The sequence below is a fragment of the Streptomyces roseoviridis genome, assembly GCF_039535235.1.
In the GTDB taxonomy this organism is placed as follows: domain Bacteria; phylum Actinomycetota; class Actinomycetes; order Streptomycetales; family Streptomycetaceae; genus Streptomyces; species Streptomyces roseoviridis.
In genome coordinates this window covers 7,263,567-7,375,891 of the sequence record NZ_BAAAWU010000001.1, presented here as the reverse complement: position 1 = coordinate 7,375,891, position 112,325 = coordinate 7,263,567, and the positions used below count along the sequence as shown (strand labels likewise).

The window sequence follows — 112,325 nt, the reverse complement described above, 5'->3', positions numbered from 1 at the left end:
GACGAACGCCCAGCCGCCGTTGTGCATCAAAGCGTCCAGCAGCGTGTCGGAGACACGCTCCAACGCCTCCGTGGCCGTCGCCCCCCAAATCACGAAGCCCAAGGTCAGCACAGCCGTCACCCCGAACACCACCCGGTCGGTGACGGGCGCCTTGTCCTCATGGGGGTGACGGCCCGGCAGGGCCGCCTTCACCGGCAGCCTCAGCCTCTGGCCCCGTCTGCGTTGCTCCTGAGACACCGGCGGCACCCTTCACGATCATGGCTTGAATCCACTTCCTGCTATCCCGTACCACGGCGCGCACACCTGTCCCCGTAACAACAGGCTCCGGGAGTGGTCTTTTATGAGGAGATGGGCCGCACGAGTGCCCACCCCGTCTGCGAAGCCCTGGACGCCACCGGCCGCAGCACCCTCCTGACGTGCGGCCGATGAGGCCTCGCGCATGCGTCCACGAGGCTCGCCCGGTGCTCCGGTAGCCTGCACGCGCGGGCGTGGCGGTGGCTGGAAGCGTCTCGAAGGGGGCTGCCGTCGAGCGGCGCGCTCCGGCCGCGGATCGTGTCCCCCGACGTGCGAGAACGGACGATGAGCGACAGCACCCTGTGGAACGTCCTGCGAAAGGCCGCGAGCGAAGCCCCCGAGCAGGTGACCGTGCACGTACGCGCCGACGGCGGCGAGCACGAGGTGACGTACGGCCAGTTGCTGCACGACGCCCGGCGGGTCGCCGGAGGGCTGCGCGCGTGCGGGATCGCACCGGGCACGTGCGTACCGCTGGTCGCCGACCGCAGCGAGGACTTCCAGGTGATGTTCTGGGGGCTGGTCGGCGCGGGGCTGGTGCCGGTGCCGCTCGCGGCGGACGTGCGCCGGGTGCTGCCGGTGTGGGAGCACCTGGGCCGGCCACCCGTCTTCGTGGACGCGGCCGGTGAGGAGCCGGCGCGCCGTCTGCCCGCCGGAGTGACCGTCCTGCGGCTGGACGCGGTGCGCGACGGCGACGAGCTGGACGGGCCCGGGACGTGCGAGCCCGACGGGCCGGCGTTCGTGCAGTTCTCCTCCGGCAGCACCGGTGTGCCCAAGGGCGTGGAACTCACCCATGCCGCGGTGACCGCCAACCTGCGCCAGATCGCGGCCGCCTCCGGTCTGGGCGCCGGTGGCGTGGTGGTCAGCTGGATGCCGTACTTCCACGACATGGGCCTGATCGGTACGCACCTCGCGCCGCTCGCCGTCCGGGCCAGGCAGGTGAAGATCGGCCCTCTGGCGTTCGCCCGGCGGCCCGGGATCTGGTTCGAGGTGGCCACCGCGCACCGGGCCACGCACCTGTCGGCCGCCAACTTCGCCCTCGCGCTGGTCAACCGGCGGCTGACCGACGAGGACATGGCGGGCTTCGACCTCTCCCGCGTCCGGCGGCTCGTCGTGGGTGCCGAGCCGATCTCCGCGTCGGTCTGGCGTGACTTCTCCCGTCGCGCGGGACTCGCGGGACTGGCACCGCATGCTCTGCAACCGGTGTACGGCCTGGCCGAGGCCACGCTCGCCGTGACCTTCCCGCCCCCCGGAGAGGTGGCCGTACCGGTGGCGCTGGACCGCGCGGCGCTCGGCCGGGGCCTCGCCGTGGACGCCCCGGCCCCGGCCGCTTCCGCCGTCGAGCTCATGGACGTCGGGCATCCCGTCCCCGGCTGTGACGTCCGGATCGTCGACGACACCGGGCGCGTGGCCGGCGACCGGCGCGTGGGACACATACAGGTGCGCGGTCCGCAGCTCGCCCGTGGCTACCACCGGCTGCCCGAGGCCACCGCCGACGCCTTCACCGCCGACGGGTGGCTGCGCACCGGGGACACGGGTTTCCTGCGCGACGGGCGGCTGTGCGTGACCGGCCGTCACAAGGACGTGCTGTTCCTGAACGGGCTGAAGCACCACGCCGCCGACCTCGAGGACGTCGCCGCCGCCACGCCCGGGCTGCCGCCCGGCACCACCGCGGTGGTGGGGTCCACCGACCCGGTCACCGGCGGCGAACGGGTGGTGGTGTTCGTCGCCTGGGCCCGCCCGCCGCGCGCGGCCGACGAGGTGCTGCGCCGGGTCGCCGACCGGGTGGGTGAGGCGCTGTTCCATGACGGCGTACGGGTCGTCGCCCTGCCACCCGGCCGGTTCCCCCGCACCACCAGCGGGAAGGTGCGCCGCCACGTGCTGCGGGAACGGTTCGAGGCGGGCCGTTTCCCCCACGCCGTCGTGCGCCGAGCCGCCGCGGCGGCGCCCCCTTCCTCCGCCGGACCGCGATCGGCGGCCGGCGCCGGTCCCGCGCGGTCACGGGCAGCCGTCGAGCGGATTGTCCGCGACGTGTGGGCCGAGGTACTGGGGCTCGACGGTGCGCGGATCGACGCGCACGCCTCGTTCCGTGCGCTGGGCGGCACTTCGCTCAAGGCGATGGAGGTGCTGACCGCGCTGGAGGACGCCTTCGGCGTGCCGCTGGAGCCGGCGGCACTGCGCGACGGGGCGGACACGGTGGCCGGGGTCGTCGACCATCTCCTGGCGCGGGCGGGGGGCGGTGCGCCCGCCGGGGGCCGTGATGTGCCCGGCCGTGATGTGCCCGCCGGGGGCCGTGATGTGCCGAGCGGGGCAACGGCGGTAGACCGCGACGCGCCGCACGGGGCGATGTCAATGCACCCCGATGCGACGCACGGGGCAACGACGGTGCACCCCGACACGACGCACGGGGCAACGACGGTGCAGCCCGACGCGACGCACGACACGACCACTGGAGAACGCGGTTCGCCGCGCGGAGCGACCACCGGAGAGCGCCTTACGCCGCGCGGAGCAACCACCGCGGGCAGCGGTGCGCCGTACGGAGCGACCACCGCAGGCAGCGGTGCGCCGTACGGAACGACCACCGCAGGCAGCGGTGCGCCGTACGGAACGACCACCGCGGGCAGCGGTGCGCCGTACGGAGCGACCACCGCAGGCAGCGACGCGCCGCGCCCCGCGGACCCCTCCTACGGGCCGGGGCGGCAGACGCGCGAGGCGCTTGCCGTCATCGGTCTCGCCTGCCGTTTTCCGGGCGCCGACACGCCGGAGGCGTACTGGCGGCTCCTCACGGAGGGGAGGGACCGCGTCACCCGCGTGCCGCCGCACCGCTGGGACGGCGAGGAGGTGCCCGCGGCCGGCTGGGGCGCGTTCCTCACGGACCCGGACGCCTTCGACGCGGCCCGCTTCGGGATCCGGGAGGAGGAGGCCCGTACCCTCGACCCGCAGGCCCGTCTGCTGCTGGAACTGGCGCACGAGGCCCTGGAGCGGGCCGGTTACGCCGGTCCACGTCGCCGTCCCCGGCGCATCGGCGTGTTCGTGGCGGGCGGGGACAGCGGCTACCGGGAGCTGCTGGAGCGGGCGGCCCGGGAGGGAGCCACGGACCTGGCGGCCTCGGCACTGACCGGGAACCTGCCCAACCTCCTCGCCGCCCGGATCGCGCAGAGCTTCGATCTGGACGGTCCCGCCCTGGTGGTGGACACCGCCTGTTCGTCCGCCTTGGTCGCCGTGCACCTGGCCCGCCGCAGTCTCATGGCGGGCGAGTGCGACATCGCCCTGGTCGGCGGCGTCAACCTGCACCTCACCCCTGCCGCGCACCGCATGCTGCACGCGGCGCAGGCGCTGTCGCCGACCGGCCGCAGCCGGGCGTTCGCCGCCGACGCCGACGGCTTCGTGCCCGGCGAGGGCGGCGCCGTCCTCGTGCTGCGGCGGGCGGAGGACGCCCGGCTGGCCGACGACGACGTGCTCGCGCTGGTGCGCGGCACCGCCGTCAACAACGACGGCACCTCGCTGAGCCTGATGGCCCCCAATCCCGCCCGTCAGCGAGAGGTCATCACGGCCGCCCACGAGGCGGCGGGCATCGACCCGGCCGAGGTGACCTACGTCGAGGCGCACGGCACCGGCACCGCCCTCGGCGACCCGGTGGAGCTGAAGTCCCTCGCCCACGCCTTCCCTCCGGTTCCCGGCGCGGGCCCCCGGCTGCTGGGTTCGGCCAAAGCCAACATCGGCCACCTGCTGAACGCCGCCGCTTTGCCCGGCCTGGTCAAGGTCGTGCTGGCGCTCCGGCACGGCCAGGTGCCGCCGTCGCTGCACGCCGACCCGCCCTCCCCGCTCGTCGCCCGCTACGGCTTCCAGGTGCCCGAGCGGCTGCTGCCCTGGCCCTCGCCGCCCTCCGGAGGCCCGCTGCTCGCGGGTGTCAACGCCTTCGGCTTCGGCGGCACCAACGCACATGCCGTGCTGGAGCAGGCTACCGGACACCGACCGCACGCCGCGCGGGCGGACGACCCCGAAGAGGGTCCTCACCTGCTGGCCCTGTCCGCCGCCACCCAGCCGGCGCTGCACGCCTCGGTCCGCGACCTGGCGGACCACCTGGACGCCCACCCCCTGGCCTCCGCGGCCGACGTGTGCCTGACGGCCGCGACGGCCCGGGACGACGACCGGCACCGGCTCGCCCTCGTCTGCGACGACGGTGACGACCTCCGCGCACGGCTGGCGGCCGTGGCCGTGGACCGCGTGACGGATGGCAGTTCCCCGTCCCCGGACGCGTTCACCGGCACCGTCCGCACCCGCCCCCGCCTCGCCTTCCTCTTCCCCGGCCAGGGCGCCCAGCGGCCGGGCATGGCGGCACGGCTGTACGCCACGGCGCCCGCGTTTCGCGACGCCCTCGACGAGGCGGCCGCCGCGCTCGGCCCGCTGCGGGGCCGTTCCCTCACCCACTGGTGCACCGATCCCGCCGCCGATGCCGCCGACCTGGCCCGCACCGAGATCACCCAACCCGTCCTGGTGGCCTTCGGGGTGGCGCTGGCCCGTCAGCTCGCTGCCTGGGGCGTGACGCCCGACGCGGTCGCCGGCCACAGTGTCGGGGAGCTGACCGCGGCGTGTGCCGCGGGTCTGCTGCCGCTCGCCGACACGGTGCGCTTCGCCGCCGCCCGCGGGCGGGCGATAGCCGAGCTGACCGAGCGGGGTGCCATGGCCTCGGTGCGCGGCGCGGACGACGTCGTGGAGGAGCTGGTCGCCGGATCGGGCGGCACCCTGTCCGTCGCGGCCCGCAACGCGCCCGGCCGGGTGGTGCTGTCCGGTTCGGTGCCGGCGGTGGAGGACGCTCTGGCGGAGCTGGCCGCGCGGGGCGTCACCGCGCGCAGGCTGCGGGTCACGCGAGCCTTCCACTCGCCGCTGATGGAACCGGCCGCCCCGGCGGTGCACGACGCCGCGCGCGCCCTGTCGCCCGGCACCGGACGGATCCCGCTGCTGAGCACCCTGACCGCGGACTGGGACGCCGTCCCCGACGCCGCCCACTGGCGCGAACACCTCCTGCGCCCGGTCCTGTTCGCCCCCGCGGCACGACGACTGGCCGAAGACGGATTCGACACCTTCGTCGAGGTCGGGCCCGGCACCGACCTGCCGGGCGCGCTGCGCGCGGCCACCGCCGCCCGGTCCGGCTCCCCCGTGACCGTGCTCTCCGCCCTGCCCGCCGCGCCCCCGGATCTGGACCACGGACGCGGCACGCACCGGGATGCGGACCACGGGCGGGGCGCGCTGCTGCGTACCGTCGCCCGGCTGTGGACCCGCGGAGTCTCCGTCGACCACGCCGCCCTGACACCGACGGGGCGCCGTGTGCCGCTGCCCACCTATCCCTTCCAGCGGCGGTCCTACTGGCCCGGCCCCGACGCCAGCCGGCTGCTGCACCGGATCACCTGGGCACCGGGCGCCCCGGCCGGGCCCGCAGGGGCGGCCCCGGTCACCCCGGTCACCCTGGTCACCGGGCCCGACGCGGACGCGGTGCGGGAACTGTCCGCGCGGCTGGCCGGGCGCGGCGTTCCGGTGGCGCACCGGCAGGCGGAGTCCGTCCACACCGTCGTCCACCTCGCGGGTACCGCGCCGTGCGGGGACGGCGCCGACGCGGCGGCCGCCTTCCGGGACACGGTGCGGCAGTTCGACCGGGTCGGCGCGCGGCGCCTGCTGGTGCTCACCGAGGACGCCCACGGCACCGGTGCCGCCGGCGAGGCCCGGCCGAGGCCGGACCAGGCTCTGGTCACCGGGCTGGCCCTCGCCTTCCCGTACGAAACCGCGGGCGCCCAGCTGGCCTGCGCCGACCTGTCCTCCCGCGACCCGTTCGAGCGGCGACTCGACGCGGTGCTGGCCGAGCTGACCGCCTCTCAGGGCGGTACGGAGGTGGCCGCCTGGCGCGGCGGGACCCGACTGCTCCGAGGTGTGGGGTCCCTGCCCGGCACCGTCGTGCCGAACCGTGTCGATCCACTGCCCGCGGACGGCGTCTACCTGATCACCGGCGGTGCGGGCGGTCTCGGCGCGGCGCTCGCCCGCGACCTCGCCGGGCGTGGCCGCCCGACGCTGGTTCTCGCCGGGCGCTCCGCGCAGCCGCCCGCCGGGCTGCTCGCGCAGCTCGGCGAACTGGGGGCCGACGCGTTGTACCGGCAGGCCGACGTGACGGACGAACAGCACCTCGACGCCCTCCTGTCGGCGGGTCCCGCGCCGGATGTCGTCCTGCACGCCGCCGGAGTGGCCGTGCCGGGCTCGCTGCGCGGCACCGCTCCGCAGGACACGCGCCTGGCGCTCGCCGCCAAGACGCACGGCACCCGGCTGCTGGCGCGTGCCCTGGACCGCCACGGGCACCGTCCCGCACTGTGCGTGGCCCTCTCCTCGGTGGCTTCGGTCCTTCCCGGCGCCGCGGGTGCTCTCGGCGACTACGCGGCGGCCAACGCCTTCCTCGACGCGTTCGCCGCGGCGGAACGCGCCGCCGGCCGCCGCTGGCTGTCGCTGAACCTCGGCGCCGTTGCCCGTACCGGGCTGGCCGCCGGGTTCGGAGACCGTGGGTTCCCGCGAGCCGACGGCTCACCCCTGGCTCCGGCCGAGGCGCTGCGCGCCGTGCGGGCGGCCTGCGCGGTCGACGCGGCGCAGGTGGTCGTCGCCGACCTGACCGCCGGGCTCGCCGCCACCGCGCAGACCCCTGCCCCGCCGGCGGGAACGGCCGCCGCGGGTGCGAGTGCGGGTGCGGGCACGGGTGCGGGCACGGGTGCGAGTGCGGGTGCGGGCACGGGTGCGAGTGCGGGTGCGGGCACGGGTGCGAGTGCGGGTGCGGGCACGGGCACGAGTGCGGGTGCGGGCACGGGCACGGGCACGGGCACGAGTGCGGGTGCGGGCACGGGCACGAGTGCGGGCACGGGGGCGGGTACAGGCGGTGCCGGGGCGCGGCCGACCGCCACGGATGCCTCGGCGGAGGCCGCCGTACGGACGGACGACGCCGTACCCACGCGCGGTCCGGTGTATCCGGACGCCGCGGTACGGACCGGTGGTCCTGCGGCAAGCGGTGCCCCCGGCGGCACCGGTCACCCCGTGCGGACCGGTGACTTGGTACGAACCGGCGATGCCGTACGAGCCGACGACCCCGTGCGGAGCGCCAATCCCATACGAACCGACGCCGCCGTGCGAACCGATGACCATGTGCGGAACGCCGATCCCAAACGGAGCACCGCCGCCGTACGAACCGACGACCCCGTACGGACCGACGACCCCGTGCGAACAGGCGCCGCCGTACGGAGCGCCGATCCCCTGCGGAGCGATCGTCCCGGACGGAGCGGCGCCGCCCTGCGAATAGCCGCTCCCGAGGGAGCCGCGGAGCGGCCCGCCGTCCCCGCGGTCGCGCCCGGTGACGCGCCCACGATCCATGTCCTGCTGCGATCGCTCCTCGCCGAGGCCCTCTCCCTGCCGCCGGAGGCCGTCGGCCAGGACGAGCCCTTCCTCTCGCTCGGCCTCGACTCGCTCACGGCGGTCGACCTGGTCCGGCGGCTCGAACGCGCGCTGGGCCGGGACCTGCCGGCCACGCTGTTCTTCGAGCACCGTACGGTGCGTGAACTGGCCGCCCACCTCGGCGATCCGTCCGTCGACGCGGGCACGCCGTCGCCGGCGGCATCGCCTGAGGGCACGAGTCCCGTCCCCGCCCCCGTCGCCGTCGCCGTCGCCGTCGCCGAGGGCGAGCCCTTCGCGCTCACCCCCGTCCAACTGGCCCTGTACACCAGCAGCGTGCTCTATCCCCGGACCCCGGCCCGCGGGTGGGTGCGACAGACCGTCCGGGGGCCGCTCGACGCGGGGCTGCTGCGCCTCGCCCTCGCCACGCTGGTCGAACGGCACGGCATGCTGCGGATGCGGATCGGACACGACGGCGGGGTGCCGCACCAGACCGTGGCGCCGGGGGTGGACCCCGGCGTGTGGTTCGAGACCCGGTCGTGCTCCGCGGGCGGAGCGGCGCTCGAAGCGCTGGAGACCGAACTGGCCAACCGGCCGCTCGACCTCACGACACAGCCCCCCGTGCGCGCCCTTCTGGTGACCGAGGCCCCCGGGCTGGCGCACCTGGTCATCGCCGTGCACCATGCCGCCGCCGACGGTTACAGCCTGAACGTCCTCGGTACGGAGCTGTGGACGCTCTACACCGCCCTCGCCCTCGGCCGGGGCGGCGCCGCGTTGCCCGCCGCCGCGGACTTCGCCGCCTACGTCGCCGACGCGCGGCGCCCCGCCGCCCGTGCCGAGGACATCGCGTACTGGACGACCCGTCTGGCGGGCCTGGCTCCCCTGCCCCTGCCCTACGACGGCAGGCCCGACGACGACGACGGCCCCGGGCCGCTCCTCTCCGTACACCGCACGCTGGACGAGGACGTGGTCTCCGCCCTGCGCGCACGGGCATCCCGGTGGAACGTCTCGCTCTTCCATCTCCTGCTGGCCGTCCACGTGCGCTGCCTGTCCCGGTGGAGCGGGCGCCGGGACGTCACGGTCAACGTCGCCCGTGCGGGCCGCGACGCCCGGCTGCCGGGCCTGGACCGGCTGGTCGGCCCGCTCGCCGACACCCTGCCCCTGCGGGTGGACACGGACCCGGAGGAGCCACCGCACCGGCTGGCCGAACGGGTGCGCCAGGCGTGGCTGGAGTGCGAGCGGCACGCCACGGTGAGCAGCCTCGACCTCGCCCGGCTGCTGCCGGGCGACACTTCGGGGCCGCGTACGGCGAGCCCGGCGAGCTTCAGCTTCGCCCGCTTCCCGGCCTCGCTGGACGCGGACTGTCCCGTCGAGGTACGGCCGACGGCCGCGGGCACAGGATCGGCCGCCACCCGGCTGAGCCTTTTGGCCTGGGAGGACGGGCCGCGCCTGGGACTGTCCTGGAACGCCCCCGAGCGCCTCTTCACCGCCGCGACGACCGCCCGGCACGCCGACGACTTCGCACGCGAACTGCGCGCCATCGCCGAGGCACCCGCTGTTCCCCGACCACGGAACGACCTGCCCGTGTCCGTACCCGGAGCGGTACCGGGAGCCGTTCCCGGCTCCGTTCCGGTTCCCGTCTCCGTTCCCCGGTCGACCGTCGTGGGCCGTCTGACGGACCGGTTCCGCACCGATGCCGGCGCTGTCGCCGTCGACGACGGCCGGCTGCCCCTGACGTACGGGGAGCTGGACCTGGCCACCCGCGATCTCGCCCGCCGGCTGCGGGAACGGGGCGTGCGGCGGGGGGACCTGGTGGGAGTGCTCACCGCGCCGGGTGCCCGCACGGTGACGGCCGTCGTCGGCATCCTGCGGGCGGGAGCCGGATGGGTGCCGCTGGACACCGAACACCCGGCGGCGAGGCTGGCGGAACAGACGGCCCGCTGCGGCGTCCGCGTCGTCGTGCACGACGCCGCCGGCCGGCCGGCGGCGCAGGCGCTCACGGGCGTGACAGCCCTGCCCGTCACCCCCGCCGGTTCCGTCACCGGCCCGACGGGTGACGTCGTCGACGTCGACGCCGACGCCGACGCCGACGCCGACGAGACGGCCGCGGACGCGGAGGCCACGGCGTACGTCATCTTCACCTCCGGCTCGACCGGCCGCCCCAAGGCCGTGCCCATCACCTTCCGCGCCATGGAGAACTACCTCGACTGGGCAGTGGACGCCTTCGCCTACGGACCCGGCGACCGGCTCGCCAACACCTCCTCGCCCTGCTTCGACGCCTCCGTGCGCCAGCTGCTCGCCCCGCTGCTGACAGGCGCCACCGTGGTGACCACCGATCGTGACCTGGTGCGTGACCCGGACCTGCTGCTGCGGCACGTGGAGCGGGCGCGGATCACCGTGTGGAGCTCGGTCCCGTCCCTGTGGGAGCGGCTGCTGGCCGTGGCGGAGGACCGCCTGCGACGCGGTGAGCGCCTGCCGGACCTGTCCGCGCTGCGTCTGGTCCACGTCGGCGGGGAGGTCCTGTGGGCCGACCGGGTGCGGCGCTGGTTCGACCTGTTCGGCCCCGGACAGCGGATCGTCAACCTCTACGGACCGACCGAGACCACCATCAACGCCACCTACCACGTGGTCGACGAACGTCCCGCAGACGACGTCACGGCGCTGCCGATCGGCCGTGCCGTCGCGGGGACCGAGCTGCTCGTCGTCGGAGCCGACGACGAGCCCGTCGGTCCCGGCGGCACCGGTGAACTGCTGATCGGCGGCGTCGGTCTGTCCGCCGGCTACCTGGATGAACCCGAGCTGACACGGGCCGCGTTCGTGCTGCGCAACGGACGTCGCTGGTACCGCAGCGGGGACCGGGTGCACGTACTGCCCGACGGAGCCCTGCGGTTCGCCGGCCGGATCGACGACCAGGTGAAGATACGCGGCCACCGTGTCGAGCCCGGCGAGGTGGAGACGGCACTGCGCGCCCATCCGGAGATCGCGCAGGCGGCCGTGCTGGCCGATGGCGGGCGCCTGTTCGCCTTCGTCACCCGTGCGGCGACGGGTGGGGCGGGGGCTGCGGACGCGGTGGCGCTGCGGCGGTACCTGGCGGATCGCCTGCCCCCGTACATGGTGCCCGCCCGTATCGCCTTCCTGGACGCCCTGCCCCTGACCGGCACCGGCAAGGTCGACCGGCGGGCTCTGCGCACGCGGGCCCGGGCGACGGCGGAGACCGGACCGGTCACGGGGGACCGGCGGACGCTGCCCGCGCGGGCCCGGGCGGCGGCGGACACCGGACCGGTCGCGGGCGCGGGCGCGTGGCCCGCGGCGAGCGCCACGGAGGAGCGTCTCGGCCGGATCTGGTGCGAGGTGCTCGGCGTCGACCGGGTGGGGCGGCACGACGACTTCTTCGAGTTGGGCGGTGACTCGCTGCTGGCCCTTCAGGTCTTCGACCGTCTCGCCCGGCAGGGTGACGGCCCGCTGCCCCGGCCCACCGCCGTCTACCGGCACCGCACCCTGGCCGCCCTCGCCGAGGCCGTGGACGCCGCGGCGGCCGACGCGGGCGGCCCGTACGGCGTCGACGACCGGACCCGGCGACCGGCCGACGACGGTCCGGCCGGCACGGGGTTCCCGGCGGCCTACCCGGTCACCTCCGGCCAGCGCGGCTTCCTGCTCGCCGAAGCGCTCTCCCGCGGCAGCGGAACGTCCTGGCTGGCACGGCTGCGCCTGACCGGCGCGCTCGACCGGGAGCTCTTCCAGCGGGCGGTCGACGTCCTGGTGGCCCGGCATCCGATGCTGCGTACGGTCTTCCCCGCCGGGACGAGGCCCCCGGTGCAGCAGGAGCTCCCTCCCGCGCTGCGGCTGCCGGTCGACTTCGAGACCGTGACCGGACCGCGGCACCTGGCGCAGCGGGTCGAGGACGAACGCCGCCGCCGCTTCGAACCATGGGCGTGGCCGCTTCTGCGACTGCGTGTGCTCACCCTCTCCCCGCACGAGCACGTCCTGGTCGTGCACGCCCACCATCTGATCGGCGACGGCTACAGCGCCGCCCTGCTCCTGGACGAACTGACCACCGTCCACGACGCCCTGGCCCGCGGTGCGGCGCCCGGACTCCCCGAACTGCGCGGCACCTTCCGCGCGTACGCCGAGCGCCTGGCCGGACCGGCCGCGTCCCCCGCGCCGGTCCCGGGCCCGGACGGAGACGACGCCCGGCGGCGCGAAGCCGAGCTGTGCCGGCCCTACGCCAAGCCGGTCCTGCGGACCCCCGTCCCGGGCCGGGCCGGGCAGGAGGGAGCACCGGGTGGCGCCTCGTCCCCCGCGTTCGTCTCCCACGGTTTCGTCCTGGACAGCGCCGTCGTGGGCGCGCTCCGCGAGATCGCCGCCGAGGCCGGGGCCACCCTGTACGCGCCGCTGCTGACCGCCTATCACCAGGTGCTCGCCTCGCTCACCGGTCAGGAGGACCTGGTGATCGGCCTGGCCGTGTCCGGCCGGGACCACCCGCTGCCCGACATCCACCGCGTGTTCGGCCCGTTCGCCACCGCCGTCGCCGTGCGCCCCTTCGGCCCCGGGACCGCGGTGCCACCCGCGGACGACTTCGGGCGGCGGGTGCGCCGGGTCGTCGAGGAGGCGGTCAGTGCCCGCACGTACGAGGAGATCGTCCCGCGGGACGCCGGAGGGCTGCCGCTGACCTCGCAGTTCTTCCTCACCTTCCTCGACTTCGGTGCGCTGGGGCCTCGGGAGGGTGAGGTCCTGTCCGTGCGCTGGGACGACGAGGACAGCGACTTCGCGCCACCGGCCGCCGGTACCGACGTCTTCCTGGCGGCGCGGCCGGACGGTGACCGACTGCGCGTCACCGTCCGCGGTGCTGCGGCGGCCTTCGACGGGCCCGCGCTCGCCTCGTTCGCCGAGGAACTGCGTGACCTCCTCGTCCTCCGGGCGGCGCGGCACCGGCGACGGGCGGGCACGCGCCGTACGGGCGGGCCGGAGCTCGACGCCGCACTCGTCGGCTACCTGCCGCCGCCGGCCGAGCTGGCCCGGCTCGCGGGGCTGCCGGACGCGGTGCTGCCGGGCGCGGGGCTGCCGGGCGCGGGGACGGCTCGCGAGGACATCCGGCGGCTGCTGTTCCCGGACGGCGCTCCCCGGCTGCTGGAGACGACCGCCACTCCACTCGGCCGCTCCGGTTTCGTGGCCCTCCCGCTGTTCGCCGACGAACTCGCCGGCGACAGCGCGCTGGCCGCGCACACGGCCCGGGCCGTGGAGGCGGCCTCGTCGCTGGGTGCACGATGCGTCTCCCTGGCCGGGATGATCCCCTCGCTCACCGGCTACGGTTTCGACGTGCTGCGCGCGTCGCGCGCCCCGGCTGCCGTCACCACCGGGCACGCGGCCACGGTCGTCTCCGTGGTGCGCACGGTGCACGCCGCCCTGGCCGCCACCGGCCGGGACCTGGCCGACACGGAGCTGGCCGTGGTCGGGCTCGGTTCCATCGGGGCCTCCTCGCTGGAGCTGCTGCTGACGCTGGCCGAGCGCCCGCCCGCCCGGCTCGTCCTGTGCGACGTTCCGGGCAGCGGTCCGCGTCTGCGCCGGCTGGCGCGGGCGCTGCGGGATCGCGGCCTGGCCGGGGAGGTCGCCGTGCACACCTCGGATGCCGGCCTGCCCGACGCGGTCTACGGCGCCGGGGTGATCGTCGCGGCGGTCAGCGGACACCGCACCCTCATCGACGTCGACCGGCTGAGGCCCGGCGCCGTCGTCGTGGACGACAGTTTCCCGCACTGCTTCGACACCGGCCGCGCGCTCGCCCGGATGCGTGAGCGCGCGGACGTCCTCGTCGTGGGCGGTGGGCTCCTGTCGGTCGGCGCCGCACAGCGCACTCTGGCACACGGGCTGCCCGCCGCCGTCGCGACCGCCGAGGCGACGGCGCAGCACGTCCTCCCCGGCACGCTGGCGTCCTGCCGAGCGGAGTCGCTGCTGCACGCCGCCGACGCGGAGGTGCCCCTCGTACACGGCCTGGTGGACACTCCCACGGCACTGGCCTACTGGCACGCCATGGAACGGGCCGGAGTCACGGCCGGCCCGCTGCACCTTCTGGGCCAGGCCCTGGACGCGCCACCGGAAGGCGTACGGCCGTCAGGCGGCGCGGTCCCGCCGGGGCCGTGAGGCGGGGCCACTGCGCGGCCTGCGGTAGGGGCGGTCACCTCACGCCTCGCCGGCGCGCCACCGGGGACGGCGGTGCGCCGGCGAGGCGGCTCGGACGGCGGTTGCGCGCACCTCGGCGAGGCGGCTCGGACGGCGGTGCCGCGGGTTCACCCCAGCGGCGCCTCGCTCGGGGTCGCAGCGACGTGGCGGGCGCCGAGTGTGCGGGCCAGGTCGACGAGAGCCCGCACATGGGGCGCGGGTTCGGCGGTGGGCAGGACGAGTGCCCATTCGGTGAGGGGGGCGTCGTGGATGGGCAGCAGGGTCACGCCGGGGTAGCTGTAGTAGCGGGGGACGTGGCCGTTGAGGGGACAGACGATGCGCCCTGCCGCGACCAGGGCGAGGATCTCGTGGAAGGTCCGTGCCTGAGGTCCGCGGGGGATGGGCTGCCCGCTGGGGGTGCGGTCGGGACACATGGCGGCGAACCAGCTCTCGGGGACGTTCTGTCCCGGGTCGAGGACCGTCCGGCCGGCCAGGTCCTCCATGGAGACCGAGCTGCGCGCCGCGAGGGGTGAGGCGGTGCACACGGCCAGAACCCGGCCCTCGGTCAGCACCACCGGCCCGCACCACCCCTGGTCCTGCGGCACGGGCAGCCACATCAACTGCGCGTCCACCTCTCCGGTACGCAGTTTGACGAAGGGGTCGCTGAAGTGGAACTCCGTGAACTCCACCGCGCACTGCGGGAACTGCGCCTTGTACGCGTCCACCAGCCACCGGAGTTCGGACGGCAGGGCGCCCATCGCTCCCACGCGTACGGTTCCGCAGCCGCCGAGGGCGGCCCGGGCCGCCCGGTCGATCGCCGCGCGTATCTGTCCGTAGCCGGGCTCCAGGTCGTCTCGCAGGCGCCGGCCCAGCAGGGTCAGCGTGACGGTGCGGGTGCTGCGGTCGAACAGAGCGCCGCCCAGGCGGCGTTCCTGCTGCCTGACCGACTGGCTGACGCGCGCCTGCGAGATGTGCAGCCGCTCGGCCGTCCGGCCGAAGTGCAGTTCCTCCGCGAGGGTCAGGAAGATCTCGATGTCCCGCAGTTCCACTGCATCCCCTGATTGATCATTCCCGCTTATGACTGTCATGCGGGAACCGGTGTTGTTCGGTTCGCCAGCCTAGAGGAGGCTGGCTCCCGGGCCGGCGCGGATGCGACGGCCCGGCGCCGAGTGCGGCCGTGGCGCGGCTCTGCCCTCGTCCACCGCTCGCCCAGATCCGGCTCTTCCGAGGCCGAGCTGCGCTCGTACGGGCATCGGTGGACGCAGGTGCGCGAAGACCTCCACGGCCGCTTCAGCGGTGTCGGTGAAGGTCACGGCCGTCGGGCCGTTCAGCCTCCCCATCAAGCGCCGGTTCCCGTAGCACGGCACGTGCGACAAGAAGTGAGAAGGTGTCATGTCTGGATTCGCGTTCATGATCAGTGAGGCGTCGGGCCCACGCACCCGTCTGAGACGTCCCCTGGCGGCGCTGCTCGTGGCGTTCGCGGCTCTTCTCGGCGTGCTGGCAGCGCCCGTTCCGGCGCACGCCGCGGTGTGGAAGGAATACCCGCCGGCGGCGAACCGGACCTGCAGCGAGACCAGGACCTACAACGGCACGGCGTACCAGGTCTGCCTCGAGTTCAACTACAGCCGCACCCAGGTGCGTACGGTTGCCTTCGTCAACCCGGGCGCCTACACGAACTTCCAGGTGAACATCCGCCTGGCCTTCGGCGGAGGCGGCCCGGACATCACCGACTCCTGCCCGACCATGACCACCAACGGCAGCCGGGCGTGTTACACCGCGTTCACCGACCTGCGCCGCCCCTACGCCGTCGCGGAGGCCACTTTCGGCATCGCCGGTCAGTGGCAGCGCACGGTCCGGGCCCTGGACATGCGGGTGGAGCCCAAGGTGCAGCAGGAGTGGAACTGGTGCGGCCCCGGCGTCGTCCAGACGACGTTGGCCACGCTCGGCTACTCGGCACCGTCGCAGGCGGAACTCGCGGACAAGCTGGGGACGGACACCAGCCTCGGCGGCGTGACCTGGCCGGGCAGGATGCCCGGAGTCCTCAACCAGTACATTTCGTCGTCGGACTGGCAGTACACCTTCGAGGACGGCAGCGTCGCCACCGGGCCGCTCTACGAAGCCCTCAAGGGCCACATCCGGTCGTCGCTGAACCGGGGCAAGCCCGTCATGGTTCTCGTCGTCCCGGGCAAGCTGCCGTGGAACACGAACCCCACGCCGCTGCTGCGCCACTACGTGACCATCCACGGATACGGCGGCGCGGTGGGCGCCGATGGCAACGTCAACGCCACGACGTACAAGGTCACCGACCCCGCCGACGGATCCGAGCACTCGATCGACGTCGACACCCTGCTCCTGAACAACGCCAACCTCGCCTGGAACGGCATCGACTCCGTCGCCATCGTCCGCACCTGACCGAGCGTGCGCGACGCTACCGGCGGCCGCCGCGTCCCGCACGCCGGCCGCCGCCGGCGCGGGGCCTGCGAGACGGCCGGGGGGGCAACGCCGCCCTGCGGCCGACCGAAATGCACAGCGGTGATCAGCGGCTACATCTACGGCGACTGGGGTACCCAGGCGACATGCGGGACGTTCACCCTGGAGGCAGGCATGACGCGCGGCTGTTATGCCCCGAGCGAGCCTTACCGCGGCGATCAGCTCGGTCTCAGCGGTGTGCTGCACGTGAACGGCGAGTTCCAGGGGTGGAACGAGGCAGCGCCCGCGAAGCACTGACCACGCCTCTCGACACAGCCGTCAAGGATGTCGGGCACGGCATGGCCCCGGAAGCCGCCCTCGTACTCGGGGGGCGGCTTCCGGCTCGCGGTCTCGGTTCCCCCTCCGCAGATTCGCTCAGCGTTCCTCGTCGGGGTAGCCCCACTCGATGACGCCCTTCGCCGCCGGGGCGATCTCGGAGACGGCGAACGCGAACGCGCTCTCGAACTCCGGCTGCCAGTGGCCGAAGCGGGTGATGCTGAGCGGGAACTGCGTCTCGCCCGACACGTAGTGGACACCGTCGTCACAGGCCGTGCCGTAACTGATCTGGTCCTCGATGCCCTCGTCGCGCAGCAGCTCGCCGATCGATGCGGAGACCGACTCGGCCTGTGCCGCGTCCGCGAGCTGCGAGACGGTGAAGTGGAGGTTGATGTTGACCGACATGCCCGCAGGCTACCGCCCGTCACTGACAGGGCACGCAGGTGCTGGCGGCGGCTTGCGGCGGGGGGCGGCGGGCGGCGTCGGTGAGGGGCCGCCCGGGCCTCAGCGTCCCTGCCGGTCCTCGGCGACGGAGGGGGTCATCGCGGGCGACCCGCGAGCAGCGGTAGGAGCGTGTGGCCCTGTGTGCTTTCCCGGTGTGCGCGGCGCCGTCCCGCGTGAACGCTGCGCCGCGTGAGGCACAACTCCCCCGCGGGCACGTGACATGTCGGGCAGACCACGGAGAACGCGCCGTGTCGGTACAACCGCAGCGCCTCGTACGCCCCGTCCAGCACTGTGTCGGACATCCTTCCGATCACGTGCTCACCTCCCTGTCGGCTCTGAGGAACCGGTGACAGCCCCGTTCTCCTCCTGTCTCGATCCCGCGCGGGGAAACGTACGTGTTTTCGCCGTCCCGTCACGGGGGTGCTTCCTCGGCCGCGATGCCCGCCCGCCGTGCTGCCCGCGGGGCCCGCGGACAGGTCACCTTCTGGCGTACGAGAGCAGCACATGCTCCGGCCCTCCCTCCCCGCTCCCCGGGCGGGCCCGGGGAGCGGGGAGGGAGGGCGTGGACGACCCCGGGACGGCGCCGGGACGGCGCGTTCCTACCGGTGGCGGCCGAGCCAGTCGCGGAAGTCCTCGATCTCGGTCTGCTGGACCGTGATGCCGGTCGAGGCGGCCTCGCGGAGCCGATGGTGGACGGCGCGGGACTGGGCTTCGAGCGAGAGGGCGATGCCCGCGGAGTGGTGGGGGATCATGCGCTTCACGAACGCCGTGTCGAAGTGCTTGCCGGCGGGCGTCCCGCGCAGCTCGTCGAGGCGGTGGCGCCTCTCCTTGTCCAGCTCGGCCATCTCTTCGCGGACTTCGGCCGGTGCCTGGTCCCTGGCCTGCTGCGGTGTGAGGCCGTACCAGTCGCGCAGCCAGTGGGTGTACCGGTCGAGCTGGTGCTGCTGGCCGCTGATGATGTTCTCGGCGCGGTGGCGGACGCCGGAGTCGGTGCCGCGTTCCCGTTCCAGCTTCGCCATCTCGACGGCGCCCCGGTGGTGCGGGATGACCGCGGCCAGGAAGCTCACTTCGAGCTGCTTGCCCGACAGCCCGGCGAGCTCCTCTCCCAGCTCGTACGCCGCCGGGGACGTCGGCAGCGGCTGCGCGTCCTGGGACGTCGTGCTCACGGACCGCTCGGGAACCGGACCTCCGGTGGCGAACGAGGCCGGCGCGAGGGCGAGGGACAGCACGGTGGCGACCGCTGCGACGGCGCCGCCGCGCCGCATGGGGTTCTTCGTCAAGGCTTCCTCCGAGAGGACGGCTGCGGGTGGCGTCAGTAACGTGTGGCCGCCCCCGGCCTCGCGGAAACCCCGCCGCCCCGGCGCCACTCGATCACTGCACCGCCTCCCCCGTACGGCGGCCTCCGACCGGGTCAGCCGGGAGCGCCGCACACCCCCTGCCGCGCGGGCCGCCGCCCGCCCGCGGCGCGGCGGAACACGAAGGCGGGAGCTCGGAGGCAACGCGGGCGCCCGATCCTACGTCTGGCAAGCGGAGAACGAACGGGGCCGACCGGCCCCGACCGTGTGAAGGGACCTGCTTGTGCTCATAGGACTGCTGACCGCCGTCGCCGCCTCGATCTGTTACGGCACGGGATCCGTCCTCCAGGCCGTCGGATCCCGCAAGTCCGCCCGGCGGGAGGCGGCCGCGGCGGGGCAGACCACCCAGCACGGCGGGCCGAGCCTGTCGTCGACCGCGAAGGCCGCGATGACGTGGGAGTTCATCGTGGGGACGATCCTGGACTTCGTCGGCTTCGGCCTCGGGGCGCTCGCCGCCCGCATGCTCCCGCTGTTCCTCTCCCAGACCGTCATCAGCGCCAACCTGGTCATCACGGCCGTCCTCAGCGTGCGACTGCTGGGCATCCGGCTGACCCGCGCGGAGTGGACCTCCATCGGTGTGGTCTGTTCGGCCCTGGTGCTCCTGGCGAGCGCGGCAGGCCCGGAAGGCAGCGGGAACACCCCGATCGCCACGCACTGGTGGCTGCTCGCGGTGTCGCTGCTGCTGATGGTCGGGGGCACGGTCCTCGTACGCGTGCTCGGCGCCCGGGCGGCGATCCTGGCGGGCCTCCTGTCCGGCCTCGGCTTCGGTGCGCTCGGGGTCGGAGTGCGGATCCTGAACGGGATCGACCCCTTCGACCTGGGCGCGCTCCTGACGGACCCGGCGCTGTACGCGATCCTGGTGGCCGGCGTCGGCGGTATGTACCTGCACACGGTCGCGCTGCAGATCGGCTCGGTGAACGGTGCGACGGCGGCCCTCGTGGTCGGCGAGACCGTGCTGCCGGGCATGATCGGCGTGTGGTGGCTGGGGGACGCCTCCCGCCCGGGCTTCGCGTGGCTGGCCGTCCTCGGCTTCGTACTGGCGGTCGCGGGCGCGGTGGCGGTGGCGTGGTTCGGCGCCCCGGAAAGCCACGGCGCGGAGCCCGGCAGCAACCCGGACCCCGCACGTGACCGGGAGCCCGCGCGGGTCGGGTAGTCGAGCGTCGTCGCCGGACCGATGACGATGGCCGGCCACGGCGTCCCGGTAGCAGCCGTCTACGCTCTCGACATGCAGCGCAGTGATGTCAGGCGGGACGACGGAACGTGGATCGGCCTGTCCCTGGACGTGCAGGACCTCCCTCGGCCGGGGCTGTGCGTGTTCAGTGCCGGGCCGCGACTGCTGGTGTCCCGGTCGTCGCGGCCCGTGCTGCTCGCCGTTGTCGACGAGCACCTCCAAGGCGTGGACTTCTGGCGCACCGAGGAGTACCGCTCCTGCGTCCCGCCGCTGCGTGCCGATGCGGCGCGCGCGCTGGCGGGCAGCCCGCAACGGTGGGCTCACCGCTTCGCTCAGCACCTCATCGACTCGCCGGACAGCCCGTTGCACGAGGGCCGGTGGCTGCTCTCGCACGAGAGTCCGCTCCTGCGCTGGCGCCGGCCGGACGCTTCGCATGCCGAGTACTGGAGCTCGATGCTCGTCGACGGCCATCCGGACGGATACATCGACTGGTACGTGCATTCCGGTTCGTGGGAGGTCCTTCCGCTGCGACCGATGCCCGCTCCCGACGACGGCCGGGTCAAGGCGTACCGCAAGCAGGCCCGCGAAGGGACGCTCCCACCCGTTCTGTTGTGGTGGGTCAGCGGCCTGGACTGCCACCTGGTCCTGGACGGTCACGCGCGGCTCGCCGCGGCCATCGCCGAATCCGTTGAGCCTCCGCTGCTGCAGTTGCACCGCACGGTGCCGCGCGACGACCTGGCCGCGCGCATCGACTCAGCGGTGGGCTTCTACGAGTCCGAGCTGACCCGCTTCGCCGAACTCCGCGCCGTCCGCGGCCCCACCGTCCCGGACGGCGCCGCCACCGCCGGCCCACAGCTCGTCCGCCTCCTGCACGACCTGAACACCACGCAACAGCCGACCTGGGCCTGGCCCCTGCCCGGCGGGGAGGTGCGGTGGCACCGCATCGCACGCGAAGTGACCACCGGGCGGGGCTGGCCCCTTACCTGAGCCCCGCCTCATCCCTCCGGTCGGTCTCACTTCCGGCACGAGGGCTCACGTGCACGCGGGCTCTCGCGCAAGCCGCCTTCAGCCGCGGTCGGCGGCCGAGCCGGCCCGCCTGCTACCAGAAGTCGGGGGATCCATGGAGCAGGTCCGGGGTACCGCCGAGCAGGAGTCGGCCGATCCGACGGTTCTGTCTGTCCGCACTTCCGTGAACGATCTTTCTGCGGTCACGGGGCGGATCGGTAGGATCGCGGCATGATCGGAGATCCCGTGGTCGTACTGCCGGATGCCGAGTACCGGCGGGTATGGGACCGCTTCTACGAGGATTTCGGCTTCCGTCCGAGTACGAACCCAATCGAGTGGCCGGCCATCAAGGAGCCCGTCGCGTCGGTGACCTGGAGCCTCGCTGCGCTTGACGATGATCCGAGTGACGAGCGCCTGGACCACCTGGTCGCGGTCGTCAAGCAGGGGCTGGCTTCCTCCGTCGGCCCGTCGGGCACTTTGTTCGCCCTCGACTGGCAGCACACGTCGTACCGCTTCGCACCGCAGGAGGTCGACGGACCTGGGCAACCGCCTTGGCCGCTGAGCCCGTGTCCCGACGGGGACTACTTCGTCTTCCTTGCGGAGGACTTCCGCTTCGGGAGTTTCGGCCACCCTTGGGAGGAGTCTCTCTGCTTGTTCGGTGAGGAGCTTCTCGACGTCGCGGCCACGGAAGTCGACGAGGTTCTTGGGCCACCGATCCGCAGGGCGGGCAAGGCGGCAGGGCCGGTCCGCTCCTGAGCCCGGGCTCGCGCTCGCGCTCGCGCGAGAACACGCGCCCGCAGCAGGGGGATGCTGCGCGTCCGTACATGCTCCTCTTCAGCGGTTTCACGCGGCACACGTGGCCCCGCAGCCGGAGCGGCAGTTCCCGCCCCCCGGTGGCCCTACTCCGGCAGCTCCCAGACCGTCGCCTCCAGACGGGTCTCGCCCTGGCCCAGGGGCAGGCTGACGAGGCGGACGTAGGCCGTGCGGCCGTCGCTGGTCTGCAGGCAGAAACGGTCGCCTCGCTTGACGCTCTCGGCCGTGGTGAAGGGGGCGCGGGTGAGGGCGTCGGCGCACTGTTGCTCGGTGGGGGGCTGGTCGGCCTCCCAGCGGGCCAGGACGTCCGGCTTCATCGCCCGGATGTCCGGGGCGCCTCCCTGGTGGTTCTGGACGCGCAGGTCGTCCGTGAGGTCCCGGGTGTCGATCCACCGCTGGGCGCCCGTCGGCGGCACCGTGTCGAGTTCGAAGGACAACGGGCTGTGCAGGGTGACAGGGCCGCTGCGGACCTTGGCGTCGTCAGCGGGCTCCTTGCCCCCGTCGCCCTCGGGCCACATCAGCGCTCCGACCAGGACCGCCGCGCCGATGGCCACCGCGCCGGCCGCCGCCACCGCGCGGCGTCGGCCCGTGCTGCGGGCCTGACCCTCGCGCTCCGGCGCCCCGGCGGGCGCGGGGCGCTCGGGAGCGATCGCCGGCAGCGTCGGGGCCGGCCAGGACCGCTCCACCAGTGCGGTGGCCCGCTCGGCGTCGGCGCGGTCGTCGCCGACCAGCGTCGCCAGGAGTGCGGAAGCGGATCCGCGTCGGCCGGGATCCTTGTCCAGCGCCTGTTCCACCAGCGGGCGCAGCGTGGGGGTGAGGCCGGACAGTTCCGGCGGATCGGTCAGCACCCGATGGTGCACCACGAAGACGTCCTCCCCTCGGAACGGCAGCGCGCCCGATGCCGCGTATGCCATGACACAGCCCCAGGCGAAGAGGTCGGCGGCCGGTGTCACCGGTCCCCCGCGCAGGACCTCCGGGGCGATGTAGCCGGGCGTACCGGACAGGTGCGTCGGCTGCACGGACGCCTCGGGGCCGTCCAGGGCCCGGGCGATCCCGAAGTCGATCACCCTGGGCCCCACCGCGGACAGCAGCACGTTGGCCGGCTTGAGGTCCCGGTGGACGACGTGGGCGGCGTGGATCGCGGTGAGGGCCGCGGCCGTGCCGACCGCCAGCTGCTCGAGCGCGCCGCCCTGAAGCGGCCCGGTCCGGGTGACCAGGTCCTGCAGGGTCGGGCCGTCGACGTACTCGGTGACGATGTACAGCGGATGCTCGTCCAGCTGCGCGTCGAGGACCGGTGCCGTGCAGAAGGGACGGACCCGGCGCGCGGCCGTCACCTCGCGCTTGAACTCGCGGGCGAACCGTTCGTCGCCGGCCAGGTGGGCGTTGATCACCTTGATCGCGACCCGTCGCGCTTCCTGGCTCTCGGCCGCGAAGACCGTCCCCATGCCCCCGCTGCCGAGCCGGCCCAGCAGCCGGTACGGTCCCAGACGGGTCGGATCGTTCGGCTGCAAGGCGGCGAAGGCCAGGTGGTCGGCCATGGTGTCAGTCCCCCTCTTGACGATGACGCACTCACTTTAGGAGGTCGCCGACAAGGCGACCGGGCCGCGCACCACGGTGCGGAGGGGGCCCGGATCCGCTCCGGCGCCTGCCGGGGGCTTGCCGGCGGCTCAGCGCTGCCAGAGGAAAGCGGCTTGGTCGCACGGGCGGCAGTGGAAGACGTAACCGAGGCCGCCTCCGCCGAAGTTGGCCGCGGTCTCGAACTCGGCTCCCTCTTTGAACGCGGCCGTGAAGGTCATCGGGGTGGCGCAGGAGGGGCAGTCGGGAGTCTCGTCGCCCTGCAGCCAGTCGGGTTCGCCGCCCAGCCGCCCGAGGACCGGCTCCTCGGTCGGGGTGTCGGCAGGGCGGGGGCGCAGGGCGGTCACCGCACCGAGCCGCGTCTCCCCCTCGGCGGGGACGGTGGCCGCCGACAGCGGACCGTGGAAGACGAAGGCGCGGTTGGCACCGGCGGTGGCGTCCCAGTCGTCGCACAAGCCGGGGTTGTTCTGGCACAGGAAGACCGCGACCACACCCCAGTCGAGGGGCAGGTGGGCGAAGAACAGCATGGGGCCGCCGCACTCGCGGCACGTCGGCCAGACGAACTCGTCCGGGACGAGGGGCACTCCCCCGGTGCGCAGTCCGGGAGCGTCGTCTGCGGCTTTCCCGCCGTCTATCAACAGCATGGGCGAAATCCTAGGTGCAGCTCTTCCCTGTCCACCGACAGGGGAGGCCGGTCTGAGCTGCTCACCGTCCTCGCTGCTTGTGGTGATCGGCGGGCGCTGAAAGGATCCGTGCATGTTCAGCGCAGTGGTCACCGAGGGGGATTTCTCGGTGCGTGAGTTTCGCGGTTCTGGTCGGGTCGACATTCGCAGTGCGGTGGACCCGCTTTCCCTTCAGGCGGATCCCGGCCGCAAGGCCCGCTTCAAGGACGCGCTCGCTTCAGCGGTCCAGAAGGCCACAACGGGCGTGTTCACACATGACGTCGAAGCCTCCGTGGTGTGGTTCGTCGATGAAGCCCGCCGCTACCAGACCCATCTGGTGGCGGATCTCGACAACGTCATCAAGCCGATACTCGATGCGGTGACCGGGGCGGACGGCATCATGATCGATGACAACCAGATCCAGTCGATCCGCGCCTCGTGGATGACGCCGGGGCCCGGGGTGGGTTTTGACGTGCGGTTCGCGGCGTTGAGAGAAGAGGACCACCTGTCCCGCGAGGGGCTGTCTTTCGTCGAATTCGGCACAGACCGCTGCTACATGGTGCCGCAGGCCCCGAGGTCCGTTCAGGTGGCACTGGTACGGGGGTACCGCGCGGCACTCTCCGCGTACCAACAATTGCTCGACGAGGGAATCCCCGCGAGCGCCGCCCGGAGCGTTCTTCCGTCGGGGCGGCCGTTTCCGCGTGCGCGGCTGGGCGGGTTCGAGGTTCTTCACCACACGGCCTTCTGAACGTCTCGCCCGAGCGGGTCGGCGCACAGTCGTCGTCCGCTCTCTTCCGCTGCTTCAGAGGCCGAATTCGACGTGCTCGACGTCGAGCATGCGGACCTCTTCGAGGCCGGCGGCGCGCGTGCCGCTCTGCTGGAAGTAGACCTCCTTGAGTGCGTCGGCCGTGATCTTCCGCAGGGCGGCGTCGTTGGCGCCCTGGTCCTGGGCGTCGAAGAGACGGGCGGCGTGGTGGGGTGGGAGGGCGACGGTGAGGTGGCGCAGGCGGGCTTCGTCGGTGGTGCCGGCGGGGGCGTCGTAACCGAGCTGTGCCCGGACGTCGATGACCAGGCCCTGGGTGGTGGCGGCCGTCTTCTTCGCCCGCTCCTTGACCCTCGGCTGCCATCGCTTCTGCACCTCGCGGTTCATGCGGGCGGCGAGTTCCGGGCGGGGCTTCTTGATCTGGTCCTTCACGTAGCGCTCGACGGTGCGCTGGGAGACGCGGAGGAGTTGCGCGACCGCCTTCGTGCCCTTGAGCTGCCGGACGAGGTAGCGCATCTGGGCGCCCGCCGATTTGGGGACCGGGCGGGTCTGTGCCTGCTCGAGGGCCTGGTGCAGGCCCTCTCCGATCGACCGTGCCATCGCTCTACTCTCCTGTGTCCGCCGCCGTCAGGGCGCCGGTCCTGATGTAGCGGGCGAGGTTCAGGAGCGGTGCCTGCGTCTGCTCGCGCAGTTCCTCGCCCCACAGCGTGGTCTGGGTGCCCTCGTGCTTGACCATCCCCGGCGAGACGCCGATGCGGAAGCTGCCCGGCACCGTCTTGCCGGCGGCATCGTAGGGCAGGACGTCGAGCGGGGAAGGGCCGTCGGCGGCGTACACCGCGCAGTCGGAGAGCACCGCGACGGGGTAACGGCCGGTGGCGGCCGCCAGGTTGACCATCTTGCGGTGCATGTTGATCCGGGCGCGGGAGATCACGGTGGCGCGGATGTCCGGCCGCCAGGTGGGGCGCGCGAGCGCCGGCCAGGGCTCCCCCGGGCGCCAGCCGCCGCCCCTCGCCCTCTCCTGCAGCTTGCCGATGCCGCCCTTCACCGTCTGCTTGATCGCGTCCAGGACGATCGCGGCCTCGGGGTCCCGCTGCCGGTAGCCGTCCATCGCTGCCAGGTACCGGGCGGGGTCGAGCTTCTCTCCGACGCCGAGGTCGGCCATCGTGGCGATGTAGGCGTCGCGCAGGCGCTTGTACCAGCCGTCCAGATAGCGTCCGGCCTCGGGGCGTACCCACGCCTCCAGGGGGGCGACGGTGTAGCCGAGCTCCATCGCGTACGCCACGGTCGGCGTCGCGTACCAGGCCGGGCCCGTGGGGCGCTCGCCGGTCGGCGTGAACGGGCTCGGCAGCAGGTCGCCCCGCAGCTGGGCGCGCTGTCCGGCGACGAGGACGTGGGACAGGTCGACGTGGGAGAGGTCGACCAGCCACGAACCCGGCGTCTTCGGGTCGAAGTCGGGGTTGGTGACGTGGACCGGTGGGGCGGCGAGGCCCACGACGGCGCCGTTCGCCCCGGCGGCGAAGGCCATGTTGACGTCGACGCCGACCAGGTGGCGGTGCATGCATTCGTCGTCGGTGAGTTCGCGGGCCCAGTCGTACGCCTCCTCGAAGAGGCGCTCGTCCGGGCCGCGGACGTGGAAGCGGGGCAGGTGGGCGAGGACCGGGTGTCCGTCGGGTGCCTCGCACGGCGCCGGGTCGAGCGGCTGGGTGCCGAGCGAGCCGGGGTTGTGGACGCTGTGGCGCCTGCCGCTCTCATCGGGGGCGGAGGCGCGGGTGGGCGGGGTGAGCGCCGTCATCAGCTCCAGGCCGCTGACGGCGGTCGATCCGCGCGGGGTGAGCACGCGGGTGGCGTACAGACCGAGGACGCGGGCGAGTTCGGCCGGCGGCAGGTCGGCCGCGTGTCCCCAGGAGCGGGCGTCGAGTGCGTTCCAGGACGGGATGCACAACTGGACGCAGGCGCGACGGCCACCCTGGGCGGGGCGGTAGATCCGTGCCCACGGGCCGAAACCGCGCTTGGTGAGCAGCCAGTCGGCCTTTTCGAGCTGCTTGACCGTCTTGTGCCCGGCCGGCAGGCGGCCGGCCAGGCGCTCGGCTTCGGACAGTTCGGCAGGCAGCCCGTAGCGCCGGAGGGCGGAGGTGGTCAGGACGAGGAGGGGGTCGGCGTCGCGGCCCGAGCCGTGCAGCTTCTCGGCGCCGAGGCGTGCCTCGGCGAGCGTCCATTCCACGAGCGCGGGCAGCGACTTCGCCGGGACGTCGAGGACGAGGCCGCCGACGCCGTACGCCAGCACCTGGCCGTCGTCGGTGGCGTCGACGACGGCGAGCGGGCCGTGGGCGAAGCGGTCGTCCCCGGGCGCGGCGGGTGCCGGGGGCGCGGGCCGGGCCGACCGCGGCGCGGCGGGTCGGGAGAGGGCCGATGCGGGGCGCGACGCGGAGGGCGCGGGGCGTGACGCGGAGGGCGCCGGGCGTGTGGAGGGCGCGGGGCGTGACGCGGAGGGCGCGGGGCGTGCTGCGTCGGGCGGCGGTGCGGGGGCCTCGGAGGGCCGGTCGGAGGCCGGTACGGCGGAGGCGGACGGCACGGGCGCCGGCTGCGGCGCGGGGTAGCGCTCGGCCAGACCGTCGAGGAGGCGCCGGTACGCCTGGAGGCGTTCGGCTTTCGGCTCGGCCCGGCCGTCCTCCCACGCCTGGATGCTGGGGACGCGGACGCCGAGCGCCTGGGCGACGGCGGCCTGGGTCAGGCCCGCGGCCTCGCGCAGGCGTACGCGTTCGGCCGGGGAGGGCAGCACCTGGCCGCCGTCGACGGCGGCGAGGAGGGCGTCGACGGCGGAGAGCGGGTCGGAAGGGGGGTGGCTCATGGGTGTCTCCTGACCGGTCACCGGATGCCCTGGCGGATCTCTTCGAGGCGCGTCACCAGCCGCTGGTACCGCTGGGACGCGGCCTGGGAGGACCTCATGCCCTGGTGGAGGGCGATCTGCCGCCACTCCATGCCGCGCCTGCGCGCTTCGATGACGACCTGCGTCTCCAGCCGGTCCAGTGCCGTGCGCATGTCCTCGAACAGGGCGAGGGCCGCGGCCACCTCGTCGTCCGACACATCCGGCCGATCCCCGTCGCCGCTCCGGGCGGCGCCGGCCAGGAGCCTGCCGAGCAGGGCGGCGTCCTCCTGGAGCGCGCGTGCGGGGCCCTCGCCGCCCGGGGGCAGGTCGGCCAGGCCGGCCAAGCGGCTTCGCGGTTCCGTCCGGCTCTCCTGCGACATGTCGCCCACCCTATCGCGCCCGGCAACGAAACAACGGAACGTTGACTCATTGGCTGGCGGGCCGGGCGGGCCGGCCCCTTGGCCGGACGGAGCAGGTGGTCGCGGCCCCCGCCGGGCCCGGACGGCGGGCCTCCCTCCGGGCCGTCGGCGAGGCTCCCCCGGGCTGTCGGCGAGGCACGTGCGCCGGTTCACGCGCCGGTACGCGCCACCGGCGCCGGGGCGTGCAGGCGGCGCGGGCATGCGCCGCGGGCATGCGGCGCGGGCGCCGTGGGCGGCCGGCGCGGGCGCCGCGGGCATGCGGCGCGGGCGCCGTGGGCGGGCGGCGCGGGGGCGTGTGGCTCCGCGCCGCGGGCGGCTACTCCGCGTACGGCTGGTCCTCGCCCTGGTCGCTGTAGCCGAGGCTCCAGACGTAGCCGTCGAGGTCCGCGAAGGTGGCGCCGTAGCCGCCCCAGGGCAGAGGGCCGGCGGGCTTGAGGACGGTCGCGCCCGCCTTCTCGGCCTCCGCGACGATCTCGTCGACGCGGGCCGGGCTGCGCACCACGTAGGTGAGGACGACGCCGCTGAACCCGCTGCCGTCGGCACTGGTGCCCGCCAGCTCGGCCAGGCCCTCGCGGCCGTAGAACCCGACCGGCGAGCCGCCGTCGGGGGCGAAGAACACCGAGACCCCGTAGTCCCGCTCGATCTTCCACCCCAGGCCCTGCGCGTAGAAACGCTTCGACCGCTCCATGTCCCGGACCCCGAGAAGGATCGAGCTCACGTGTGCCTTCATGTCTTGTCTCCTTGGCGTGCGGTGGGTGAACCGATGTCCCTCACGCTAGGGCGGAGCGGCCGGCCGGGGCTTCTCGGATCCTGACCGGTTCGCTCCGTCGCCCCCGGAGCCGTCGTCCGGCCTGGTCGGCCCGGGACCCGTGGACCGCGCCGCTCCGGCCGCGGACCATACTGGTCGAGCCCCGATCACGCACTGGACGGTTCCATGGCCAAGAGCAGCACTTCATCGCCCCCTGTTCCCGACACCGTATGGCTCGGGCGTGGGCGCCACTTCGGGTCCGACGCCGAGCGGGACGTCCGGCGCAACCTGCTCGCCCTCAGGGCGGCCGGGGTGATCGACGACTTCCTGGAGCTCGACCCGGTCGAGGCGGCCCGCTCGACCGACATGTTCCCCCGGGACGCGTCCGCCGACGCCGGTCCCTCCGCGCGCCGCGTGTTCGAGGCCCGCTGGGGCGTGGCGGACGGTGTGACGGTGCGAGCTCAGCTCACCACGTACGGGCTGGAGGCCCGGCGCGTCGAGAGCGAGGGCGTCACCTGGGTGCTCGTCGCGGAGGCGGAGCGGGCGTGGGAGGCGAACTGGCCCTCGCCCGCCACCGTGTTCTGGCCCGACAGCGACCAGGTCGCCTGGGATCACGAGACGGTGCCGGGTGTGCGGCTGCGGACGGTCAACCACCTGCCGAAGGACGACGGCGAGTTGCGTCGGCGGCTGCGGGACTGCGTCAGGCAGAGCTGGTTCGTCCACGTCGTGGTGCACGAGGCGATGACGCCGGACGCGCTGGGGCGGCGGCCGATCACGGCGTTCCTGCCGCCGGGTCTGCGGCACCGGGTGGTGGAGCACCGGGCGACGCCGGAGCAGGCACTGATCGCCGACTTCGCGATGAAGCGCGAGCTGGGCGTCGGGCTGCCGCGCGGCGGGGCCGTCGTGCTGCCCTGGGCACCGCACGCCCCCGGCTACGAGGCGGCGCGCTTCACCGTACGCGATGTCTTCCTCGACGGCACGGAGCCGGCCGAACTCCTCCGCGCGATCGCAGACTTCGCCTCGACGCCCCGGCCCATGCCGGCCGACGCGGAACCGGCGCTGGCGCGGCTGCGGCAGGGCTGGCACCTCCTGACCCCGGAGGAGGAACTCATCCACGCACGCGCCATGGTCACCCGGTACGCCAAAGCGCTGGAGGCCATGACCGCGTCCTGCGACCTGTACCGGGAGGCGGCGGAGTCCGCACTCGCCGCGCTCGCCGAAGCCACCGGCGGCGACGGTGGGACCGGCACACCGGCGGGGATCGCACCGGCCGCGTCCCGACAGGACGCCTCGCCGCTGAAAACCCTCACCAGGTCACTCGGGTTCCTGCGGAAGCCCGACCGGTAGAGAACGGGGATCTCCCCCCGAGGTGCTGTCCGTGGCGGCCGCCGAGTCGCGCCGCCGGTCGAGGAAGGCGGAGCAGGCGAGAAATCGCCAGTACGGGTGGGTGGGCGCCGGCCGGGTCTCTGCACGCCGGTCACGACCGGGCGTCGGGCCGCGCGGAACGGTCGAGGCGGGGCCTGGGCTCCCCCAAGCGGGTCAGGCGGACGTGTGACCGGCCCGCACCCACCACTGGTGCGGGCCGGTCTCCACCCCATGAGCCCTGCGGGCGGGGGAAGCCGCAGGGTCCCTTCTGAGCGGCCCCATGCGCTCGACATCCATGTGCCCCCGAACGTGGCCGCCATGCCTCGCATTTCCTCGGGATTCGAGATGTCCGCTTCCACCGGCTTCGAGACGTCCGCGGAGGACCCGCGGGCTCCCGGGGTGCCGGCTTCCGCCCCTACCATCGCGCACATGTCGATCGCTTCTCACATACCCGTTCTGCACGCAGGCGGGGAAACCGTCGTGCTGGCGGAGGACGACGCGCTGATCGTGCGCCGTCCGCACGAGCAGATGCACATCCCGTTGAAGGCCATCAGCCGTGTACGCGCCGAGGGGCAGTCCGTCACGATCGAGCTGACCGCCGCGCCGACCACCGACAAGGCGCATGTCCACCAGGTGTGGGACGTAGTGGACTCCGCCGCGGCCGGTGCCTTCGCCGACGCCGTGAACGCGGCACTGCCGGGCCCGAGCGAGGAGACGGAAGGGGTCGACGGCGCGGATCTCGTCTGGGGCGAGCGCCTGTACCAGCCGAGCTACCGCAACTGGCTGCGCGGGATGAAGCGCGGCGCGCTCGTCGCGACCCTGGTGGTCGTCGTCTCCTGCGTGCTCGTGGGTCTCGCGGGCGACCCCGTCGCCCTGGTCTTCATCGTCCCGTTCGGCTTCTTCGGGATCCTGGTCCTGTCGTTCGGGGCGTTCCTCGCCTACGCGCCGGTGGAGGAGCGGTACCTGCGGAAGCACGGAGTGCGTACGACCGCCGTCCGGCTCCGGGACCAGCCCGGCCGGTACGCGTACACGGACCCGGGCGGGCTGGTCCGCACCGTGCGGCACTCCGTCCCCGCCTGGAGCATCGAGGCGGCCTACGACCCCCGCGACCCCGGCCGCGTCGTTCCGCTGCGGTCGCGTGGCCGGCGCCTGCGCGAAGCCGTCCTGGTCTCCTTCGTCCTCGGTGTCGGCCTCCTCTTCGCGGGCGGGGCCGTCGCGGCGGTGGTCGGTGCCTTCCTCGGCCAGTTCGACGACATGGCCTGAGCGGCCGTGGGAGGTGCAACCGGCCTCGGTGGCGCGATCCGTTTCACCCGAAGAGACGAGGTGTGGAGTGCGACCGCCGGGGCAGACGGACGTCAGCGCCGCCGTCCACGGACAACCCCCCGAGTCGTGGACGGCGGCGAGGCTGGTGGCCGACGTGCCGCCTGCGGTCCCCCATTCCGCAGGCGGCACGGGTCTGTCAGGGTCCATCCGGGTCCGTTCGATTCTGCCCCTGCTCTGCCCCTGCGGCTCGGGGTCCGGCCGCCTGGGCCACCTCGCTCGGGAGGACGACGGACCGCTGCGGCGGGCTCGACCTCGGACTCTCTGCGGCGGCTGCGGCGGGCTCGTCCGGCCTCGCGCCTCGCCGGCGCGACCGCTGGGTGACCGGCACCCCGTGCTCCTGGAGCCGTGCCGGCGCCGACTCGTCGGTCTGGCCGCCGGGGGCGAGCGGCTCCTCCCGCTGACGCGTCACTCGGACGGGCAGGGCTCGGAGGCGGTGAGCTCCCCGCTGTGTTCGATCTCTTCGAGGATGCGGACGGCCTCGGTGAGCGCCGTGCCGTACACCGGCCATTCGCCAGGAGTGTCGGGACGGTCCTCGCGCACCGCCGCGGTCACGTCCTCGTACCGGTGCATGGCGTCCTCGACGTGGCCGCGCAGCTTCTCGGCGTCCTCGGGGCCCTGGGGCGGATCGAGGCAGTCCAGGGCGTCGGCGGTGGCGTGCAGCAGCTTGGCGTACGAGGTGAGGACCCGCGCCGTCTCCGGGGCACGGGGGGCGTGGGTCAGGGCGCGGGCGATGGACCGGATGTGGGTGCCGAGGCGTTCGGTCATGCTGATGGCCTCGTGGCAGCGGTGCAGCGATTCCTCGGCGCTGTTCCAGGGCCGGCGGGGGTTGAGCCGGGTGTTCTCCTGTTCCCGGTCGACCGCCGCGCGGACCCGGACCGCACGGGCGGCCAGCTCCTCGCTGCGGCGGGCCCAGTACTCCCTGGAGTTCTCTTCGGCGTCGTCCCGCTCCGCCGTACGCGCCAGGGCGCGCAGGAGGTCCCGGGCGAGGGCCACCAGGTCCGCGGTCATCCGCTGCGCCGTGTCCGTGTGGGGTGAGGGAGCGACCGCGAAGTGGGCGGTCAGTCCGCAGCACACGCCGATGGCGGCGGCCGCCACGAGATGTCCGATGTAGTCGATGTCGCCACCGCCGCCGGCGAACGCGAACAACGCGACCACGGGGACCTGGGCACCCTGGCGGCCCAGGAGTTGGAACCGGGCGCCGATCAGGGCGACGAAGGCGAGGACTCCCACGCTCCAGACGTGGACGCCGGCGGTGGAGCCGAAGGCGGCGGCTGCCGCCGTCCCCAGCGCCATGGCCCCCAGGTACTGCGCCGAGTCCCAAAGCGACCGGTAGACGGTGGACTGCAGGGCCAGCAACGCGGTGAACGTGGCGAAGGCCGTGACCGTCGACGGCAGCAGCCACGCCGCCACCCACCAGGCGGCGGCGGCCGCCGCGGCGCCCTTGCACTGCAGGAGCAGCCCGTCCCGTTCCTCGCCGGGCCCTCGCACCGCCCGGCGCAGGTGGCCCCAGCGGTCCTCGACCTGCCGTCGGCACCAGGCACCGGCCGAGCCTCCCCGGCACGCGTGTCCGCCGTCTCGTCCCGCGTTCCGCATGCCCCGCTCAGCCACCGGCGGCGGGGACGGAGGGCAGCAGGTGGGGGCAGTTCTCGCCGGGGCCGGCCTTGGGAACCCGCATCCGCCGCAGCAGGTCGCGGGTGAAGCGACGGTCGAGCGTCGTGCGCCAGGTGACGCCGGGATGGCGTGCGCGCAGATGCGACAGCGCCCGGGTGCCGAGGCCGCTGCCGAGGAACGGCTCGTCGAGGACCACGCCGGTGATCACTCCCTCGGCACACCGGTCGCAGGCCCGGTACGTCACCCGCCCGACGACCTTGCGGATGTGCACCAGAAGCAGGCAGTCCTCGCCCTTTCCCTCCGGGGCCGGGCAGGGCAGCAGTTCGATCTCCCGGTAGGCCACGAGCCTTCGGTGCCACCTGCCCCGGCGCCGCTCGGCGCCCCGGTGGCGCCCGCCGGTCCGCCGGTGGGAGGCGCCGGCCCGCCGGGCGGGCGGCCGGCCACGGGTGGTGGTCATGCCGGTCGTGTGGATGTCCATGCACACCCGCGTGCCCCGGCGCCCCGAACCAATGCGTCCCTCGTCGGCGGGAAATCGGTGACACGGCGTCCCGGTGGGGCCGGCGAAACGCCTGCTCCTCCCCCGGCGGATGCGCCGCCGAGGCCGTGTCGGGCGCGCCGATGGCGCCGGCACTGACGACTATGGAGAGAGAGCGGTCCAGCGGTGACGAGGCGTGCGGCGTGGCGACGACGCGGGAAGGGAGGGGTGGTGTCCAGGACCGAGGGCGTGCTGTCGGAGCTGCTGGCCAGGTCGCACCGGGTCTCCGCCCGGGAGATCACTGTTCTGGTCGACGAGGCCGGTCGGCGCCTGGGGCTGTCCGGCATCCATCTCTACGTGGCCGACGTGCAACAAGGCCAGCTGTTCGCCCTGCCCCACGTCCGGGGGCTGCCCGCCGATGACGCCCTGGACATCGATTCCTCCTTGGGCGGACTGGCCTATCGGTCGCAGCGGATCCAGCAGCCGCGCGACGGTGGCACGGCCTGGGTGCCGATGGTCGACGGTATCGAGCGGGTCGGCGTCATGAAGGTCACCGCGGAAGCGCTGACGCCGCGCCTGCTCGATGAGTGCCAGGTCCTTGCGGGCCTCGCCACCCTGCTGATCATGTCCAAGAAGCCCTACATGGACGTGCTCGTGGAGCGGTCGCGATCGCGGCCGATGAGTCTGCAGGCCGAACTCGTGTGGGCGTTCCTGCCGCCGCGGACCATCGGCACGCCGTCGGTGACGTCCTCGGCGGTGCTGGAGCCGGCGTACGACATCGGCGGGGACGCCTTCGACCACAGCATCACCGACGACTTCCTCCACGTGACCCTGCTCGATGCCATGGGCCATGACCTGGCGTCCGGCGGGGCGAGCGCCATCGGACTCGCGGCCTGCCGGGCCACACGCCGCTCCGGGGGCAGCCTGTCGGACGTCGCGGCCGCCATCGACCGCACCCTGGCGCAGTGGATCCCCGACCGGCTGATGACGGCGGTCATCGCCGGTCTGGACGTCACCAGCGGGCACTTCACGTGGACCAACTGCGGGCATCCGCCGCCGCTGCTCATCCGTGACGGGCACGTCCTGCCGCAGGTGCTCGCCCGGACCCCGGAGCTGCCGCTCGGGCTGGGCTTCCACGGCGAACGGCCGCCCGTCCAGCACCGCGCACGGCTGGAGCCCGGCGACCGCGTACTGATCTACAGCGACGGCGTCACCGAGGCCCGCTCACCGGACGGCGGTCTCTTCGGCGAGCAGCGCCTGGCCGACACGGTCATCCGGTTCATGGCGGCCGGCGAATCGGCCCCCGAGGCCCTGCGCCGCATCATCCAGAGCCTGGTGAGGCAGGGGGACCACGCGCTGCGGGACGACGCCACCATCCTGCTGGTCGAATGGCACCCGACGCGCCCGTCGTGAGAGCGCGGGGCCACCGGGGCGTGCGTCGCTCGCCGGGCGGCGGTGGCGTCCCCGAGACGGAGGGCGAGGACGCCGGCGATCATGCCGGGCGGGGGCGCCCGGCGGCCGGCCGCCCCCACCGCGTACGGGCGCGGCGGGCGTCCCGCCGCCGGGCGGAGTCAGTCCTGCCAGTAGAAGAGCAGCGTGTCCACGTCGCGGGACCCGCGGTCACCGAAGTAGTACACGCACAGGTCGGTGACCTCCCTGTCCGCGGTCTCCTGGTCGATCCAGCGGAATCCGGCCCGCTCCAGGGGGATGCGGGCCGCGTGGTCGTGGTCGTGGCTCATGACGAAGCGGCCCAGGGTGCTGACGAGGACGTCCTCGCCGTCGCACTCGATCACGTGGTACGTGCCGTCGCCCTGCTGGTTGTGCTCCCCGCAGGAGACCGGCGGCTTCGGCGCGAGTCCCGCCCCGTCCATGACCGCCGCCACCCGGGCCGCCTGTCCGGCCGGGTCGGGGCGTGCGGGCGGCTCGGTGCACAGGGCCTCCAGACGCCAGCGGGGGTCGCTCGGCCGTTGGCAGCCGGGGGCGTACTCGTGGACGATCGCACGGCGCAGTTCCTCGTCCAGCCCGTGCACCTGCACGCGGGGGCGGCCGAGGCGCTCGTCGAGCCGCCGGGTCTCCTCGGTGTCCTCGGTGATCCGGTGCAGGGCGTGGACGGCCCAGACCGCCGCCTCGGTCGTCGGCGCCTCGTCGAGATAGGCGCGGAGCCGGTCCGGGTCCGTGGCGAGCTCATGGGCCGCGTAGGCGACGCTCCGGTCGGGATCGGCGAAGTACGGGGTGACGTCCCCTCCCGCCCGGTACCGCATCCACGCCGCGAAGGCCCGGTCCTCGGGCCGGTCCTCGCCGAGATCGGCCACGATCGCCTCGGCCCCGTACCGCTCGATGAGACCTTCGAGGCCGGCCTCGCCGAGCCGCTGCCGGTGCCACCACGGCGAGAAGGCGAGCGTGGCCAGCTCCGGCGCCGCCGTGCGGTCACCGAGCAGGCCGCGCGCCTCCAGCACCGCTTCGGGCAGGCCGTACGACTCGCCGCGCCGGTCCTCGTGGCGCAGCCAGGGCAGCAGCTCCGGCCGGTCGGACAGGATGCCGAGGAGCGCGATGCGGACCTCGGCGGTCTCCTCGCCGTCCCGTATCCGGTCGAGCAGGGCCGGGATCCGGGCGGCGGGAACCCGGCCGGCGAGTGCCCGTACGCAGACCCGGCGACGCCACCAGGCGTTGCCGTCGTCCAGCACGTAGCCCGCCAGAGTGTCGGGGTCGTAGGCGTGCAGGGCGGCGGTGTCGTGCGCGCCGCGCTCCGGTATGAGGGTGTCGATCGTCGCCATCACCCGATGCTAGCCATGCGGCCCCGAGGACCGCTCCCCGGTCCCCACCACCTTGAAACCCCAAAACCGGCCCGTCGCGCGGCGCTTGGTCCTACGGGACCGGTCATGTCGCGGCGTCCTCGTCCGTCGCGGTCATCGCGTCGCTCGGGGGCGTCCCCTCCTTCGGGGGCGTCCCGTCCTCGGCGCGGTCGTCCTGCGCGCGGTCAGTACGTCCTGCGTGCGGTCGTCACGTCCGACGCACGGTCAGCACGTCCTGCGCGCGGTCATTCCTCCGACGCCGCGAGTTCGGCCAGGAGTCGGGCCGCCGGCGCCGGGTCGGCCAGCCACTTCAGGTGGCTGCCCTCGAGGGTGCGGACGTCGTACGGGTTGTCCGGCGTCAGCTCGTCGCCTTCGCGGATCAGCCGGTCCTGGAGGGCGAGGGGGAGGCTCGCGTCGTCGGTCAGGCGGATGTAGGTCTTCGGGATGCGGCCCCAGGTGGCGGCCTGCGCCCGGTCGGCGGAGCCGCCGAAGTCCAGGTTCTCGTCGGGCTGGAAGGTGTTCAGGAAGGTGAGGAACTGCTCGTCGGTGCCGTCGGCGAAGAAGGCCGCCTTGAACGCCGCGAGCGCGTCGGGGTTCGCGGTGCGGAAGTTGACCCGGAGCAGACCGAGGTCGGCAGGGTTCCCGGCCAGCGCCGAGGCGAAGGCGGCGGGATCCACCTCCGCCATCTCCGGCTCGGCGTAGTAGTCGCCGGCGTCGAGCCGGACCGGGCACCACGCGGAGACGTAGACGAGGCGGTCGATCAGGTCGGGGCGCGCGTTGGCCGCGGCCGTGGCCGTGATGCCGCCGCGGCTGTGGGAGACCAGGATCACGGGCCCGTTGCGCTTGGCGCGCTCCAGTATCCCGATCAGGTGCGCGACGTTGTCGGCGAGCGTGACGCCCTTGATCGAGCCGGGCGCGGTGGCGAGCCCTTCGGGGTCCTGCGGCGTCTGGTAGGCGTGGGTGAAGGTCGCCTCGAAGCCGTGGCCGGGCAGGTCGACGGCGACGGAGCGGTGCCCGAGAAGCCCCAGTTCGGCCTGGAGGGGCGCGAAGGAGAAGGAGTTGGCGAAGGCGCCGTGGACCAGGACGAAGGTGGGTTGCTGCATGTGTCTGCTCTCTTTCTGATGCCGCGTCGTTCGGCGGGGCCGGGGTGGGCGTCGCAGGCGGTCACCGCCCATGAGGGAATCACGACGGTGAAGGTTCGTCGAACAGGAATTGCACCGCGGGTACGCGCACAGCGGGGGCTCCTGCCGTAGGCAGGCACCGTCGGGAAGCGCGGCAAGGGGACGAAGGGCGCCTGCGGTGGACGGCACCAGGGGGGATACCGTGCGGGCATGGAGATGACGGGCAAGCGACGGGTCCTGTACCGGCAGGGCAGCGGGTTCTGGCGGATGACGGCGAAGTGGGTTCTGGTCCTCGGTGCCCTGTACCTGCTGGACGGCGGGCTCCTCCGGTCGTGGGGGGACGCGGTGATCTGGCCGTTGATCGGGGTCGTGCTGTGGGGGCCGTTCGGGGTCGGCGTCTTCTGGTACCCGAGGAAGGACCAGCTCCTCGAGCTGTCGACGCGTGAACTGCGCGTGCGGCGCAAGCCGTTGCCGATGGAGCAGGTGAACCTGCTGCACGTGGCGCGGCTGTGGCTGGAGGGGCGTTCGACCGCGGACGATCAGCCGGTGCTGGACTGGGCGCGGCGTGACCGCGTGGTGTGGGTGCCCCTGCTGGACGGCCGGGCCTTCGGCGTGGAGCTCCGCGACCCGGCCGCCTTCGCCAGGGTTTTCGGCACCTTCGCGGTCGAGGCGTGCGGCGGGCCCGACGTCGTCCGCGCGAGGGCCGCGGCGGAGACCTATCCGGATCCGCTCCCGATGCGGGCGCGCCGCTCCGACGACGCCCGCTCCGGGCCGGGCTTCCTGGACGTCCTCGACTGACCCGGAACCGCCCGCCTGTTGCGGTCCTGCGCGGGCGACTCGTGCAGGACGGTCGACACCCCTGACCGGCAGCTCGCGCCGGTGATCACGGGGCAGCCCGGGACGGCCTGTTTGAGTGGTCGAGTGGGGACGTCGGGCCGGGGCCACCCCGCCTGGACGTCGGGACCGGTCACCAGTCGACGTGGGTGGCGATCCATTCCCGCAGGGCCTTCTCGTCGTGGGCGGGCGGCAGTTCGGGTCCGCAGTCGAGGGGCGTGCAGGACAGCTGAAGGTGGGTGAGGTAGCCGTAGGGGCCGTTGTCCGCCGACGGGCCGAGGACCAGGGCGTGGGTGGGGGTGCGCCAGACGCGGTGGGTCAGGGCGGGGCCGGCGGCGAAGGCCGCTTCCCAGGTGATCGTGCGCTCCGGAGCGGTGCCCAGATGACCGGTCACCGCCTGCGCGGCCCGGGTCAGCACGTCCTCGCAGTCCTCGGCCGTGGCCGGCCGCGTCCCCGTCCATCCGGGCTGCTTCTGCCAGTCGTCCATGATGCCGAGGAGCCACCGCCCGTTGCTCGTCTCCTCGTCCTCCGGGTCGACGGGATAGACCTCGCCGAAGACCAGGAAGTGCCGGGCGTCGGGGTGCCCGAAGGGAACGTAGCTCTCACTGCACAGCACATGACCGTGCCCGGTGACCAGCGAGTCGCAGACCAGGGAGTGCTCCCAGCGCCACCCGCGCCGCTCCACCACCTCCTCGACGATCTCGTCGGGGACCTGGGGCTCGGCCGGCAGACCCAGCAGTTCGGCGACGGCGGCGACGGTCAACGGCCGGTGGGCGAGCGCATGTACGGATTCGGACACGCGTCCACCCTAGGACAGCGTGCCGGCGGACCCGCCGCGGTTGTCGCCGGACAGGCAGGGCGGCACGGCAGACGTCGTGCTGCGGCTTCCGCGTGGAAGTGTCGGTGCGGCATGCCGTCATCGCTCATGCGCGACCGCTACCAGATCCACTTCCAGTTGAGCGGCTTCTCCGGGACGAACCGGTGCCGCCGCCCGCACGCGCATCGCGCCGGCACCCACGGTGTCGGAGCAGGCCCCGGGTGGGTCGCTGGGCGGACCGGTCCGGATTTCTGGGCACTTCTCGGCCGAGGAGTCCTCCGGGAGAGACGGCATCAGTACGCGTTGTGGCGGCGGAGTCTGTGGGGGCGGCCGTCCGGGTCCACCAGAAGGCGGTAGAGCGGCATGGCGAAGGTGCGGGTGAGGCGGGACATGTCCGGTGGCTCGTAGGCGCGGAGCCGGCCGGGTGGGCGGGGGCCGCGGCGGCCGTTCGCGTACCAGGCGTCCAGCGCGGCGGCCCGCTCGGAGAAGGCGTCGAACGCCTTCACCGGGTCGCACAGGTCGTCCGGTGCGTACGGGGCGTCGGCTTCCGGTGCGTCGAGGTGCTCGCGGAAGAGCTCCAGGCGCAGATCGCGTGCGAAGCCGCGGGCCTTGTCGCCCAGTCCGGCGGGGTCGGCAGGCTCCCGGCCGTCGACGCTGTCGTCCAGGATCACGCAGCTGAGTTCCGAATCGTGGGTCCACGAACGGAGGTTGATGTTGTCCGAGCCGACCGCCGCCCACACGTCGTCGATCACGCACACCTTCGCGTGCACGTACACGGGCTTCCCCTCGGGGTTCTCCAGCCCGTACACGGCCACCCTCGCCCCGCCCGCCCGGCGCAGCTCTTCGAGGGCCGCGACGCGGCCGACGAGGTTCATCGGCAGCGTGAGCCGCCCGTCCTGCTCGGGCAGGGTGGGGATGACGGCCATCAGGCGCAGCTCCGGGTTCTCCCGCAGCGCCCGGGCGAAGAACCCGACGACGTTCGGCGACCACAGGTACTGGTCCTCCAGGTAGATCAGGGACCGCGCCCGCCGCAGCGCCTTCAGGTAGCCGCGGGCGATGCTGCGCTCGCCGTCCGGCGCGAAGGGGTATCCGCGCAGCAGCCGGTTCGGGTAGGTGCGCAGCACCTGCACGGTGTGGCTGCCGCACGGGTCCGGGTCCGGCAGCTGCGGCGGCAGGGGGTCGGCATGGGTGTCCTCGTGATGGGCGAGCTCGCGCAGCCGGACCCCGGGGCTGCGGCTGAGCGGCGAGGGGTCCTCCCAGCGCTCGCGGAAGCCGGCCTCCAGGTCGCCGACCGCCGGTCCGCGTACGGCGAGCTGGAGGTCGTGCCAGGGCGGTCGGCGGCCGTACGCGGACGCGAAGGGAACCGCCTGGGGGTCGCCGCCGTGGTGGGCGTCGTCGTTGCGGCTGTGGCAGAGGTCGATGCCGCCGATGTACGCGACGTCGAGTTCCGGGCGGCCCGGGTGGCGCAGCACCACGAGCTTCTGGTGGTGGGAGCCGCCGGGCCGCACCCGCATGTCGAGCAGGCACTCGGCGCCCGCTTTCGCCAGCTCCTCGCCCAGGTGGCGGTTCTCGGTCTCGCTGAACTGCAGCTTGTCCAGGTGGGAGCGCCACACGAGCCCCTTGACGATCACTCCGCGCTGCGCCGCCTCGCCCAGGACCCGGCTGACCTCGGAGCCCTCGCCGTCGAGGCGTTCGTCGGGGTCGCCCCGCCAGTCGGTGAACAGCAGCAGGTCGCCGGCGCGCTGTGCCCGTACGGCCCCGAGCAGCTCGGCGAAGTAGGCCGCGCCGTGGACGAGCGGCCGCACGTCGTTGCCGCGGGTCCAGGCCGCGCCGTCCGCGTGGCGCCGGTCGAGCCGGGTGAACCGGTTTCCGCGTTCGCTGACGGTGAGCATCCAGTCGCTGTACTGCACGGGGGCCACCTCCGTCTGGCGGCTACCCGTTCGAGCGGGCCCGACGCCCCCGTGGCGGCTCTCGCTCTGCGCTCCGGCGTGATCGCGTGGAGTAGCCGGGTTCGTCGGGCCCGTGCCCGGGTGTGCTCGGTCCGTCGAGGTCACATGGTCCGGTCGATCCACCGCCGGAGCGCCACGTGGGTGGTGTCGTCCAGGCGGCACAGGGCCTCGATGGCGGCGAGGTCGCCCGGCAGGGGCGCGATGCCGGCGGCGGTGAGGGTGGCGTGCAGTTCCAGCCGGCGCCGGTCGGCCGGGTCGAGCGGGTCGGCCAGGCGGCTCGCCGGGTCGGGAGCGGGGGCGGGGGCGGGGGCGGGGAGAAGGTAGTCGTCGAGCTCCGTCAGGCCGCGCGGGGTCGTGTTCCGCGCGGGCAGGTCGTCGTCGACGAGCGCGGCGGGGAAGCGGTAGGGGTCGAGATCCTGCAGCGCCGCGGTGCCCGAGGTGAAAGCCTGAAACCCAGTCACGAGTGCCTCCTTGGTCGTCGTACCACTGCGGAAGACGACTCAAGGCGGGGTGCGGGAGGTTGCGGAGCGCGCGATGCTCCACCCGAATGTCCCCTACGGCATCTCGTCACAAGACAGATGAACCCACCGGTGAACGGGTGACCCGGCTGCCGTCCTCGCGGTGCCGGGGGCGGTTCCCGCGCGCTGCGGCCGGCAGGGTGCGGCGTACCCGGGGCGGGGCGCCGCGGCCACCGGCCCGCGTCGGGCGGGCGCGCTCGGGCCCGGTCGGCGGAGGCGGCACGAGGGCGGCGTCTGCCGACGCGGAGCGCAGGCCACCGGCCCGCGCCGGCCGGACGCGCTCGGGCCCCCATGTGAGGGGGCCTGAGCGGTCGTGGCGGCGCGTCAGGAGACCAGGGCCTCCTGCTGGACGTCGCCGCGGGTGGTGACGACGCGGGCGTTGCCTTCGGCGAGGGCGTAGCCGAGTCCGACGACGGCGACCTCGCCTGCGTCGACCTGGCCGGACAGGAGGCGGGAGCGGTCGAGGAGGTGGTCGACGGTGTGGCGGATGTGCTCGTCGATGATGTCGGTGTCGGCGGTCAGGCCGGCGGTGCGGGCGGCCAGGATGCTGGGGGTGACGCGTTCGACGATGTCGCGGACGAAGCCGCTCGCGGCGAAGCCGTCCTCGACGGCCGCGCGGGCCGCGGCGACCGCGCCGCAGGAGTCGTGGCCGAGGACGACGACCAGACGGGCGCCGAGGACGCTGGTCGCGTACTCGACGCTGCCGAGGACTTCCGGCCCGACGACGTGCCCGGCGGTGCGGACCACGAACAGGTCCCCGAGTCCCTGGTCGAAGATGATCTCGGCCGCCAGACGCGAGTCGGAGCAGCCGACGATCACGGCGAACGGCTCCTGCGCCGGAGCCAGCTCCGTACGACGGGCAGCGTCCTGGTTCGGGTGCTCCGGCGTGCCCGACACGAAACGCCGGTTGCCGGAAAGAAGGGCGTCCATGGCGACGGAAGGAGAGGTTCTAGGCATGCGATCACCCTACGGTCCTCCGCCGCTCGTGTCGGCGCTCTGAAGCACGAAGCCGCGCATGTGGGAAGCATCACGCCGCCGGCTAAGGGGGGCGCCGTCCGGGCGCCGTGCCGGGTCGCGGCACGGCGCCCGGACCCGCGCGTCAGCGGACGTACGGCCGGAGCGTCGACTGCCAGGTCTCGTACCAGAGGACTCCCTGGACGACGCCCAGGGCCGTGGTGCGGCAGGAGTCGTCGGGGATCTCCGGCAGCCAGCGCTCGATCTTGGGGAGGAGGCCGTAGGCGAAGTCCGAGCCGGGGCGGTATTCGAGGTACCGGCTGAAGCGGGCGGGCGGCTCGACGGCGAACATGTTCGCGTGGCGGTCGCGCAGGGTGGCGTCCGTCGACCGGAGCAGTTTGCCGGTGTGCTCGGTGGTGATCTCGCGCAGTCCGCAGGCGGTGTCCGGGGCGGCGTCGTGGCCGAGGGCCGCGCAGCGGGCGCGCAGGGTGTCCGCCAGCAGCGTGGCCGGGTCGATGGTGAGGGCTTCCCGGACGTACGCGTCGAAAGGATGCGGGGTCCCGGTGACGATGAAGGGTTCCACGTGGAGGAGGAGGTCCTGCGCCGCGAACAGGGCGTCGGGGCCGCCTTGTCGGAAGCGCCGGGCGCGCTCGTCGAGGATGCCGGCCATCAGCTCCCGGAAGGGCGCGAGGGCGGCCACCTGCCGGGTGACCTCCGGGAACGGCGTGAGGACGTGCCGGGTGACCGTGTATCCGAGGCTGCCGCGCACCGATCCGGTCAGTTCGGCGCGGATCGGCTCCCGGAACGCGGGGTCGGTCAGTACCGTCTCGACGCCGTCGCCGCCCCGCCGCTGGAGCCATTGGAGGGCGAAGACGCGCCGCTCGGCGCCCGGTTCGCCGAACGGCATGCCGGCCCGCCGCATCAGTGCGTACGACGCGAGGTCGACGCCCATGTTCGAGAAGTCCCCGCCCAGGGAGCGGGTCCGCAGCGCGAGCAGCGGCTCGCGGGTCTCGCCGGCCTCGCGCATCCGCGTCGCGACCTCCGCGACGACCGGTTCCAGGCCCGCGACCGGCTGCCGCATGCCCGCGTACTGCTCCAGGAACAGTGTCAGCCACGCGTTCGCGCGCCGCGCCGTCTCCGGGGAGGCCGGTCCGGGTCCGCCGGTGCACCGCTGGAGGACGCCGACGCGTGCCAGGAAGGCGAGCCAGCCTTCCGCGGTCTTCGTCCTCGCCGCGGCGGAGGAGCCCTGAGGCGGCGGCATGTGGCGGGTCAGGAGGTCCGCGGTGTCGGGGTGCTCGGCCAGGTCCCGCCGCAGGGGAGCCGCCCACGTCTCCCAGAGGGACACGGCGGCCTTCTCGAAGGCCGCCGAGCGCAGCAGCAGATGGAAGATCTCGGTGTTGACGTCGTCGGCGGCGGGCCGGCCGCCGGCGCCCTTCGCCACCTCGACGGCGAAGGAGGCGGGCAGTTCGCGTCGTGGGCCGCGAGGAGCACCGTCCCCGGCGGGGGCGAGCCCGCTCCTCCTGCGGCACCATGGCAGGACGAGCAGACGGTACGCCTCGTGCGCCTCTTCGGGGGAGGTGCGCGCGGCGAGGTCGTCCCGGTAGCGTGCGAGCGCCGTCGCGTCGACGACGCCCAGCTCGCTGAACTCGGCGACCAGGTCGCGCAGGACCCGCTCGTCGATGGTGCCGAGTCGCTTCTCGGCCGACCTGGCCTCGGTGTACAGGGTCCTGGCCATCGCGGTGCTGCCCGCTCCCGCCACGATCCGCGCGCCCTCGTCCAGGGCGTACGGAAGCAGTTCGGGATGCGGTGCCGTCGCCTTCTTCAGGCTCGCCCGGAGCTGGTTGGCGGCGCGGCCGGGCTTCGTCGCCGCGGTCGTGGCGCAGCTGTGCAGCGGAGCGAGCAGCGCCATGGCCTCGTGTACGAGTTCCGGATGGGCCGCGCAGACGCGGGACAGGAAGTCCAGCGGCCGGACCTGGGTGCGGCCCACCGGCGTGGGGTCGCCCGCGTCGGGCTCCAGGCCCACGGTGCGCGCCACCGCGTCCTGTGCCTGGACCGTGCGCCCCGCGAGCAGCCGGACGAAGCGATCGCCGTCGTGGGGAAGGACCGGTGAGGCGTATCGGCGTGCGGTCAGCACTTCCTCGTCGGGGCCGGCCGGCACACCGGGCAGCACCGCGCCGGCGCCGAGGAGCTGCCGCTCGTCGGCGGGCCGGGGCGGCGTGGCGGCCGGCGCCTGCGGTGCGCCCTCGGCGGCGTACCGGGCGCAGGCGACGAGGAAGGACTGGTAGTCGTCGGCCCCGTCGGCAGGGTGGGAGGTCGCGGTGTCCGCCGGGGCGTCCCGCTCGTCGTAGAGGGCGGCCATCGCTCTGATGCCCTCGGACCAGACGGGCAGGGGCACGGCGTCGTACGTGCCGACTCCGTGTCCTTCGGGGCAGTCGGTGAACGAGAAGTTGCGCAGGTCGACCGATGACATGGGGCCCTGGTAGCGCAGGCCGGCCACCATCCGGTACACGCGGCCCAGGTGGCTGAAGCCGAAACCGGCCCGCTCGCCGTCGATGCGTCCGCCGTAGCGGGTCACCACGCGCTCGAAGTGGGCGCCGGAGGAGTAGGTGGTGGTGTGGAAGGCGGTGATCCCGTGCGGGGCACCCCAGGTGCCGGGGGCCGGGGAGCAGTCCGGGCGGGCGTACACCGCGCGGTGCAGCTGTTCGACGCCCTGTTCCGCGCCCAGCCGGTCCAGCAGGTCCCGCCATGCGGCGAGCAGTCCCCTGCCGCGCGGGTCGAGGAGCACCGGGTGCGGGATCACGACGACCTCGTCGTCCAGCTCGTGGGCGCCGTCCAGTCCCGTGACCAGCAGTGCGCCGTCCTCGCCCGGCGCGACACCGGTGAGGATTCCGGCGCGCCGCACGTCGGGCGCTCCCGGCTCGCCGGCCGGCTCGCCGTCTCCTGCGCCGGACGGTGCGATCACCGTGTACCGCAGGGCCTGCCGCCAGCAGGGGTCGGGCCATACGTGCCGTATCAGCGCGGCCGGCAGCGGCAGGGTCGCCGTCATCCAGGACTCGACGGTCTCCACCGCCTGGGCGGCGTGGTCGCCGATCCAGCCGGCGAGCGCGGTCAGTTGGCGCACCAGCGGCTCGTTCTTGAGCGCGGCGGGCAGCTTCTTCAGCTCGCGCCCGGCGGCGGTGCGGCAGCGGAGCACCGGCTTGGGGCCCGTCCAGGGATCGAGCGCCAGCTCGTAGCCGTCGACGGCCTGCCAGGTGATGGTGGGACTCATGGTGCGCTCCCCCGGTCGTGCGTGCTCTCCGCGGCTCGCGCACGCGCCGCGGTCCCCGCGGCTGTTCAGCGGGTGATCACAACCTACTCGCAGCCACTGACAGTGATCGGTCCGCCTTCGGGGACGGTGCCTCCTCCGCGCGTACGGACGGGGCGCCAGGGGCTCCTCAGGGGGCGGCCGTCAGTCGAAGAGGGCGACGACTCCGTTCACCCAGGCCGCGAGGAACGCGAGCACCCCCACCAGGCAGCCGGCGCCCGCCAGCACTCCGCCCAGCGTCCACGGCTCGGAGGGCGCCTCGCCCTGCCGCTCCGGCTCCTCGTAGGCGGCGGGGTCGTCCCAGGCTACGGAACGCCCCAACTCCTGCGCGCGGGCGGTCCGCACCGCGGCCAGCTGTGCCCGCGCGAAGGCGGTGGGCGCCTCGTCCTCCGGGCCGCGCCAGGCGAGGGCCCTCATCCGCTGACCGGGGGACGTGTACCGCGCTTCGAAGGCCGCGGTCTCGTCGGCGTCCCGCTCCTCGTCCAGGTAGGTCCAGCGTCCGGCCTCGGCGGCGTCGTCGTAGAGCCGGTACACCTCGGCCAGACGGCGGCGGATAGTCAGGTCGTGCGGGAAGGACGAGACGAGGCCGCGCAGGCGCTGGCGCGCGAGGGGGACCCGGCCGGCCGCCAGGTCCGCGTCGATGCGTGCGAGGGTCTCGTTCAGGGGCATGGAGGCATGATCGGTCACCGTGCTGTCGGGCGTCGACCCGGTTTCCTCGCGCAGGCGCAGTGCTCTTGGTGTCGGCGGGCGACCGCGGTGCGGGTTTCCGTACGCGGGGCGGCCGTCCCGGAGCCGCCATGAGCGGCGACCGTCCGACCGGCTACAGTCCCCTGGTCCTCAACTCAAGATCACGAGATCAGCCGCCACCACGGGGGTTCGTTCCGCATGCGTCCCAGAAGCAGACTCTCCGCCCGGCTCGGCGGCAGCCTCGCCGCGTCCGCACTGTCGCTGGCTCTCGCCCTGGCCGGGCTCGTGGGCACCGCAGCGCCCGCCCGCGCGCAACTGGCGGAGCCCTTCGACTACCAGGTGACCTCGACCGCGGGACCGTACCGCGACATCCCCGGGACGGAGGTGACGTTCACCGCGGCGGCCGGGGAGCGCTCGTACCTGTGGTCGCGCAACCTGGTCCTGTCGAACGTCACTGCGCTCGCGGACGGCGACTGGCTCGGCACCACCCTCTCCATCCGCTGCGCGTACGCCGGCGGCACCCCGGAGACGGCCCCGCTGCCCGCCGGCGTGGAGGCGGGCGCGTACTGGGCGGCCAACTTCCTGCCGGGCGAGACCTCGCAGTCCCCCGTCGTGCGGTGGGTGTTCATCGCTCCCGAGGAGGGCACGTACACCTGCCGCCTGTCGGTGACCAGCTACTCCAGCATCGTCGCGTCCGGGCGCCAGGTGACCATGCGGATCGGCGCCGGCGCGGAACTCGGCCGGGCCGTCTACCCGTACGCGGCCCGCTGGACGCTGCTGCAGGAGAGCGAGCGGGTGGTGGGTGCGGGCAGCACCGCGACGACCCTCGGGTACACGGTCACGCCGACCGGCGCCGACCGCATCGCCGTCGTGCAGGACGCCAACCTGACCACGTGCAAGGCCAACTCGCCGTACGCCAGCTGCTCGGGCGGCACGACCGCGTACGACGGCAGCCAGGTCCAGACCTGGATCGAGGCGCAGCCGCAGAACCCGGACGGCACCCGGTGCGGCGCCCCGAGGACGAGCACGGTCCAGACCTGGCGCGTCTCCAACTCCCGGCACCACCAGGCGGCGGTCAACACGCTCTACCTCACCACCGCCGACCTGGGCGGCTGTTCCCAGATCCGCGTGTCGCTGAAGGCCAAGCACACCTGGGGCAACCCGGTGCTGATCCACGCGGGCCATGTGCCCGGGCCCCTCGCCCGCACGCACGGGCTGGCCTTCACCTACTGAGCGGGCCGGGAGGTCCGGCGGCCCGGGGTGGTCGGGCCGGGCGCGCCGGGAGGGGCAGGCGGCCCCCGCGGGCCTTCTCCCGGGCCGCCTGCCCCGCTCCCCTACTTCCGTTCCGCCACGTTCCGGGCCTGCTGGGCGATGTTCTCCAGGACGGCTTTCGGGTCGGCGGAGGGAGCGACGGCCTTGCCGATGTTCCGCTTGATGGTGTTGCTGACCTGGAGCCAGGACGGTTCGTTCACCGGGTAGAGCTGGGCGGTGCGCAGGGCGGTCAGGAACTGTTCGACGCTGGGGTCGGCCGCCGCGTCCTGGGAGATCTGGGTCGCGGTGACGGTCGAGGGCAGGAGGTGGTAGCGCTCGGCGAAGTCGCCGAGGTTCTTGTCCTCGTAGAGGAATTCCAGGAAGGCGCCGACCGGTGCGCGGTTGCCGTCGCGCTTGAAGGCCATCATCCAGTCGGCGACCCCCGCCGACAGCGGGGCCTCGTCGTCCTCCAGCCTGTCGGACACCGGCATGCTGAGGGTTCCCACCTTCATGCCCTTCGCCCGGGCCTTGTGGAGGAGCGAGGGGTAACCGTTGACCATGCCGACCTGGCCGCGCAGGAAGGCGTCGAAGGCGTCCTGCCGATTCAGCTGGGCCGGCGGTATCGGGCCGGTCAGGGACGGTGCGACCAGGTTGTCCTTGATCCAGCGGAACGTCTCCGTGTTCCGCTCGGAGGCGATGTCGTAGAGGCCGCTGTCGTCGGTGTATCCGCCGCCGTTGCTCAGTTGCCAGATGAGCGCTTCGGCGTGCGCCTCCTCGGGGCCGAGCGGCAGGGCGTACGGATAGAGCACGCCCTCCCGCTTCAGCTCCTCGGCCGCTTCCTTCAGGTCCGTCCAGGTCTTCGGCGGCCGGGCTCCGGCCTTGTCGAACAGGTCCTTGTTGTAGAAGAGGAGACGGCTGCTGGCCACGAAGGGCAGGCCGTAGAGCGTGTTGTCGACCGATCCCGCTTCACTCAGCGGGGGGAGGAAATTGGCCTCCGCCTTGATGGACAGGAGTTCCCCTGCGGAATACAGGCGGCCCTGTGCGGCGAAATCGGAGTACGCGCCCATCAGCGCCATGTCCGGAGGGTTGTTCTCGCCGACCATGCGGGTGACCTCGCGGTCGACATCGGCCCACGGGTAGAGCGTCACCTCGACCTTGGTACCGGGATGGGCCGCGGTGAAGGCGGTGGTCACCTTGTCCCAGTACGCCTTGGAGCTGGTCGCCGGGCTGTCGCCGTACTCGGCGGCCACCAGACGCAGCGTGGTCGCGTCGTCGTCGGACGAGCCGCAGGCGGTGACGAGGGAGCCCAGGAGAGCGAGTGCGGCCACGGAGGCGGACGCGCCGAAGAGACTTGGTCGCACGGATCTTTTTCCTCTTGGTCTTTACTGGCAGTGCGTCCGGAATTCTCTCCTGGCAGAGCGTGAATTGCGCCATCGGCGGGCAGGTTGTGGGCTTTGCTCCAACGGCGCCGCGGGTGAATGGTGTTTTCCGCTCAAGCGGGGCCGTCTCCCACACGCGTAGAGCCGTCCTCCGTGGGCGGATCCCCGAATCGGCGGGGCGTGGACGTCGGCGAGGAAGGGCGACGGTCCGTCCGACGCGGCCGGCTACGTGCCGTTCGGCGGGGCGTGACTACGGTTCCTCCGGCGGGGCGTGACTACGGTTCTTCCGGCGCGGCGGACGGGGGCGGCGGAAAGCAGACCGTGACGTCCTTGCCGCGGGGGCAGCGGTGGGTCTGCCATGCGTCGGCGAGGGCGTCGATGAGCAGCAGCCCGCGCCCCCCGGTGGCCCCTTCATCGGCTTCGCGGGGTGCGGGCACCTCGGGCGAGTCGTCGTGCACGGTCACGTGCAGGCATTCCTCGTCCCAGGTGAGGATGAGCTGGGCGTCGCTGCGGGCGTGGATGTGGGCGTTGGTGACCAGCTCGGACACGGTGAGCACGACGGAGTCCAGCAGATCCGGTGCGGTCCGGTCCCAGCCGAGCCTCGTGAGGTGTTCGCGCGTCCAGTCCCTGGCCGTCTTCACGCCCCTGCTGACGGGCAGCGAACGGGCCCATCCGACAGCTCTCAGTGCGGGATCCTGCGGCATCGTCTCTCCTTCGGCCGACCGTGCTGCTCGTCTCCGTCTGCCCGGGAAGCCGCCGAAGCAACGTGTACCGCCGAAGACGGTGGAGGGGCGGCGCCGTGACCGGCGCCGCCCCTCGCCGTCGAGGCCGGGATCAGAACACGCTGACGCCGTACGCGCTCAGGGCCTCGGTGACGGGCTGGAAGAACGTGGTGCCCCCGCTGGAGCAGTTGCCGCTGCCGCCGGAGGTGAGTCCGAGCGCCGTCGTGCCGGAGAAGAGGGCGCCGCCGCTGTCGCCCGGCTCGGCGCAGACGTTGGTCTGGATGAGGCCGTAGACCACGTCGCCGTTGCCGTAGTTGACGGTGGCGTTCAGGCCGGTCACCGTGCCGCTGCGCAGGCCCGTGGTGCTGCCGCTGCGCTGGACGGACTGTCCGACGTAGGCGTTGCCGGCACCGGTGATGTCGCGGTAGCTGCCGTTGTAGAGGTAGACGCGCCCGTCGGCGGCGGAGGCGTTGGAGTGGCGGATGATGCCGTAGTCGTTCGTGGGGAAGCTGGACCCGGTACGGGTGCCGAGCACCGTGGTGTTGGCGGAGTTGGTGTACCAGGTGCTGGCGATGTTCGTGCAGTGCCCGGCGGTGAGGGCGTAGTACGTGCTGCCGCTGCGGACGTTGAACCCGAGCGAGCAGCGGCCGCCGCCGGTGTAGATGGCCTGGCCGCCGGCGATGAGCTTGTTGATCCGGCCCTGGGTCCGCTCGATCTTCAGGCTCTTGGCGTGGGCGCCCGCGGAGCGCCGCAGGGTCGCGACCTCGGCCTCGGAGACGGTCGAGTCGACGGTGACGACGACCTTGCCGGTGGCCGGGTCGGTGTACCAGGCGGAGCCGGGGACGTCGGCGGCGAGGACGGCCTCGCTGGCGGCGGAGAGCTCGGAGGCGGTGGCACGGAAGGTGTCGGCCGGCTGCGCCGAGGAGGTGGGGGCGGCGAGCACCGAGGCGGCGACGAGGGCACCGACGACGGCGCCGAGGCGGCCGGCGCGGAAGGGCTTGCCGGTGCGGAACGCTTGCTTCACTGCATTCTCCAGTGGGGGTGGGGGAGGCCGCTGGGTGGGCGGCCTTGGCTGTGAAGTGCTGGGGCACACGGCGAGGTAACGCCATGCACCTGTCAATCGCGATCGAGAGGAATCCTCGGCTCCGTGAGCACGCTCCCACAAGGTGTCCTTTCGGCCGCTCGTCGCGCCTCTCCTCGCACCGCGCCCGGGACGGTGCGCCTCGCCGTGACCGCCACCGGAAGGCCGCCCCGACTGAAAGCACGTCAGAAAATCACTGGAAGTGATTGCGATCGGAATCCCTCCGGCCGTTGCGTCCCGGCGCGCACGACACCGTACGGATCGGGCCGCACGCCCGTGAGGGCACGCGGCAGGGAGGGACGAAAAGCGGAAGGCGCTGTTCCAGGCGCTCTTGACTCCACGGTGCGGCCCGGTCTCCGAAGTCGACGGAGGGGCCGGAGGGGGCCGGTGTGCCCGGCCCGTGACGCTCGATGCTCACGCAACGGGAAGGGCTTTCCTCCCCACGCGACACGTGCGCCCCTCCGCCGTTTCCCCCGCCACACGGTGAACGGCCGCGGGCCGGCCAAAGATGAGCGACCGCGTTCGCTCGCGACCGGCTCCCGTACGGTAATCGCCGAAATTCGGCATTCGGCGGGGTCCGCCACTGGCTGAATCGGATCGGCGGCGCTGCGGGAGCGGGAGGGAGGGCCCGGTCGGCACCGGTGGCGCGCCGAACCGGCCGTCCCTCCGCTCCCCGGCGTCTCAGCTCACTTCGGTAGCTCCAGGTCTCTTCGGTACCTTCAGGCTAATTCGGGTCCGTCAGACCGATTCGGGTCCGTCAGACTGATTCAGGTCCGTCAGACCGATTCAGGTCCGTCGGACCGATTCAGTTCCCTTCGGCCGATTCGGGTCCGTCGAGCCGATGCCCTTCCTTCAGCTCACGTGCGTTCCTTCAGCTCCTTCAGCAGCGCGGTGTACGCGACCGTGATCCCGGCCGCTTCCTCGGGGTCGGCGGTCGCCAGCTGGGCGCGGTCGGACAGCGCGGCCTCGTGGCCCGCCTTCCACTCGGCGATCCGCGCCGGGTCCGGGGCGGAGCTGTCGCGCTCCGCGGCCAGCCGTTCCTCGTACCACCGCACCACCGCCGCGACGGCCTCCTCAGCGGCGCGTTCCGCGCCGCTCTCCACACCCGACAGGCCGGGAATCTCGGCATCGGTCATCACGGGCCACCTCCTTCTCGTCATCGACCACGGACAGGCTTCCGGCATCCTTCGCTGCCTCCCGGATGCCCCGACGCCGGAGAGGTACCCCGCGCCGCGCACCCGCGAGGGCCCGGCGGCCCGGCCGCCGGGAATTCAACCCGTACGGCCGCCCTCACCGGACCGGGCGGAGCTACTCCTCCGCCTCGCCGATCCGCAGCAGCAGGGTGTCCCCGGAGCGCTCGCCCTCGCCGTCCTCGACGGTGTACGTGACCGGGACGACCTGGTCCAGGTGGGGGCTCACGAACGCGGGCGGGACCTCGAACTCCACGTGCTCCGCGGGGCGTCCGACCGATACGGCGTCCGTGTAGCCGACCGGCCGGCCCCGCCCGCCGGCCCAGAGCAGGGTGTACGTCTGCCCGGTCGTGACGCCGCCTTCCGGCGAGACGCGCACCGTGACCGAGCCGCCCAGCTGCGCGTCGGGCAGGTGCCCGTCCGGGGCCTGGACGACGTGGGGAGCCGGGAGCCGCATCCCGTCGGTCGTCCGCACCGACCGCGTCTCCCGCGCCGGCAACGTCTCCCGCGTCGACCGCGTCTTCTGCGCCGACCGTGTCTTCTGCGTCTGCGTCGTCTGGACCTGCCGAGTCGTCCGCACGGAGCCTCCCGGATTCTGGCGAGGAGCCGGCCCCCTCTGCCCGTCGAGCCCGGCCACCGCGACTCGGGGGTTGTCGCGGTGGCCGGGCTCGACGGTCGCATGCCCCGTGCCGGCGCATGCACACCGGACCGACGAGGTGGGGAGCTCCGCGCAGATCAGGTGGCCGCCCGCCCCTCCTCGCGGGTCCCCGGGACTCGGGCCGACCGCCTCCGCGTGGGAGCAGCGAGGTGGTGCTCCGCGGCCGACTGGGCGTGCCTCGCGGGCAGTTGGGTGTGCGCGTCCGGGCCGCAGGCCCCGGGCGCAGAGCCGGGTCCGGCCGAACGGCCCGAGTTTCAGGACCGTGTTCGCGGCTAGGCGGGAGGTCGGACACGAGGGAGGGGTGCGGATGACAGCCGTCGGCGGCGAGGGCGGAGGAGCCGGGCGGGAGGGCCGGGTGCGGGTCGGTCGGGATCTGGTGCTCGTGGTCGGACTCGCCGGGGCGGTCGTCGGCGGGGTGGCGCTGCTGCTCAAGACCGCCCAAGCGACCGGGGCCCGGGCGCCGGTGATGCCCGTCCTGCTTCTCGTCGTCCTCGGACTGGGAGTCCTGATGGCCCGCTGGAGCATCGCGCCCACCCGTCGCCGGTTGCGCCCGCGCGCCGGTGCCGTGCGCCGGAGGCGCAATCCGGCTCCGGCCGCCGAGGCGCCGTCCGTCGACGGGGAGGCGCTGGACCACACGGCCGTCGACCCCGAGGGGTTCGAGCACAGCGTCGCGGCGCTGTGCGCCCGGGACGGCTGCACGGTGGTGGAGGTGGTGGGCGGCGCGGGCGATCTCGGTGCCGACGTGGTGGCGACCACCGCCGACGGTCGCCGGGTCGTGCTCCAGTGCAAGCAGTACACGGGTGACCACCGCGTCGGTTCGCCGGACCTCCAGCGCTTCGGCGGCACGTGCTTCACGGTGCACGAGGCGGATGTGGCCGTTCTGGTGACGACCGGATCCTTCACCGAGCCGGCCCTCGAATACGCCGCCGCCTGCGGCATCCTCTGCGTCGACGGTGCCGCGCTCGCCGCATGGACGGAAGCGGGGGCTCCCGCGCCGTGGGACGCCCCCGGAAGCGGCCCGGCGCCCGAGCTGGGCCCGGCCGAGGCCGCCCTGCCCGAGGCCCAGGCCCCTGCCCGGGCCGGCGAATGACGCCGGGCCACGGGGAGCCGCGGGCGGCCAGGAGGGTCAGAAGGCGTAGCGCACCCGCAGCCAGGGCGTACGGGCCTCGATCATGCGGGACAGCGCGTCCACGGCCTCGCGCTTGACGGTGTTGCGGTAGCGCACGTTCAGGGCGCCGTTCTCCGACCGTTTGGGCTGCTGGAGGTCCGGCTGCCACAGGACGTCCTCGGCGCGGGGGTGCCAGCCCAGGTTGACGCCGTGCAGGTCCTCGTTGTGGGTGAGCATGATGATCTCCGCCGCCGCCTGCTCCTTCACCCGGCGCGGGAGGACGTCGTCCAACAGGTGCAGCAGCTCGTCCCAGCCCTCGCGCCACCCCGGGCGGATCACCACCGGTGAGAGGTTGAAGTGCACCTCGTATCCGGCGTCCAGGAAGTCGGCGGCGGCCGCGACGCGGGCGGGCACGGGGCTGGTGCGGATGTCGAGGAGACGGGAGTCGTCCGGCGGCATGAGGGAGAAACGGATCCGGGTGCGGCCCTGCGGATCGAGCCGCAGCAGATCGGGGTTGACCAGTTTCGTCGCGAAGGACGCCTTGGCCGTGGGCCAGCGGCGGAAGGCCCGTACGAGATCGGCGGTGTTGTCGCTGATCAGGTCGTCCACCGAGCAGTCGCCGTTCTCGCCGATGTCGTAGACCCAGGCGTGCTCGTCGCACTGGTTGGGGTCCTTCTTGGGACCCGCGGCGGCGATGTGCCGGCCGAGGGCGCCGAGGACGCGGTCGACGTTGGTGAAGACGGTGATGGGGTTGGCGAACCCCTTGCGGCGCGGGACGTAGCAGTACGCGCAGGCCATGGCGCATCCGTTGGAGAGACCGGGGGCGATCCAGTCGGCGGAGCGGCCGTTGGGACGGACGGTGAGGGAGGTGCGTTCGCCCAGGACCAGGGTCTCGCTCTTGATCCTGACCCAGCGTTCGACGTTCCCCTCGTTGCCGTGCAGGTGCGGGATGCGCCAGTGGGAGTCCGTCTCGACGAGCCGGGCGTCGGGGAAGCGGGCGAGGATCTGGCGGCCCCGCCACGACGCGGCGGCGCCCGGTTCCGCGTGGATCTCCGTGACCCGCAGCAGCCTGCGCGCCTCCGGTCCGTCCCGGAACGGCCGCGCTTCGCCCGGCTCGGCGGGCATGGCGGCGGCCACGAGGTCGGCCATGCCGAAGAGGCCCTCCGGTTCCCCGGCCGGCTCCTGGGGACGCCGTCCCATGTCCACTCCGCTCCCCTTCGCCGCCGCTCCGTGCCCGTCGCCGGTTCCTGACGGTCGGCCCGTGGCCCGTGGCCCGTGCCTGCCTGTTCCTGTGCCCGCACCCGTGCCTGTGGCCGCGGCCAGTGCCCGTGGCCGGGTCCCGCCCGTCACCGACAGCTTTGTCCCAGTCTACGAAGGTCGGGTCCTCATCCCGCCGGGCCGTTGCCCGGGCCGTCGCCCGGACCGCTGCTCGGGCCGCTGCTCGGGGCACCGCCCCGGTCGGACGCCGGCCACACGTAGGGGAGGTCGTCGGGCACGTCGGGGAAGACGGGCCGGTAGTAGTCCGGGTCCTTGCGCACCAGCGCGGACCGGTGGCTGCGGTGGAAGGCGGGGTCGCCGAGCCAGGGAGGCAGCTCGCCCGCCGCAGCGAGGCCGCTCTGGAGGCGGACCTCGCCCGAGGGCCGCCAGGCGCGGTAGTCGTGCAGCAAGGTGACGGAACAGGTGTCGGCGCGGCCCTCGGCGGTCCACACGGCGCAGACGTCCAGCCCGTAGCGCACCAGGGCCTCCTCGTAGCCGGCCCACATCCGCACCGCGGGGTGCCGGCGCCACCCGTACGTCGGCACCGTCAGGCCCCGGAACACCTGAAGCGCCTCGACGCGCTGCTTGCCGAGCCGCCTGGGGTCCAGGACGGCCGCCGACTCGGAGAAGGTCATGTACGGGAGAAACGTCTGCATGAGCGCCGAGCCCCCACGGTGTTTTGTCCGCTCACCGGATGTCGCCGGGGCGGGAGAGGTGGTCGGGATGCCCGTGAGTGCGCCGCTCCTCCTTGAGCCGGGCCTCGTACAGGTGGTCCTTCCCGTCGGCGAGGTGGTCGGTCGCCTGGCGCGAGAGGGACTTGAACGGCTCGTAGTAGGTCCGGTCGTAGGACTCGACGATCTGGAACGTCCAGTGGCCGGGGATGACGTTGCGCCCCACGATCTCCGTCTGCACGCGGTCCGCCCAGTCGTCGTGCCCGGCCTCCCTCAGGAGGCGTACGGCGCGGTCCAGCTCGAAGTCCGCCGTGCCCGTCAGCTGGTGGAAGCCGTAGAGGGCGCCGCGTGCCCGCTCGACGGTCTCCAGGGCCTTGGACAGGGAGCCGAGCGCCTCGACGGTGGCGTCGCTGACGCCCGGGGGGCAGCGGTGGGCGGCGTCCGGGCCGCCCGGCCGGCGGGCGACACCGTCGGGCCCGGACCCGTCACTGACCGCGTGGGACATCTTTCCTCCAGGGGCTCGGGCAGACGGACCGCTCTTCGACCACCGCTCTTGCACCACCGCTCTTGCACCACCGCTCTTGCACCACCGCCGTGCGACCGCCTTCCTCCCACGGCGGCCTCCGCCGGCGCTCTCCCCTCCTTTCTGCCATCCGGCCGCTCGGCACGCACCCGGAGGGCCGGCCGGGGCGGGCGCGGAGGTCACCCCTTCGGGTGCCGGACGGGACGAGCGACCGGACGAGCGGACCGTACGGGCGGACCGGAGCAGGCCGGACGAACAGGCCGGACGGGCGGGCCGGCGCGGGGGGCCGGCGCGGCGGGCTCAGCGCAGGCGGCGGAGGCGCAGCACGAGGTCGTCGGTGTGGTGGGCGCCGGCTCCGCCGCCCGGTGCCACGCGGGGCCGCTGTTCGTCGGCCTCCACTTCCCAGTCGTCGTCCAGGAGCGCGGTGACCGTGGCGGGCCAGACGTAGTCGGCCGGGTCGAAGCCGCTGTCGTGGCGCTGGTGGGTGTCCATGCCCGCGTGGTGCACGAGGAGCAGGACACCGCCGGGTGCGACGGCGTCGAGGAGTGCTCGCTCGGCCGCGGCGTCGGGGGTGCGCAGCAGGGCCGGGTACTGGGCGGACACCAGGTCGAAGGAGGCGGGCGGGAGCGGCGCGTCGGTCAGCGCGGCGTGGATCCAGCGGACGGTGACGCCGGCGTCGCGGGCGTGCCCGGCCGCCCGTTCCAGCGCCACGCCGGAGACGTCGAGGGCGGTGACGTCCCAGCCGCCGCGGGCGAGCCAGATGGCGTCCGCGCCCTCGCCGCAGCCGACGTCGAGCACCCGTCCGGGCGTGAGGCCGGCCGCCCCGGCGGCTCCGGTCACCTCCGCCACGAGCGCGCCGTTGGGACGGCCGCTCCACAGCTGCGGGCGGTCGGCGTAACGGCTGTCCCACTCGGCCCGCACCGCGGGATCACCCGCGTATCCCGCCGCGTGTCCGTCCGTCGGTACGGAGGTGCCGGCCCCGGGCCCGTCTGAAGCGTGTCTGTCGTTCACCGCCCCACTGTCCGCCGCGCCCGGCCCGCCCCGCCAGGCGTCTTGCCGAACCGGCAAACGGGCGCGCCCCCGGCGCCGCCCCGGCACGACGGAGCGGCCACGGAGCGGCCACGCATGACGACCACAGGCGGCCCGCGGGCCGGGTTCCGTACCCTGGCGGCATGCGCATGCGCCCCACTCTGCACTGGACGCCTCCCGAGGACCTGCCGCCGGGCACCACGGACCTCGGGCCGGTCGCCGACGCGCTCGGCGGCGGCGGTGTGCTGGTCCTCAGCGGGGCGGGGATCTCGACGGAGTCGGGCATCCCCGATTACCGGGGCGACGGCGGCAGTCTCAGCCGGCACACCCCGATGACGTACCAGGACTTCACCGGAAGCCCGCAGGCCCGGCGCCGGTACTGGGCCCGCAGCCACCTCGGCTGGCGGACCTTCGGCCGCGCCCGGCCCAACGCCGGGCACCGGGCCGTGGCGGCGTTCGAGCGCCACGGTCTGCTCACGGGTGTGATCACGCAGAACGTCGACGGTCTGCACCAGGCCGCGGGCAGCGCGAACGTCGTGGAGCTGCACGGCAGCCTGGGCCGGGTCGTGTGTCTGTCCTGCGGTGCCTTCTCCGCGCGTCGCGAGCTCGCCCAGCGGCTGGAGGAGGCGAATCCGGGCTTCCGGCCGGTGTCCGCCGCGCTCAACCCGGACGGCGACGCCGACCTCACCGACGAACAGGTCGGGGACTTCCACGTGGTGCCCTGCCTGGTCTGCGGCGGCGTCCTCAAGCCGGACGTGGTCTTCTTCGGCGAGGCCGTTCCGCCGCCGCGGGTGGAGCGGTGCCGCGAGCTGATCGACGCAGCGGCCTCGCTGCTGGTCCTCGGATCCTCGCTGACCGTGATGTCGGGGCTGCGGTTCGTCCGCCAGGCGGCCCAGGCCGGCACACCGGTCCTCATCGTCAACCGCGACGCGACCCGGGGCGACCGTCACGCCCTCACCCGGGTCGCCCTCCCTCTCGGTTCGGCCCTCACCGCCGTGGCCGACCGGCTGGGCATCCCGCTCGACGGGCCCTGCGCGACCTGACCGGGCTGTCCCGTCCTCTCGCGTCGCGGGGCGCACCCGCCCCCTCTGGGTGATCCGCGTCACATGCCGTCACAAGCGGCCGCGTCCCGGTGTCCTGTGACCGAGCCGCTCCGAGACGACTCGGGGCGGACGCCGAAGGCGATGAAGACGACGAAGGAGAGCACACCATGAGCCGGACGACGACGAGCAGCCCGCGCACCGCCTCGTTCCTGAAGGTCACCCTCGCGCTGCAGACCCTCTGCCTCTTCTTCCAGGCGTCCACCGCCGGAGCGCTGCTGACCTCGTCCCGCGGTTACCTCCTCCACGACATCGGCTCGTGGGTCATGTACTCCGCCGCCCTGCTGTATCTGCTGGCCACGGTCCTGGCGTGGCGTCCGGGCGGCGGATCCGTCCGGCCCGTGCTGTACGCCGTCGGCTTCCTCGCCCTCGCCTCGGCCCAGGTCGCGCTGGGCGTGGCCCATGTGGCCTCGCTCCATGTCCCGCTGGGCGTGGTGCTGTTCACGCTCAGCACCCTGGCTCTGGTCCGGGCGCTCGCCCCGCACGTACGGCCCCGGCGTTCGGCCGCCGGCGCGTAGTCGTCAGCTCGCCGCCCGCGCCGGGAGGCCGACGGCGGCAGGGGGCACCGGCGCGCGGCGGGGAAGCAGCAGCGGGGTCGCCAGGAGCAGGACGCCGGCGAGGCCGATGGCGGTGTGCGGGCCGAGCAGGCCGCCCAGCAGACCCCAGGTGGCGGTCAGCAGCGCGGTCGCGGCCTTGGCCGTCACCGCCCAGGCCGTCAGGGTGCGGGCGACCCGGTCGGGTGGAGTGTGCCGGAGGCGGAACGTGGCGTGGACGGGGTTGAACACCCCGCAGCAGAAGACGAGCCCCCACTCGACTCCGATCACCAGGAGCAGCCCGCCGGTGCCGGGGCCGAGGAAGACCAGGCCGAGGGGCCAGACCGCGCGCAGTGCCCCGGCCACGACGAGGACCCGGTGCTGCCCGAACCGGGTGACGAGCGGCCGTGCCAGCCGCGCGCCGAGCAGTCCGCCGATCGCCGGTACGGCGAAGGCGAGGCCGTACTCCCACGGTGCGAACCCGAGGCGGCCCAGCATCAGGACGGCCAGGAGCGGCTGGGTCGCCATCACCAGGGCGTTGAAGACGGTGGTGTTGAGGAACAGCGGACGCAGGGTCGTGTCGGCGAGGAGGTGGCGCCAGCCCTCGGTCAGGTCCCCGGCGCGCATGCGCGGCCGTCCGCGGCGAGCGGCCTTTCGGCAGACCGTCCCCCGGCGCCCGGCCCCCCGGCGCTCCGCCTCGTGGCGGACAGGGCACTCGGCACACACCGAGCGCTCGGGGCACTCGGCGCACTCGGGGCGCTCGGGACACTCGGGGCGCTGAGGGGTCTCAGGCCACTCGGGGCGGTGCCGGCGTCGGCCCATCGCCCGGATCCCGAGTGCGGAGAGGAGACAGCTGACGGCGTCGGCAAGGACCGTCGCCACCGGACCGAGGAGCCCGATCGCCGCGCCCCCCGCCGGGGGGCCGACGATCGTCATGGCCCAGGACGTCGCCTCGAACCGCGCGTGGGCGACGAGCAGGTCCTCGGGCGGGAGCAGCGTCTTCAGGTACGCGCCGGAGGCGGCACGGAAGGTGATGTCCGCCGCGGCGACCACGATGGACACCAGCAGGAGCTGGAGGAAGCCGAGCACGCCGAGCGCGAACGCGGCCGGGACGCTCAGCAGGGCCGCGCACCGCGCCAGGTCCGTCGCGATCATCACCGGCCGCTTGCGGCGGAACTCGGTCCACGGACCGAGCGGCACGGCGACGGCGGCACCCACGGCAGCCCCGGCGGCCGAGAGCGCGGCGACCTCGGCCGGACCGGCGTGCAGCACCTGGACGGCGATCAGCGGGAACGCGCCGAAGGCGAGCCAGGTGCCCAGCGCACTGGTGCCGTACGCCGCCCAGAGCCACCCGAACCGCCGCCCCAGGCTGTGCCCGCCGCCCATGCCCACACCCCTCCCGCACAACCGATCCGCGACGGGAAGCATCAAAGCGAGCGCGACGCCCGGAGATCAAACAACCATGAGGTCCCCATGCCACAACCCTCAGTTGTGCCGCTAGTTGTGGCGCTAGGGTCTCGCCATGGATCTCGACGCCGTCCGCACCTTCGTCGCCGTCGCCGACGGGGGCCGTTTCCATGAGGCCGCCGCCGAACTGGCGGTCACCCAGCAGGCCGTCTCCAAGCGCATCGCCGCGCTGGAGCGCCACCTCGGCGTGCGGCTGTTCACCCGTACCGCGCGCGGCTCCGAGCTGACCATCGACGGGCAGGCCTTCCTCCCCCACGCGCGCGAGCTGCTGCGCCTCGCCGAGCGCGCGGTCGCCTCCGTGCGTCCCGGCCGCCGTCCGCTGCGCGTCGACGTGATCGCCTCGCGCGGGGCGGCGTCGGGCCTGATGCGGGGCTTCCACCCTGCGCACCCGGAGACCGATCTGGACGTGGTGTGGCTGTTCGACATCGAGACCGCGGTCGCCGCCCTGCGATCCGGTGAGATCGACGCCTCGTTCCGCGCGGTGGCCGCGCCCGGCCGGCCGCTCCCCGATGACATCGAGTCCGTCCGGGTGCTCGACGAACCGCTCCAGCTCCTCACCGGCCCCGCGCACGCGCTTGCGGGTGCCCGGTCGGTGCCCCTCGCCCGGCTCGCCGGGCACCGGATCTGGATGCCCGGCATCGTTCCCGGTACGGAGTGGGCCGCCTACTACGACGACCTGGTGGCGGAGTTCGGGCTCACCATCGAGGCGACCGGCCCCAACTTCGGATCCGACGCGCTGCTCGACACCGTCGCGGACACGCCGGCCCTGGCCACCTTCATGGGCGAGCACACCCGCCTGGTCTGGCCGGCCGGCCACGGTCTGCGGCGCATCCCCGTGACCGACCCGACGCCCGTCTATCCGCACTCACTGCTCTGGCACCGCGACAACCCGCACCCGGCACTGGCCGCCCTCCGCGCCCACCTCGCCGCCACGGCGCCGTCCGGTGTCGGCGCCGCCGGCACGTGGACGCCGGGCTGGGCGAACGGGCACTGACCACGGCCGGGGCCCCTCCGGGCCCGGTCGTCGTGAGCCGGCGGCTCAGTCGCCCAGGTAAGGGCCCTGGACGACGTGGGTGCCGCCGTGCGAGGTGTACGGGCCGCCCTGCACGGTGGAGTCCCCGCCGTGCGTCGTGTACGGGCCGCCCTGCACGGTCGAGTCCCCGCCGCGCGAGGTGTACGGACCGCCCTGCACGGTGGAGTCCCCGCCATGCGAGGTGTACGGACCGCCCTGGGCGGTTGAGTCCCCGCCGTGCGTCGCGTACGGGCCGCCGTGCACCGTCCAGGTGTCGCCGTGCGTCGCGTACGGGCCGCCCTCGGCCACGGACGCGCTGCCGGCGTGCGCGGCGCCCGTCGTCGCCAGGGCGAGGCAGACGGCCGCAAGGCCGGTGGTCGCGATGCGCTTCGAAGTCGTCATGCCACACTCCCGATCTTCACTCTTCCGGACACTGGTCGCGGACGAGTGTGGCCGACGCGCCTCGCGGGCCGGGCAGGGTTCGGGGACGTGGGCGTGTCGCGCAGCGGACACGGGCGGCGGACACGGGCGGCGGCCCCCGGCGCCGAGCGCCGGGGGCCGCCGCGCGGACGGCTCGGTCAGGACTCGTGACGGCGGCCCAGCGAGTCCTTGACCCCGCGGGCCTGCTCCTGCGTCTTGCCGGTCGCTTCCCGCGCCTTGCCCTTGATCTGCTCGGTCTTTCCTTCGGCCTGCATGCGCTCGTTGCCGGTCATCTTGCCGGCGGCTTCCTTCGCCTTGCCCTTGACCTGCTCCATCTTGCCCTTGGCCTTCTTAGCCATGGGGAACTCCTTTCGAGGAGAGCTTCGACGTCCACAAACTAGGCGAGACAGGGACGTTTCGCCCGTCGAGCGGAGACGGGTGAGCGCACGCAGCCGGGCGAGCCGGCCGGGACGCTCACAGACGGGGGCGACGGTGGCGAGCTCGGCGAGGAAGGCGGCCGCCGACCGGCGCACCCCACCACGGTGAGGCCCGTCGCCTGTTCGGGCGGCTCGCCTGTTCGGGCGGCGAGGGCCGGCCCCTTCGCGGGTCAGGGTGCGGAGGCGGGGGCGGAGAGCGCGGCGTCGACGGCGGCGTACGTCACGCCGTGGTCGGCCAGGGCCTCGGCGACGACTCCGCCCGTCGTGGTGAGCGCCAGGAGGATGTGCTCGTCGCCGATCTCGCGGTCCTTGCGGGCCAACATCACCCGGAGGGACTTCTCCAGGACGGTCTTGGCCTCCCGCGAGAAGGACCGGCGGCCGGGCCTCCGCCCGGCGTCCTTGCGGTCGGCGGCGAGCGCGCCGGTGCCGTGGGTCTCCTCGACCCGGGCCACGATCGCGCCGACGTCGATGCCGAGGTCCGCCAGGGCCTCCGCGTCGGCCCGGGAGAGTCCCGCCCGGCGGCGGGCGTCGGCCAGGGCGGCGGCCAGCGAGGGGCGGCGGCCGGGCGGGCAGAGCGTGCGCAGGGCCGCCGCGGCCCGGGTGTCGTCCTGGTCGAGCAGGGCCAGGAGCAGGTGCTCGCCGGTGACGACCGCCGCGCCGCCGCGCTCCGCGTGCGCGGCCGCTCCTTTCACCACGGAGCGTGCGGCTTTGGTGAACCGTTCGAACATCACTGCCTCCCGTACTTCTTGTGGACGGCCTGGCGGCTGACTCCCAGTTCGGTCGCGATCTCCTGCCACGACCATCCCTGGTTGCGCGCGCTGCACACCTGGACGGCTTCGAGTTGTTCCAGCAGTCGCCGCAGGGCCGAGACGGCCCGGAGTCCGACCCGGGGGTCGCGGTCGCCCGCCCGTGCGGCGAGATCGGTCGCATCGGTCATGTCGTCAACCTATGTTGACGACCACCTGTGCGTCAACCCTGGTTGACGAAGCTCCGCGATCCCACCACGCCCTCGTGCACCGCACACGGCCGACGCCAGGGGGCGGAGACCCGGCCGTCCGCCGGACCTCCGCCCCCTTGTGCGCCTCGCCGGTGGCGTCAGGGCGACTGCAACGCGAGCCGGACCGCGAAGCCGATCAGCAGGAGTCCGGTGACCTGTTCGATGCGGGCGCGGACGCGGGGGCGGCGCAGGACGCGGCCGAGGCGGTCGACGGTGATCACGTAGAGACTGAACCAGAGCAGGTAGAGCGCCGCGAACACCAGGGACAGGACCATGGCCCGGGGGAAGACGTGACCGTCGGGGGGCAGGAACTGCGGCAGGAAGGTCACGAAGAACAAGGCGACCTTCGGGTTGAGGGCGTTGGAGAGGAAGCCGTACCGCACGTATCGGCCGCCGGGCGCGCCCTGGTCGCCCGCCCCGGACTCCTCGGGCTTCTCCCGCAGGGTGCGGCGGGCGCCGCGCAGGGTCGCGATGCCCATCCACACCAGGTACACCGCGCCCACGACCTTGAGGACGGTGAACGCGGTCGCCGAGGCGAGCAGCACCGCCGAGATGCCGAGGACGGCCGCTCCCACGTGGACGACCAGGCCGAGGACGCCGCCCACCATGGTGAGCAGTCCGGCCCGGCGCCCGCCCGCCAGGGCGCTGCGGGTGATCAGTGCCTGGTCGGGGCCGGGGATCATGATGAGGACCAGGGAGGCGGCGGCGAAGGTCAGCACGGCGCGTGCCCCCCGCCGGCCCCGGCGTCCGCCCTTTCGGCCGGCGCCTGGCCCCTCCCCCCGCTCGTCCTCTCCCCCGGTCCTTCGCCCGGCCCTTCCTCCGGTCCCCGGCCCGTCGGCGCCTGCGCGGCCGCCGAGACGAGGGCCCCGGAGAGGGCCCGCAGGACGGGGGCCGGCCGGTCCCGCAGGTAGAAGTGGCCGCCGGGGAAGCGGCGTACCGTCACCTCCGCGTCCGTCAGCTCCCGCCAGGCGTCGAGCTGTTCGGCGCTGACCCGGTCCTCCGTGCCGCCGAGGACCGTGAGGGGGACCGACAGGGGTGGCCCCGGCCGGTGCGCGTAGGTCTCGAGGATCCGGTAGTCCGCGCGCAGGGCGCGGGCCGCCAGGACCACGATGTCGTCGTCGGCCAGGACCTCGGGCGGGATGCCGCCGTGCAGTTCGGAGACCGCTTCGAGGAGCTCGCGGTCGCCCAGGCGGTGCAGCTGCGAGGCGGCGCGGGGCAGGTGCGGGGCCGGGTAGCCGGAGACGACCAGGTACGCGGGCTGCGGACGGCCGGCCGCGCGCAGCGCGCGGGTGAACTCGTACGCGACGAGCGAGCCGAAGCTGTGTCCGAAGAACACGAAGGGCTGCCGGGCGGGGCGGACGCCGTCGAGGAGCGCGTCGACGAGGGCGTCCATCGACGTGACCACCGGCTCGCGGGTCCGCGAGCCGCGTCCGGGCAGCTGGACCGCCTGCGGCTCGCCCGACCTGAGGTCGCGGGCCCAGCGCAGGTACTCGGCGGCGGAGCCGCCCCCGTGAGGAAAGCAGTAGAGCAGGGGGGCGGCCGGCCGCGGCGCCCCGCCGAGGGTCCAGCGGGGCGGCGTCGGGGTGTTCACGGGACTCTCACACTCCCGCGGGCAGCGGTGCCGTCAGGTGCCGGCCGAGGGCGTCCGCCGTGAAGTGGTCGAACACGTCCCGGGGGCGTACGGGCAGGGCGAACTCCTCGGTGAGGCCGGCGCACAGGACGAGCGTCGTGGCCGAGTCGACGCCGAGCTCGTCGAGGGGTGTGCCGGGGTCGAGGTCCTGCGGCGGGACGTCGAGGATCTCGGCGAGGAAGCCGAGGACCCACGCTGTGATCGCGTCGGCGGACGGGCGGCTTTCCGGTGTGCCGGCGGACGTGCCGGCGGACGGTGCCGTCCGGCCGGTGTCGGCGTCGGTGTGCTGGGTCTGGTTCATCGCTTCTCCCCGGGCATGAGCTCGGACGGTCCGAGGAGCTGCTCGAGGTAGCCGTCGAGCGCCTCCACCGTCGTGTACTGGAGGACCGTGCCGACCGGCACGGTGACGTCGAACGCGGTCTGCAGGTGGGCGACGAGCCGCGCGGCGAGCAGCGAGTCGCCGCCCGCGTCGAGGAAGTCGTCGTCGAGGTCCACCCGGCTGAGGCCGAGGACCTCGCGCCAGATCTCGGCGAGCTTGCGCTGCCGGTCGGTGCGCGGCGGCTTGGCCGGCCTGCCGCGGGTCGCTCCGCGTGCCCCGGCCTTGGCGAGGGCGGCGCGGTCGACCTTGCCGGTGGCGTTCAGCGGCAGCTCCTCCAGGGCGAGGATCTGGGCGGGCACCATGTGCTTGGGGAGGCGTGCGGCCGCGAAGTCCCGCAGGGCGTCGGGGGCGAAGCGGCGGCGGGTGTCGGGGGCCTGGGCCACGATGACGTCGAAGCCGACGGAGGCGGGGCCGCCGCTGGTGGTGAGGACCTGGCTGCGCGCGAAGCCGGCGGCGGCGAGCTCGGCGGCCCACTGGTCGCGGTCGAGCAGGCAGTGGCGGGTGCGCAGTTCGGTGTCCTCGAAGTTGTCGAAGCCCTGCTGGAGGCCCATGACGAGGTCGAACCAGGGGTGGAAGGTGGTCTGCTCGACCATGAGCAGGATGCCGCCGGGGGCGGTCATGGAGCGCAGGTTGCGCAGGGTGGGGCGGATCCGTCGCATGTCGTGCAGCACGCTGGCGGCGACGAGGAGGTCCGCGGCCTGGTCGCCGAAGCCCTGGACGGCGGGCGGCAGGTCGAGGTCGAACAGGTCGTAACGGAGGGCGGGGTGGTCGGCGAAGACGGTCCCGGCGCGGTCGGTGAAGTAGCGCGAGATGTCGGTGAAGAGGTATTCGGTGCGGTCCTCGGGCAGCAGCGGCAGCAGGTGCCGGGTGAGCGAGCCGTAACCCGCGCCGACTTCCATGGCCTTGAGGGTGCGGTCGGCGGGCCAGCGGGCGGCGAGCGCGCGGACGGCTCCGGCGGCGGCCTCGTAGGTGGGGCCGAAGAGGCGGTCGTAGACGCCGGGGGTGCGGTCGGAGGCGTAGAGCTCGGCCGAGTGGACGCTCTGGGTGAGGACGTCGGCGAGTCCGTCGGCGAGGGTGAGCATCCAGGCGGTGACGTCCTCGTCGATGCCGAGGACGTCCCCGAGGGTCTCGCGGGCGCGGCTCTTCAGTTCCGCGGGCAGGGCGGCCGGCAGCGCGCGGGCGACGACGGTCGTCCCTCCCGGCCCCTTCGCGAGGTGTCCGGTGGTCTCCAGGCGGGCGACGGCGCGGGCCAGCCAGCGCTCGTAGCGGGCGGCGACGCCGGCGCCGCGCAGCGCCGCCGGGTCGAAGACGGCGCCCGGTTCGTGCGGGAGGCCGAAGGAGCGGAAGGCCGCGGCCGTGGCGAGGGTGTACACCTCGTCGAGCACGTCCCAGGCGGCGCGCAGCCGCTCGGGGGCGGGGCCGGCGCCGGGGCCGCCGGCGGTGCTGCCGAGGGTCTGCCAGAGCTCCCGGCTGGTCGTGGGCTCGGCGTGTTCGGTCACGAACAGCGTCTCGTCGCGGGGTGAGGGGACGACGTAGCCGTGGAGGCGGGCGGCGCCTGAGCCGTCGGCGGACTTGACGACGACGGAGGCGTCGACGCCGGGGTGCTGGGAGAGGGTGGCCTCGATCTCGCCGAGCTCGACCCGGTGGCCGTTGATCTTGACCTGGCCGTCGCGGCGGCCGAGGAACTCGATGGTTCCGTCGGTGCGGTAGCGGCCGAAGTCGCCGGTGCGGTAGAGGCGTTCGCCGGTGCGCGGGTGGGTGACGAAGGCGGCGGCGGTGCGCTCGGGGTCGGCCCAGTAGCCGCGGGCGAGTCCGGCGCCGCCGATGTGGAGCTGGCCGGCGGTCCACACGGGGCAGGGTTCCATGCGCTCGTCGAGGACGTGGAAGGTCTGGTTGCGCAGCGGTACGCCGTACGGCACGCTCGTGGCGCCCTGCGGGACCTCGTCGACGGGGTGGTGGATGGACCAGATGGACGCCTCGGTGGCGCCGCCGAGGCTGATGATCTCGGCGTCCGGCCACAGGTCGTGGATGCGGCGGGGCAGGTCGACCGGGATCCAGTCGCCGCTGAGCATGACGAGCCGGAGCCGTTCGGGGACCTCGCCGCCGGCTTCGAGGTGTTCGACGAGCATCTGCATCTGGGCCGGTACGGAGTTCCAGACGGTGACGCCGTGCTGGGCCATGAGCTTGGCCCAGTGGGCCGGTTCGGAGCGCATGTCGGGGTCCGGCAGGACGAGCGCGGCGCCCACGGCGAGGGTGCCGAAGAGGTCGTACACGGACAGGTCGAAGCCGAGGTCGGCGAGGCCGAAGACGCGGTCGTCGGGGCCGACGCGGAAGCGTTCGCCGATGTCGGCGACGGTGTTGAGGACGGCGCCGTGCTCGATCATGACGCCCTTGGGGGTGCCGGTGGAGCCGGAGGTGTAGAGGACGTACGCGAGGTCTCCCGGCCGGGCGGGCCCGGCGGACAGGCGGACGGTGGACGCGGCGGCGTCGGTGTCGTCGGACTCGCCGGTGCCCCCGGGGCCGTCGACGAGGAGGCGCGGCACCTGCTCGGGCCACTCCAGGGCGGCGTCGAGGGCGCGGTCGGTGACGAGGGCGGCGGCCTCGCCGTCGGCGAGGATCCGGGAGCGGCGCTGGGCGGGCAGGGCGGCGCCGACCGGCAGGTAGGCGGCGCCGGCCATCATCACGCCGTAGGCCGCGGCCACCTGTTCCGGGCCCTTGTCGAGGGTGATGCCGACGAGCCGGTCGCGGAGCTCCGCGGTGCCCGTGGCGCTTCGCACGCGGCGCCGTACGGCGTCGGCGCGGGCGGCGAGTTCGCCGTAGGTGACCTCGCGGTCGGCGGTCAGCACGGCGGGCCGCTCGGGGTGGGCGGCGGCCCGGTCGAGGAACGGCTCGTGGAGCAGGCCGTCGGGGCGCGGGCCGCGGGTGGCGTTGGCGTCCTCGCGGGCGGTCAGCTGGTGCGCGGGGAGGGTGACGGTCAGCTCCTGGTCCCAGGGACCGTCGTCGTGGGCGAGCCTGGCGACGGTGGCGCAGTAGGTGGCGAACATGTCGTCCAGGAGCCCTTCGGGGAAGAGCTCCTCCACGCAGTCCCAGGTGAGGTCGAGGGAGCCGGTGAAGTCGACGACCTGGTGGTCGAGCCAGACCTGCGGGGTCTGGCTGACGCGGTAGGAGATGTCGCCGAAGTAGCTCATGGCGTCGCTGACGTCGGCGGCGGTGCCGAGGCCGCTGGTGAAGACGACGGGCATGGTCTCGAAGCCGCTCTGCAGGCCGAGCCGGCGTCGTTCGCGCAGCGTCTGCAGGGCGCTGACCTGGCGGTGGCGCAGGTCCTTCTGGAGCTGGGTCTGGGTGGCCCCGGCGCGTTCGCCGAGTGTGTGGCCGGTGGAGGCGTCCATCTCCAGGAGGCAGATGGAGGTGAAGTCGCCGACCATGCGGCGCAGGTGGGGGTGGACGACGCGTTTGCCGGCGTCGTCGCGGTCGAGGAGCAGCGGCAGCCGGTTGAAGAGGGTGAGGTTGAGGGTGAAGCGGCGGGTGCCGCTCCAGACGGCGAGGACTTCGGAGAAGACGGCGGCGAGGACGGCGGTCGGCGTGAGGCCGCGGGCCTCGCAGCGTTCCTGGAGCCGCTTCCAGTCCGGCTCGGGCAGGTGGTACTCGCGGTGGGTGAAGCGGGGTTTGTGGACGGCGACGGGGGCCTTGGCGAGGGGGAGGTCGGGCGGCGGAGCGAGGGTGGTGGCGCGCGAGGTCCAGTAGTCGAGGGCCTTCTGGTGCCGGGGGGCCTGGGAGCCCTGCTCCAGGGCGAGCGCGTAGTCGCGGAAGGTCACGTCGACCGGGGGGAGTTCGAGCTCCGCGTCCCGGCACAGGGCGCTCCACTCGCTGAACAGCAGGGTGAGGCTGGCGAGGTCGACCATGAGGAGGTCGAGGCTGACGTGCAGCCGGTCGTGTGCGGGCAGCCGGGAGAGGCGGATGTCGAACAGGGGCCAGTCGGCCGCGGTGTAGACGTGGTGGGACATCTCCTCGCGGATGTCCGTCAGCACGCGTTCGGCTTCCTCCGGCGGGGTCTGCCGGAGGTCGGTACATCGCACCTCGAACTTCGGTACCGAGGCGAGGACGTGCTGCTGTCCGTCCTCGTCCACGACGGCGCGCAGCATGTCGTGGCGCTCGATGAGGGTGCGCCAGCCGCGGGACAGCACCTCGGGGTCGAGACGGCGTCCTTCGAGTTCGAAGTAGGCGTGCGGCGCGACGTTGCCGAGTACGAAATTGGAGCCCCGGCCGACCCAGTAGGCGTACTGGATCTCCGTCAGCGGAAACTTCTCGAACCTGTCGTCGTTCCGGGGTGGCCGGATCGTACGACTGTTGTCCGTCATCGTTTTCCCTCTTCGTCTGTGTCGGCTTCCGCCGGGTCGCGGCGGAAGTCGTGCGGCCCGGATACCATTCGTTGAAGATGGGAGAGTTGAAGGAGTAAGGAAGTGGATCCGGTCAAGGGCGGCCCGCCGTGCCGGCACGCCCGGGGCATGCCGAGATCGCCGCGCGGAGCGGCGTGCCCTTCCTGATCGACGACCTCCTCGCAAGCCCCCGTGAGGCCCTTTCGGACAGCCGTCCGAATGGGCCCGACAATTACAACCACCGTGAAGGTGGGGGTCCACCGTGTGGACCGTCACGTTTCACCGCGACGGCTGGAATCACGCCATCGATCGGAATCCGGGAACGCTTCTGTGCACCAGGTTCGCCTTCGGAAACGGTATTTCTGACGTCTGGCGGATGGCGCGAATTCGTCGGACGGTTGCGGAGACCTGACGGAAAACCCGTGCGGAACGGACTGAACCGGCGCCCGGACCCATGACGCGAAGGGGCGGTACGGGCGTGGTGCCCGTACCGCCCCTTTCGTGTCGGGCTCAGAGGACCTTGGAGAGGAATGCCTTGGTCCGGTCGTGCTGGGGGTTGGTGAGGACGTCGCGGGGGTTGCCGGATTCGACGACGACGCCGCCGTCCATGAACACCAGGGAGTCGCCGACCTCGCGGGCGAAGCCCATCTCGTGGGTGACGACGATCATCGTCATGCCCGACTCGGCGAGGTCGCGCATGACGTCGAGGACGTCACCGACCAGCTCGGGGTCGAGGGCCGAGGTCGGCTCGTCGAAGAGCATCAGCTTGGGCTCCATCGCCAGCGCGCGGGCGATGGCCACGCGCTGCTGCTGGCCGCCGGAGAGCTGCGAGGGGTAGTTGCCCATGCGGTCGCGCAGGCCGACCCGGTCGAGCAGGCGCTCGGCGCGCTCGCGTGCCACCGCCTTGGACTCGCCCTTCACCTGGACGGGCGCCTCCATCACGTTGCCGAGGGCCGTCATGTGGGGGAAGAGGTTGAAGCGCTGGAAGACCATGCCGATGTCCCGGCGCTGGGCGGCGACCTCGCTGTCCTTCAGCTCGTAGAGCTTGTCGCCCTTCTGGCGGTAGCCGACGAGCTGCCCGTCGACCGAGAGCCGGCCGCCGTCGATGCGCTCCAGGTGGTTGATGCAGCGCAGGAAGGTGGACTTGCCGGACCCGGACGGGCCGACCAGGCAGAACACCTCCCCGTTCTGCACCTCGAGGTCGATGCCGCGGAGGATGTGCGCGGCGCCGTAGGACTTGTGGACGCCTTCGGCCTTCACCATGGCGGTCACGCGCCCACCTCCGGACGGCGGAAGGTCGACAGGGTGGTCCTGACCTTCTGCCAGGGTGTCGGCGGCAGGACCCGCGCCGAGCCGCGGGCGTAGTACCGCTCCAGGTAGTACTGTCCGACGCTGAGCGCCGAGGTCAGGATCAGGTACCAGGCGGCCGCCAGGAACAGCATCTCCACGGGGGCGCCGGAGGTCTGGCCGATGTCCTGCGCGTACCGCAGCAGTTCGTAGTACTGCACCGCCGCCACCAGGGAGGTCGTCTTCAGCATGTTGATGACCTCGTTGCCCGTCGGCGGCACGATCACCCGCATGGCCTGCGGGATCACGATCCGCCGCAGCGTCCGGCCGTGCCGCATGCCGAGGGCGTGCGCGGCCTCGGTCTGGCCCTCGTCGACCGCGAGCAGGCCGGCCCGGCAGATCTCCGCCATGTAGGCGGCCTCGTTGAGTCCCAGACCGAGCAGCGCCGTGAGGAACGGGGTCATGAAGTCCGACCACTCGTCCTGGTAGATCGGCCCGAGGTTGACGTACTCGAAGACGAGGCCCAGGTTGAACCAGACCAGCAGCTGCACGTACACCGGGGTGCCGCGGAAGAACCAGATGTAGAACCAGGCGACGGACGAGGTCACCGGGTTCCTCGACAGGCGCATCACCGCCAGCAGGATGCCGCCGGTCACCCCGATGACCATGGACAGGACCGTCAGCGTCAGCGTCTCGCGCACACCGAGCAGCACCCGGTCGTCGAACAGGTAGTCGGGGATGGCCCGCCAGTTGACCTGGCCCCGGGCGAAGGCGTAGACGATGGCCCCGAACAGCGCCAGGACCACCACCGCGGCGGCGTAGCGGCCGTAGTGCCGGACCGGCACGGCCCGCATGTCGGCGTCCGCGCCCGCCATCAGGCACCGCCGTTGACGACGGCCCTGGTGACGGCGCCGTCCTGGCTGCCCCACTTGGCCAGGATCCTGCCGTACTGCCCGTCGGCGATGATCGCGTCGAGGGCCGCGGCGAGCGCGTCGCGCAGGCGCGTGTCCTTCTTGGCGACGGCGATGCCGTACGGGAGGGCGCCCGTCTGCTCGCCGATCAGGGCCAGGTCCTTGCCTCCGCCGGAGGTCTTCACGGCGTACGCGGCGGCCGGGAAGTCGGAGCTGCCGAAGTCGGCTCCGTTGCTGCGGACCCGCATCTGGGCCTCGGCGTCGGTGTCGAACGCCTCGATGTCGATGGCGGGCCTGCCGGAGCGGGTGCAGCCGGCGCTCTCGGTCTTGAGCAGGTTGTGGGCGACGGCGCCGCGCTGGACGGCGACGGTCTTCCCGCACAGGTCCTTCCAGCCCTTGACGGTGCCGGCGTGCTGCCTGCGGCCGTAGAGGGAGACCCCGGCGTTGAAGTAGTCGACGAAGTCCAGGCCCTCGCCGACCTTCTTGCCGGTGGCCGGGTCGACACCGTTCTGACGGTCCTTGGTGTCGTTCATGGCCGACATGATGATGTCGTACCGGTCGGCGCGCAGTCCGGTGACGAGGGTGTCGAACGTGCCGTTCTCGAAGCGGAGTTCCACGCCGAGCTGGCGGCCCAGGGCCTGGGCGATGTCCACGTCGAGGCCGACCGTCCGGCCCGAGGCGTCCTTGAACTCGACCGGCGGGTAGGCGATGTCGGAGCCGACCCTGATCACGCCGGCGGACCGGACGTCCGCGGGCAGCCGGTCGCTGAGGGGGGCGTCGGAGGCTGCGCTCTTCGGCTTGCCGCCCTCTCCGCGGTCGTCCCTCTGGTTGCCGCAGGCGCTTGTGGCGGCCAGGGCGGCACACACCAGGAAGAGGATGGTGGTACGACGGGGGGAGGTTATTCGCACGGTCACGTCGATGGCTCCAAGGGGAGTACAGGAGTACGCGACGGGTGGGGGCCACGAGGGCGTTCCCGGGCCCGCACACGCACGTCCGGTTGCTGACGATGAGGTTCGCGAAGAGAAGTGCTGTCGCCGCCTGAGGCCGTCATCGGCTCGTCCGGCGGCTCCCGGCGGAGTGGGCGGCAGGGGTCACGGGGCGCCGGCGCGGTCGGGTCTGGACGTGCTGCGCCTGGGCATGAGCATGCTTCCCCCGCGGTGAGTCGCCTGCCGGACTGGGACAACCTAGTCCACGGCACGGACACTGATCCAGAAGTGCTCGGTGCTCCCCCACCACCAGGAGGTACGAAGATGCGGTACGTACGGGTGCGGCGCGTGGTGCTCGGCGGGCTGGCCCTGTCGGTCGCCCTCCCGCTCGCCGCCTGCACCCACGACGCCCCACGGGCCTCTCCCGCTCCCCCGCCGTCGGTGTCGACGCCGCCCGCCGCGAGCGGGAAGCCCTTCGCCGGTGCCGCCCGCGAACTGGGGGAGCTCGAGCGCAGGTACGACGCGCGGCTCGGCGTCTACGCCGTCGACACCGGCGACGGGCGGGAGGTCGCCTACAACGGCGACCTGCGGTTCGCCTTCGCCTCCACGTTCAAGGCCCTGGCGGCCGGTGCCGTCCTGCGCGGGCACGCGCCCGCCGGCATGGACGAGGTGATCCGCTACTCGGGTGCGGACCTGGTCGCCCACTCCCCCGTCACCGAGAAGCACGTCGCCACCGGCATGACCCTGCGCGAGCTGTGCGAGGCCGCCGTCCGGTACAGCGACAACACCGCGGCCAACCTCCTCCTCGACGCGCTCGGCGGACCGAAGGGCCTGGAGCGGGCCCTCGCCTCGGTGGGCGACACCGTCACCCGGGTGGACGACCGCGAGCCAGAACTCAACCGGTGGTCCCCCGGCGCCACGCGCAACACGACCACGCCGCGCGCGTTCGCCCGCGACCTGCGGGCCTTCGTGCTCGGCGACGCGCTCGGCGACGCGGAACGCGCACAGCTCACCACATGGCTGCGGACCAACCTCACCGGCGACACCCTCATCAGGGCCGGGGTCCCCAAGAGCTGGGCGGTCGGCGACAAGACGGGAACGGGCGGCGTCCACGGCATCCGCAACGACATCGCCGTGGCATGGCCGCCCGGCGCCCCTCCCCTCGTCATCGCCATCATGTCGAGCCGGAGCGGGGCGGACGACGCCCATGACGACCGCCTGATCGCGGAGGCGGCGGCGGTGGTCGCGGAAGCGCTGGGCGACGACGAGTGACGCGCGTGCTCCGCGCACCGAGAAGACCTGGCGGCCGCCGTCGAAGGTCGGGCGTCATGGCGCGCGCACAGAAGCGGCCGCCCGCCGGGGCTCTCACGCCCGGAGCGGGGCGACGGCGCGTCAGGGGTGCGCCGCGGCGCGGACCGTGCGGGGGAGGCCGTCGCGCATGCGGGTGAGGAGGGCCCTGGCCGCGGGTCCGGCGGGGCCCTCGGCGGGCCAGGCGAGGGCGATCCGGCCGCGCAGGTCGGGAGCGGTCAGCGGCAGGGTGCGCAGGCCGAGGGCGGCTGCCGCTTCGGGCGGGATCTCCGGCAGGACGGCGACGCCGAGACCACGGGAGGCGAGCCGCGCGAGCAGGGTCGGCGCGGCGGCCTCGAAGGCGATGCGCGGCGTGAAGCCGGCCTTGCGGCAGGCGCGTTCGAGCGTGCCGCGGATCCCGGTGCCGCGCGGGAGGCTGATGAGCGGGCGCGCGGCGAGCTCGGCCAGGGGAAGCGTCGTTCCTCCGGTGGTGCGCAGGAGCGGGTCGCCCGGGGCCATGGCGGCGACCAGCGGCGTGTCGATCAGGATCTGGAGGTTGATGTCCGGCGGGACGTCGTCGGCGGCGACGCCGATGACGGCGAGGTCGAGTTCGCCTCGGCGCAGGGCCGTCAGCATGTGGGCCGAGGAGTCCTCGGTGAGGGATATCTCGATCCCGGGGTGTTCGCCGTGGAAGTCGGCGAGCAGCGTCGCCAGGTCGAACTCGTCGGTGGCGGCGCCCGAGACGAGGCCGAGGCGGACGTGTCCGCGGAGCAGTCCGGTGTACTCCTCCACCGTCTGCCGCATCCCCTCGACGGCCGCGAGCGCCGCCCGCGCGTAGGGAAGGACGGCGTCGCCCACCTCGGTGGTGGTCACGGTGCGCCCGGACCGGTCGAGGAGGGGCTGGCCGAGCTCCCGTTCGAGCTGCCGGATCTGGGCGCTCACGCCCGGCTGGGCGACGTGGAGGCCGGCGGCGGCGCGGGTGAAGCTGCCCTTCTCGACGACGGTGACGAGGTACTGCAACTGGCGGAGTTCCATAAGCGGCGATGCTAGTGGCGAGCAGCCCTCTGTCTTGGACTTCCGGCGAGGGGTCGGGGACGCTGTTGATCATGAGCACTGCAGCGGTGGACATCGGGGCCGCGATCGCGGCCGAGCGGGTCGAACTGGCCGGCGTACTGGACCGGTTGAGCGAGGCGCAGTGGGATGCTCCGAGCCTGTGCGACGGGTGGCGGGTCCGGGAGGTCGCCGCGCACATGAGCATGGGGTTCCGGTACTCGTTCGGCAGGACGGCCCTGGAGCTGGTCCGGGCGGGCGGCCGTCTGCACCGGATGACCGACCGCGTCGCGCGCCGGGACGCGGCCGCTCTGTCCCCGCGGGAGCTCGCCGCCGCGCTGCGGGACAACGCCGCTCACCCGTGGGGGCCGCCCGTGGGCGGCCGGGCGGCGGCGCTGGGGCACGACGTCGTGCACGGACTGGACATCACCGTCGCACTCGGCCTGGGCCGGCGGGTGCCCGAGGAGCGTCTGCGGATCGTGCTGGACACCGTCGCGCCGCGGACCCTGCGCTTCTTCGGGGCGCGGCTCGACGGCGTCGAGCTGCGGGCCACCGACCTCGACTGGTCCTACGGGTCGGGCCGCACGGTGGCCCGACCCGCGCAGGAGCTGCTGCTGCTCGCGTACGGGCGCCGGGTACCGGGGGCGGATCCGGTGCGCTGACGGCGGCCGCGCCGGACGGGCGCGCGGGGCGCGGACCGTCGTGCGGGGTGCGCGGCGGCGCCCCGGACGGTCGGCCGGAGGCGGCCGGCGGCGTCCGGCCGGGGCGGGCGTCAGGCGCCGACGGTGTCCGCGGGGTCCTCCGACTGCGCGGCGCCCGCGGCGTCTCCGGCGGCCTCGGGGTCCTCGGCCTCCCAGCGCAGCAGGTCCCCCGGCTGGCATTCGAGCACCTCGCACAGCGCGGCGAGGGTGGTGAACCGGACCGCCTTGGCGCGTCCGTTCTTGAGGACGGCCAGGTTGGCGGGGGTGATGCCGACGCGTTCCGCGAGTTCGCCCACGGACATCTTGCGCCTGGCGAGCATGACGTCGATGTCGACGGCGATCGGCATCAGATCACCTCGTCCAGTTCGGCCCGCATCTCGGTCGCCTCCACGTCGCGTGCGACGGCCTGGGCGAGCAGCATGCGCAGGACGAGCACGACGAGGGCGACTCCCAGGACCGCGAGGCCGAGGCCGCCGATCAGCAGGACGATGCCGGGCGCGACGGCCTCGCCGGGCGCGAGGACGACTCCGAGCGAGAACACCAGCAGGGCGGCCGCCACGACCGCGCCGATGACGACGTGCACGTAACGGAAGGCGGCGTGGGAGAAGACGGTCCCCCGGCGCACCATCGTCACCAGGCGCCACACACATGCCAGGACCACCTGGACCGTCACCACGCCCAGCACCAGGATCACGAGGACCGGTGTGCGCAGATGGGCGACGTCGGCGTCGAGCCCGTTCATGTCGATGGCCAGCAGCGGAACCATGACCGTCTGTACGAACACCGAGCCGGCGAGCAGCATCACGAGCACGGCGCGGAGCGCGAGCACCGTCAGCTTTCCCATCACCTCTCCCTTCGATCGAGTAGCAATGGAAATCTATCGAAAGTCGATAGGTTCAGCAAGCGGCTCGTCGAACCGGCTCTTCTATCGCTCACCCCCGTCGTTCCTAGAATGGCGAGATGGAGGACATCGACGCGATCGCCGTGCTGCAGGATCCGGTGCGGCGGCGCCTGTACGAGTACGTCGTGGCGCAGGGACGCGAGGTCGGGCGCAACGAGGCCGCCGAGGCGGCGGGGGTGGCGCGCACGCTCGCCGCGCACCATCTGGAGAGGCTGACCGAGGCCGGCCTGCTGGTGAGCGGGAGCCGGCGCCTGACCGGCCGGTCGGGGCCGGGCGCGGGGCGGCCGGCGAAGGTGTACACGCGGGCCCGGGGCGAGCGGTCGGTGTCACTGCCCGCCCGGGACTACCGCACCGCCGCCGAACTGCTGGCCCAGGCCGCCGAGGAGGCCGGCCTCGACGCCGGGCTCTGCGCGGCGGCGCGGCGCAGGGGCGAGGCCCTGCGCGGTTCGGCCGCTCCCTGCGGCGATCTCGACGAGGCGAGGCGGATCCTGGCCGCGCGGGGATACGAGCCGTATGCGGAGGAGGCCGCGGACGGTCCAAGGGCCGCGGACGAAAGGGCGATCGAGGGCCCGGGGGCGGTCACGGACGGCCAGGCGGTCGCCGGGCGGGCCGGAACGGTCGTACGCATGCGCAACTGCCCCTTCCACGCGGTCGCGGAACGCTTTCCGCCGCTCGTCTGCGGCATGAACCTCGCCCTCCTGGAAGGGCTGCTCGGCACCGGCGGACCGGTCAGCGCGCGCATGGACCCCCGCCCCGGGGAGTGCTGCGTCGTCGTCGAAGCCTCTAAAAACAACGAGCATTGACATAGAAATACGGGGCGTGCTGGGATGAGGCCATGACCTCGACCGCGCCCTCGGCCCCGCACGCCCATCTCGCCCAGCTCAACGTGGCCACACTCCGCTACCCCTTCGACGACCCCCGCATCGCGCCGTTCGCCGAGATGCTCGACCCGGTCAACGCGGCCGCCGACCGCGCGCCCGGTTTCGTGTGGCGGCTCGTGGAGGACGGCGCGGCCGACGCCACCGGCCTGCGCCCGGCCGGTGAGGACGTCATCGTGAATCTGACGGTGTGGGAGTCACGGGAGGCCCTGTGGGACTTCACGTACCGCAGTGGACACCTGGAGGTCATGCGGCGGCGCCGTGAGTGGTTCGAGCGGCACGTCGAGGCGCACCTGGTGCTGTGGTGGGTGCCCGCCGGTCACCGGCCGGGCGTCGGCGAGGCCCTGGAGCGGCTCGCGGAGCTGCGCGCGCACGGGCCGTCCCCGCGCGCGTTCACCTTCGCCTCCTCGTTCACCGCCGCCGAGGCCGCCGCTCATCGGGCGGGCGAGGCGCCCTCGCGGCAGCCCGGGTGAGCCGGCTCATCCGGGCTGCCGCGAGGGCCGACGGCTCAGTCGCGCGCGCCCTGCGCCTCGTGGGCCGGTCGGCGGGCCGGACGGAGGTCGGCCTTGCCGAAGAGGAGCGCGTAGCCGGGCGGGAGCTGGTCGATGATGCGGTCCACCAGGTCGGAGCCGACCAGCTGGGAGACGGGGGCGAGGACGGCGCCGACGTTCCAGCGGGTGGTGGCCGGGCTGCCGCCGGTGCGCCGGGCGAGGTCCTTGACGAACTCCCAGCCGGTGAGCGGCGTGGTGGCGGGGATCTGGGCGGTGAGCACCAGGGCCGCTTCGACGGGGAGACGGGCGGCGAGCTCGACCCGCTCGTCACCGACGAGCTGCCGGCCGAGGGCCGCGAGCACCGAGCGGACCGCTTCCTCGGCGCGTTCGCGGGTCGGGTACGCGCCCTCGTAACGGACCCGTTCGAGCAGCGCCGTGTACGACACGGCGGCGCGCTCGGAGGGCGGCGCGGCCGCGGGCGCCGGGGCGGAGGTCATGGTCTCGGCCTGGAGTGTCATGGTGGTGTGGACCGCCGTTCTCTTCGGGCCCGGGGGACGGACGCCACCCGGGCGGAGCGAACAGGTTTGACAGGGGTGCCGGTCACCTCGGGAGGTGCGGCCGGCCGAAGAGGAGGTCGTAGCCGGGCGGGAGCTGGAGGAGCATCTGGGCCGTGAGCTCCTCGCCGGCGGCATCCGCGACGACGCTGAGGACGGCGCTGACGTCCCACGCCGCGGTCCGCTCCGTGGCGCCTTCGATCCACGCGGCCGTCGCGCGGACGAAGCGCTCCGGCGAGAGCGGTTCGACGGCCTGGAGCGGGTTGAGCAGGATGACGGAGAAGGTCTCCGGGAGGCGGGCGGCGAGCGCGGCACGGACGTCGCCGACCAGATGCGCGCCGAGCAGCGCCAGCACGGTGCGGGCGGCGCGCTCGGCCTCCTGGGGCGTGTCGTAGGCACCCCGCTCCTGGACGGAGTCGAGGAAGGTCTCCCAGCGCAGTCTCATCAGGGCCCCCTTCGCGAACGGGTGCGGGGTGCGGGGAGCGGAGGGCGGAGGAGGAAAGGAGGGGGAGCGACTTCCGCCCTCCGCTCCCGGCCTGGTGGCGGCTCAGCCGCTGATCTGCTTGCGGTCGTCGCCGCGACTGATGCTGATCTTGCGGGGCTTCGCGCGCTCGGCGATCGGGATGCGGAGCGTGAGGACGCCCGCGACGTAGTCGGCCGTGATCTTCTCGGTGTCGAGCGTGTCGGCCAGCATCAGCTGCCGGGAGAAGACGCCGAGCGGCCGCTCGGACAGCTCCATCTGCACGTCGTCGGCCTTCGCGACGGGGCGGCGCTCCGCCTTGACCGTCAGCATGTTCCGCTCGACGTCGATGTCGATCGCGTCCGTCGAGACACCGGGCAGGTCCATGACGATCACGTAGTCGTCGCCTTCGCGGTACGCGTCCATCGGGACCGGGGAGGGACGGGACCAGGTGCCGGCGGTGCCCAGCATCTGCTGCGTGAGCCGGTCGAGCTCGCGGAACGGGTCGGTGCGCATCAACATCGCGAAACACCTCCAGTGGATCAGGCAATGACTGCCAATGCGCTTCACCTGACTCCGTTGTAACATGTCAACGGATGGACGACAACTCCGACGTCAACGGATCGACGACAAAACGGATCGACGACAAAGGTGAGGGAGTGACCATGGCAGGACCCGAACATCCCACCGCGGGACATCCCGTCGCCTTCCAGGCGGCCCTCTCGGCCCTCGCCGCGATCGACGAGACCCTCCGCCAGGCCCGTACGGCGCCGTCCGCCTCCTCCGGGGAGTCCGGGGAGTCCGGGGAGACGCCCGAGAGCACCTCGTCGGAGGAAGCGCTCGCCGCCCTCCTGCTCCTGCGCGAGCTGCGCGAACAGCTCGCCGGCTGGGAGCCGGGCCTCATCGAGGCCGCCCGGGACGCCGGCGCCAGCTGGGCCGACCTCGCCCATCCACTCGGCGTCACCAGCCGCCAGGCGGCCGAGCGCCGCTATCTGCGCGTACGGCCCGGGAATCCCGGCAGCACCGCGGAGCAGCGCGTCCAGGCCACGCGCGACCGCCGCGCGGCCGACCGTTCCGTCACCGCCTGGGCCCACGGGAACGCGGCCGACCTGCGTCGGCTCGCCGGGCAGATCACCGCCCTCGACTCCCTCCCCCCGGCCCTGCGCCAGGACCTCGACGAGGCCCTCGCGGACAGCAACCCGGCCCAGCTGCTCGAACCGCTCTCCCGCACCCACGCCCACCTGGCCCGCCGCCACCCCGACCTCGCCGCACGCGTGGACACCCTCACCCGGCACACCACCGACCTGCGCAACGAGAGCGACCAGCGCCGCTCCACCTCTCCGTAGACACACGCCACCGGAGGCCCGCCGACCGGGCAGGTGTTCCGGGGCCTCGCAGCATGGCAGCCGACGCGTGCGCGTGTTCCGATGGAAAGACAGGGAAACCGGTCCTGTACACACCCATGTCGACAGCCGAGGAGGAGCGATCATGGCGCAGGACAAGGCACTGAAGGCCCGCGACATCATGACGGCGGGCGCGCAGTGTGTGGGTGAGCACGAGTCGCTGCGGGACGCGGCGCGGATGATGCGCGAACTGCACGTGGGCGCGCTGCCCATCTGCGGCGACGACGACAAGCTGAAGGGCATGGTCACCGACCGCGACATCGTCGTCCAGTGCGTGGCCGACGGGAAGGACCCCGCTCAGGTCGAGTGCGGTTCCCTCGGCGGCGAGCTGCACTGGATCGACGCGGACGCGTCGGCGACGGACGCCCTGCACGTCATGGAGCAGCACCAGGTGAAGCGGCTGCCGGTGATCGACATGCAGAACGATCACCGCCTCTGCGGAATGATCTCGGAGGCCAACCTCGCGCAGAACCTCACCGACAAGCAGATCGCGGAGTTCGCGAGCCGCGTCTACGCGGGCGCCCACTGACGCCCCACGCCCCCCGGCCCGCCGGCCGGGCACGACCAGGGGCCCGCCCCGGACGGGGCGGGCCCCTTCGTGTGCGCAGCCGGTGCCGACGGCCGTGGGGGCCGTGAGGTCACTGGCCCACGCGGCCGTCGAGCCGCTCGCGCAGGAGGTCGGCGTGGCCGCAGTGCCGCGCGTACTCCGTGATCTGCATGACCAGGAGGTCCCGCAGCCGCTCTCCGCCGCCGGTCCGGGTGCCGAGGTCGGTGAAGCCGGCGATGAACCGGTCGGTCTCCTCCCTCTCGGCCCGCCACCGGTCCCAGGCGTCCGTGGCGACCTCCGGGTCGGCGACGGCGCCGTTCCAGTCCCCGTCGCGGTCCTCGGCGGTGCGGTAGATCCTGGGCAGGTCCTCGCCGGCGAGCCGGCGGAAGTGCCGTTCGTCCTCGGCCATGTGCCGCACGAGGCCGAGCAGGGACATCGTGGACGGGGGCACGGCGCGCCGGGCCAGCTGCCCGGCGTCCAGGCCGGCGCACTTCATTGCCAGGGTGAGGCGGAAGTGCCGGAGGGCGGCGAGCAGCGCGGTGCGCTCGTCGATGCCCTCGTCGGCGTCCTCGCGCGGATCGTCGTCGGGGTCGACCCACATGTCGGTGTGGACGGTCGACCGCGTCCACCGGGTCACCGCCGACGCGTCGCCGGGGCCGTCGACGGGCTCGCCTGTTTCCATGCCCGGCATCCTCGCGTCCGCCGGCGCGGCGTGCCACGGAATTTCGACGGCCCCTCCGTCGGGAGTCGCGCCACGCATTCCTCATGGGCCGTCCGCCGGGAGCCGCGCCACGCATTCCTGACGGACCGTCCGCCGGCGCGGCGCGCCGCGGGCTCTTGACGGCTCGTCCGCCGGGAGCCGCGCCGTGAGGGACCGACGCGCTCCGACGGTCCCGTGACGGAAGGGGGTCTACGGGAGGGGGCTTGTGTCGAGCAGCCAGGCGAGCATCGCCGGGGTGGCGTCGAAATGGCCGCCGTGCCCCGCGTCGGGCTGGCGGATGAGCGTCGCGGTGCGGATGCGGGCGGCGAGCCACTCGCCGTGCGCGGGAGGGACCAGCGTGTCGAGCCCGCCGTGCCACAGCCGCACCGGGACGGTGATGCCGGCCGGGTCGAATCCCCACTCCGTACCGAACAGGGCCGTGACGTCGTCGGCCCAGCCGTCGAGGCCCGGGCGGACCGCCTCGTCGAACGCCGGGCCGATCATGGCGCCGATCTCGGGCCGGGCGAAGACCGCCTGCTCGATGGCGGGCATGGGCGGCAGGTCGGTCGTGTCCACGCGTGCCAGGTGTTCCCCGACCGCCTCGCGGCCGGCCAGGGCGGCCGCGGCGCTGCGCCGGTTGCCCTCGTTCATGCCCGCCGTCCAGTCCAGCCCGTCCGCGTCCCGCGGTGCCAGGCTCGCCAGCGTTCCGAGCCGGGTCACCCGCTCGGGGAACAGGGCCGCGAAGGCCATGGCGTGCGGGCCCCCTCCCGAGACCCCGAACACGGGGAAGCGGTCCAGGCCGAGGGCGTCGGCTATGGCGGCCACGTCGTCCGCGGCGTCCACCACCCGGCGGCCCGGCCTCGGGGTGGAGCAGCCGAATCCGGGCCGGTCGAAGGTGATCAGCCGGACGCCGAGCTCGTGGAACAGGGACTCGTCCGGGTAGCGGGCGAGTCGGCTCATGGGACTGCCGTGCAGGTAGACGACCGGTGTTCCGGCCGGGTCTCCCCACTCCTCCACCGCCAGGGTCCGGCGGTCCTCAGTGATCACTTCGCGCATGCCGGCCACGCTAACGCCCCGTGCGGCCGGGAGCCGAGGTTTCCGGTGATTGCGGGCGGGCGGGCGCTCGTCCCGTGGTGCGGATCCGGCCAGAGTGCGGGCGTGGGCTCCGCCACACGCCGGACACCGGACCGAAAGATCATTCACGAGATGATCACTTTCTCCGCAAGTCTTTCGCCGCCGGGCCCTCCGCGGCCGCCGCACCGCAAGATCAACTCCGTTCAACTCTGCACTTTTCGCGACAGGTTGTCCGTATCGCGGCCAACCTCCCCGTGGCGATTTCCACCCGTCCGATCCCTCGCGATACCGATGGAAATCGCCGGGGGCATATGACCAATCCCCCGGTCGCACAGACACAGGGGGTTTTTCCATGTCCAGCATCACCCGCCGCAAGGCCCTGGGTGTCGCCGCGGGCGCCGCGGCCGGCGCCGCCGCGGGGCTCGCCCTGGCCGGGCACGCCGACGCCGCCACGGCCCGTACCGCCGCTCCGGCCGCCGGAGCCGCCGCCGCCCCGGGTTCCTTCGACGAGGTCTACCAGGGCCGCCGCATCAAGGGCGGCCCCTCGCACGGCGGCGGACACCACGGGGGGCACCACACCGGCGGCTACACCGTCACGATCGACGGCGAGGAACTGCACGTGATGCAGAACGCCGACGGCACCTGGATCAGCGTGATCACGCACTACGAGCCCGTCGCCACGCCCAAGGCGGCCGCCCGCGCGGCCGTACGGGAACTGCAGGGCGCCCCGCTCGTCCCGCTCACCCTCACCTGACCCGACCGATCCAGGAGCAGCACCACCATGACCGTACGCAAGAACCAGGCCGCCCTCACCGCCGATGAGAAGCGACGCTTCGTCGACGCCCTTCTCGAGCTCAAGCGCAGCGGCCGGTACGACACCTTCGTCACCACGCACAACGCCTTCATCATGGGCGACACCGACACCGGCGACCGGGTCGGCCACCGGTCGCCGTCGTTCCTGCCCTGGCACCGGCGCTTCCTCATAGAGTTCGAGCAGGCGCTGCGGTCCGTCGACGCGACCGTCACCCTCCCCTACTGGGACTGGACGGCCGACCGCACGGCCCGTTCCTCGCTGTGGGCGCCCGACTTCCTCGGCGGCACCGGCCGGGCCCGCGACGGTCAGGTCACCGACGGACCGTTCGCCCGCGCCGCCGGCCGCTGGACCGTCAACGTGCGCGTCGACGGCCGCGACTACCTCCGCCGCGACCTCGGCGCGGGCGGCCGGCAGCTGCCCACGCGCGCCGAGGTGGACTCCGTCCTCGCCATGGAGACGTACGACACGGCGCCCTGGAACAGCTCGTCGGACGGGTTCCGCAACCACCTCGAAGGCTGGCGCGGGGTGAACCTGCACAACCGCGTCCACGTGTGGGTGGGCGGGCAGATGGCCACCGGTGTCTCCCCGAACGACCCGGTCTTCTGGCTGCACCACGCCTTCGTCGACAAGCTGTGGGCCGACTGGCAGGCCCGGCACCCGCGCTCGGCCTACCTCCCGGCCGCGGGCACCCCGAACGTCGTGGACCTGAACGACACCATGCGGCCGTGGAACGACGTCACCCCGGCCGACATGCTGGACCACACCCGCCACTACACCTTCGACACGGCGGCCTGAGGCCGCGGGCGCGGACCGGGACGGTTCCCCGGTCCGCGCCCGGCCGTCACCGGTGCGTCACGGCCGGGCGTAGCGGCGGATGCGGTAGCGCAGCTCCGTCGTGGAGGACAGCCATCCGGTGTCCTCGGTGATCCGCCAGGCCCGGTCGAGCGACGGGGCGAAGGTGTCGCCGGTCACCGGCGCGTCGACCTCCGTCACGGAGAGCGTCGTGGCGTACGGCAGGGCCGCACGGTAGATCTCGCCGCCGCCGATCACCCAGGCGGAAGGGGCCTCGGGGCCCGGCCCCGCCGCGGTCCCGGGCTCTCTCTCGCCCCCGGTCCCCGGCTCGTCCCCGACCTGCGCGGATCCGGCCGCCAGCTCCAGTGCCGAGGCGAGGGAGCCGGCCCGCTGGGCGCCTTCGGCGGTCCAGTGCGGGTTGCGCGTCACCACGATGTTGCGCCGGCCGCTCAGCGGACGGAACCGCGCGGGGAGCGAGTCCCACGTCCTGCGCCCCATGATCACGGGGTGGCCGAGGGTGGTCGCCTTGAAGTGCGCCATGTCCTCCGGCAGCCGCCACGGGATCCCGTTGTCGGCGCCGATCACGCCGTCGGGGTTCTGTGCCCAGATGAGCCCGACGTTCACACCGCCACCGGGGCCTTGATCGCCGGGTGGTGCTTGTAGTCCACGATCTCCACGTCGGAGTAGGCGTAGTCGAACAGCGAGTCCGCCTCGCGCAGGCGCAGCTGCGGGAAGTCGAAGGGCGTGCGCGACAGCTGCTCGGTGACCTGCTGGACGTGGTTGTCGTAGATGTGGCAGTCGCCGCCGGTCCAGATGAAGTCGCCCGGCCGCAGTCCGGTCTGCTGCGCCACCATGTGGGTGAGCAGCGCGTAGCTGGCGATGTTGAACGGGACGCCGAGGAACAGGTCGGCGCTGCGCTGGTAGAGCTGGCAGGAGAGCCTGCCGTCGGCGACGTGGAACTGGAAGAAGGCGTGGCAGGGGGCGAGGGCCATGCGGTCCAGTTCGGCGACGTTCCACGCCGAGACGATCATCCGCCGGGAGTCGGGGTCACGGCGCAGGGTGTCGAGGACCTGGCTGATCTGGTCGATGTGCCGGCCGTCGGGGGCGGGCCAGGAGCGCCACTGGGCGCCGTAGACCGGGCCGAGGTCGCCGTTCTCGTCGGCCCACTCGTCCCAGATGGTCACGCCGTGCTCCCGCAGCCAGCCGACGTTCGAGTCGCCGCGCAGGAACCACAGCAGCTCGTACACGATGGACTTGAGGTGTACCTTCTTCGTGGTGACCAGCGGGAACCCTTGCGAGAGGTCATAGCGGAGCTGGTGTCCGAAGACACTTCGGGTGCCGGTTCCCGTCCGGTCGGCCTTGGCCGTCCCCGACTCGAGCACCAGCTTCAACAGGTCTTCGTACTGTGTATCCACCACAGGTCCAGAGTCTAGTACCGGCCGGGTGGGGCTCCGCCACGCGCGGTGACGCCCCTGCGTGGCGGGGGGCGCGGTCAGCGCACCAGCTCGTCGGCCAGCAGGTCCATGAGCAGCCCGTCGTGCCAGGTGCCGTCGGCGCCGCGCTCGTATTGGCGCATCACTCCCACCGGCCGGAACCCGGCCTTCTCGTAGCAGCGGATCGCGGGCGCGTTGTCGGCGGCGGGGTCGATGACGAGCCGGTGGTGGCCGAGGTCGTCGACGAGGTGGCGGGCCAGGGTCCGGACGGCATCGGTGCCCAGCCCCTTGCCGTGGACCTGGGGGTCGAGGAAGAGGTCGATGCCGGCGTGGCGGTAGTCGGGGTCCTCCTCCGCGTACCACTGGATCATGCCGACGATCCGGCCGCCGTGACGGACGGTCAGGCAGTGGGTGCCGGGATCCTCCAGGTCGGAGGCGACCTCCGCCGCCATGTCGTCCCCGCCCCGCCACCGCGCCCGCACCTCGGGGGTGGCCCGGATCGCGGCCAGGGCGGTCACGTCCCCGGGGACGGTGCCGCGCAGGACGACGGAGGCTCCGTGCAGCTCGGTCATGCCGGGGACTGTACGCGGGGGCCGCACGCGGCGCGCGGAATTCTCAGGAGCGGGCCACGGGCGGGAGGGCCCCGGCCGCTGCCGCCGCCGTGTGCCGCGCGCGGTCGCGCGCGGCGGCGGCCAGGGCGGTGTCGCCCAGGCCGTCGGCGAGCCGGGCCCTCGCCGACCAGTTGTACGAGCTGTCGGGCCGCAGTCCGATCCGCTCGCTGACGAGGACGCGGGCGTGTTCGTGCCGTCCGGCGGCGAGCGCGGAGTCGAGGAGCGTCCGCTGTACGGCGTCGCGCTGGGCGTGGCTGCCGCCGAACCCGTGCAGCCGGCGGCGCAGCGGCCACAGCAGGTCCACGACCAGGGCGTGCCGGTCCTGCCCGTGGGCGATCAGCGCCTCGCACACGGGCAGGCCGATGTCCGCGGTCATCCGGTGGTTGGTGGCGGTGGCGGAGTCGGGCTGGTCCAGCCACCGCCGGCGGTCCTCGACGAGCCGTGCCGCCTCCTCGAACCGGCCGGCCCCGACGTAGGACATGACGGCGTGGACGTCGTTGAACGCGTAGAAGGGCGGATCGGCGCGGGTGGCCCACGCGTCGGCCAGGGCCTGCCAGCGGGCGGTCGGCTCCGCTCCGGCGAGCCGGATGCGCCACAGCAGGGCGGCCGCGTCGAGCAGTTCCATGGCGGCGCCGGAGGACTCGTCGTGGTGCAGGGAGGCGTCGTAGATCCGCAGGGCGGCGTCGGTGTCCCCGGCTTCCAGGGCGTACAGGGCGTAGTGCCACCAGTTGTGGACGTCCAGGTAGTTGTCGCGTGCCCAGTCCTCGCGGCGGGCGTCGAGGTAGCCGATGCCCTCGGCGACGCGGCCCTGCATCTCGTAGGTGTGGACGACGGCGTGGATCGCCCAGACGTCGCGGGGGTTCTGCCCGACCGCGGCGAGCCCCGCCTCCTCGGCGTGGCGGTAGTGTCCCGACTCCTCCAGGCCGAACGCGTACATGCCCAGCATCAGGCCCCGGTGGGGTTCCGCGGTGTCCCAGGCGGAGAGGGCTCCGCCGACGCGGTCGCGCAGCCGCACCGCGTCGCCGGTGAAGAAGTCCAGCTGGTGTCCGACGGCCAGGGCGAGCGCGTCCCGCGGGTACGCCAGGGACAGTTCCTCCAGCACGTCGCCCGCCCGCCGCAGGTCACCGGCCAGCCATGCCGCGGCCGCGGCCAGGTGCATGCGCTCGCGTGCGGGCAGCGACGGGACGTCCACGCCCGCCGCGTACCGGTCGAAGCGGCGCCGGGCCTGCGCGGCCTCGGCGGGCTCGGTGCCCAGCATCCCGAGATAGGCGGCGAAGCACTGGGCGACGGGCGCGGTCGGTCCGCTGCGGAGCGCGTCGGAGACGGCCTGCTCCACCTCGGGGCGGAAGTGCAGCAGCGCCTCCACGGCCCGGTCCAGGTGACCGGCCGTCTCCGCGGTGCACGCGTGCAGGGGGTTGCCGTACCGGTCCGTCACCATCGGGTTCACCTCGGCGGGTCTGCGGAAGGGGGCGGGTGGCGTCGGTGCGGGCGGCTGCGCGCGCCGGGCCGCCACCATGAAGGCACCGGCGGGGCCGGTGGCGCCACATCGACATGCGCCATCGTGGGAAGTGCCATGATCCGCCCTGGCGTCCCGCCCGGACGGTCGCGGGGCGTCGGTGAGCGGGACGCCGGTGAGGCACGGGAAAAAGGAGGCGCAGTGAACGGGACAGGGCCGCACGACGAGGGGACCTCTCCCCCGCCGTCCCCCGGGTCGCCGCACCCGGGCCACGACGCCGATCTGCTCGTGATCGGCGGCGGGCCGGCCGGCTGCGCCGCCGCCCGGACGGCCGCCGGTGTCGGCATGCGCTCGGTCCTCGTCGAGCCCGACGCCCTGTGCCGCAGCCTCTACCGGATCGGCGCCCTGGACAACGTGCTCGGCGGACACACCGACGGCCCGCGCCTCGCCGCCGCCATCACCGAGGAGCTGGCGGCGACGGACCTGTGCCGCCTCGAACTCGGCCGTCGTGCCGTCGCCCTGCGCGCCGCCGACGACCACGTCGCCGTCACCCTCGACACGGGCGTCCGCCTGACCGCTCCGTACGCCGTCGTCGCCACCGGCGTCGGCCCGCTCCAGCCCGGTGACGTGCCCTGGATCACCGCGCCCGCGGGCCTCGTGCTCCCTCCGCTCTGGCGGGCGGACGCGCACGACGCCGAGGGCCGCACCCTCCTCGTCCTCGGCGGCGACCGCCCCATCGGCACCTTCCTGCGCAGCCACCCCGCCACCGCCACCCGTCTCCTCGTGGCGTACCCGGAGGGCGACGCGTACAAGACCGAGGAGGTCCGCGACGACCCGCGCGTGACGCTGCTGCCCGTGGCGCGTCTGACCCTCCACCGGGCGGAGGGTGCCGGGGTGACGGCGGAGGCGGTGGGGACGGACGGCGGCGAGCGGTTCGCGCTCACGGCGGACGCCGCGTACCTCAGCCTGGGCAGCGCACCCAACGCCCCGACCGGTGACCTCGTCCGCGCGGCGGACGGGTACTGCCCGCCGGAGGGCCAGCACGCGCGCGTGCTGGTGGCCGGGGACCTGCGCTCCGCCCGCTACCAGCGGATCATGACTGCCATGGGTTCCGGTGCTGAGGCCGCGCTCCGCGCCTACTACGCGGCCAGGGACCGACCGGCGGGAGGCTGAGGCCGGACCCGCCCACCGGAAGGGCCGGGCCGGTGCGCCGGAAGGCCGGCCCGGTGCACCGTAAGGCCGGGCCGGTGCGCCGTAAGGGCCGGGCCGGACCGCTCACCGGGTCTCCTCGCCGCAAACGCACGTGCGAGCAAGATCCGGGACGTGCCAGGATGGCGCCGGAAAGCGAGGTCACGGTGGACGAGTTGGGGCGATTCCGCCGGGCGGTGGCCAGGTGGGCGGCCGGCGGCGCGGGGGCGGCCGACGCGGCCGCGGAGGCGCGGGAACGGGCCGCCGGTGTACGGACGGTCGTGCTCGTCGAGGGGGACAGCGACCAGGTCGCACTCGACGTCCTGGCCGCGCGCCACGGCCGCGACCTCGGCGCGGAGGGCGTCGCCGTCGTACCGCTCGCAGGCGCGACCAACATCGGGCACTTCCTCGACGTGTGCGGCCCCCCGGGACTCGGCCTCCCGCTGGCGGGGCTGTGCGACGTCGGGGAGGAGCGGCACTTCCGACGCCATCTGGAACGGGTCGGGCTGGCGTCCGGGCTCACTCCCGCCGGCCTGGAGGGACTCGGTTTCCACATCTGCGTCGCCGACCTGGAGGACGAACTGATCCGCGCGCTCGGGCCCGAGGGCGTGCGGCAGGTGATCGAGATCCAGGGCGAGACGCGCCCGTTCCGGACCTTCACGAGCCAGCCGGCCCAGCGGGAGCGGCCCGTGGAGCACCAGCTACGGCGGTTCATGGGCACCCACAGCGGCCGCAAGGCGCTGTACGCGCGGGCGTTGGTCGAGCACCTCGACCTCGCGCGCGTACCGCCGCCGCTGGAGCGCCTCCTCACCCGCCTCTGAGACCGCCGCGCTCCGAGCCTCCGTGGCCGGCTCCATGACCGCGTCCGTGTCAGCGCCTCCGTGGTCGTCCGCGTGGCCGGCCCCGTGGTCGTCCCCGTGGTCGTCCCCGTGGCGGGCACGGACGCGTCACCGGTCCGGCTCCGGGAGGCCGCGACCGCGGCGAGGAACTCCGCACGACCGAAGCATCCACGAGAATCCGCACGCACCGAAGCATCCACGAGAAGAGGCAACGACCATGAGCGGCACCGACACCACCGGGTACGAGGGATTCACGGCCGAGGAGCGCGCCGCGATGAAGGACCACGCCAAGGAGATGAAGACGGCCGCGCGCCGCGCCTCGCGCGCCGACAAGGCGGCGCAGGCGGAACGGGACGTGCTCGCCAAGATCGCCGAGATGCAGGAGTCGGACCGCGTGATGGCCGAACGCGTCCACGCCGTCATCACGGCGAACGCCCCGGCTCTCGCCCCGAAGCTCTGGTACGGGATGCCTTCCTACGCGCTGGACGGCAAGGTCGTCTGCTTCTTCCAGAGCGCGGAGAAGTTCAAGGCGCGGTACGCGACGCTCGGTTTCAGCGACCAGGCCCGGCTGGACGAGGGCACGATGTGGGCGGCCGGATTCGCGCTGACCGAGGTGACGCCCGAGGTGGAGACGCGGATCGCCGAGCTCGTGAAGCGGGCCGTCGGCTGAGACGCGGGACAGGCCGGGGCTCGGGGCGGGCCGAGGCACCCAGCGGACGGGGCGGGGGGGTGGGGTGGGTCCGGCAGCCGGCGGACGACCCGGCGCGCCCGTGTCCCCGTGCTCCCGTGCACCCGTGCTCCCGCGCTCCCTTGCCCCCGACGGTCAGCTCAGCGAGGCGACGACCTCGCGCACCTGTGTCGCGACGGACTCGGGCAGCGGCGCGTAGTGGAGGGCGTGGAGCTCCTCCTGGCCCTGCCGGCCGGCCGTGTAGGTCAGGAAGGACTTGAGCGCGGGCAGGCTCTCCGGGTCGTTGCCGGTGTCGCACACGATCTCGTACGTCACGAAGACGATGGGGTACGCGCCCTCGGCGGAGGTCCTGTGGTCGAACTTCAGCCGCAGGTCCCTGCCCTCGCCCACGATCTTCGCGGCGGCGATGCCGGCCGAGGCGCTCTGCGTGCTCGGGGCGACCGGTTCGGCGGCGCCGGTCGCGATGTGCACCGTCTCGATCTTCCGCTTCTCGGCGAAGGACAGCTCGAAGTAGCCGATGGCGCCTTCGGTCTGCGTGACGGCCGTCGCCACCGCGTCCGACCCGTTGGCCGAGTGCCCGCCCTGCGCCTGCCACTTCTTGCCCGCCGGGTACGGCCAGCGGTCTCCCGCCGCGCCCTTGAGGTAGGCGTTGAGGTTCTGGGTCGTACCGGAGTCGTCCGCGCGGTGGACGGGGACGACGGCCAGGTCAGGGAGCTGTGCGTCCGGGTTGAGTTCCCGGATCGCGGGATCGTTCCACTTGGTGATCCGCGCGTCGAAGAGGCGGGCGAGGGTGGGGGCGTCGAGGACCAGACCGGTCACGCCGGGGATGTTGTAGCCGAGGGCGACGGCGCCTCCGGCCATCGGCAGGTCGATGGCCTTGCCGCCCGGGCAGACGTCCGCCGGGACGGTCCTCTCCTTCTCCGTCAGGGCCTGGTCCGTCCCGCCGAAGGTGGTCGCGCCCCGGTGGAACTGGGCGACGCCGGCGCCCGAACCCAGCGGGTCGTACACGAGCTGGACGCCCGGGCAGGCCCGCTGGTACTGCTGCATCCACCGCTTCATCGCGATCTGCTGGGCCGAGGAACCCGAGCCGCGCACCTTGCCCTTGGTCGCGCAGTCGACGACGGGCACGGGGCCGGTCGCGAGGGGTCCGGCGCCGCCGTCCGCGTCACCGTCCCCGCCGCCGCACGCGGCCAGGACCAGCACGCCCGCCGTCACGGCGGCCGCTGCGCTCCACCGCCTGTTTCGAGCCGAACGTCGAAGCTGCACCTGGATCTCCCTCGGACACGTGCGAACGCACCGGCACGTCCCGCGCGGCCGGCCGGCCCACCGATGATCACCCGCATCCGCGAGAGGAGAGTGGATCCGAGGCGAACGACAGCCGTCACCCAGGTGACATCGCGGTGACGGACCCGGCGGGGCGCCGCCGGAGTGAGACGCAGCGGCAACAAGCTGTGGATGCAGTGCCAACACGGCCGGGCCGCGCTTCGGCATGCTTCACGGGTACGGGGGAGGCGACCGGGGAGAGAGGACCGACCCATGAGCCTGGCCGGACTGGGACTGAGCGCCGATCAGGAGCGGCTCTACCGCTACCTGCTGCGCAGGCCCCATGCCGACCCGACAAGGATCCGCATCGAACTCGCGATGCCGGATCTGCCTCGGGTGATCGGCGAGCTCCGCGCCCGAGGGCTGGTGGACCACGCGTCCGCCCCGGTCGCTCCGTCCGTCGCGCCGGACCGGCCGGGTGGGGGCCGGGCCCGGGACGCGCGGCGGGGAGGCGGCGAGACCCGCCGGCCGAGGCCGTTCGCGCTGCTGACCGGAGTGGCCACCGTGCTGACCGGAGTGACCACGGTGCTGAACGGGGTCGCCACGGCGCTCGCGGGAGTGGCCGCGGGGCGGCCGCGCGGTGCCCGTCTCCGTACGTTCCGTTCCCCTGTGGACCGGAGGGAATGAGCGGCCCCGACCGTCCCCCGTGTCCCTCTCCCCCCTTGCAGGGGGGAAGCCGTCCGCCCGAACCGGGTACTAACGTTGCGTCATCGGGTTGGCGTGGGCGGGTGGCTCGGGAGTGGGCATGCAACCTCTGTACGTGGTCGATTTCGATGTGGCACCGGCTCAGGGCGCCGAGGCCGATGTCGTGGCGGGCTTACACGGGCATCTCGCCGCGTGGTTGAACGGGCCGTCGGGGACCGGGCTCGCCGCGGGCGACCTCGCCCGCTCCGGGCAGGCCGTGCTGCCGGCGAAGCCGCCGGGCCGGGAGCAGCGCGAGGCCCGCTGGAAGGTCGAGGAGGGCGTCGGGGCACGGGCCCTGCGGGTCGACCTGTCGCATCCCGTGGACAACGGGGCACGGTTCTACACGCAGGTGACGGTGGCCCGCGTCGAGTGCCGGGTGCTGCTGCGCGTCGTGATGGGGCAGGAGATCCCCAGCGGCTGGCTGTCGCCCGTCCAGGACCCGCCGCTGTTCCGGCCCAACGTGCTCGCGCGGGTCTGCGCGGACAGGACGCTGGAGCTGCGGACGCTGGGGCAGGTCGTGACGGGCCGGTTCGAGCCCATCCGGCAGAGCGAGCACGTGAGCGTCCTGTCGGACTCGCTCGCGTCGCCGACCCGGCTGCCGGCACTGCTGATGCAGCCGCGTGACGACGCGGCGTGGCAGGTGGCACGGCGGGCCTCGTCGCAGCTCATGGGCCTCGCTCAGGTCGTCACGCTCAACTACGCCACCAGTCAGGCGCTGCTGCGCCGGCAGCCGGCGCTCAGGGTTCCCGACGGCGGGGCCCTGCTGGTCTGGCCGGATCTGCGGCTGTCGCATCCGAGCTACGCGCGGCCCGAGGTCACCGCGGACGGCATGGTGGAGTACTGGATGCGCAGCCTGGCGGAGCTGTCCGTCCTCGCGCGCGGCTCCGACAAGGGGTGGGAGGCCGCGCGGCGGGCGGCCCGCAGCACGGCGGCCCGGCGGGTTGCCGCGCAGGTGGAGGAGGCCCGTCGGCTCGGTGACGCGGCGGGTGAGCGCAAGGCCCTCGAACGGCGGGTGCGCGAGCTGGAGGAGAGCGCCGCGACGTGGGAACAGCTGGCGGTGGCGGAGTCGGCCCGGGCGGACGACAACGCCGCCAAGGCCGCCGAGGCCACGAAGTTCCAGGAGGAGGCGGTCCGGTGGCGCAAGCTGTACGAGCGGGAGCGGGCGTCCCAGGGCGAGGCCGCGGCCGACCCGTGGAGCACGATCCCCGTCCTCGAGAAGGGTGACGCGGCGGCCACCTACCGCGCCCTGGAGGAGGCGTCGGAGGGGCGGATCGTGTTCACGCCGGGGGCCGAGCGCAGCTGGAAGGCGGATCAGTACCGGTTTCCGGACGAGATGACGGAGCAGTTGATCCTGCTCGCGAAGGCCGCCGCGGATCTGTACGAGCAGACGTCCGCGTCCATGCCGCGCCTCGACGAGTGGTTCTCGACGCAGCACGGCCTGAAGGTGGCCACCAGCGATCTGACGATCAAGAAGAACGCGCGGATGCGCTGGGTGACGTTCGACGGGGAGCAGCGCGACACGCTGCCGCATGTGAAGGTCCGTGACGGGGTGGCGCACAGCGACTGCGGTCGGATCCACTTCGCGCTCGATCCGGAGAAGCGGCGGTTCATCGTGGATCACGTGGGGGTCAAGAAGTACTGAGCGGACCGCCGGCCGCGGGTCGGGGCGGCCGGGAGGCGGGGACGGACGCGAGGCAGGGGCGGACGCGAAGCGGGGACGGGCGGCCGGACACCGCCCCGGGCCGCCCCGGCCCTGGCGCGGGAGGACTCGGAGGAGGGCGCGGCAGGGCTCGGAGGGGGCGCAAGGGACGGAGGGGGCAAGGGACGGAGGGGGGCCGGGTCGGCCGGTCAGGATCCGGTGAAGGGCCATGACGCGATGTCGCGGTAGTGGATGGGCCCCGGCCCCCGTCCGATGTTGCTGCCGACCAGGTGCAGCCGCTCGCTGTGCCAGGGGCGGCCGGTGAAGTCCGTGAGCCCGGCGGCGGCCGTCCGTACGGAGGACCGGTCGCCGCGCCGGGCGCGGGCCAGCGTCAGGTGCGGGCGCAGCGGCCGGTCCTCGAACGGGATGGCGCACCCGGTGACCACGGCGCGGACGTCGGCGGCGAGGAGCCGCAACCCCTCGACGTCCCCGCCGATCCCGCTCCACAGCACCCGCTCGTCGAAGTGCCCGCTGCCCCGGAGGGCCAGCTCGACGGGCCGGTGGGTCGCCGCCAGCTCGGCGAGCGGTGCCCGCAGCGGCGGGACGGACGCGGCCGGGAGCTCGCCGAGGAACGCCAGGGTGATGTGCCAGTCCTCGATCCGGTTCCACCGCATGCCCGGGTGCGCGTCATAGGCGGGGCTCAGCGCCCGCGCCAGCTCCTCCTTCGCGTCGTCGGGCGGTGCGAGGGCGATGAACACGCGGATGGTGGAGGCCGGGGACTGTTCGTTCACGCAGGTCTTCGTACCGTGCCGGGGTCCGTTCCGTCACACCGGGGTGGCGGAACCGGCGTCGCCCGGCACCGCGACGGCCGGATGCCGGTCACGAGGCGCCCGAGCCGCGAAGGTTCAGACGTGGGCCCGGCTTCCAGGTTCGCCCCGCAGTCGACGGCCGTCACCGCGTCGTGCCACATCACTTCGATCTCCACGTCCACGCCGCCGTCCGCACCGGGGGCCAGCTCTTCGACGAGCGCGACGACGGAGTCGGCCGCATCACTGTCCGGCTGCCACCGGGGATCGCTCGGAATGATCGACAGGATGTCATCGCTCATCGTTCCCCCACCTCGTCTGGCCACTGAGGGCCGCAGCGTCGAGGCGCGATGCTATCGATCACCCGTTCCGGCACCCACATCCGCCCCTGACCCGGCGCACCCCGCGCACCCGGCGCACCCCGCGCCGCCGGTCCTCCGGCATCCGCTCCCACCCCTCGCCCGGGCAGCCGCCCTGCCTATGATCACGGGGACGCGGACGACGACGGAGGCTCGACGACCATGACGGACCAGCGTGTGTACCTCGTGACCGGCGGCGGGACGGGCATCGGCGCCGCGACCGCACGGCTGCTGAGCGCCGCGGGGCACCGCGTGGCGGTCTCCGGGCGCCGTCCCGAACCGCTGCGGCTGGTCGCGGAGGAGACCGGCGCGCTCGCCGTCGCCTCGGACATCGGCGAGCCCGACGAGGTGCGCGAGCTCGTCGGCACGGTGCTCCGGGAGCACGGCCGGCTCGACGGTCTCGTCCTCAACGCCGGGATCGGGCGAGGTGGCGGGGTGGGCGACGTGACCCTGGAGGACTGGGAAGCGGTCATGCGGACGAACCTCACCGGCCCCTTCCATCTGCTCCGTGCCGCGCTGCCGCACCTCCTCGACGCACGTGGGGCGGTGGTCGCCGTCGCCTCGGTGTCCGCCCTCCGCAACGGCGTCGGGAACGCCGCCTACGCCACCTCCAAGGCGGCGCTGCTCCAGCTGTGCCGCTCGCTCGCGGTGGACTACGGCGGTGCCGGGCTGCGCGCGAACACCGTCTGCCCGAGCTGGGTGCGCACCGACATGGCGGACCGCCGGATGAACCGGTTCGCCGAGGAGGCGGGTCTGGACGACGGCGGTGTCGAGAAGGCGTACGAGGAGGTGACCCGGGTCCTGCCGGCCGGGCGGCCCGCGGAGCCGCGGGAGGTCGCCGAGGCGATCGCCTGGCTGCTCTCGCCCGCCGCCTCCTTCGTCAACGGGGCCGTGCTGACCGTCGACGGCGGAGCGACCGCCCTGGACCCGGGCACTGTGGGCTTCGAGTTCCGCATGGAGCCGCGCACCGGCGGCGCGTAGGGGGTCGGCCGGCCAGGGGCGGTTCGTGGTGCCGGGTGCCTGGTCCTTCCGGTCGCAGGCCGGCGGAACGTCAGAGAGCCGCGCGCCGGACCCCCAAGGCACCGCTCGCCCGGCCCGTCAGCGCACCGTTCACACGATCCGTCAGCGCACCGCTCGCCCGGCCCGTCAGCGCACCGTTCACACGATCCGTCAGCGCGCCGCTCGCCCGGACCCTTCCACGTGCCGCTCCCCCGGCCCGCGACCGCGCCGGGCGACGTGCTGGTGGCGCAGGCACGAGACGACGACCACCAGGGGCCACAGCGACTGCACGCAGGTCACCAGGCGTTCGGCGACGCCCGCGGCGCCCTGGCGGTTCGCCTCGACCAGGAACCAGAGCGCACCGGCCCCCATCAGCAGCGTCGCCGCGTAGGCGGGTGCGCGCCGCAGCGCCCAGGGGGCCGGCCGGTCGCCGGGGCGGGCGGCCAGGACCGGCCACAGGGCGAGCAGGGTGAAGCCCACGGCGACGACGGACCCGTGGCGCAGGGCCCCTCCGCTGCTCGGCGTCGGGACCATCGCCACGGCCAGGGCCGCCACTCCCCCGGCGGCCAGCGCCGCGCGCCCGGCGGGGGCGGCCGCCCGCAGCCCCCAGGCGGTGCCGAGGTGGCACACGCCCAGGGCGAGCAGTGCGCCGGTCATCACCCAGAACCCCCGGGCCCCGTACGCCGCGAGCACGCTGATCGTCTGCCGGACGGCGTCGTAGGACGGTCCTTCCAGCGCGCCCGCGGTCGTCCAGCCGGCCACCAGCACCACGGGGGCGCAGCCCGACGGCACGAGGGTCCACTTCGGTACGGCTCGCATCGGTTCACGGTAGGCGCGACGGCCCCGGCGGGCGGCGGAGCACGCCGGGCGTGCGCTCACTGCGCGCCGAAGACCTGCGTCCAGTAGGGGCCGCCGGCGCTGTGGATGCCGATGCCGATCTCGCGGAAGTCGCAGTTGAGGATGTTCGCCCGGTGGCCGGGGCTGTTCATCCAGGAGTCCATCACCTGAGCGGGGGTGCGCTGGCCCTTCGCGATGTTCTCGCCGTACGTGGACCAGCGGTATCCGGTGGCGGTGACCCGCTCGCCGGGGCCGTCGCCGTCGGGGTCGGTGTGGTCGAAGAAGTCCCGCGCGGCCATGTCGTCGGAGTGTCCCTGGGCGGCCCTGGTGAGGAGTCCGTTCTCGGTCAGCGGGCCGCAGCCCGCCCGCGCCCGCTCCGTGTTGACCAGGTCGATCACCTGACGGGAGTCCGAGCTGCCGCCGGAGCCGCCGGCGGCCCCGGCGCTTGTGGACCGGGGTCGGGTCACGAGCGCCGTGGGGCGGGGCGCGGCGGGCGTGGTGCTCGCCTCGGCGGGCGGCGAGGGTTCGGCCGTGCGGCTCGGCCGGGCGCTGCGGCTCGCGCCGGGGGCGGCGCTGGTCGTGGCGGAGGGCGAGACCGAGGGCGTACCGGTGCCCGGCGTCGTGGCCGACCGCGAGGCGAGGCCGGAGGCGGCGTCGGGGGCCGATGCCTGGGTCACGTCGGTGGCGTCCTGGTCGCCGGCCTCGGGGCCGGTGACCAGGACGAAGGCGCCGCCGGTGACGGCCACCACAGCGAGGCCCGCGGCGGCGACGGCCCGGCGGCGGCCGCGCTTGCGCTGCTGCTCCTTGCGGCGGGCGCCGCGCGGCCCGGGCGCGGCGGCGTGCCGGGCCCGGGCCGCGCCGGTACGGGGGCCGTCCGCGCCGAGCGCCGGGCCGCCCGCGGCGGGTACGGGCGCGGCGGCGAGGGCGAGGCCGGCGCTCTCGCGGACGTGGGTGAGGAGCAGTGCCGCCGGGGGCACGAGCAGCAGTCCGGCGAGCAGGCCCTCGGCGGGTACGAGGCCGTGCCACAGGCCGGCGCAGTGGGGGCAGGTGCGGGCGTGGCGGGCTATTCGCTTGCGCCACAGACCGGAGGGGTGGCCGTCCCAGCCGTCGAGTCCGGTGCGCAGGGTGGGGCACAGCGGCTGGGCCGACAGGGCCCGTACGACGACCCGGGCGGCCTCCAGCTGCGCCTTCATGCGCTGGACGCGGACGGCAGTGTGTTCGGTCGACAGCCGCAGGGCGGCGGCGACCTCGTGCCGGGTGAGCTCTCCGGCGCATTCGAGCCACCACAGGGACAGCAGGGCGCTGTCCTCGGGCTCCAGCCAGCGGGTGGCCTCGGCGGTCTCGCGCCGCTGTCCCGACAGCTGGAGCCGGGCGACCGTCAGGTCCACGAAGTCGGCGCCGGGCTGGGCGAGGTCCCGCGCGTCGTCGAGGGCGGCGGTGGTGTGGCCGGTCTGCCGGCGGTGCCAGTGGGCGCGGATGGCGTTCATGGCGATGGCGACGAGCCAGGAGCGGAAGCTGTCCGGGGAGCGCAGTCCGCCGAGCCCGTCGAGTGCCCGCAGCATCGTCTCCTGCACGACGTCGTCCACCTCGTGGTGGCCGTTCATCGCCCGGCCCACGATGTTGTAGACGAGCGGAAGGTACGCGGCGACGAGCTGGTCCTGCGCCTTCAGGTCGCCGCCTTGCGCGGCCCTGACGAGGTCCGTGCCGTTCGGTGCTTCCATGCCCTGCTTCATCCTGATCGTCCTGCCTGTTGCCGTTGCCCAACACCTGGGAGACCGCGCCACGGCCACCGGATAACGAAAACCGCCGAAGAGATTTTCGACGACCGCGCAGCGCTCGTGGCCGTGCGGGTCGTCCTCACGGTTCGAGGAGGCGCCACACGGTCAGGGCGAGGCGGGCGCGGGTCAGGCCGGTGGGGTCGGTGAGGTCGAGGTCCAGGTGTCTGCCCAGGTGTTCGACGCGGCGGGAGACGCTGCTGTGGTGGAGGTGGAGGAGGTCGGCGGCGCGGCGCAGGGAGCCGGTGCGGCAGTAGGCGTCCAGGGTCTCCAGGTCCTCGGGGTCACCGGCGATCCGGGCCACCGCGGCCACGTCCGGGTTGGCGCGGGCGGCCTGGGGCGGGATGTCGGCCAGGAGGGCGAGGGAGCCCAGCTCGGCGTGGTGGACGACGGGCTGGCGCGCGGTGGTGAAGCGCAGGGCGGTACGGGCCTGCCGCCAGGCGAGGCCGGGGTGGTCGGCGGCGCCGATTCCGGCGCGCGCGCCCGCGGGGAAACCCGCCCGGTCCACGGCGGTCGCCAGGATGACGCCGGTGTCGGCGAGCGCGGCCGCCTTCACCACGCCCTCGGGGCAGATGCGGGCGCCGATCCTGTCGAGCGGCAGGTCGGTGCGCACGGAGACGACGTGGACGGGGCGACCGGCGGCGAAGCCGAGGAGCCGCAGGGCGCGGGCCCGGGCGGCCTCGTCGCCGTCGGTGCTGACGACCAGTTCGACCAGGGCGGGGTCGGCCATGGTGGTGGGGGCCGGGCCGTACCGTTCGACGGCCGCGCCCACGGCGATCGCGAGCCGGTCGAGGAGGACCTCGTCGAGGGGGTTGGGCGGGCCGGGACGTTCCAGCCACACGGTGCCGATCTCCTCCTCGTCGAGGACGACCGGCACCGTGGTCGACGCGGGCAGCGGCGGGGCGGCGGCGTGGGTGCCCCCGGGTGACACGCGCACGGCCCGGCCCGTGGCGTGCAGCCGGATCCCCGCGACGCACTCGGCCAGGCCCGCCGACGCCCGTGCGAGCGCGGGGAGTTCGACGCGCCGGCGCATCAGCGTGTCGTAGAACGTGACGATGCGGATCGCCCCGTCGACGTACGGATCGAGCCCCGACAGCCGTACGGCCAGTGCCTCCATGCGAGAAGGATAGAAGGGCGGGGGAACGCGGGGACTCCTCCCCTGGAACGAGCGTGGAACGCCCCTGTCGGGATTCGGTCGGAGGCCGGGCGGCTGCGGCGGTGGGCCCGGACGGCGCGGCGGGCAGGCCGGTGGACGTCCCGCCGCCGGAGCTGCCTCCTGGTGCGCCCCCGATCGAGCCCAGGGCCCAGGTCTTTCGTGCCGTCGTCGGGCACCGACCTCTCCGCCGCCCGGACCGCATTAGCCTGCGCTTGCACTTATCACGCTCCTGCAACTATTGTGGATGCACGTAAAGAGCTCACTCAAGCAATACGGAAGGGCTGAGCCATGCCGCTCGCACTCCTCGCCCTCGCGGTCGGGGCCTTCGGAATCGGCACGACCGAGTTCGTCGTCATGGGGCTGCTGCCGGGGATCGCCGCCGACTACGGCGTCTCCATCCCCACCGCCGGACTGCTGGTCACCGGCTACGCGCTCGGCGTCGTCGTCGGGGCGCCGCTGCTGACCGTCCTCGGCAACAAGGTGAGCCGCAAGCGGATGCTCATGCTGCTGATGGGCCTGTTCGTGATCGGCAACCTGGTCTCCGCGCTCGCCCCGAGCTTCGGGACGATGCTGGCCGGGCGCGTGATCGCCTCCCTCGCCCACGGCTCGTTCTTCGGGCTCGGGTCCGTCGTCGCCGCCGGGCTGGTCGCCCCGGACAAGAAGGCCGGCGCCATCGCCACCATGTTCACCGGCCTGACGGTCGCCAACATCGTCGGGGTGCCGCTCGGCACCTTCATCGGCCAGGCGGTCGGCTGGCGCACCACCTTCGCGATCGTGGCCGCGCTCGGCGTGGTCGGTCTGCTCGGCATCGCCCGGCTCGTGCCCGCCGTGCCCCGCCCCGAGGGGGCCCGACTGCGCGGCGAGCTGACCGCGTTCCGCAACCCCCAGGTGCTGCTCGCGATGGCGATGACCGTGCTCGGCTTCGGCGGTGTCTTCGCCGCGATCACCTACATCGCACCGATGATGACCGACGTCGCCGGCTACTCCGAGGGCGCCGTCACCTGGCTGCTGGTCCTCTTCGGCGTGGGCATGTTCCTCGGCAACCTCATCGGCGGCCGGTTCGCCGACCGTGCGCTGATGCCCCTGCTGTACGCCACCCTCGGCGGGCTGGCGCTCGTCCTCGCGCTGTTCACCGTGGTCGCCGACGACAAGGTCCTCGCCGCGATCGCCGTCCTGCTCATCGGGGCGCTCGGCTTCGCCACCGTGCCGCCGCTCCAGAAGCGCGTCCTGGACCAGGCGCACAGTGCGCCCACCCTGGCCTCCGCCGTCAACATCGGCGCCTTCAACCTCGGCAACGCGCTCGCCGCCTGGCTCGGCGGTCTCGTCATCGCGGCCGGCTTCGGCTTCACCGCTCCCAACTGGGTGGGTGCCCTGCTCGCCGCGGCCGCTCTCGGCCTCGCGTTCCGGTCCGCCGCGCTGGAGCGCCGCGCCCCCGCCCGCGCGCCCGCCGGTGTCCCGGCGACCGGCGCCGCCGCCCCGGCCCGTATACCCGTCCCCCACTGACGTCCGCCCGCTGAGCCCCGGGGAGGGCGGGCGCCGACCGGAGGCGATGTGCGCACCGGCCGGCGCCCCGCTCCCCCGGCCTTTCCCGCAGTCCCCGATCATTCATGTGGCAGATCGTCCCGCGTTCAGGAGTTTCCGGATGAGTTCCCTCTTCAGCCCCCTGTCCCTCAGGTCCCTGACCGTGCCCAACCGCGTGTGGATGGCCGCGATGTGCCAGTACAGCGCCGCCCCGGACGGTGACGCGGCCGGCGTTCCGACGGACTGGCACTTCGCCCACCTGGCCGCTCGCGCCACCGGCGGGACCGGTCTGATCATCACGGAGGCGACGGCCGTCGTCCCCGAGGGCCGCATCAGCCCGTACGACCTCGGCATCTGGAACGACGCCCAGGTCACCGCCTTCCGGCGCGTCACCGACTTCCTCAAGAGCCAGGGCAGTGTGCCCGGCGTCCAGCTGGCTCATGCCGGGCGGAAGGCGTCGACCGAGCGCACCTGGGTCGACCGGGGCCGTCCGATCGCGCCGGACGAGCCCCACGGCTGGACTCCGGTCGGCCCCAGCGCCGTGCCGTTCTCGGCGGCCTCGACGACCCCCGAGGAGCTCACCGGGGAAGGCATCGCCGCGATCGTCCGGGCCTTCGCGGACGGTGCCCGGCGCGCCCTCGCGGCGGGCTTCGAGGTGGTGGAGATCCACGGCGCCCACGGGTATCTGATCCACGAGTTCCTCTCCCCCTACAGCAACCACCGCACCGACGGCTACGGCGGCTCCTTCGAGGGCCGCACCCGCTTCCCGCTGGAGGTCGTCGACGCCGTCCGCGCCGTGTGGCCCGACGAGCTGCCGCTGTTCTTCCGCGTCTCGGCCACGGACTGGCTCACCGAGAACCCCGAGGACGACCGGGAGGGCTGGACCCTCGACGACACCGTGCGCTTCGCCAAGGAGCTCCAGGCTCGCGGGGTCGACCTGCTCGACGTGTCCACCGGCGGCAACGTCCCCGACGCCCGGATCGACGTCCACCCCGGTTACCAGGTGCCCTTCGCCGAACGGGTCCGGCGGGAGACCGGCATGCCGGTGGCGGCCGTGGGCCTGATCACCGAGCCGGAGCAGGCGGAGCACGTCCTCGCCTCCGGCCGGGCCGACGCCGTCCTCCTCGGCCGCGAACTCCTGCGCGACCCGTTCTGGGCCCGGCACGCCGCCGTCGCCCTGGGCGACGAGGTGCCCTCGCCGGTGCAGTACCACCGGGCGTGACACCTCGGGGCGCGTACTTCTGGGAGCGCTCTCAACCGCACGATGCCGCCGGATATCCTGGCCGGGCCGATCGACGTGCCGAGGTGCCGGATCACCGACGTGCCGGACCACCGAGGACCGACCGACCGGCCCGCCGACGTGCCCGCAGCAGATGAGGAGCGCCCGCCTTGCCCGAGTCGAGCACGGGGTCCCGCCCCACGCTGGAAGCCGTCGCCGCGCGTGCCGGGGTCTCGCGGGCCACCGTGTCGCGGGTCGTGAACGGGGGCGCGGGGGTGCGGGAGGCCCTGGTGGAGAAGGTGCGGCGGGCGGTCGAGGAGCTGGGTTACGTGCCCAACCAGGCGGCGCGCACGCTGGTGACCCGGCGCAACGGGGCGGTGGCGGTGATCATCGCGGAGCCGGAGTTCCGGATCTTCTCCGACCCGTTCTTCGAGCAGCAGGTGCGGGGCATCAGCCGGGAGCTGGCCGCGCACGACTCGCAGCTGGTGCTGCTGTGGGTCGAGGGGCCCGGCGACCACGAGCGGATCGCACGGTACCTCGGGGGCGGCCATGTCGACGGGGCGCTCGCGTTCTCGCTGCACAACGACGGTGAGCTCGCGGCGCTGATCGGGCGGGCCCGGATCCCCACCGTGTTCGGCGGCCGGTCGGCGGCGGGACGGGACGTCGCGGTGCCGTACGTCGACTGCGACAACCGGGGCGGGGCCCGCGAGGCCGTACGGCACCTGGTCTCGCTGGGGCGCCGGCGCGTGGCGCACATCGCGGGGCCCCGGGACCTGATGGCGGCGCTCGACCGGCTCGACGGCTACCACGACGTCCTGCCGGGCGCCGATCCCGAGCTGGTCGCCGACGGGGACTTCACGGAGGCGAGCGGCGCCCGCGCGATGGCCGGGCTGCTCGACCGGTGGCCGGACGTGGACGGCGTCTTCGCCGCGAACGACCTGATGGCCTCGGGCGCCCTGAGGACGCTGCGGGAGCGGGGGGTCCGGGTCCCCGAGGACGTGGCGGTCGTCGGTTTCGACGACATGCCCGCGGTCGTGCGGGACACCGTGCCCGCGCTGACGACGGTGCGTCAGGACATCGAGGGCATGGGCCGGCTGATGGTGCGGCTGCTGATGCGGGTCCTGGACGAGGGCGGTGACCGTACGCCGGAGTCGATCGTCACTCCGACGGCGCTGGTCCGCCGCGCCTCGGCCTGAGGCGGAGGGGAGCCGCCGCGGCGGCCACGCGCGGCGGCGGGCACCGCGTCTCGCGCGGTGCCCGCCGTTTCGTCGCGCGGTCCGGCCGCGGGGGCGGCTCAGCCGTACGGGATCACCAGGACGGACCTGTCCGTGCCGGTCTGGAGCCTCGACGTCCCGTTGCCGATCGCGCTCCACACCTCCAGGCGCACGGTGCCGTTCGTGAGGTTGCCGAGCGTGCCGCTCGCCGACGCCAGGCCGCGGGTCTGGGCGTACTCCTCCCAGCCGGTCACCGGGTCGGTGGCGAAGTAGTGGTACGTCTCGGTCCGCTCGAAGGTGCCGTCGCCGGTCAGGTCGTAGCTGACCCTGGCCTGCTGGCCGAGGCCGACCGTGGTGCCGGCGTCGACCTGGAGCCGGAAGGCGGTGGCGGCGCCCGGGGTGAGGGTGCCGTTGACGCCGCGGGCCTCGTAGACGAGCGGCCGGTACGGGGTGCCGTCGTGGTTGGCGCCGTCGGCGGAGGCGATCGTGTCGGCCCCGGCCGTGCCGCCGCCGGCGGTGGTGAGGGTGCCTCCGGAGCGGAGCTGGAAGGTGTTCCCGGTCGACGGGCCGGGGTCGGGGCCGGGGTCGCCGCCCGTTCCGGTGCCGACGGCGGTCGAGCGGGCGGGCACGGTCAGGGTCCTGCCGTCGGAGAAGGTGACGGTCCGGGCGGTGGAGCCGTGGTTGTGGGCCGCGTAGGTGCGCACCGTGCCCTTGGTGAAGACGGCGGAGGTGGGCAGGTCGCCGGTGACGCCGGCGTCGGGTGCGCCGAGCGCGTCGAGCGTGCCGATCCAGTGGTAGGTGTGCGCCTTGGACTCGCCGGCCTCCGGGGTGTAGGCGGCGTGTCCGGCGTCCCACTTCGCCTTCGCGGCGGCCGGGTCGGCGAGTGACTGGAACTCCCAGAGGATGTCGCGCCATTCGACGGCGGGGCCGCCGTTCTCGCGTTCCATCTCGGCGATGTTGCGGCGGACGGCGTCCTTGCGGCCGCCGAGGTGGAGGGAGCCGCCGGCGGTGACGGGCAGGACGTTGATGCCGTGGATCTCCTCGGGGTTGGCGGTCCACCAGGTGGCGTAGGCGCCGCCGCTGCCCCAGACCATGCCGACGGTGTCGTGGCCGAAGGAGCCGGGGAAGACCTGCTGGTCGGCGTCGAACCAGTACTGGGCGACGGCCTCGGCCTCGGTGGTCAGGAGATAGGTGCCGAGGTCGCGCAGCGCGGTGTCGCCGGTGGCCGAGCCCCACAGGACGAGCGCGGCGCTGAGGTTGGTCGACTCGGAGGACGACTCCTGGTTGTTGCCGGCGGCGAAGCCCTGGTGGCCGGAGGCCCAGCTGTGGCCGGCGTAGACGTCGAAGCCGCGCAGGAAGGGGAAGGCCGTGTCGGTGCGGGCCGGGTTGGCGGTGTCGCGGACCAGGGTCCTGACCATGCCGCCCCAGGCGGAGCCGGCGGCCCAGGCGGGGTCGTACTGGGCGACGATCGCGGCGGCGTAGACGTAGTAGCCGTAGTGGAAGTGGTGGTCGTTGAGTTCGGTGTCGCTGCCGTAGGAGGCGGGGTAGCCGGTGAGGGTCTTCCACGCCGGGTCGTACGAGAACTCGTTGGCGCCGCCCGCGGTGAACCAGTCCTGGAGGCGGCCCTTGATCAGCCCGAGCAGCTTGTCGCGGATCGCCGTCTCGCCGATCTGGTCGGCGACGGGGACCAGTTGGGCGAGTTTCCCGAGGGCCTTGCCGGTCCAGTAGGTGTCGACGGCTCCGGAGAACGGGTCGGCGGCGTTCGCGGTCTCGTTGAGGTGGGTCCGCAGCCGGGCCGTGTCGACGCCGCCGGTCCTCGGCAGGGCGGGCAGCACGGCGGACGCCTTCTGGGCGGTGGTGAAGGACGCCGCCTCGCGGACCTTCATGGTGCCGCGCGGCGAGACGTAGGTGTAGGAGGTGAGGGCGTCGGTGGTGTGGAGCCACTGGTGGCGGTAGAGGGCCTGGAGGGTGCCGCGCTCGGTGCCCTCCTTGGCCTCGGTGCTGAGGGTGTAGGTGGCCCGTACGGTGCCGCCGGTGTAGCTCCAGTTCACGGTGGAGCCGGTGACGAAGCTGAAGGCGTACTTCCGGTAGGTGGCGAGGGCGCCGGTGGAGGGCAGGACGGCGACGGAGAAGTAGTCCTTGCCGCCGAGGCCGGTGGTGATGGTGGTGCCGGAGACGTTCCAGTCGGTGCCGGTGGGGGCGAACAGGGCGTAGTGGTGTCCGGAGACGGTGATGCCGAGGACGTTGCCCTGGTCGGCGAAGACGGTGGGGGCGGCCGCGGTGGTGATCTGGGCGTTGCCGCCGGACCCCTTGGCGTACACGAAGGGGCTGCCGTGTCCGATGGTGGTGCGCAGGGTGCGGGTGCCGTCGGACCAGTAGGGCGTGACGGTCCAGTCGGACCAGGCGTCGGCCTTGGTGTCGGGCGAGTTGAGGCCGGTGAGGCCGACGGTGAGGTCGCGCTTGTGGGGGTACTCGTACTGGCGGCCGTCGCCGACGATCTGCGGGCTGGTCGGGTAGCCGATGTCGAGGCCGCCGGCGGTGGCCTGGTAGGTGAGGGGGTGCCCGTACATGGGGGTGGAGTACGGGTTGTCGCCGTAGCGCTGGAAGGCCAGGGAGGACCACCAGTCATTGGTGGGCACCGGCCTGCCCTGGGCGGCGGCCGTGACCTTGGGGGTGACGGGGGTGCCGGTGTTGGTGGTGGGGCCGGAGGTTCCGGCGGGGCGGCTGTCGGAGTAACTGCCGGAGCCTACGGGGACGGTGGCGGCCGCGGCCGGTGGGGCGGTCGGGACGAGTCCGACCGCGGCCAGGGCGGTGGCCAGGACCAGCACGGCGGCCGGTCGGTTGCGGGGGGCGGGCATGGGCGGCACCTCGTGTCATCACGACGGATAGGGGTGTCAGCGCGATCCGGGGCGCGAGAGCGCTCTCAGATGCCGGTGAACGTAAAACTCCTGAAACATCGGTGTCAATAGATGGAACAGCGGGCGCAGTTGGGGGTGAGTCCAACCCGTTACGCCTTCGAGTCTTGACGGGACGGACACCGGGCGGGCACGCTCCAGACGCATCTTTGAGAGCGCTCTCAATCGGCGGCGAGGCCGCCGGGCGGGTGCGTCCTCGCAGTGTTCTTCTCTCTCCGCTCCGAAGCCAAGGGAGGCTTCCCATGCCCATCGCCCGAGCCGCCAAGAGGGCCACCGTCCGTCTGGGAGCGGTCGTTCTGGCCGGGGCCCTGCTCGCCGCCTGCGGCGGGTCGCCGGACGAGTCGTCGTCCGCCGGCCCGGGCGGGAAGGTCACGCTCACCGTGGACCTGTTCGGCTCCTTCGGATACGAGGAGGCCGGCCTCTACGCGGAGTACGAGAAGCTCCACCCGAACGTCACGATCAAGCAGACCGACACCGAGGACGAGGCGGACTACTGGAAGTCGTTGCAGACCCGGCTCGCCGGCGGCGGCGGTCTCGCCGACGTCCAGGCCGTCGAGGTCGGGCGGATCGCCTCGGTGACCCAGCAGCAGGCGGACAAGTTCGAGGACCTGCGCAGATACGGTGCCGACGGGCTCGAGAGCCGGTTCCCCGCGGCCAAGTGGGCGGCCGCCACCGGCCGCGACGGCGCGGTCCTCGGTCTCGGCACCGACGTCGGCCCCGAGGCCATGTGCTACCGCACCGACCTGTTGCGCCGGGCCGGCCTGCCCACCGACCGCGAAGAGCTCGCGAAGAAGTGGTCGACCTGGGACGGCTACCTGGAGCTCGGCAGGCAGTACAAGGCCAAGGCGCCCGCGAACAGCGCCTGGCTGGACAGCGTCGGCAGCCTCTACTCGATCATGATCGGGCAGGAGAAGGAGCGTTACTACGACGCCTCCGGCGCTTTGATCTGGGAGAAGAACCCGGCCCTGAAGAAGGCGTGGGACACCTCCGTCGCAGCGGCGCACGGCGGCCTGAGCGCCAAGCTGGACCAGTGGTCGCCGCAGTGGAACCAGGCGTTCGCCGCCGGCTCCTTCGCCACCCTCCCCTGCCCGGCGTGGATGCTCGGCTACATCAAGGGGCAGGCCGGTGACGCCGGCAAGGGCAAGTGGGACATCGCCGCACTGCCCGGCGGCGCCGGCAACTGGGGCGGCTCCTACCTGTCGGTGCCGAAGGCGGCCCGGCACAAGAAGGAGGCGTACGAGCTGATCGCCTGGCTCACCGCGCCGGAACAGCAGGCGAAGCTCTTCCAGAAGAACGGCAACTTCCCCTCGGCCACCGGCGCCATCGACAAGGTCGCCGCCGCGAAGGACCCGTACTTCTCGAACGCCCCGATCGGCAGGATCTTCGGCGACGCCGCCAAGGCCGCTCCCGTCCAGGTGCTCGGCGTCCACGACCAGAACATCGCCCAGCAGATCACCAACGCCCTGAGCGAGATCGAGCGCAAGGGAACGTCTCCCGACAAGGCCTGGGAGAACGCGAAGAAGGGCGTCGCCAACACCATCGGCTGACCTCGCGCCTCCCCTTCCCCGCGCCCCCGTCCTCCGCGCCCGACGCCCCCGGGCCGCCGCCGTGGCGGCCCGGGGGGCTCTTCGCCCCGCCCCGGTACCGACTCACCCCCAAGGGCCGCCCGTGACCCTCGCCTCCTCCGCGAAGCCGACCGCACCGCCCCGCCCGCCCCGCCCGCCCCGCGCGTCCGGGCCGCCTCGCCCGTCCGCCCCGCGGCGCGCGTGGCGGACGCTCTCCCCGTACGCGTACCTCGCCCCCTTCTTCACCCTGTTCGCCGCCTTCGGGCTGTTCCCGCTGGTGTACACGGCGTTCGTGTCGTTGTACCGGGTCGAGCTCCAGACGCCCGGCGACATGCAGTGGCGCGGCCTCGGCAACTACACGGCGCTGCTCGGCGACGAGTTCTTCTGGACCTCGCTGCGCAACACCTTCACCATCGGGGTGCTGTCCACGGTTCCGCAGCTGCTGATGGCCCTCGGCCTCGCCCATCTGCTCAACTACCGCCTGCGCGGGCGGACCTTCTTCCGCACCGCGATGCTGCTCCCGTACGCGACCTCCGTCGCCGCGGCCACCCTCGTCTTCGCGCAGCTCTTCGGCCGGGACTTCGGGCTCGTCAACTACGTGCTGGGGCTCGTCGGCATCGGACCCGTCGACTGGCAGAACGGCACGGTCGCCTCCCAGATCGCCGTCTCCAGCATCGTCGTGTGGCGCTGGACCGGTTACAACGCGCTGATCTACCTGGCCGGGATGCAGTCCATCCCGCACGAGCTGTACGAGGCGGCCGAGATGGACGGGGCGTCCAAGTGGCGGCAGTTCCTCCACGTCACCCTGCCCGGCCTGCGGCCCACGATCGTCTTCACGGTCGTGGTCTCCACGATCGGCGCCACGCAGCTCTTCGGCGAGCCGCTCCTCTTCGAGGGATCCGTCTCCGGCGGCATCTCCCACCAGTACCAGACGCTCGGGCTCTACCTCTACGAGCAGGGCTGGGGCTTCTTCCACCTGGGCCGTGCCGCCGCCATCGCCTGGGTGATGTTCCTGATGATCGTGCTCCTGGTCGGGGCCAACGCCCTGATCGCCCGCCGCCGCACCCGCAAGGAGGCCGGCCGATGACCACGTCGCTCGCCGATCCACCGATCCCGCACCCGGCCCCCGGGGCGCCCGCCGCTGGGCGGCGCCGCCGCTCGCGAGCCGGCCGCACCATGCGGGGCGGGAAGCTCGCGTACGCGCTCCTCGTCGTCGCCGTGCTCGTCTCGGCGTTCCCCTTCTACTGGACGATCGTCGCCGCCAGCCGCTCCAACGCCGAGCTGGCCCAGGTGCCGCCCGCGCTGCTGCCCGGCCGCAACCTGATCCGCAACGTCGAGGCGGTGATGGCGGAGGCCGACATCGGCAAGGCCCTGCTGAACTCCTTCATCGTGTCCGGTTCGATCACTCTGGGCACCGTGCTGTGCTGCACGCTCGCCGGGTTCGCCTTCGCCAAGCTGCGGTTCCGCGGCCGGGGCGCGCTGCTCGCCGTCACGGTGGGCACCATGATGATCCCGCCGCAGCTCGGCGTGATCCCGCTGTTCATGCTGATCGCCGAACTCCAGTGGGCCGGCCGGCTCCAGGCGGTGATCCTGCCGGGTCTGGTGTCCGCGTTCGGGGTGTTCTTCATGCGGCAGTACCTCGTGCAGTCGCTGCCCGACGAGCTGATCGAGGCGGCCCGGGTGGACGGGGCCTCCTCGGGCCGCATCTTCTGGTCGATCGTCGTGCCCGTCGCCCGGCCCGGCATGGCCGTGCTCGGCCTGCTGACCTTCATGGCGTCCTGGAACGACTTCTTCTGGCCCATCGTCGCCCTGACCTCGTCCGAGCCCACCGTCCAGGTAGCGCTGCGCCAGCTGGGCGGCGGCTACGTCAACGACCAGTCCGTGATCATGGCGGGCACCCTGCTCGGCACCCTGCCGGTGCTGCTGGTCTTCGGCCTCCTCGGCCGGCAGATCGTCGGCGGCATCATGCAGGGCGCGGTCAAGGGCTGACCCCGGCCGTACCTTCGCCCTCCGCCCCGGCCGGCCCTTCCGCTCCGCCCCCGTGAAGAAACGGGTCCCTCGCTTCCCCGCCGTCCCGCGTTCCTCGCCTCCCCGTCGTCTCACTCCCGGGAGTTCCCGCCTCATGACCGCGCTCGATCCCCGCCCCCGCACCACGGCCCCGCTCCGGTTCCCCGACGGCTTCCGCTGGGGCACCGCCACCGCCGCGTACCAGATCGAGGGGGCCGCCGCCGAAGACGGCCGCACCGCCTCCATCTGGGACACCTTCAGCCGCGTACCGGGCAAGGTCCGCAACGGGGACACCGGCGACATCGCCGCCGACCACTACCACCGCGTGAGCGAGGACATCGCGCTCATGCGCCGGCTCGGCGTGACCGACTACCGGTTCTCCGTCTCCTGGCCGCGCGTACAGCCCACCGGGCGGGGCCCCGCCGTGCGCCGGGGCCTCGACTTCTACCGGCGGCTCACCGACGAACTGCGCGAGGCCGGCATCCGGCCCGTCGCCACCCTCTACCACTGGGACCTGCCCCAGGAGCTGGAGGACGCGGGCGGCTGGCCGCAGCGCGAGACGGCCCAGCGCTTCGGCGCGTACGCGGCCCTCGTGGCCGAGGCGCTCGGCGACCGCGTGGCGACCTGGACCACCCTCAACGAACCGTGGTGCGCCGCCTTCCTCGGCTACGGAAGCGGGGTGCACGCGCCCGGCCGCACCAGCGCCCTCGCCTCCCTGCGCGCCGCCCACCACCTCAACCTGGCCCACGGTCTGGCGGCCCGGGCGCTGCGCGCCGCCCTGCCCGCGGGGTCCGAGATCTCGCTGACCCTGAACCTGCACGCGGTGCGCGCGCACACCGGGGCGCCCGAGGACCTGGACGCGGCCCGCAGGATCGACGCGGTCGGGAACCGCGTCTTCCTGGACCCGGTCTTCCACGGCACCCTGCCCGAGGACCTGGTCCGGGACACGGCCCCGGTCACGGACTGGTCGTTCGTACGGGACGACGACCTTCGGACCGCGTCGGCACCGATCGACTCGCTGGGCATCAACTACTACTCCCCCACCGTGGTCGCCGCCGGGTCCTCGCCGGCGCCGTCGCCGTGGGCGGGCGCCGAGCGGCACGTGCGCTTCCTTCCGGCACCGGGGCCGCGCACGGCGATGGACTGGCCCGTCGACGCGGACGGGCTGCACGAGCTGCTCGTCCGGCTGCGCGACGACCTGCCCGGCGTCCCGCTGGTGATCACCGAGAACGGGGCCGCGTACGACGACTACGCCGATCCGGAGGGCCGGGTGAAGGACCCCGAGCGGGTGGCGTACCTGCGCGCGCACCTCGCCGCGGTCCACCGGGCCCTCGATGACGGCGCCGACGTGCGCGGCTACTTCCTCTGGTCGCTGCTCGACAACTTCGAGTGGGCGTACGGCTACAGCAAGCGGTTCGGCATCGTCCACGTCGACTTCGCCACCCAGCGGCGGACGTTCAAGGACAGCGCCCACTGGTACGCGGGGGTCATCGCCCGCGGTGGTCTGGAGGCGTAGCCGGGGGCCCGGCGGGAGGCGCGGCCGGCAGGGCGGTCAGGAGCGCGGCGGGGTCGGTGCCGCCCGGCAGGGCCGCCAGGAGCGCGGCGGGGTCGGTGCCGCCCGGCAGGTCGCTGACCTGGCCGTCGCCGACCTCCACCACCCGCCAGGCGCCGGTCGCGGCGAGGCGCGCCAGGTCGGTCGTGACGAAGCGGCAGCCGAGGGCGGCGACCAGGGGGCGGACCGCCGAGAGGTCCGGGGCGGGCCGCACGTCCGGTGTGTCGGGGTGCGGGCCGACGAGGACGGGCTCGCCGTCGATCCACCACACCCGGGCCTCCTCGGCCCGGCCGTCCGCGCCGCGCACGTACTGCTCGAAGCGGCGCAGCACCACCCCGCCGGCCAGGTCGTCGCCCTGCAGCTCGAC

The 112,325-nt window shown here is 73.7% G+C and carries 99 protein-coding genes (2 of these 99 cut by a window edge); 37 read left to right on the top strand and 62 right to left on the bottom strand.

What is annotated here, in order from left to right; genetic code table 11:
- A protein-coding gene (locus ABD954_RS33215) for a BCCT family transporter (protein WP_345492635.1) crosses the window boundary here: on the bottom strand, positions 1–198 show its start. It extends 1,530 nt beyond the left edge of the window; the window shows 198 of its 1,728 coding nt (coding positions 1–198); it begins with the start codon at positions 196–198; its stop codon lies beyond the left edge, outside the window.
- 381 nt (positions 199–579) lie between these two features.
- Here ABD954_RS33215 and ABD954_RS33210 point away from each other — a divergent pair, with 381 nt between their 5' ends.
- Positions 580–13,842: a non-ribosomal peptide synthetase/type I polyketide synthase gene (locus tag ABD954_RS33210; protein ID WP_345491772.1), complete on the top strand. Its 13,263-nt coding sequence runs from the start codon at positions 580–582 to the stop codon at positions 13,840–13,842.
- A 146-nt stretch (positions 13,843–13,988) separates the two neighbouring features.
- Here the strand turns inward: ABD954_RS33210 and ABD954_RS33205 are convergent, their stop codons facing one another.
- Positions 13,989–14,909 (bottom strand): LysR family transcriptional regulator, encoded by a 921-nt coding sequence (locus tag ABD954_RS33205; RefSeq protein ID WP_345491770.1) that lies wholly within the window; start codon positions 14,907–14,909, stop codon positions 13,989–13,991.
- 343 nt (positions 14,910–15,252) lie between these two features.
- On the opposite strand from ABD954_RS33205, the gene ABD954_RS33200 reads away from it, so the two are divergent.
- Together ABD954_RS33200 and ABD954_RS33195 are read left to right on the top strand one after the other, a co-directional pair.
- The gene (locus ABD954_RS33200) at positions 15,253–16,272 is read left to right on the top strand and encodes a C39 family peptidase (protein WP_345491768.1); all 1,020 of its coding nucleotides are present in this window, start codon (positions 15,253–15,255) and stop codon (positions 16,270–16,272) included.
- Positions 16,273–16,392: 120 nt separating this feature from the next.
- Positions 16,393–16,587, top strand: coding sequence for a hypothetical protein (locus tag ABD954_RS33195; RefSeq protein ID WP_345491766.1), 195 nt, complete (start codon positions 16,393–16,395; stop codon positions 16,585–16,587).
- A gap of 117 nt (positions 16,588–16,704) precedes the next feature.
- Here the strand turns inward: ABD954_RS33195 and ABD954_RS33190 are convergent, their stop codons facing one another.
- The 3 genes from ABD954_RS33190 to ABD954_RS33185 form a co-directional block, all read right to left on the bottom strand.
- A complete protein-coding gene (locus ABD954_RS33190) occupies positions 16,705–17,010 on the bottom strand; it encodes a hypothetical protein (RefSeq protein WP_345491764.1) in 306 nt (101 codons plus the stop codon).
- A 134-nt stretch (positions 17,011–17,144) separates the two neighbouring features.
- Entirely contained in the window at positions 17,145–17,351 is a 207-nt protein-coding gene (locus tag ABD954_RS33710) for a zinc finger domain-containing protein (protein WP_425584097.1), read from the bottom strand.
- Between the two features lie 297 nt (positions 17,352–17,648).
- Positions 17,649–18,329: a DUF305 domain-containing protein gene (locus ABD954_RS33185; RefSeq protein WP_345491762.1), complete on the bottom strand. Its 681-nt coding sequence runs from the start codon at positions 18,327–18,329 to the stop codon at positions 17,649–17,651.
- 298 nt (positions 18,330–18,627) lie between these two features.
- Here ABD954_RS33185 and ABD954_RS33180 point away from each other — a divergent pair, with 298 nt between their 5' ends.
- The 3 genes from ABD954_RS33180 (at position 18,628) to ABD954_RS33170 (ending at position 21,336) form a co-directional block, all read left to right on the top strand.
- The gene (locus ABD954_RS33180) at positions 18,628–19,557 is read left to right on the top strand and encodes a DMT family protein (protein WP_345491760.1); all 930 of its coding nucleotides are present in this window, start codon (positions 18,628–18,630) and stop codon (positions 19,555–19,557) included.
- Between the two features lie 72 nt (positions 19,558–19,629).
- On the top strand, positions 19,630–20,562 hold the full coding sequence (locus ABD954_RS33175) for a hypothetical protein (RefSeq protein ID WP_345491758.1): 933 nt from the start codon (positions 19,630–19,632) through the stop codon (positions 20,560–20,562).
- Positions 20,563–20,811: 249 nt separating this feature from the next.
- On the top strand, positions 20,812–21,336 hold the full coding sequence (locus ABD954_RS33170) for a DUF2716 domain-containing protein (protein ID WP_345491756.1): 525 nt from the start codon (positions 20,812–20,814) through the stop codon (positions 21,334–21,336).
- Between the two features lie 143 nt (positions 21,337–21,479).
- On the opposite strand, the gene ABD954_RS33165 is transcribed toward ABD954_RS33170, so the two are convergent.
- Together ABD954_RS33165 and ABD954_RS33160 are read right to left on the bottom strand one after the other, a co-directional pair.
- Positions 21,480–22,931 carry a serine/threonine-protein kinase gene (locus tag ABD954_RS33165; protein ID WP_345491754.1) on the bottom strand — a complete coding sequence of 484 codons (1,452 nt, stop codon included), beginning with the start codon at positions 22,929–22,931 and terminating at the stop codon, positions 21,480–21,482.
- Between the two features lie 129 nt (positions 22,932–23,060).
- Complete coding sequence (locus ABD954_RS33160) at positions 23,061–23,612, bottom strand: hypothetical protein (RefSeq protein WP_345491752.1); 552 nt, start codon at positions 23,610–23,612, stop codon at positions 23,061–23,063.
- Between the two features lie 112 nt (positions 23,613–23,724).
- Between ABD954_RS33160 and ABD954_RS33155 the strand changes: the two genes are divergently transcribed.
- A complete protein-coding gene (locus tag ABD954_RS33155) occupies positions 23,725–24,378 on the top strand; it encodes a RusA family crossover junction endodeoxyribonuclease (protein WP_345491750.1) in 654 nt (217 codons plus the stop codon).
- 54 nt (positions 24,379–24,432) lie between these two features.
- On the opposite strand, the gene tpg is transcribed toward ABD954_RS33155, so the two are convergent.
- The 4 genes from tpg to ABD954_RS33135 form a co-directional block, all read right to left on the bottom strand.
- Complete coding sequence (gene tpg / locus ABD954_RS33150) at positions 24,433–24,993, bottom strand: telomere-protecting terminal protein Tpg (RefSeq protein WP_345491748.1); 561 nt, start codon at positions 24,991–24,993, stop codon at positions 24,433–24,435.
- A gap of 4 nt (positions 24,994–24,997) precedes the next feature.
- Positions 24,998–27,241: a telomere-associated protein Tap gene (gene tap / locus ABD954_RS33145; RefSeq protein WP_345491746.1), complete on the bottom strand. Its 2,244-nt coding sequence runs from the start codon at positions 27,239–27,241 to the stop codon at positions 24,998–25,000.
- A gap of 17 nt (positions 27,242–27,258) precedes the next feature.
- On the bottom strand, positions 27,259–27,639 hold the full coding sequence (locus ABD954_RS33140; protein ID WP_345491744.1) for a hypothetical protein: 381 nt from the start codon (positions 27,637–27,639) through the stop codon (positions 27,259–27,261).
- Between the two features lie 355 nt (positions 27,640–27,994).
- Positions 27,995–28,408, bottom strand: a complete 414-nt coding sequence (locus tag ABD954_RS33135) for a VOC family protein (protein WP_345491742.1) — start codon at positions 28,406–28,408, stop codon at positions 27,995–27,997.
- A 204-nt stretch (positions 28,409–28,612) separates the two neighbouring features.
- Between ABD954_RS33135 and ABD954_RS33130 the strand changes: the two genes are divergently transcribed.
- Both ABD954_RS33130 and ABD954_RS33125 read left to right on the top strand, forming a co-directional pair.
- Positions 28,613–29,773 (top strand): hypothetical protein, encoded by a 1,161-nt coding sequence (locus ABD954_RS33130; protein ID WP_345491740.1) that lies wholly within the window; start codon positions 28,613–28,615, stop codon positions 29,771–29,773.
- 447 nt (positions 29,774–30,220) lie between these two features.
- Positions 30,221–31,054 carry a hypothetical protein gene (locus ABD954_RS33125; protein WP_345491738.1) on the top strand — a complete coding sequence of 278 codons (834 nt, stop codon included), beginning with the start codon at positions 30,221–30,223 and terminating at the stop codon, positions 31,052–31,054.
- A 465-nt stretch (positions 31,055–31,519) separates the two neighbouring features.
- Here the strand turns inward: ABD954_RS33125 and ABD954_RS33120 are convergent, their stop codons facing one another.
- Together ABD954_RS33120 and ABD954_RS33115 are read right to left on the bottom strand one after the other, a co-directional pair.
- Positions 31,520–32,707 carry an aromatic acid exporter family protein gene (locus ABD954_RS33120; RefSeq protein WP_345491736.1) on the bottom strand — a complete coding sequence of 396 codons (1,188 nt, stop codon included), beginning with the start codon at positions 32,705–32,707 and terminating at the stop codon, positions 31,520–31,522.
- Between the two features lie 7 nt (positions 32,708–32,714).
- Positions 32,715–33,203, bottom strand: a complete 489-nt coding sequence (locus tag ABD954_RS33115) for a hypothetical protein (protein WP_345491734.1) — start codon at positions 33,201–33,203, stop codon at positions 32,715–32,717.
- A 228-nt stretch (positions 33,204–33,431) separates the two neighbouring features.
- On the opposite strand from ABD954_RS33115, the gene ABD954_RS33110 reads away from it, so the two are divergent.
- Positions 33,432–34,613 carry a PP2C family protein-serine/threonine phosphatase gene (locus ABD954_RS33110; RefSeq protein ID WP_345491732.1) on the top strand — a complete coding sequence of 394 codons (1,182 nt, stop codon included), beginning with the start codon at positions 33,432–33,434 and terminating at the stop codon, positions 34,611–34,613.
- A gap of 158 nt (positions 34,614–34,771) precedes the next feature.
- On the opposite strand, the gene ABD954_RS33105 is transcribed toward ABD954_RS33110, so the two are convergent.
- Positions 34,772–35,974, bottom strand: coding sequence for a hypothetical protein (locus ABD954_RS33105; protein ID WP_345491730.1), 1,203 nt, complete (start codon positions 35,972–35,974; stop codon positions 34,772–34,774).
- A gap of 263 nt (positions 35,975–36,237) precedes the next feature.
- Positions 36,238–37,095, bottom strand: a complete 858-nt coding sequence (locus ABD954_RS33100; protein WP_345491728.1) for an alpha/beta fold hydrolase — start codon at positions 37,093–37,095, stop codon at positions 36,238–36,240.
- Positions 37,096–37,323: 228 nt separating this feature from the next.
- Between ABD954_RS33100 and ABD954_RS33095 the strand changes: the two genes are divergently transcribed.
- The gene (locus ABD954_RS33095) at positions 37,324–37,911 is read left to right on the top strand and encodes a hypothetical protein (protein ID WP_345491726.1); all 588 of its coding nucleotides are present in this window, start codon (positions 37,324–37,326) and stop codon (positions 37,909–37,911) included.
- Between the two features lie 169 nt (positions 37,912–38,080).
- Here the strand turns inward: ABD954_RS33095 and ABD954_RS33090 are convergent, their stop codons facing one another.
- The 6 genes from ABD954_RS33090 to ABD954_RS33065 all read right to left on the bottom strand — a co-directional run bounded on the left by ABD954_RS33090 (position 38,081) and on the right by ABD954_RS33065 (position 46,158).
- Positions 38,081–38,746 (bottom strand): hypothetical protein, encoded by a 666-nt coding sequence (locus tag ABD954_RS33090; RefSeq protein ID WP_345491723.1) that lies wholly within the window; start codon positions 38,744–38,746, stop codon positions 38,081–38,083.
- Between the two features lie 311 nt (positions 38,747–39,057).
- The gene (locus tag ABD954_RS33085; RefSeq protein ID WP_345491721.1) at positions 39,058–40,674 is read right to left on the bottom strand and encodes a phospholipase D family protein; all 1,617 of its coding nucleotides are present in this window, start codon (positions 40,672–40,674) and stop codon (positions 39,058–39,060) included.
- Positions 40,675–40,814: 140 nt separating this feature from the next.
- Entirely contained in the window at positions 40,815–41,174 is a 360-nt protein-coding gene (locus tag ABD954_RS33080) for a hypothetical protein (RefSeq protein ID WP_345491719.1), read from the bottom strand.
- A gap of 381 nt (positions 41,175–41,555) precedes the next feature.
- A complete protein-coding gene (locus ABD954_RS33075; protein ID WP_345491717.1) occupies positions 41,556–42,188 on the bottom strand; it encodes a carbonic anhydrase in 633 nt (210 codons plus the stop codon).
- A gap of 142 nt (positions 42,189–42,330) precedes the next feature.
- Positions 42,331–45,453: a DUF4132 domain-containing protein gene (locus ABD954_RS33070; RefSeq protein ID WP_345491714.1), complete on the bottom strand. Its 3,123-nt coding sequence runs from the start codon at positions 45,451–45,453 to the stop codon at positions 42,331–42,333.
- A gap of 180 nt (positions 45,454–45,633) precedes the next feature.
- Complete coding sequence (locus ABD954_RS33065; RefSeq protein ID WP_345491712.1) at positions 45,634–46,158, bottom strand: DUF6584 family protein; 525 nt, start codon at positions 46,156–46,158, stop codon at positions 45,634–45,636.
- A gap of 216 nt (positions 46,159–46,374) precedes the next feature.
- Between ABD954_RS33065 and ABD954_RS33060 the strand changes: the two genes are divergently transcribed.
- Positions 46,375–47,409, top strand: a complete 1,035-nt coding sequence (locus ABD954_RS33060; RefSeq protein ID WP_345491711.1) for a hypothetical protein — start codon at positions 46,375–46,377, stop codon at positions 47,407–47,409.
- Positions 47,410–47,510: 101 nt separating this feature from the next.
- On the opposite strand, the gene ABD954_RS33055 is transcribed toward ABD954_RS33060, so the two are convergent.
- From ABD954_RS33055 to ABD954_RS33035, 5 genes are all read right to left on the bottom strand, one after another.
- A complete protein-coding gene (locus ABD954_RS33055) occupies positions 47,511–48,788 on the bottom strand; it encodes an extracellular solute-binding protein (protein ID WP_345491709.1) in 1,278 nt (425 codons plus the stop codon).
- 293 nt (positions 48,789–49,081) lie between these two features.
- Complete coding sequence (locus ABD954_RS33050) at positions 49,082–49,510, bottom strand: ATP-binding protein (RefSeq protein ID WP_345491707.1); 429 nt, start codon at positions 49,508–49,510, stop codon at positions 49,082–49,084.
- 130 nt (positions 49,511–49,640) lie between these two features.
- The gene (locus ABD954_RS33045) at positions 49,641–50,552 is read right to left on the bottom strand and encodes a S1 family peptidase (protein WP_345491705.1); all 912 of its coding nucleotides are present in this window, start codon (positions 50,550–50,552) and stop codon (positions 49,641–49,643) included.
- 914 nt (positions 50,553–51,466) lie between these two features.
- Positions 51,467–51,745: a hypothetical protein gene (locus ABD954_RS33040; RefSeq protein ID WP_345491703.1), complete on the bottom strand. Its 279-nt coding sequence runs from the start codon at positions 51,743–51,745 to the stop codon at positions 51,467–51,469.
- A 172-nt stretch (positions 51,746–51,917) separates the two neighbouring features.
- The gene (locus ABD954_RS33035; RefSeq protein WP_345491701.1) at positions 51,918–52,274 is read right to left on the bottom strand and encodes a hypothetical protein; all 357 of its coding nucleotides are present in this window, start codon (positions 52,272–52,274) and stop codon (positions 51,918–51,920) included.
- A gap of 490 nt (positions 52,275–52,764) precedes the next feature.
- On the opposite strand from ABD954_RS33035, the gene ABD954_RS33030 reads away from it, so the two are divergent.
- Positions 52,765–53,547 carry a restriction endonuclease gene (locus ABD954_RS33030; protein WP_345491699.1) on the top strand — a complete coding sequence of 261 codons (783 nt, stop codon included), beginning with the start codon at positions 52,765–52,767 and terminating at the stop codon, positions 53,545–53,547.
- 36 nt (positions 53,548–53,583) lie between these two features.
- Here the strand turns inward: ABD954_RS33030 and ABD954_RS33025 are convergent, their stop codons facing one another.
- The 4 genes from ABD954_RS33025 to ABD954_RS33010 all read right to left on the bottom strand — a co-directional run bounded on the left by ABD954_RS33025 (position 53,584) and on the right by ABD954_RS33010 (position 56,937).
- Positions 53,584–54,765, bottom strand: a complete 1,182-nt coding sequence (locus tag ABD954_RS33025; RefSeq protein ID WP_425584096.1) for a spore photoproduct lyase family protein — start codon at positions 54,763–54,765, stop codon at positions 53,584–53,586.
- 185 nt (positions 54,766–54,950) lie between these two features.
- Positions 54,951–55,478 carry an MSMEG_6728 family protein gene (locus ABD954_RS33020; protein ID WP_345491697.1) on the bottom strand — a complete coding sequence of 176 codons (528 nt, stop codon included), beginning with the start codon at positions 55,476–55,478 and terminating at the stop codon, positions 54,951–54,953.
- A gap of 31 nt (positions 55,479–55,509) precedes the next feature.
- A complete protein-coding gene (locus ABD954_RS33015) occupies positions 55,510–55,998 on the bottom strand; it encodes a hypothetical protein (RefSeq protein ID WP_345491695.1) in 489 nt (162 codons plus the stop codon).
- 318 nt (positions 55,999–56,316) lie between these two features.
- Positions 56,317–56,937, bottom strand: a complete 621-nt coding sequence (locus ABD954_RS33010; protein WP_345492631.1) for a class I SAM-dependent methyltransferase — start codon at positions 56,935–56,937, stop codon at positions 56,317–56,319.
- 251 nt (positions 56,938–57,188) lie between these two features.
- On the opposite strand from ABD954_RS33010, the gene ABD954_RS33005 reads away from it, so the two are divergent.
- Both ABD954_RS33005 and ABD954_RS33000 read left to right on the top strand, forming a co-directional pair.
- The gene (locus tag ABD954_RS33005; protein ID WP_345491693.1) at positions 57,189–58,088 is read left to right on the top strand and encodes an NAD-dependent protein deacetylase; all 900 of its coding nucleotides are present in this window, start codon (positions 57,189–57,191) and stop codon (positions 58,086–58,088) included.
- Positions 58,089–58,255: 167 nt separating this feature from the next.
- Positions 58,256–58,663 carry a hypothetical protein gene (locus ABD954_RS33000; RefSeq protein ID WP_345491691.1) on the top strand — a complete coding sequence of 136 codons (408 nt, stop codon included), beginning with the start codon at positions 58,256–58,258 and terminating at the stop codon, positions 58,661–58,663.
- A gap of 3 nt (positions 58,664–58,666) precedes the next feature.
- Here the strand turns inward: ABD954_RS33000 and ABD954_RS32995 are convergent, their stop codons facing one another.
- Entirely contained in the window at positions 58,667–60,064 is a 1,398-nt protein-coding gene (locus ABD954_RS32995) for an MFS transporter (protein ID WP_345491689.1), read from the bottom strand.
- A gap of 136 nt (positions 60,065–60,200) precedes the next feature.
- Here ABD954_RS32995 and ABD954_RS32990 point away from each other — a divergent pair, with 136 nt between their 5' ends.
- Positions 60,201–61,139, top strand: coding sequence for a LysR family transcriptional regulator (locus ABD954_RS32990; protein WP_345491687.1), 939 nt, complete (start codon positions 60,201–60,203; stop codon positions 61,137–61,139).
- A 45-nt stretch (positions 61,140–61,184) separates the two neighbouring features.
- Here ABD954_RS32990 and ABD954_RS32985 read toward each other — a convergent pair whose 3' ends face one another.
- The 11 genes from ABD954_RS32985 to ABD954_RS32935 all read right to left on the bottom strand — a co-directional run bounded on the left by ABD954_RS32985 (position 61,185) and on the right by ABD954_RS32935 (position 72,502).
- Positions 61,185–61,559 carry a hypothetical protein gene (locus ABD954_RS32985; protein WP_345491686.1) on the bottom strand — a complete coding sequence of 125 codons (375 nt, stop codon included), beginning with the start codon at positions 61,557–61,559 and terminating at the stop codon, positions 61,185–61,187.
- 176 nt (positions 61,560–61,735) lie between these two features.
- Positions 61,736–61,936: a CsbD family protein gene (locus tag ABD954_RS32980; RefSeq protein ID WP_345491685.1), complete on the bottom strand. Its 201-nt coding sequence runs from the start codon at positions 61,934–61,936 to the stop codon at positions 61,736–61,738.
- A gap of 248 nt (positions 61,937–62,184) precedes the next feature.
- Entirely contained in the window at positions 62,185–62,742 is a 558-nt protein-coding gene (locus ABD954_RS32975) for a Clp protease N-terminal domain-containing protein (protein WP_345491683.1), read from the bottom strand.
- A complete protein-coding gene (locus ABD954_RS32970; RefSeq protein WP_345491681.1) occupies positions 62,742–62,951 on the bottom strand; it encodes a helix-turn-helix domain-containing protein in 210 nt (69 codons plus the stop codon). Before ABD954_RS32970 ends, ABD954_RS32975 begins: the two co-directional genes overlap by 1 nt.
- A 158-nt stretch (positions 62,952–63,109) precedes the next feature.
- Positions 63,110–63,730: a LysE family translocator gene (locus ABD954_RS32965; protein ID WP_345491679.1), complete on the bottom strand. Its 621-nt coding sequence runs from the start codon at positions 63,728–63,730 to the stop codon at positions 63,110–63,112.
- Positions 63,724–64,602, bottom strand: a complete 879-nt coding sequence (locus tag ABD954_RS32960) for a thioesterase II family protein (protein ID WP_345491677.1) — start codon at positions 64,600–64,602, stop codon at positions 63,724–63,726. Before ABD954_RS32960 ends, ABD954_RS32965 begins: the two co-directional genes overlap by 7 nt.
- A gap of 7 nt (positions 64,603–64,609) precedes the next feature.
- Positions 64,610–64,942: an acyl carrier protein gene (locus tag ABD954_RS32955; protein WP_345491676.1), complete on the bottom strand. Its 333-nt coding sequence runs from the start codon at positions 64,940–64,942 to the stop codon at positions 64,610–64,612.
- A complete protein-coding gene (locus ABD954_RS32950) occupies positions 64,939–69,378 on the bottom strand; it encodes a non-ribosomal peptide synthetase (RefSeq protein ID WP_345491674.1) in 4,440 nt (1,479 codons plus the stop codon). Before ABD954_RS32950 ends, ABD954_RS32955 begins: the two co-directional genes overlap by 4 nt.
- A 528-nt stretch (positions 69,379–69,906) precedes the next feature.
- Complete coding sequence (locus ABD954_RS32945) at positions 69,907–70,668, bottom strand: amino acid ABC transporter ATP-binding protein (protein ID WP_345491672.1); 762 nt, start codon at positions 70,666–70,668, stop codon at positions 69,907–69,909.
- The gene (locus tag ABD954_RS32940; RefSeq protein ID WP_345491670.1) at positions 70,665–71,558 is read right to left on the bottom strand and encodes an amino acid ABC transporter permease; all 894 of its coding nucleotides are present in this window, start codon (positions 71,556–71,558) and stop codon (positions 70,665–70,667) included. Before ABD954_RS32940 ends, ABD954_RS32945 begins: the two co-directional genes overlap by 4 nt.
- Complete coding sequence (locus tag ABD954_RS32935; protein WP_425584119.1) at positions 71,558–72,502, bottom strand: ABC transporter substrate-binding protein; 945 nt, start codon at positions 72,500–72,502, stop codon at positions 71,558–71,560. The genes ABD954_RS32940 and ABD954_RS32935 overlap by 1 nt, the downstream gene beginning before the upstream one ends.
- A gap of 342 nt (positions 72,503–72,844) precedes the next feature.
- Between ABD954_RS32935 and bla the strand changes: the two genes are divergently transcribed.
- Positions 72,845–73,792 (top strand): class A beta-lactamase, encoded by a 948-nt coding sequence (gene bla / locus ABD954_RS32930; RefSeq protein WP_345491668.1) that lies wholly within the window; start codon positions 72,845–72,847, stop codon positions 73,790–73,792.
- 120 nt (positions 73,793–73,912) lie between these two features.
- Here the strand turns inward: bla and ABD954_RS32925 are convergent, their stop codons facing one another.
- Positions 73,913–74,842, bottom strand: coding sequence for a LysR family transcriptional regulator (locus ABD954_RS32925; RefSeq protein WP_345491665.1), 930 nt, complete (start codon positions 74,840–74,842; stop codon positions 73,913–73,915).
- A gap of 71 nt (positions 74,843–74,913) precedes the next feature.
- Between ABD954_RS32925 and ABD954_RS32920 the strand changes: the two genes are divergently transcribed.
- The gene (locus tag ABD954_RS32920) at positions 74,914–75,519 is read left to right on the top strand and encodes a maleylpyruvate isomerase family mycothiol-dependent enzyme (protein ID WP_345491663.1); all 606 of its coding nucleotides are present in this window, start codon (positions 74,914–74,916) and stop codon (positions 75,517–75,519) included.
- Between the two features lie 110 nt (positions 75,520–75,629).
- Here the strand turns inward: ABD954_RS32920 and ABD954_RS32915 are convergent, their stop codons facing one another.
- Together ABD954_RS32915 and ABD954_RS32910 are read right to left on the bottom strand one after the other, a co-directional pair.
- On the bottom strand, positions 75,630–75,905 hold the full coding sequence (locus ABD954_RS32915; protein ID WP_345491661.1) for a helix-turn-helix domain-containing protein: 276 nt from the start codon (positions 75,903–75,905) through the stop codon (positions 75,630–75,632).
- Positions 75,905–76,402 (bottom strand): DUF2975 domain-containing protein, encoded by a 498-nt coding sequence (locus ABD954_RS32910; RefSeq protein ID WP_345491659.1) that lies wholly within the window; start codon positions 76,400–76,402, stop codon positions 75,905–75,907. The genes ABD954_RS32915 and ABD954_RS32910 overlap by 1 nt, the downstream gene beginning before the upstream one ends.
- 116 nt (positions 76,403–76,518) lie before the next feature.
- On the opposite strand from ABD954_RS32910, the gene ABD954_RS32905 reads away from it, so the two are divergent.
- Positions 76,519–77,262, top strand: a complete 744-nt coding sequence (locus tag ABD954_RS32905) for a helix-turn-helix transcriptional regulator (RefSeq protein WP_345491657.1) — start codon at positions 76,519–76,521, stop codon at positions 77,260–77,262.
- A gap of 32 nt (positions 77,263–77,294) precedes the next feature.
- Positions 77,295–77,810: a DUF3291 domain-containing protein gene (locus ABD954_RS32900; protein WP_345491655.1), complete on the top strand. Its 516-nt coding sequence runs from the start codon at positions 77,295–77,297 to the stop codon at positions 77,808–77,810.
- Positions 77,811–77,845: 35 nt separating this feature from the next.
- Here ABD954_RS32900 and ABD954_RS32895 read toward each other — a convergent pair whose 3' ends face one another.
- From ABD954_RS32895 to ABD954_RS32885, 3 genes are all read right to left on the bottom strand, one after another.
- Positions 77,846–78,346 (bottom strand): DUF2267 domain-containing protein, encoded by a 501-nt coding sequence (locus tag ABD954_RS32895; protein WP_425584094.1) that lies wholly within the window; start codon positions 78,344–78,346, stop codon positions 77,846–77,848.
- Positions 78,347–78,428: 82 nt separating this feature from the next.
- Entirely contained in the window at positions 78,429–78,827 is a 399-nt protein-coding gene (locus ABD954_RS32890) for a DUF2267 domain-containing protein (RefSeq protein ID WP_345491653.1), read from the bottom strand.
- Positions 78,828–78,929: 102 nt separating this feature from the next.
- Positions 78,930–79,364 (bottom strand): Hsp20/alpha crystallin family protein, encoded by a 435-nt coding sequence (locus ABD954_RS32885; RefSeq protein ID WP_345491651.1) that lies wholly within the window; start codon positions 79,362–79,364, stop codon positions 78,930–78,932.
- A 143-nt stretch (positions 79,365–79,507) separates the two neighbouring features.
- On the opposite strand from ABD954_RS32885, the gene ABD954_RS32880 reads away from it, so the two are divergent.
- Together ABD954_RS32880 and ABD954_RS32875 are read left to right on the top strand one after the other, a co-directional pair.
- Positions 79,508–80,188 (top strand): type III effector protein, encoded by a 681-nt coding sequence (locus ABD954_RS32880; RefSeq protein ID WP_345491649.1) that lies wholly within the window; start codon positions 79,508–79,510, stop codon positions 80,186–80,188.
- A gap of 142 nt (positions 80,189–80,330) precedes the next feature.
- The gene (locus ABD954_RS32875; RefSeq protein ID WP_345491647.1) at positions 80,331–80,774 is read left to right on the top strand and encodes a CBS domain-containing protein; all 444 of its coding nucleotides are present in this window, start codon (positions 80,331–80,333) and stop codon (positions 80,772–80,774) included.
- 109 nt (positions 80,775–80,883) lie between these two features.
- Here the strand turns inward: ABD954_RS32875 and ABD954_RS32870 are convergent, their stop codons facing one another.
- Positions 80,884–81,474, bottom strand: a complete 591-nt coding sequence (locus ABD954_RS32870) for a DinB family protein (protein ID WP_345491646.1) — start codon at positions 81,472–81,474, stop codon at positions 80,884–80,886.
- Between the two features lie 228 nt (positions 81,475–81,702).
- Entirely contained in the window at positions 81,703–82,548 is an 846-nt protein-coding gene (locus ABD954_RS32865; protein ID WP_345491644.1) for an alpha/beta fold hydrolase, read from the bottom strand.
- 370 nt (positions 82,549–82,918) lie between these two features.
- Between ABD954_RS32865 and melC1 the strand changes: the two genes are divergently transcribed.
- Both melC1 and melC2 read left to right on the top strand, forming a co-directional pair.
- Positions 82,919–83,320, top strand: coding sequence for an apotyrosinase chaperone MelC1 (melC1, locus tag ABD954_RS32860; protein ID WP_345491642.1), 402 nt, complete (start codon positions 82,919–82,921; stop codon positions 83,318–83,320).
- 27 nt (positions 83,321–83,347) lie between these two features.
- A complete protein-coding gene (gene melC2 / locus ABD954_RS32855; protein WP_345491640.1) occupies positions 83,348–84,175 on the top strand; it encodes a tyrosinase MelC2 in 828 nt (275 codons plus the stop codon).
- Positions 84,176–84,232: 57 nt separating this feature from the next.
- On the opposite strand, the gene ABD954_RS32850 is transcribed toward melC2, so the two are convergent.
- The 4 genes from ABD954_RS32850 to ABD954_RS32835 all read right to left on the bottom strand — a co-directional run bounded on the left by ABD954_RS32850 (position 84,233) and on the right by ABD954_RS32835 (position 87,654).
- Positions 84,233–84,796: a dihydrofolate reductase gene (locus ABD954_RS32850; RefSeq protein ID WP_345491638.1), complete on the bottom strand. Its 564-nt coding sequence runs from the start codon at positions 84,794–84,796 to the stop codon at positions 84,233–84,235.
- Positions 84,793–85,590, bottom strand: a complete 798-nt coding sequence (locus ABD954_RS32845; protein WP_345491636.1) for a thymidylate synthase — start codon at positions 85,588–85,590, stop codon at positions 84,793–84,795. The genes ABD954_RS32850 and ABD954_RS32845 overlap by 4 nt, the downstream gene beginning before the upstream one ends.
- A 74-nt stretch (positions 85,591–85,664) precedes the next feature.
- Positions 85,665–86,177 (bottom strand): GNAT family N-acetyltransferase, encoded by a 513-nt coding sequence (locus tag ABD954_RS32840; RefSeq protein WP_345491634.1) that lies wholly within the window; start codon positions 86,175–86,177, stop codon positions 85,665–85,667.
- Positions 86,178–86,220: 43 nt separating this feature from the next.
- Positions 86,221–87,654, bottom strand: a complete 1,434-nt coding sequence (locus tag ABD954_RS32835) for a tetratricopeptide repeat protein (RefSeq protein WP_345491632.1) — start codon at positions 87,652–87,654, stop codon at positions 86,221–86,223.
- Positions 87,655–87,954: 300 nt separating this feature from the next.
- Here ABD954_RS32835 and ABD954_RS32830 point away from each other — a divergent pair, with 300 nt between their 5' ends.
- The 3 genes from ABD954_RS32830 (at position 87,955) to ABD954_RS32820 (ending at position 90,369) form a co-directional block, all read left to right on the top strand.
- Positions 87,955–88,845: an FAD-dependent oxidoreductase gene (locus ABD954_RS32830; RefSeq protein ID WP_345492626.1), complete on the top strand. Its 891-nt coding sequence runs from the start codon at positions 87,955–87,957 to the stop codon at positions 88,843–88,845.
- A gap of 182 nt (positions 88,846–89,027) precedes the next feature.
- Positions 89,028–89,681, top strand: a complete 654-nt coding sequence (locus tag ABD954_RS32825) for a TOPRIM nucleotidyl transferase/hydrolase domain-containing protein (RefSeq protein WP_345492624.1) — start codon at positions 89,028–89,030, stop codon at positions 89,679–89,681.
- 235 nt (positions 89,682–89,916) lie between these two features.
- Positions 89,917–90,369, top strand: a complete 453-nt coding sequence (locus tag ABD954_RS32820) for an iron chaperone (protein WP_345491630.1) — start codon at positions 89,917–89,919, stop codon at positions 90,367–90,369.
- Between the two features lie 153 nt (positions 90,370–90,522).
- Here ABD954_RS32820 and pstS read toward each other — a convergent pair whose 3' ends face one another.
- Positions 90,523–91,602 carry a phosphate ABC transporter substrate-binding protein PstS gene (gene pstS, locus ABD954_RS32815; RefSeq protein WP_345491628.1) on the bottom strand — a complete coding sequence of 360 codons (1,080 nt, stop codon included), beginning with the start codon at positions 91,600–91,602 and terminating at the stop codon, positions 90,523–90,525.
- Between the two features lie 321 nt (positions 91,603–91,923).
- On the opposite strand from pstS, the gene ABD954_RS32810 reads away from it, so the two are divergent.
- A complete protein-coding gene (locus ABD954_RS32810) occupies positions 91,924–92,337 on the top strand; it encodes a hypothetical protein (RefSeq protein WP_345491626.1) in 414 nt (137 codons plus the stop codon).
- Positions 92,338–92,470: 133 nt separating this feature from the next.
- Positions 92,471–94,036 (top strand): PspA/IM30 family protein, encoded by a 1,566-nt coding sequence (locus tag ABD954_RS32805; RefSeq protein WP_345491625.1) that lies wholly within the window; start codon positions 92,471–92,473, stop codon positions 94,034–94,036.
- 206 nt (positions 94,037–94,242) lie between these two features.
- Here ABD954_RS32805 and thpR read toward each other — a convergent pair whose 3' ends face one another.
- Positions 94,243–94,824: an RNA 2',3'-cyclic phosphodiesterase gene (thpR, locus tag ABD954_RS32800; protein ID WP_345491623.1), complete on the bottom strand. Its 582-nt coding sequence runs from the start codon at positions 94,822–94,824 to the stop codon at positions 94,243–94,245.
- Positions 94,821–95,141 (bottom strand): hypothetical protein, encoded by a 321-nt coding sequence (locus tag ABD954_RS32795; protein WP_345491622.1) that lies wholly within the window; start codon positions 95,139–95,141, stop codon positions 94,821–94,823. Before ABD954_RS32795 ends, thpR begins: the two co-directional genes overlap by 4 nt.
- A gap of 219 nt (positions 95,142–95,360) precedes the next feature.
- Here ABD954_RS32795 and ABD954_RS32790 point away from each other — a divergent pair, with 219 nt between their 5' ends.
- Positions 95,361–96,179, top strand: coding sequence for an SDR family NAD(P)-dependent oxidoreductase (locus tag ABD954_RS32790; RefSeq protein ID WP_345491620.1), 819 nt, complete (start codon positions 95,361–95,363; stop codon positions 96,177–96,179).
- 189 nt (positions 96,180–96,368) lie between these two features.
- On the opposite strand, the gene ABD954_RS32785 is transcribed toward ABD954_RS32790, so the two are convergent.
- The 3 genes from ABD954_RS32785 to ABD954_RS32775 form a co-directional block, all read right to left on the bottom strand.
- Entirely contained in the window at positions 96,369–97,016 is a 648-nt protein-coding gene (locus ABD954_RS32785; RefSeq protein ID WP_345491618.1) for a DUF998 domain-containing protein, read from the bottom strand.
- Positions 97,017–97,072: 56 nt separating this feature from the next.
- Entirely contained in the window at positions 97,073–98,755 is a 1,683-nt protein-coding gene (locus ABD954_RS32780) for a sigma-70 family RNA polymerase sigma factor (protein WP_345491616.1), read from the bottom strand.
- Between the two features lie 136 nt (positions 98,756–98,891).
- Positions 98,892–99,926, bottom strand: coding sequence for a helix-turn-helix domain-containing protein (locus ABD954_RS32775; protein ID WP_345491614.1), 1,035 nt, complete (start codon positions 99,924–99,926; stop codon positions 98,892–98,894).
- Positions 99,927–100,253: 327 nt separating this feature from the next.
- On the opposite strand from ABD954_RS32775, the gene ABD954_RS32770 reads away from it, so the two are divergent.
- From ABD954_RS32770 to ABD954_RS32760, 3 genes are all read left to right on the top strand, one after another.
- Complete coding sequence (locus ABD954_RS32770; RefSeq protein ID WP_345491612.1) at positions 100,254–101,468, top strand: MFS transporter; 1,215 nt, start codon at positions 100,254–100,256, stop codon at positions 101,466–101,468.
- A gap of 139 nt (positions 101,469–101,607) precedes the next feature.
- The gene (locus ABD954_RS32765) at positions 101,608–102,708 is read left to right on the top strand and encodes an NADH:flavin oxidoreductase/NADH oxidase (RefSeq protein WP_345491610.1); all 1,101 of its coding nucleotides are present in this window, start codon (positions 101,608–101,610) and stop codon (positions 102,706–102,708) included.
- 167 nt (positions 102,709–102,875) lie between these two features.
- A complete protein-coding gene (locus ABD954_RS32760) occupies positions 102,876–103,901 on the top strand; it encodes a LacI family DNA-binding transcriptional regulator (protein WP_345491608.1) in 1,026 nt (341 codons plus the stop codon).
- 98 nt (positions 103,902–103,999) lie between these two features.
- Here ABD954_RS32760 and ABD954_RS32755 read toward each other — a convergent pair whose 3' ends face one another.
- Positions 104,000–106,777 carry a glycosyl hydrolase gene (locus ABD954_RS32755; RefSeq protein ID WP_345491606.1) on the bottom strand — a complete coding sequence of 926 codons (2,778 nt, stop codon included), beginning with the start codon at positions 106,775–106,777 and terminating at the stop codon, positions 104,000–104,002.
- Positions 106,778–107,076: 299 nt separating this feature from the next.
- Here ABD954_RS32755 and ABD954_RS32750 point away from each other — a divergent pair, with 299 nt between their 5' ends.
- From ABD954_RS32750 to ABD954_RS32735, 4 genes are all read left to right on the top strand, one after another.
- Positions 107,077–108,381 carry an ABC transporter substrate-binding protein gene (locus ABD954_RS32750; RefSeq protein WP_345491604.1) on the top strand — a complete coding sequence of 435 codons (1,305 nt, stop codon included), beginning with the start codon at positions 107,077–107,079 and terminating at the stop codon, positions 108,379–108,381.
- Between the two features lie 121 nt (positions 108,382–108,502).
- Entirely contained in the window at positions 108,503–109,486 is a 984-nt protein-coding gene (locus ABD954_RS32745) for a carbohydrate ABC transporter permease (protein WP_345491602.1), read from the top strand.
- On the top strand, positions 109,483–110,388 hold the full coding sequence (locus tag ABD954_RS32740; RefSeq protein WP_425584093.1) for a carbohydrate ABC transporter permease: 906 nt from the start codon (positions 109,483–109,485) through the stop codon (positions 110,386–110,388). The genes ABD954_RS32745 and ABD954_RS32740 overlap by 4 nt, the downstream gene beginning before the upstream one ends.
- A gap of 133 nt (positions 110,389–110,521) precedes the next feature.
- Positions 110,522–111,922: a GH1 family beta-glucosidase gene (locus ABD954_RS32735; protein WP_345491600.1), complete on the top strand. Its 1,401-nt coding sequence runs from the start codon at positions 110,522–110,524 to the stop codon at positions 111,920–111,922.
- Here the strand turns inward: ABD954_RS32735 and ABD954_RS32730 are convergent.
- Positions 111,894–112,325, bottom strand: partial view of an ATP-grasp domain-containing protein gene (locus ABD954_RS32730; RefSeq protein WP_345491598.1) — the final stretch only. The gene runs 534 nt beyond the window's last position; 432 of the gene's 966 nt are visible here — the last part of the coding sequence; the start codon falls outside the window, past its right edge; it ends in the stop codon at positions 111,894–111,896. The two genes, ABD954_RS32735 and ABD954_RS32730, sit on opposite strands and share 29 nt — an antisense overlap.

Excerpts from the sequence above, each read along its gene's own strand:
- ABD954_RS32890 (WP_345491653.1), bottom strand. The coding sequence starts at position 78,827 with ATGAGACTGCGCTGGGAGACCTTCCTCGACTCCGTCCAGGAGCGGGGT.
- ABD954_RS32920 (WP_345491663.1), top strand. The coding sequence starts at position 74,914 with ATGAGCACTGCAGCGGTGGACATCGGGGCCGCGATCGCGGCCGAGCGG.
- tpg (WP_345491748.1), bottom strand. The coding sequence starts at position 24,993 with ATGGCACGGTCGATCGGAGAGGGCCTGCACCAGGCCCTCGAGCAGGCA.
- ABD954_RS32940 (WP_345491670.1), bottom strand. The coding sequence starts at position 71,558 with ATGGCGGGCGCGGACGCCGACATGCGGGCCGTGCCGGTCCGGCACTAC.
- ABD954_RS33095 (WP_345491726.1), top strand. The coding sequence starts at position 37,324 with ATGGAGATGACGGGCAAGCGACGGGTCCTGTACCGGCAGGGCAGCGGG.
- ABD954_RS33190 (WP_345491764.1), bottom strand. The coding sequence starts at position 17,010 with ATGTCGGTCAACATCAACCTCCACTTCACCGTCTCGCAGCTCGCGGAC.
- ABD954_RS33130 (WP_345491740.1), top strand. The coding sequence starts at position 28,613 with ATGGCCAAGAGCAGCACTTCATCGCCCCCTGTTCCCGACACCGTATGG.
- ABD954_RS33200 (WP_345491768.1), top strand. The coding sequence starts at position 15,253 with ATGTCTGGATTCGCGTTCATGATCAGTGAGGCGTCGGGCCCACGCACC.
- ABD954_RS32970 (WP_345491681.1), bottom strand. The coding sequence starts at position 62,951 with ATGACCGATGCGACCGATCTCGCCGCACGGGCGGGCGACCGCGACCCC.
- ABD954_RS33060 (WP_345491711.1), top strand. The coding sequence starts at position 46,375 with ATGCGTCCCAGAAGCAGACTCTCCGCCCGGCTCGGCGGCAGCCTCGCC.
- ABD954_RS33015 (WP_345491695.1), bottom strand. The coding sequence starts at position 55,998 with ATGTCCCACGCGGTCAGTGACGGGTCCGGGCCCGACGGTGTCGCCCGC.
- ABD954_RS32990 (WP_345491687.1), top strand. The coding sequence starts at position 60,201 with ATGGATCTCGACGCCGTCCGCACCTTCGTCGCCGTCGCCGACGGGGGC.
- ABD954_RS33160 (WP_345491752.1), bottom strand. The coding sequence starts at position 23,612 with ATGCTGTTGATAGACGGCGGGAAAGCCGCAGACGACGCTCCCGGACTG.
- bla (WP_345491668.1), top strand. The coding sequence starts at position 72,845 with ATGCGGTACGTACGGGTGCGGCGCGTGGTGCTCGGCGGGCTGGCCCTG.
- ABD954_RS33105 (WP_345491730.1), bottom strand. The coding sequence starts at position 35,974 with ATGGCGACGATCGACACCCTCATACCGGAGCGCGGCGCGCACGACACC.
- ABD954_RS32975 (WP_345491683.1), bottom strand. The coding sequence starts at position 62,742 with ATGTTCGAACGGTTCACCAAAGCCGCACGCTCCGTGGTGAAAGGAGCG.
- ABD954_RS32735 (WP_345491600.1), top strand. The coding sequence starts at position 110,522 with ATGACCGCGCTCGATCCCCGCCCCCGCACCACGGCCCCGCTCCGGTTC.
- ABD954_RS32765 (WP_345491610.1), top strand. The coding sequence starts at position 101,608 with ATGAGTTCCCTCTTCAGCCCCCTGTCCCTCAGGTCCCTGACCGTGCCC.
- ABD954_RS33115 (WP_345491734.1), bottom strand. The coding sequence starts at position 33,203 with ATGGACATCCACACGACCGGCATGACCACCACCCGTGGCCGGCCGCCC.
- ABD954_RS32925 (WP_345491665.1), bottom strand. The coding sequence starts at position 74,842 with ATGGAACTCCGCCAGTTGCAGTACCTCGTCACCGTCGTCGAGAAGGGC.
- ABD954_RS32915 (WP_345491661.1), bottom strand. The coding sequence starts at position 75,905 with ATGCCGATCGCCGTCGACATCGACGTCATGCTCGCCAGGCGCAAGATG.
- melC1 (WP_345491642.1), top strand. The coding sequence starts at position 82,919 with ATGTCCAGCATCACCCGCCGCAAGGCCCTGGGTGTCGCCGCGGGCGCC.
- ABD954_RS33210 (WP_345491772.1), top strand. The coding sequence starts at position 580 with ATGAGCGACAGCACCCTGTGGAACGTCCTGCGAAAGGCCGCGAGCGAA.
- ABD954_RS32740 (WP_425584093.1), top strand. The coding sequence starts at position 109,483 with ATGACCACGTCGCTCGCCGATCCACCGATCCCGCACCCGGCCCCCGGG.
- ABD954_RS32775 (WP_345491614.1), bottom strand. The coding sequence starts at position 99,926 with ATGGAGGCACTGGCCGTACGGCTGTCGGGGCTCGATCCGTACGTCGAC.
- ABD954_RS32835 (WP_345491632.1), bottom strand. The coding sequence starts at position 87,654 with ATGGTGACGGACCGGTACGGCAACCCCCTGCACGCGTGCACCGCGGAG.
- ABD954_RS33165 (WP_345491754.1), bottom strand. The coding sequence starts at position 22,931 with ATGGCCGACCACCTGGCCTTCGCCGCCTTGCAGCCGAACGATCCGACC.
- ABD954_RS32865 (WP_345491644.1), bottom strand. The coding sequence starts at position 82,548 with ATGCGCGAAGTGATCACTGAGGACCGCCGGACCCTGGCGGTGGAGGAG.
- ABD954_RS32790 (WP_345491620.1), top strand. The coding sequence starts at position 95,361 with ATGACGGACCAGCGTGTGTACCTCGTGACCGGCGGCGGGACGGGCATC.
- ABD954_RS32810 (WP_345491626.1), top strand. The coding sequence starts at position 91,924 with ATGAGCCTGGCCGGACTGGGACTGAGCGCCGATCAGGAGCGGCTCTAC.
- ABD954_RS32995 (WP_345491689.1), bottom strand. The coding sequence starts at position 60,064 with ATGGGCGGCGGGCACAGCCTGGGGCGGCGGTTCGGGTGGCTCTGGGCG.
- ABD954_RS33040 (WP_345491703.1), bottom strand. The coding sequence starts at position 51,745 with ATGACCGATGCCGAGATTCCCGGCCTGTCGGGTGTGGAGAGCGGCGCG.
- ABD954_RS32870 (WP_345491646.1), bottom strand. The coding sequence starts at position 81,474 with ATGGAAACAGGCGAGCCCGTCGACGGCCCCGGCGACGCGTCGGCGGTG.
- ABD954_RS33125 (WP_345491738.1), top strand. The coding sequence starts at position 30,221 with ATGTCGATCGCTTCTCACATACCCGTTCTGCACGCAGGCGGGGAAACC.
- ABD954_RS33065 (WP_345491712.1), bottom strand. The coding sequence starts at position 46,158 with ATGCCCCTGAACGAGACCCTCGCACGCATCGACGCGGACCTGGCGGCC.
- ABD954_RS33175 (WP_345491758.1), top strand. The coding sequence starts at position 19,630 with ATGCAGCGCAGTGATGTCAGGCGGGACGACGGAACGTGGATCGGCCTG.
- ABD954_RS32980 (WP_345491685.1), bottom strand. The coding sequence starts at position 61,936 with ATGGCTAAGAAGGCCAAGGGCAAGATGGAGCAGGTCAAGGGCAAGGCG.
- ABD954_RS33100 (WP_345491728.1), bottom strand. The coding sequence starts at position 37,095 with ATGCAGCAACCCACCTTCGTCCTGGTCCACGGCGCCTTCGCCAACTCC.
- ABD954_RS32795 (WP_345491622.1), bottom strand. The coding sequence starts at position 95,141 with ATGAGCGATGACATCCTGTCGATCATTCCGAGCGATCCCCGGTGGCAG.
- ABD954_RS32955 (WP_345491676.1), bottom strand. The coding sequence starts at position 64,942 with ATGAACCAGACCCAGCACACCGACGCCGACACCGGCCGGACGGCACCG.
- ABD954_RS32885 (WP_345491651.1), bottom strand. The coding sequence starts at position 79,364 with ATGTTGATGCGCACCGACCCGTTCCGCGAGCTCGACCGGCTCACGCAG.
- ABD954_RS32880 (WP_345491649.1), top strand. The coding sequence starts at position 79,508 with ATGGCAGGACCCGAACATCCCACCGCGGGACATCCCGTCGCCTTCCAG.
- ABD954_RS32820 (WP_345491630.1), top strand. The coding sequence starts at position 89,917 with ATGAGCGGCACCGACACCACCGGGTACGAGGGATTCACGGCCGAGGAG.
- ABD954_RS32770 (WP_345491612.1), top strand. The coding sequence starts at position 100,254 with ATGCCGCTCGCACTCCTCGCCCTCGCGGTCGGGGCCTTCGGAATCGGC.
- ABD954_RS33170 (WP_345491756.1), top strand. The coding sequence starts at position 20,812 with ATGATCGGAGATCCCGTGGTCGTACTGCCGGATGCCGAGTACCGGCGG.
- ABD954_RS32755 (WP_345491606.1), bottom strand. The coding sequence starts at position 106,777 with ATGCCCGCCCCCCGCAACCGACCGGCCGCCGTGCTGGTCCTGGCCACC.
- ABD954_RS33005 (WP_345491693.1), top strand. The coding sequence starts at position 57,189 with ATGCGCATGCGCCCCACTCTGCACTGGACGCCTCCCGAGGACCTGCCG.
- ABD954_RS33120 (WP_345491736.1), bottom strand. The coding sequence starts at position 32,707 with ATGCGGAACGCGGGACGAGACGGCGGACACGCGTGCCGGGGAGGCTCG.
- ABD954_RS33710 (WP_425584097.1), bottom strand. The coding sequence starts at position 17,351 with ATGTCCGACACAGTGCTGGACGGGGCGTACGAGGCGCTGCGGTTGTAC.
- ABD954_RS33025 (WP_425584096.1), bottom strand. The coding sequence starts at position 54,765 with ATGGGACGGCGTCCCCAGGAGCCGGCCGGGGAACCGGAGGGCCTCTTC.
- ABD954_RS33155 (WP_345491750.1), top strand. The coding sequence starts at position 23,725 with ATGTTCAGCGCAGTGGTCACCGAGGGGGATTTCTCGGTGCGTGAGTTT.
- ABD954_RS32895 (WP_425584094.1), bottom strand. The coding sequence starts at position 78,346 with ATGACACTCCAGGCCGAGACCATGACCTCCGCCCCGGCGCCCGCGGCC.
- ABD954_RS33135 (WP_345491742.1), bottom strand. The coding sequence starts at position 28,408 with ATGAAGGCACACGTGAGCTCGATCCTTCTCGGGGTCCGGGACATGGAG.
- ABD954_RS33075 (WP_345491717.1), bottom strand. The coding sequence starts at position 42,188 with ATGCCTAGAACCTCTCCTTCCGTCGCCATGGACGCCCTTCTTTCCGGC.
- ABD954_RS33020 (WP_345491697.1), bottom strand. The coding sequence starts at position 55,478 with ATGCAGACGTTTCTCCCGTACATGACCTTCTCCGAGTCGGCGGCCGTC.
- ABD954_RS32985 (WP_345491686.1), bottom strand. The coding sequence starts at position 61,559 with ATGACGACTTCGAAGCGCATCGCGACCACCGGCCTTGCGGCCGTCTGC.
- ABD954_RS32910 (WP_345491659.1), bottom strand. The coding sequence starts at position 76,402 with ATGGGAAAGCTGACGGTGCTCGCGCTCCGCGCCGTGCTCGTGATGCTG.
- ABD954_RS33000 (WP_345491691.1), top strand. The coding sequence starts at position 58,256 with ATGAGCCGGACGACGACGAGCAGCCCGCGCACCGCCTCGTTCCTGAAG.
- ABD954_RS32875 (WP_345491647.1), top strand. The coding sequence starts at position 80,331 with ATGGCGCAGGACAAGGCACTGAAGGCCCGCGACATCATGACGGCGGGC.
- tap (WP_345491746.1), bottom strand. The coding sequence starts at position 27,241 with ATGAGCCACCCCCCTTCCGACCCGCTCTCCGCCGTCGACGCCCTCCTC.
- ABD954_RS33140 (WP_345491744.1), bottom strand. The coding sequence starts at position 27,639 with ATGTCGCAGGAGAGCCGGACGGAACCGCGAAGCCGCTTGGCCGGCCTG.
- ABD954_RS33070 (WP_345491714.1), bottom strand. The coding sequence starts at position 45,453 with ATGAGTCCCACCATCACCTGGCAGGCCGTCGACGGCTACGAGCTGGCG.
- melC2 (WP_345491640.1), top strand. The coding sequence starts at position 83,348 with ATGACCGTACGCAAGAACCAGGCCGCCCTCACCGCCGATGAGAAGCGA.
- ABD954_RS32905 (WP_345491657.1), top strand. The coding sequence starts at position 76,519 with ATGGAGGACATCGACGCGATCGCCGTGCTGCAGGATCCGGTGCGGCGG.
- ABD954_RS32900 (WP_345491655.1), top strand. The coding sequence starts at position 77,295 with ATGACCTCGACCGCGCCCTCGGCCCCGCACGCCCATCTCGCCCAGCTC.
- ABD954_RS32950 (WP_345491674.1), bottom strand. The coding sequence starts at position 69,378 with ATGACGGACAACAGTCGTACGATCCGGCCACCCCGGAACGACGACAGG.
- ABD954_RS32750 (WP_345491604.1), top strand. The coding sequence starts at position 107,077 with ATGCCCATCGCCCGAGCCGCCAAGAGGGCCACCGTCCGTCTGGGAGCG.
- ABD954_RS33050 (WP_345491707.1), bottom strand. The coding sequence starts at position 49,510 with ATGCCGCAGGATCCCGCACTGAGAGCTGTCGGATGGGCCCGTTCGCTG.
- ABD954_RS33030 (WP_345491699.1), top strand. The coding sequence starts at position 52,765 with ATGACAGCCGTCGGCGGCGAGGGCGGAGGAGCCGGGCGGGAGGGCCGG.
- ABD954_RS32840 (WP_345491634.1), bottom strand. The coding sequence starts at position 86,177 with ATGACCGAGCTGCACGGAGCCTCCGTCGTCCTGCGCGGCACCGTCCCC.
- ABD954_RS32785 (WP_345491618.1), bottom strand. The coding sequence starts at position 97,016 with ATGCGAGCCGTACCGAAGTGGACCCTCGTGCCGTCGGGCTGCGCCCCC.
- ABD954_RS32780 (WP_345491616.1), bottom strand. The coding sequence starts at position 98,755 with ATGGAAGCACCGAACGGCACGGACCTCGTCAGGGCCGCGCAAGGCGGC.